Here is a 115343-nt window from a genome sequence, read left to right on the forward strand (position 1 = left end):
CATCTTTTGCACATACATTAATAGACATAGGTTCACCAGGAATAGCGTCAGCAGCTTGGGGAGTCTCTGGAGATGGCTCTGTGATTATAGGAGAGGAGGGATCCGCACCATTTATGTATGCTTATGGGCAACGAACGTTATTGCCTACTTTAGGACAAAATAATCGTGTGTGTGCTATTTCTGAAGATGGCTCTGTAATCGTAGGGTTTAGCAGTATGCTTCGAAACGTACAGTTCAATATAACATCAATATGTGGTGTGAAGTGGGAAAAGATTCCCTCAGCGGGGTATAAGGTCATAGAACTTCCACTTACCTCATGGGGACACTGGGCTGAGGCTTACGCAGTCTCTGCAGATGGTAACGTAATTGTGGGAAGAGGTAATGATGGATTCGATACTGTTACCGCTGTGAAATGGTGTGATGATCGTATCACATGGGTACATGATTTCGAATCACTTTTTGGAGTTTATCAGGATTGTTATGCTTGTGCTAATGCTGTGTCTGGAGATGGCTCTGTAATTGTAGGAGTCAGAGGAGACAACGCTATGAAATGGGAAGGAGGCATAGAAACATGTTTGGGTTCTTTAGGTGACGGGCAAACGTTACCTCAGGGGATTTCTAAAGATGGTAAAGTAATCGTGGGTTCCTCTTGGACTTGTTCTGGACAGTGTCATGCCTTTGTTTATAAAGACGGTGTGATAAACGATCTAGGGACTCTTGGAGGAGACTTCTCTGAGGCAAAGGCAGTATCGGGGGATGGGTCAATCATTATAGGTGCCTCTACAACAACTACCAATGCATTGCATGCTTTTCAGTACGTAGATGGTAAGATGATAGACCTAGGGACTCTCGGAGGTAATGATTCGTGTGCTCATGCTATATCTAATGATGGTAAAGTTATTGTTGGGCGAGCACAAACTGCAACGGGATTATGGCATGCTTTCCTATGTTACACGACTACCGAAACACCGTGACAACTACATCATTGTGCAATGGACTGGAAATAACCCCCTAAAGAAGAGGACTTTGTAAAAAGTTTTCACCTACTTAGCTACTAACAAATATGTTAGAATCTGTAAACACGCCCTCTGATCCTAGTTCTTCTTCGATTGCCAGGAGTCTGTTGTATTTAGTCATACGGTCGGAGCGTGATAACGAACCTGTTTTGATTTGACCTGTGCTGAAGGCTACAGCTAAATCGGCAATGGTGTTATCTGCCGTCTCTCCAGAACGATGGGAAAGAATGGTACTATAACCATTCATATGTGCTAACTGGATTGCTTCAGCAGTTTCTGTAAGTGTCCCTATTTGATTAGGTTTAATTAAAACAGCATTAGCGAGGCCCTTGCTAATCCCTTCAGCAATGAATATGGGATTAGTGACGAAGAGATCATCACCGACGAGCTGTATTCTCTCACCAAGTTCTGTTGTTAATACTGCCCAGCCGTCATAATCTTCTTCTGCAAGGCCATCTTCTATTGAGTCTATAGGATAGGTATTACAAAGCTCAACAAGGACTTGGATTTGTTCTTCGTAGTGCCTACCATTGTAAGTTTGCGTATCTTTATTATAAAACGAAGAAGCTGCACAATCTAAGGCTAAGGAGATGTCTTGTCCTGGGACAAACCCTACTTTTTCTATCGCCATCATGAGAAGATCTAGAGCTTCTGAATTAGATCGAAGCTGAGGAGCAAAGCCTCCTTCATCGCCCACTCCCGTAGGGAGATGTCTTTCATTCAAGAGTTTTTTTAGTGTATGAAAAACATCAGCTCCCATACGTATTGCTTCTGCTATAGAATTTGCGCCTATAGGGCGAATCATGAACTCTTGGAACTCTAAGTTATTGTCGGCATGCATCCCTCCATTGATGAGGTTCATCATAGGACAGGGGAGTGTAGAAGCGAAGCATCCCCCAAGATAACGATATAAAGATTGTCCAAGCGTGGCTGCTGCTGCCTTTGCTAATGCTAGAGACACACTTAAAATTGCATTAGCGCCGAGTTTTCCTTTATTCGGAGTCCCATCAGCATCTATCATGATAGCATCGATTACTACCTGATCAAAGATATTGTAGTTTTTCACAAGAGGAAAAAGGATTTCTTTAACATTTTGTACAGCTTGTAATACTCCTTTTCCTTGATAACGTGTGGGGTCAAGATCACGCAATTCCAAAGCTTCCTTTATCCCTGTCGATGCTCCTGAAGGCACAGAAACTTCCCCAGAGGAACCTAGATTTGTGATGACTTTAACATAGAGGGTCGGATAACCTCGAGAATCTAAGATTTCTCGAGCTTGAATATCAGAAATGACAGCTTCAAGCATAATTGTCTCTCTTTTATTATAATTGCTGTCAAAATCACAGACAGTACTTAAAATATAAGTTCTTATATGATTGAGACACCGATGGTATTGCGTTAGGCATCAAACCTTTGTTTGATCATATTAAATTTTATAATGACAAAAAGCAAATACATTTTATGCTATCTTCTTAAGATAAATGTAAAAGTTGGTTTTTGTATGCCTGCATGATATCGCGGTATTTTGCCGCCTCATCAAATCGAAATTCTTTAGCAGCACACTGCATAAGTGTTTCGTATTTTTTTATTTGCTTTTCAAGATCTTTTTGTAACAAAGGTTGTTTTCCTATAGGTAATAGAGGACCTTTAGATTTTTGTGGAATAGGATTAGCAAAAATTTTCTTTATAATAGGTGTAGCAACGATATTGTGTTGTTTATTATAGCTTAACTGAATCTCTCTACGCCGTGCTGTTTCTTTTAGAGTTTCTTGTATAGAACGTGTTCTGTGATCGGCATAGAAAATCACTTTACCATGGACATTTCTTGCTGCCCTCCCACAAAATTGGATGAGAGAAGAGGTGCTTCTTAAAAAACCTTCCTTATCAGCATCTAAAATTGCAACTAGAGAGACTTCTGGAAGATCAAGACCTTCTCGTAGAAGATTCACCCCAATCAGTACGTTGATTTTTCCTGTACGCAAGTCTGTCAGGATATGTGTGCGTTCTGCTGTTTCTATTTCTGAATGTAAGTAAGCCGCAGGAATATCAAGCTCAGAAAGAAAACTTGTTATATCTTCAGCAAGCTTTTTTGTCAGAGAAATCACTAAAACTTTCTCGTTCTCTTTGAATAGACGTTGTCGAATTTCTTCAAGTAAATCATCTATTTGTCCTACAGCAGGACGGATTTCAGGAAGAGGATCAGGAATTCCTGTAGGCCGAAGAATCTGCTCGATGATATGGCCATGGCTTTCTTTGATTTCAGTTTCTCCTGGAGTTGCTGAAACATAGATCACCTTGCGGAAATACTTCATTGCTTCTATATGGGTTAAGGGGCGGTTATCGAAAGCTGAAGGCAGGCGAAAACCGTATTCCACTAAAGATTCTTTCCGGGAGCGATCGCCGTGATACATAGCGCGTAATTGTGGTAACGTTTGATGTGATTCATCAACAACAAGCAAAAAATCTTCAGGAAAATAATCCAGGAGACATGTAGGGGGAGCTCCTGGGAGAGCTCCTGTAAAATGTCGAGAATAATTTTCTATACCTTTGCAAAAACCTATTTCTTTAATTGTTTCGATGTCATGCATTGTACGATGGAATATACGGTCTCTTTCTATAGGGCGATCTGCGAAGAACAGCATGCGCTCCTCTAATTCTTCTTGAATCGTGCGGATAGCCTGTTTTCGAATAGCCTCAGGAGTCACATAGTGAGATCCAGGATATAAAATCGCTGATTTCTTAGACTCTTGAGGAATCATCGTCAGAGGATCACTAGACTCTATAGACATCAAAGTGTCATTGACAAATTCTAAGCGTAAAGCTTGACGACTGTCATAAGCAGGGAAAATATCAATCACGCTCCCCCTCTCACGAAACGTACTTCTTTGAGGAACAGGAGAAGCGTAATAATGCATTTTCACAAGTTGGGATGTGAGAACAGGACGAGGATATTCCTTTCCGATTTCTAGCGTCAATGCCATCGAAGTATAGTTTTCTGGAGATCCAATACCATAAATGCAAGATACAGAAGAGACAATAAGAGTGTCACGACGTTCTAAAATCGATCGTGTTGCAGATAAACGAAGTTTATCAATTTCATCATTAATTAAGAGGCTTTTCTCTATGTAAGTGTCACTGCGGGCAATATAGGCTTCTGGTTGGTAATAATCGTAATAAGAAATGAAGTATTCAACAGCGTTATCTGGAAAAAATTCACGAAATTCTTGATACAACTGTGCTGCTAATGTTTTATTATGAGCCAATACTAAGGTAGGGAGGTTCACATTTGCAATTACATTAGCTATAGTAAAGGTTTTCCCAGATCCTGTGGCTCCAAGAAGGACCTGGGCTTTTGTCTCAGCACGTACATTTGCAGAAAGTCGGGCAATGGCTTCGGGTTGATCACCACAAGGGGTGAAAGGAGCTTGTAAATGGAATGTCATACAGGGTAGAAACTATTTAGTAAAGCACGCCACTTATGGCTAAGACCAAGTTTTGCGTGAACCTCTGCTATCGTAGCCTTTGCTATTACACGCATTCTATCTGTCCCTTGTTGTAGAGCCTCTTGCAGTACTTGGGGTTTGGCTAAAAATTCCTCGCGATTTTCCTTAAACGGTTTTAAAAAAAGGAGTAACTCTTCAGCAAGGCGAGCCTTAACTTCTACGTCTTTAATGCATCCTTGACGATAACGCGCTTTAAATTCTGCAACTTCGTCTTTATGGGGGTTAAACATGTCATGGTAAATAAACAGTGGATTGCCTTCAACACGCCCTGGAGTCGTAGCATGAATGCGATTAGGATCAGTATAAATCCGGTATACTTTTTCTTTAACAACGCTGTCGTCATCAGAAAGAAAGATGGCATTATTTGCAGACTTGCTCATTTTGCCTTGGCCATCAATACCTATGAGAGAAGTAAGCTCTCCTTGTAGGACTTCAGGTTCTGGGAAAATAGTGCCGTAGAATCGATTGAAATTTCTCACGATATCGCGGGTAAGTTCAACATGTGCTTCGTTGTCTTTACCTACAGGGATAAGCTGGGCTTTGGCTAATAAAATATCCGCGCTTTGTAAAACTGGATAACCCATAAGACCGTAAGAAAGTCCCCCCTCTTCTATTGAAGCATTGCGCGCCATTTCTTTAAGACTGGGGATACCCAGAACTCTATTCATTGGGATGAGCATGGAGAGAAGCAAATGCAACTCGTAAATTTCAGGAATTGCGGATTGTAAGTAAATCGTGCATTTTTTGGGATCGATCCCTACACTCAACCAGTCAAGAAGGACTTCATAGATATGATTATCTACGTCCAAGATGTCTTCTTTACGAATTTTTGTGGTCAGAGTATGGAGATCAGCAATAATAAAAAAACAATCATAATCAGGATGATCTTGAAGTTCAAGGCGGTTCTTTATAGAACCTACCCAATGCCCTAAATGAAGCTTTCCTGTGGGACGATCGCCTGTAAGTACACGTTTTTTTTTACTCATGGTTTTTGCTTTTGCTATTGAAGCGCTTTAGCAAGTTCGTCAAAATGGTTGTGCAATGAAGTAATTTCTTCTTGAATTTCTTGCAGATTTTTCTCTCCAACAGGATTTTTCTGAGCTTCTAAGAGACGTGCAAGTAAATGACGAATCAAATGACAGGTATTTTGTACATCAGTCATTAATAAAAATTCTTGACCATCGACACGAGATAAACGATTTAAAAAAATACAGCGTTCTTGCTGGGTGAGCATATCTGAAGTAATAAAATTAATGAATTCGCCACGTTCATGGATATCTTTTGCCACACGTATGGGCATCATAAATTGAGCAATTAGGCTATGAGCAGCTTGTTTTTGCTGGGCTTCCACCTCATGGGTTAACTTCCCATTGATAAGCATTTCAAAGAAAAAATTAGCGATGTCCTGTTGGCTATTCGCACAATTGAAAACAACATTCTGAAATTCACGAAATGTCGTGTACCCAATTGGAGTGGCAAAAATCCTTTTCAGATTTCCCTCAAGTAGGAGAAAGATATTATCTTCAAGTTCTAATGTTTTTGTTTTTGCTGCCATGAAATCAACCCTTATATCGGAAAATCAGAAAAGAGGTTACTTTTAACTCTTTCTAGCTTTTTTATCAATTTTTCCAAGGCAGTCTTTTCATCTAAAGAAAGTCGCGAACATTTACTTAGCAATTGAGATCCTTTGGATAGCATAGTTAGCGCTTGCTTTGTGGGAGAAGTTTGTCTAGAGTCTGTAGCAAGTAAAGGAAATTCTTTGCGAATTTTGTCTAAGAGCTCACCCTTTCCTTCTCCTCGGTAATTACGAATAATCTCTTCTTTTTTTTCTTGAGGGCCTTGTCGAGATGCTAAAGTATACACCGCCTGCTTAGGCATTTTTTCTATCTCTTTTTTTAGAGAGTCAGGTAGAAGAGTAAAAAGCTCGTAATACACTAAAAAATTATAAGGTGTTTGTCTGTTGCCGTAGGCAAGAATCATCCAAGCGGAGAAAGCCCCTTCCCGGTAACGTTTCAAAAGATAGCGAGCTTGCTTTATGTGTTCGCCATGTAAAAGTACAGCTTGGTGATGGATTTGCTTTACTTTTGCGGATAAACTGCAGAGATGGGTAAGGTCATGTTCTTCCACATATTCTTGACAATTATAGTGGTTTAGAAGAACGCGAATTTTTTCTTTTTCTTCAGGCGAAAGAGTATTGTGGGATAATCTAGCAAGAAACGGGGAGAGCTCACCTTCCATACGCTTACGTGTGAGTGCTTCCATCTTTGTTTGTGTATTTTTCTTGAAGCGTCCCTCTAATAACGTTTTTAAATTGCCCATAGAGCTAAATCTCTCTTAATAAAATTAGCAGTTCCTTCGTGAGGTTGAAGTAGTCTTCAGAGGCGCGTGCACTAGGCGCGATAGTGAATACAGGTTTGCCGTGAATCGCAGCTTCGGAGATGGTAATATCTCTCCGTATTTTCGTATTCAATAATTTGCCTGGAAATGTTTTTTGAATGAGATCCGCAAATGTTGTATTATTTTTCCCTCGATAATTCCAGAAGGACAGAGCAACTCCTAAGATCGTTAGGGGATGGCGAGTTGCAATTCCTTGAATAAAACCTGCTAAACGTTCAAGTCCTTTAACACTATAAAATTCTGGTGTAGCACAGATCAGGGCGTAATGCGCAGCAATTAGAGCAGACTCCGTAAGCCAACAAAGAGAAGGGGGTGTATCAATAATGACATAGTCATAATCCTGCTCTACCATAGTAAGAATATGCTTCAGTCGTTCGTGAGAATAGCGATCGGCAGCAAGAGTCCCAGATACTTCAATGCGCTCCAACCAAGTATCTGCAGGAATTAAATCTAATCCTGTATCTTGAATGGAGCGAATGACCTCTTGAATTGTTTTATCGCCTTGTAATACAACAGCAAGGCTATCATAACAATCAGGATCAAGCCCTAGTCCTGAAGTTAGATTTGCTTGAGCATCAAAATCAATAAGCAATACTTTTGCATTATGATATTGTGCAAGAGCAGCACCTAGATGCAAAGTCGTGGATGTTTTAGCGGTTCCACCTTTGAAGCTATTTACAGCGATTGTTTTCATTGCCAACGCAAATTCTCTAATCTTATTACAATCTACAATAATGGAGTTAAACTTAAAGAGTTCTTTTCTTCAAGTATAGCATTTAAGAATTGTTCTAAGGTAATGTCAGAGAGCACACGATTATCTCGGGTGCGTACAGCAAGGGTGTTCTGAGCAATTTCGTGATCTCCAAGAGTGATCATATAATTTACTTGCATATTTTGAGCGTTGCGAATTTTTTTACTCACGGATTCATTTGTGTCGTCCAAAGTAACTACAAAACCCAGGCGTTGCCATTTGTCAGCTAATTCTTTAGCTCGAGAAATATGCCGGTCAGCAACAGTAATCAAGCGGACTTGTTCAGGGCTAAGCCATAAGGGGAATTTCCCTGCAAAATGTTCAGTAAGAATGCCTAGAAAGCGTTCTATAGAACCAAACAGAGCGCGATGTAGTATGATGGGAGTATCTTTTGTCCCCTCTGCTGTAGTGTATTCTAATTGAAAACGTTCTGGTAAAAACATGTCGAGTTGAATAGTTCCACATTGCCACGTACGATGGATAGCATCCTTAACATGAATGTCAATTTTCGGACCATAAAAAGCCCCCTCACCTTTTCTGACTATAAAGGGTTTCTCAGATGTGATGAGAGCGCGCTGCAGAGCTTCTGTGGCAAGTTCCCACAAAGCATCACTGCCTATAGTCCCTGTCTCTGGTCGAGTAGAAAGTTCGAGATGGTAATCTAAACCAAAAGTACCGTAAAGCGTAGCAACTAACGAAAAAATATTCAATGTTTCTTCTTCTACTTGTTCTGGTAGAAGAAATATATGAGCATCATCTTGATGAAATGTTCGTACGCGCATTAATCCTGAGAGGGCTCCGGACACTTCATAGCGATGAACATGACCAATTTCCGCTATGCGCAAAGGAAATTCTTTGTAGCTATGAAGACGTGTTTTATAATACAACATGCACCCTGGACAGTTCATAGGCTTAATTGCATAATCTTCCTCATCAATTTTTAATGTATACATGTTCTCTTTATAATTGGCCCAATGTCCAGAGATCTCCCACAAGTGCCGATTCATCAACTGTGGGGTTTGGATTTGTTGATATCCAGCAGATTGGTGAAGTCGTGACCAATAGCCCATTAATGCATTCCAGACAATCATGCCTCGGGGATGGAAAAAGGGCATTCCTGGAGAGCATTCTTGCTGAGAAAAAAGATCTAATTTCACTCCTAATAGGCGGTGATCACGCTTTTTCGCCTCTTCCATTTGATGTAAGTGTTCTTTTAACTCTTTTGTTGTTGGAAAGGCAATTCCATAAATACGAACCAGGGATTCTCGAGAAGGATCTCCACGCCAATAAGCTGCTGAAGTGCGTAGCACTTTAAAAGCTTTTATAGACGATGTTGAAGGAAGGTGTGGACCACGACAAAGGTCAAAAAAATCCCCTTGGCGATAAGCAGAAATTTCTTCATTTTCAGGTAGCTCATGAATTATCTCTGTTTTGAAGGGATTTTCAGAGAAATGTTCGAGAGCTACATGCTTATCTTTTAAAACAATGCGAGATATAGGAAATTTTTCTTGTACAATTTGCTCTACCATGTTTTCGATGGCTGGAAAATCATTCTCATTGATAGAAAGGTTAGCAAAATCATAATAAAAACCATGTTCTATCACAGGACCAATTGTGGGGAGAGCCTTTGGCCATAGACGTAGTACAGCTTGAGCGAGCAAATGCGCGGAGGTGTGGAAAAAGATTTCTCGGCCTTTAGGATCAGCAAAAGTAACAAAAGTGAGGCTATCACCCTCCTGTAGAGGAGTGGTAAGATCTCTGGGATAGTTATTAATAACTGCGCCAACAAAGTGATGAGAATTATTTAATTTGTGAGCGAAGTCGGCAGCTGTGATTCCTTCAGGAAGCTCAAATGTCTCCTGGTTATAAGTTATATACATGATCTTCCTCCGAGATAGATCTTCTACGCTAATAGTTTAGCGTTTTTTTTGATCAAAGCAAGATGCTTTTTTTACTTTTTCTTATTTCAAGAAAAACGGAGAAAAAATTTATTTAAGTTGGAGGCAATTTTCACTTGTTTTACAATGACTGCTTGTTATTTGTTTATTTCAAGAATGACACTCTTCTTAGTATTTTTTACAGCGTTTATTTGGTCCTCTTCGTTTGCTATTAGCAAGCTGGCGACTGTCGCAGCTGCTCCTCTCTTTGTTACAGGGAGTCGTATGCTGCTCGCTGGAGGTATACTTCTAGTCATTGCTTCCCTACGATCAAAGATGTCTTTACGTATGTCTAAAAGAGTTGGGGGTTGTGTTGTTCTTTTAGCTGTTACGGGTTTTTACCTTGCGAATGTTTGTGAATTTTTAGGGTTGCGAGAAATAAACTCTTCCAAAGCGTGCTTTATTTATGGTCTTTCCCCATTCATTTCTGCGTTGTTTTCTTACATCCAGCTTAGGGAGATAGTCACTTGGAAGAAAATTGGAGGATTGAGTTTAGGTTTAATAGGCTATCTTTCGTATCTCATTTTTGGTGGGAAGGAAAATTCTTCAGGATGGACTTGGCAGATAGGTGTTCCGGAGTTTTTGGTACTTTGTGCCACGTGTTTAGCTGCTTTTGGATGGACTGTATTAAGAAAAATTGAAAAAATATCTTTGATATCAGTCACTGTAATTAATGCCTATGCTATGCTCATTGCTGGAGTGCTTTCTCTCGTTCATTCAGCAGCAGTTGAATCCTGGTCTCCACTCCCTATAGAGAACATGTCTTTGTTCCTTAAGGCGACGTTCTCTCTGGTCCTCGTCTCCAATTTAATCTGCTATAATCTTTATGCCAAACTGTTACGTAAATATTCTTCGACCTTCCTTTCTTTTTGTAACCTTGTTATGCCATTGTTTTCAGCATTTTATGGTTGGATTTTGCTTGGAGAAGGATTCTCTTTAGGATTGGTTTTTGCCGTAACATTTATGGTTATAGGCTGCCGCCTCATCTATCACGAAGAATTTCATCAGGGATATATTATTTCCTAATGTAAAGCGGTTTTACATTACAAGCTGACTCCATTCATCGTCAGCTTACTGTGATGTCCAGAAACTTTAGCTTAGTTAAAGATCGCTGAGCTTGTTTGTGTATGGGAGTCTGCGATGTTCTGTAGGGTTTGGAGAGCTGAGTTAAAGGATTGCTGTGCTTGTTCTTGTAGCTGTCCTGCCTGTCCTGCTTGCTGACCATAAACCGAAGACATTTGTTTCATCATTTCAGATTGAGCTTCAAAGGCCCCCGCCTGTCTTTGTTGATGGGCAATTTCTGATCCCATAACTCCACCAACTATACCTTCGATACCTGCCGTAATTCCGTGCATTAACTGAGACATCTGCATACTCGAAGAGAGAGTTTTACTTGCAAACTTTGTGACACGTCCTCCCTGAACTTTTGCTACGTTCAGACCTCGTGAAATTTTTTCAGACCAATTGGGGGTATTTAATACTTTCCCAAAGATTCCTCCGCCCTTGGTAGCTGTGGATGTCGCTTTTGATGTAGCGGTCGCCATATCGTCAGTAAGGTTTACTGCTGCCTTTGAAGCCGCAGATCCTGCAGAACTCGCTGCTGTGGTAGAAGCTGTTGCAGCTGTTTGTTGTGCTGAGCTAGTTGCAGAAGTAAGAGCTTTTGACGTTGCTGATGTACTTGCTGTTCCTGTTTGTTTTGTAAAGGCAGCAGCTTTGATACTTGAAGACGCACCTTTTAGCGCAGATAACGCTCCGGCACCCACGGATACAGCGAAGCCCACGAGATTCACGATACCCGAGATCATACTTTGTTTCGCCTGTGCTTCTGTTGCTGCAGCTTGGCTGTTTGCTTGATTTTTAATAGCTTCACCAATAGCAGGGGCATTTTCCACTTGAGCTTGGATTGCTTGGTTTTGTTGAGAAAACGCAGCTTCCCAAGATTTCCCTGCGGCTTGAGCCATTAATGTCATGACAAGGCCTAGAAGAGCTAATGTTCCCATACCTTTTTTAAGAACAGTGCCATTAATCTGAGTTGTTTCAGGCTCAGGAAGTTGAGGTAGTTCGTAATTATTTTGACTCAGGCCTTTTGGCCCTTTTACAGCTTGTGCAGTTACAGTGGAACTCGCACTAGACACCGAGGTTTTAGAGCTCGTCTTACTACTCTTATCACTTTTTGAACTTTTTTTTGTTGCTGAGGTACTTTCTTTTTTCGATGATCCCTGTGTTGAGGTCTCTTGAATAAGTTCTTCAAATCCTGCTGCGGCATTTTCGACTTGAGTGCCTTGTTTTGACGCTTTAGTCGTTTCATGTCCTGTAGTAGCTTCTGTCGTTTTATGAGTATTTTGCGCTAGCTGAGCAGCTAATGTAGGATCTTGATTTGAATTTCCACTCACTCCTGATGTCATGGCAAAAACACTCCTTTAAAAATTTTTTGGTTTATACTGCACTTGCGAGCCCAGCACTAATAGCTGTGAAAGCTTTGGTAATTTGACCTGCAAGTTTAACAGCTTGTTGTGACATTTCATCCGATTGTCCGGTTTGTTTTGCAGCAATTCTGCTTGCTTGTACCCAGAATTGGGTGAACATTTTCATCATTTCAGATTGCGCTGTAAGCTTGCCGACCTCTTTCTGTATTTGTGCAAGTTCTTGTTGTACATTTGCAAGGTTTAAGTCTCCAATACCTTTTACTGCAGCGGGTACAGCAGTTGCGATGCCCATACCGATACCAACCCATTTGCTTGTAAGATTTCCCAAAACTTTAGAGAGTCTAGGAAAGGCTTTACTAATAATGTTTGTACCTTTAGAAAAGATCTTCGTGACAGCCTTCGAGATTGCTTTCGCAATACTTTTAATTAATGTCTTGATAAAGGCTTTTATACCTTGTTTAACAAGGGCTTTAATAGCAGTCTGAATTGCAAGTTTAACTGCTTGTACAACAGCAGTTTTTACAGCTTGCACCACAGCTTGTATCGTAACCTGTGTGGCTACGGACGCTGCGGTTGTTGTTGCTGCTGCAGCTCCTGCTCCTGCGGCAACTCCTGCTGCAGCAACAGTTCCGACAAGACCAATACCACAAGTAACCAAAGCAACAACAACAGAAATAACAGCGAGAGTGATGGAAACTGCCATCATGACTGTGTTCACGGTGTCTAAAGTTTTATCGTTTCCTGCTTGCTCTTGGAGTTCCTTTGTTTTTTGGTATTCTTCACGTTCTTTATCAATTTTCAGCCCTTGTTTTTCTAAGGACATTTTGTTAGAGGCATCGGTTTGGGCTTGGGTACTTGCGTAGTTTGAAAGTGCTGATCGTGTAGCTTCTCCTAAACTTGCAATGGCTTTAGCAAGTGCTAAACCGATTTCCATAACTTCTTTTCGAGGTGCGATCCCTGGTTTAGGCAAGTTAGGAGTTTCTAGGCTTGCATTTTTAATCTCTGTTTTCCCAGAGATTGCTGCGAAAACAATATCCTGAACTTCTTGTAGCTGCTTAGCGTCTAAACTTTCTAACGATGCCATAGAATTTTCTAACGTTTTGTTAGCTTCTTCTAAAGCACTTTGCATTAGAGCTTTATTGGAGGAGATTGATGTAGATATTGTAGTTGCCGCACTTTCTTTCCCTTGAGTTTCTTTCCCAGCAGCTAAGCCTTGTTGTTCTAAAGATTCGACTTCTGTAGTAGTTTTGACATTATCCTTGCCTGCAGTTCCTGAAATTGTCGTGTCACTCTGCATCTCTGTATTTTTCCCCGAGCGGGTTTGCTGAACTTGCTTGGTTTCATTCCCTGCAAGTTTATCTTGCTGTGGCACAGTTTGAGGGGTGGATGCTAAAACTTGAGCAAGAATATTTTTTGTGCTGTCAGGACCTGAAGAAGATGAAAGAGACATGTTTTTTACTACCTTAAATTAATTCAAAGTCTGGGGGCGGGCAATTTATTCCACGCCTTGAGTTATTTGTTTGTTAACAGCTGAAGAGAGGTGTTTTAGCCCATCGACAACTGAAGATAAATGTTTGGAAAAACGTGCATCTTCTTTGGGATCAGGAAAGAGTCCTTGAGTGAGTTCTTGTACAGGTAAAGAGTCTAGGACCCCAGAAAGAGCAGCAATTATTTTTGACAATTGTTTATTCTCGGTAAGACTAGAAAATACTTGAGCTAAAGGTAATTCTTGATAAAGATTTGAGACTACATTTTCTAATTGTTGCACAGCGTTGTTTTGAACGTTCCGTTCGTCAGAATGGACGACAGAAGGTGGCGTAGGAGGACGCGATGTTTTTTTTGTTTTCTTTTGCTTTTTATGATGCATGATAGATTCTCCCCGTATGTTAACGTTTTTTCCCACTGTTAACGTTTTTTCCCACCCTTTTTCTTGGGGGAAGTTTTACCTTTATTCGCTGTTTTTTTCGCTGCAGGTTTTTTAGATGTCTCTGAGAATTGCTTGGCTATAGATTGTTTCATGATATTGCATCGTTCTTTTAAGATTTTAAACTCAGGTTTATCACTACAAATATCGATAGTAATGTCTAAGAAATTTTGAGATTCGTCAAGCTGATCAAGTTTGAGTAAACTATCAGCGATGTAATACGGAGGAATGGGATTTTCTGGTTGAGCATCAAATGCGAGGAAAAATCCAAAAGCGGCCTCGTTATAGAGTTTAAGTTGATGATAGCATGAGCTTAACCCTAAAATGTATTTGTAAACTTGAGGTTTTGATGCTGTGAGAATCTGAAATAGTCCTACAGCTTCATTGTACTTTCCTTGAGAGTAAAAGCTATAGGCAATGGTATAGATCTCTTCTAAAAGATAATCGGAGAGTCCTAAAATTTGTTGCAGTGGTATCCCATTGCTCAAACCTTCTAGGATATTCAACAGGGCTTTTTTAGTCTCCTCTTCCGTAGGAATAGGATAGATCTGTTGTAGATCATCTTTTTTAGCCTTCTTCTGAGCAGCGAGTTCTGCGAGACGACTACGAGTCTTTTTATTGAACGATGCTGAAGGTTTGTACGGCTGATTCGCAGGACTAGGGGTAGGTTTGCTCATCAATATAATTCCTAAAATAAAAATTATTTATGTTTATGAATTAATTTTAAGATTAATTTTGTTCTAAAAACAAGCTGTTAATGAAATTCTTTTTTTTAAATTAAGATAAAAAAAATCTAAGTATTTAGTAATTAAGGAGGAGAAGAAGAAGAAGTGAGCGTTCTTGACATTAGCCTTGTGGTATTTTAATTTGCTTGCCTAGGAATTTAACTAGGGCTAAAACTCCTATGTCTTTAAGACGATCTATTCAATTACTGGATACGACGACTATTAATCAAATTGCTGCTGGTGAGGTCATAGCAAATGCAGCTTCTGTTGTTAAGGAATTGGTAGAGAATTCTTTAGATGCAGAAGCTGATGAAGTAGAAGTTGAAACTTTAGGAGGCGGTCAAGGCACTATTGTTGTTAAGGATAATGGCTGCGGTATGGCAGTTGCAGATGTCCTTCTAGCATTACAGCGCCATGCGACTTCAAAAATTGGGGCGTTTTCAGATCTTTTCTCTTTAAAGAGCTTTGGGTTTCGAGGGGAAGGCCTCCCCTCGATTGCTTCTATTTGTAAAATGGAAATTCAATCTTCCCTACGAGGAGGAGAGGGATCCCGTACTGTAATTCATGGCGGCAACGTTGTTTTTTCGGAACCTTTTGCACGTCAGACAGGGACAACAATTTTAGTTCATTCTTTGTTTTATAATGTCCCAGTACGCAAGGACTTTCAAAAAAGCCCACAGGCAGATCGGGTTGCGATACGTAAGCTCCTAGAAAACTGTGTTTTAACAACAGGGCATGTAGGTTGGTCTTGGATAAGCGAGGGAAATCGCGAACTCCATATTTCTAAATATCAGCAATTTGAAGATCGTGTTGCTTTTGTTATGGGAGAGGGCTTTATGCAGGAAGCCCTTAAGATAGATGTAGAAAACGATATGATGCGAATTGTAGGTTTTTTAGGGTCTCCTAATTTTCATCGACCTACACGCCAGGGACAAAAGATTTTTGTTAATGATCGTCCTATAGACTCTCTTTTTATTTCTCGTATTGTTGGCGAAGTTTATACTTTAGTTCTTCCCTTACAACGGTATCCTGTTTTTGTCCTCAAACTGTATCTCCCTCCTGCTTGGTGTGACTTTAATGTTCACCCCCAAAAAGCTGAAGTGCGGCTCCTCAAAGAAGACATCATTGGAGAAAAATTAAAGGAAGCCCTTATAGAGGTGCTCACTTTGCCACAAGGGATTCGTGAATGTCGGGAGTTCTTGATTGTCGATGATGTCGACAAAGAACTGCAATGTATTCCTACGGTTTCTTTATGGGAGGAGCACAAAGGTAACAGTTCTTCTGGCTTTTCTTATTCCCCATCTTTGCCTATGGATTCTGTCCCACTTGTTGTAGAAGTCCATAAAGAAAAGAGTCAGGGACTTCCTATGCAAATGGATTGGCTTGGATCTAGAAACGTACGCTTTTTAACGTCTTTAGGTCGCGTTGTTCTTGCTGAAGATCTGGAAGGGGTTCATGTCATTTTTACAGCAGCGGCTCGGAAGCATTTATTTTATTTGTCATTAGTAGGAGAGGAGCGCCCTATATATAAAACACAAATGTTGCTTCTTCCCGTACAATTACAAGTAACGACTCAGGAAGCGCTTTTTTTTTCTTTATATACACAAGAACTTAGCCGATTGGGAATTGGAATTTCTCAAATTGGCCCAAACAATTTTACTATAGAAAGTGCTCCCTCATTTATTAATGAAGAGGAGCTAAAAGCTTGGATTTTAATGTTAGCCGCTGGGAGTACCACAAACATAGAATCCAAGGGTTTGTCACATGTGATTAAGGAAACATTGGCGCGAGCAGTATTTTCTAAAAACTCGCAGATTTTTGATGTATCTTGGCTAGCTCTTCTTTGGGCGGTAGGAAAACCAGAAAAAGGATTTGACGGTACACAAATTTGTCGGATACTTTTAGATTCAGATTTTATTTAAGGGTGACGTATGTTGCAAGATCGTATTTTGTGTGCTCAGAAAGCTCTATCAGACTATGACTTTGATGCCTTTCTTGTAGAAAAAACAGAAGATATTGCTTATTTTCTTCATGACGAAGCCATCTCTGGTATTTTATTAATAGGAAAGAATGAGATTGTTTTCTTTATCCATAAAATGGACAAAGATCTCTATGCTCATATCACCCGAGTTCCTATAATCTTTCTTTCAAAAGATCCTTATCAAGAATTATCTACATATATTGAAAATTTTGGGTATGCCACGGTAGGATTTGATAGTCTTTCGACTTCTTACCAAAAATTTGAAGAGCGTCGGAGTCTCCCATGTTCTTGGAAGCCCATAATACAATTTACAGAAAAACTCCGCTGCATAAAGTCTCCACAGGAAATTGAGAAGATGCAGGAAGCTGCAACTCTTGGTTCGGAAGGGTATGATTATGTCCTCACGCTACTTAGAGAGGGAGTTACAGAGAAAGAGATTGTTCGAAAGTTACGTACTTTTTGGGCTCAAGCGGGTGCTGAAGGACCTTCTTTTCCTCCAATTATAGCTTTTGGGGAGCATGCTGCTTTCCCTCATGCCATTCCTACAAATCGTCCTCTTCGTCAAGGAGATATTGTCCTTATCGATATCGGAGTTCTTTTAAATGGATATTGCTCAGATATGACTCGTGTAGTGAGTTGGGGAAGACCTCACAAAAAGCTCTTAGAGAGTTATTCTATTCTTGTAGAAGTTCAAAAACAGACGATCGCCTTGTGTAAAGAGGGTATTCTTTGGACAGAAGTGCATGAGTATGCTGTGGGTTTATTGCAAGCATATAAATTAGATCATTATTTTTTTCATGGCATAGGCCACGGAATTGGACGTAATGTTCATGAATATCCTGGCTTGCGTCCAGGGAGTGTAGCAGAACTCAAATCAGGAATGACGGTGACTGTTGAGCCTGGCGTTTATTTTCCAGGAATTGGAGGAATTCGTATTGAGGATACTCTATGCATAAATGGGAATAAGAATATTAATTTAACAAAACGTCCTGTATCACCCGAGTTAATTTGTTTATAAAAGAATTTTTATTGTTTTTATTATTTTAACTTTAGAATGACTTCTTTTAATTTTTTTATAAATTGATTTTTTATCTTTTACCCTTTATCTTTTATTTTGTTTTTACATTGTTTCTATCATGTATCAATTGCTTTCGATAGGTTATAGTATTGTGAGTCTCACCGCGTTCTTTTGGATGCTATGGTGTGCACCGAATCAAGTTGCGAATTTCTATAAGATTTCTTTGACTGCAGAGGAGTGTGTGGGAAGTATTCAGGATTTCCCTCAAGCTGAGGAACTTTCTGAAGGAGCTTGTGCTCTAAAATTTCCTGAGTTTGAAGAGAAGCTCCCTGATTTACGACAGGAAGTGATTTTTTTGGGCAGCAATGATCGACCTGATGCTCTTGGGGGGAAATTTACCTTAGAATTGGTTTCTTCAGGAGATCGATATATCGCTGCTCCAGAAGAAAAGGTCTATTTACAGATGGAAACTTCAGCTTGTGGACCAAGATATTTTTTTAGCCCTGCAGGGATCTCTACGGAGCTGTGGCTTGAATGTCGTTCTTTAGGACTCGAAGGTAAGATTGAGGTGAAGGTGCGTTTAATGGGGATGCATCATGCTATGATCTCTTCTCCTCGGGAGCGAGAAATCTTATTTTTAAATACTCGTACTAAAATCATGGATTTTTGGGAAATCGGTGGGGTGAAAGTAGATGCGAGCTTTCCTATAAAACAGAAAATTCGTCGTTTGGGTTTTGATAAATTTCTACTTATGCATGGGGGAACAGAGTATGCTGATAAAGCAACTAAAGAACGCGTGGATTTCGTTTCAATAACTGGGGAGAATTATAGTCGTTATCTCGCTATCGGCGACATTCTTTTATGGGATGGGAGCTTTTGGCAAACTTGTGGAGAATTTCAAGGAGAGAGTTCTCAGGTTCCCCTCCTCGAAGTAAAAAAGATTGATGACAAAATTATGCTTATTGATTTGTGGAATGTTGAGGGAACAATGCATCAGTCAGTCAGTCTTGTTAAGACGTTGCCATCTCCTATGGAAGTTACTGAGGTTATGCGTGAAATAGAGTTTATTGGGATGCGCTCATGGTCTCGTCCCATTGTTCTTATGGGAGAGCAGAGGATGATTCTCTCTCCTGATGATTGGATATTGAGAACAGAAACGGGATGGGAAAAGATCATGACCGTACAGCAAATACAAGATTATCTATCAGGGATGGTGTCAGGACCCCTCTTTGTTTTTGATAAATTAGAGAAAGATCTGTCAGGTTTTGTATTGCGAGGGCATATGTTTAACGTCCAAAGAACTTTGGTAGAAACGATACTTTTACCCTTGAAACAGGGATTTGAGGCTGACATTGCTACCATGCATCAAGAAGCTTCTTCGCCATCCCCACGTGCTGGTGGTACAGGAGCTCTTGGCATGGGGAACCATGGGGGATCATAGATGTATTATTGGCGTAGTTTTTTGGGATGTTTGATAAGTGTATCTAGCATAGCTTTTTGTTCACATGCGTTAGCATTGACGATTGCAGAAAAAGTAGCCTCGTTTGACAAGATTCGTAGCTCTTCCGGTGATTGTGTGGGAATGGCATCATTTAACTCTAGTATGCGGGAGTATAATGTACAGTTGAAAAAGCTACATGAAGAAGCCGCGGCTTTACGTAGTGCAGGTGTAGAAGATGATGCAATTTGGCAGGAATTGTTAGCGCAGCTAGCAAAAGTAAAGAAAAATCTTAAAGATATTCAAGAGCTTTGGGTAGCTGAGATTCGGGAAAAAGAAAATAGCCTTGAGGATCACGCTCTTTGGCATCATCCAGAAACTACGATTTATAATCTTGTTGCAGATTATGGTGCTGACAATGCTGTCTACCTGATTCCTCAAGAGATTGGTGGCATGAAAGTCGCTGCATTATCAAACTTTATTGTTCCGAAAGAGGGTTTTGAAACTTGTCTTACACAAATATTGGCACGGCTAGGGATTGGAATACGTCAGGTGAATCCCTGGATTAAAGAACTCTATACTGTACGCAATGAAAATTGTGGTGTTGCAGGTATTTTTGCCTCTAGAAAAGATTTAGAATCACTCCCTTCAACAACCTATATAGGATTTGTCCTTACATCAAAGAATATCGATGCGCGTACAAATCAGCAATTGTTAAAAAAATTCGTCAATGCAGAGACTGTTCATGTCGATGTAATCGCAGGATGCGTATGGATTTTTGGTACAGCAGAAGAAATTGGCGAGTTATTAAAAATACACGATTTCATTCAAGCAGATAGTGTGCGACAGGAATACCATATCGTACCTTTAGTCAAGACAGATACGAATGAAATGCTTACGATTCTTAATGCTGTATTTCGAGACGACCTTACTAATAAAGATATCGGTGATGAAGTTTTGGGGTTGCGCGTGGTCCCTTTACAATATCAAGGGCGTTCTTTGTTTTTGAGTGGCACTGCCGCTCTTGTCCAACAAGCCATGACACTGATTCGAGAACTCGAAGAAGGAATCGAAAATCCTATGGACAAAATGGTATTTTGGTACAATGTCAAACATTCAGATCCTCAAGAGCTTGCTGCCTTACTTTCACAGGTACATAACGTTTTCTCTGGAGAGAATAATCAGGCTTCACAAAGTGGTTCTGAGCCTTTGTCTCCACAGGTAAACACACCTATTCATATCGACACAGTTATGGGAACCTCAATAAAAGAGGGTTCTATGAAATATGGCAATTTTATTGCTGATTCTAAAACAGGCACCTTGATTATGGTAGTGGAAAAGGAGACTCTTCCTCGAATTCAGATGTTACTTAAAAAACTTGATGTTCCTAAAAAAATGGTGCGTATAGAAGTACTTCTTTTTGAGAGGAAACTTGCTCACGAACGTAAATCTGGATTGAATCTTTTACGGCTTGGGGAAGAAGTTTGTAAGAAGAGTTTTAGTCCTTCTTTATCTTGGTCTGGAGGTGCAGGAATTTTAGAATTTTTGTTTAAAGGGTCAACAGGCACCTCGCTCATTCCTGGATATGATCTTGCCTATCAATTTTTGTTGGCACAAGAAGATGTGCGTATTAATGCCAGTCCTTCTGTCGTGACTATGAACCAAACACCAGCTAGGATTGCTGTTGTCGAAGAGATGTCGATTGCTGTTTCTGCAGATAAAGATAATAAAGCACAGTACAATCGTGCACAGTATGGGATTATGATTAAGATTCTTCCTGTAATCAATGTGGGTGAAGATGGAGAAACGAGTTATATTACATTAGAAACGGACATTACTTTTGATACCACAGGAAAAAAGATTAACGATCGCCCAGACGTAACTAGGAGGAACATTACCAATAAAGTGCGTATTGCTGATGGGGAGACGGTAATTATTGGAGGGTTGCGCTGTAAGCATATGTCAGACTCTAATGATGAAATTCCTTTTCTTGGGGAGATTCCTGGTATTGGGAAATTATTTGGGATGCATGCTACGGCAGATAGCCTCACAGAGATGTTTGTATTTATTACCCCAAAAATTTTAGATAACCCGGTAGAACAAAAAGAACGTGAAGAGGAAATTCTCCTAGCTTCTCGCCCAGGGGAGAGTGAAGAATATAGACAAGCTTTAGTAGCTAGTGAAGTCGCAGCAAGAGCTAAGCAGAGGAAACTTGCACAGTACTCTGCTAAAGATTTGCTTTTATCTCAGGTGGAGGGTTTAGAGTACGATGGATACTAGTTGTTTATCTCAAGAGCTTTTAGATGTTTTGCCCTATACTTTTTTAAAGAAGCATTGTCTTCTGCCTATTGAAGAAAGTAGCGAAGGAATTACTATAGCGTATGCTGGAGTCACATCGGTGATTGCTCAGGATGAGGTGAAACTTCTTGTTAAGAAGCCTGTACAGTTTATCCTTAGGGAAGAGGCAGAGATCCTACAAAATCTTCAGAAATTATACAGTAATCTTGAGGGAAATGCTTCCGACATGTTGCTTACCATGAAGGATGAAGAATTTTCACAAATAAATAAGGAGGAAGATCTTCTCGAAAATACCGATACTGTTCCTGTCGTACGGCTGCTGAACCTCATCTTAAAAGAAGCTATTGAGGAAAGAGCTTCGGATATTCATTTTGAGCCTTCTGAAAATATTTTACGCATCCGTTACCGAGTGGATGGAGTCCTTCATGACCGTCATTCTCCTCCTCCTCATCTCCATTCTGCATTGATTGCACGACTTAAAGTTCTTGCAAGGATGGACATTGCTGAACATCGCCTTCCTCAAGATGGACGGATTAAAATCCAAATTGGCGGGCAAGAAGTGGATATGCGTGTCAGCACAGTTCCTGTCATTTACGGTGAACGTGTTGTTTTGCGGATTTTAGATAAGCGTAATGTTATCTTAGACATTGCAGGACTCTGTATGCCTGAGAATATTGAGAATAGTTTTAGAGAGACGATTACGGTTCCTGAGGGTATTTTACTTGTTACAGGACCTACGGGAAGTGGGAAAACCACAACTCTCTATAGTGTATTACAAGAGCTTACAGGTCCTTTTCGAAATATTATGACTATTGAAGATCCTCCGGAGTACAAGTTGCCTGGGATTGCTCAAATTGCTGTGAAACCAAAAATAGGTCTTTCTTTTGCTCGAGGTTTGCGCCATTTGTTGCGTCAAGATCCTGATGTTCTTATGGTCGGAGAAATTCGGGATCAGGAAACAGCAGAAATTGCTATCCAGGCTGCTCTTACAGGCCATTTAGTGGTAAGTACTTTACATACCAACGATGCTATTTCTGCAATTCCCCGTCTTTTAGATATGGGGGTGGAGTCTTATCTTCTTTCTGCGACTTTAGTGGGCATTATTGCTCAAAGGCTTGTAAGGAAAATTTGTCAGCACTGTAAAGTTATTTGTCAGCCTAGCAGTCAAGAAATGGCCTTCCTACTTTCTTTAGGGAAGGACACAAACACGCCTCTATATCGTGGTCAAGGGTGTGAATATTGTTTTCGTTCGGGGTATAAAGGGCGCCAAGGCATCTATGAGTTTTTGCGTCCTAATGTACTTTTCCGTTCTGAGATTGCTTTAAACTGTCCGTATCATATTCTTCGAGAGAGCGCCCAAAAGCACGGATTCCACTCCCTGCTCGATCACGGTATAGTTCTTGCTTTGGCTGGGGAAACTACCTTAGCTGAAGTGTTTAGAGTTACTAAACGATATGATTAGGAGGAGAACATGCCTCGATATCGTTACACATATCTAGATGCTAAAGAAAGAAAAAAACAAGGGTGGCTAGAAGGCCTTCACATACAAGATGCTAAAGAAAAGCTGATACGACAAAACGTACAATTGTTGAATATTCGTGAGATTTCCTATCGTCGTGTTCGGGTAAAGAGTAGTGAACTCATCATTTTTACAAAACAGTTACTCTTATTGTTACGTTCAGGGCTACCGCTTTACGAGAGTCTTGTTTCTCTACGAGATCAGTATCAGGATCAACATATGGGCTCTTTATTAACCTCCTTGATGGAGGTTTTGCGTTCAGGAGGGTTATTGTCACAGGCTATGGCAGCTTATCCTAACGTCTTTGACAATTTTTATTGTAGTGGAGTGATGGCAGGGGAAAGTGTTGGCAACTTAGAGGGGTGTCTACACAATATTGTTGTTGTATTAGAAGAACGAGAACAGATGACAAAAAAGATGGTAACAGCTCTAAGTTATCCCATAGTACTGTTAGCTTTTTCTTTGGCAGTTATTCTTTTTTTTCTATTAGGGGTGATCCCTTCTCTTAAAGAGACTTTTGATAGCATAGAACCTAATAGATTAACAAGCATAGTTTTTGGTCTTAGTGACATCTTATGTACCTACAAATATTTTATTTTAGGAGGTATGAGTGCTGTTGTTGGGGCAGGAGTGTTTTTTCGTCGTTGGATTCCATGGAAGGAGATAACAGAGAAGGGACTCTTTGCGGTGCCTGGGATAAAAAAAATTATTGTCAAGGTGGCCCTAAGTAGGTTCTGTGCTGTGACTTCTGCAATCTTAAAAGGGGGAGGAACTTTAGTTGAAGGTTTGAGGTTAGGGTGTGGTGCCGTACCCTACGATAGACTTCGAGTGGATATGAAGCATATGGTGCAAGCTGTAATTCGCGGGAGTTCATTGAGCCAAGAACTTAGGCGCTATGTTTGGGTGCCTAAACTTGCTTTAGGTATGGTAGCCTTGGGTGAAGAGTCTGGGGAACTTGCCGACGTTTTAGGGTATTTAGCTCATATTTATAATGAAGATACACAAAAAACACTAAGCTGGCTAACCTCGTGGTGCCAACCTGTGATTCTCGTGTTTCTTGGCGGATTGATAGGAACTATTATGTTGGCAATATTGATTCCATTAACAAGCAATATCCAAACACTATGAAAAACTACTCAGAGGAGACGGTATGAAAAGACAAAAAAGAAAACAGTCGATCACGTTAATCGAGATGATGGTTGTGATTACACTGATAGGTATTGTAGGTGGAGCCTTGGCATTCAATATGCGAGGGAGCATTTATAAAGGCAAAGTTTTTCAATCTGAACAACATTGTGCTAAAGCTTACGATATTTTAATGATGGAATATGCTACAGGAGGTACATCACTGAAAGACATCATCTTGCGTAAAGAAGCTATTCTTGAAGAGGCTTCCTGGTGTAAAGAGGGGAAGAAATTGCTTAAGGATGCCTGGGGTGAAGACCTCATCGTCGAACTTAATGACAAGGGGGATGATTTGGTAATTTTTTCCAAGCGAGTCCAAAGTAGTAACAGTAAAAAGTAAGATGCACTGTAATTGTATAAAATTCCAAAAAGTGAAGCGTAGTTTTTTACTTATAGAAGTGCTTATGGCATTGTCTTTGGTCTGCATAGTATTAATGCCGTGCATTCGATTTTACTACAACATGCATCGATCTTTTGAGGATGATATTTTTAATCTTCAGTTGCCCTCAATTATAGACAACTGTTTTTTCGCGGTTGAAGAAAAAATGCATAAGCAAATGGAAGAGGGGGAATTTCCTTCATCTGGGGTGGGGGGAACCCTCTTCGTGGCTTATACAAGTCGCGGGAACCCCTATCCCATACCTTATAGTTATAGTATAGATATTCGTAAGGGGATGCGTGTTGAAAATAATACTGTAAAGGCTTGCCTTGCTGATGTTGTTATTGAACTCTTCCCTAACCAAAAGCAGGCTGTATCGGTGCAAAGATGTATGTGTGTCATTTTATAACAACCTGTAAAAAACACAAACGTAGTTTTCTCCTCATTGAATTACTCATAACGCTTACTCTTATGGCTTTTCTTTTGGGAGTTTTAGGATTTTGGTATCGACGAATTTATTGTTTTCAAAAACAGAAGGAGCGTTCGTATGCTTTGTATGTGGAAGAAAACCGAGCGTATAAAACATTACGTACCATGTTTAATGCTGCCCTTGCCCCTAGAGAGAATCTTCCTGGGATGCTGTACACTTTGACATTTGATCGTGGAGTGTATCGTGATCCGGAATTGGCTGGGGAAGTTCGCGCTTGCCTTTACCATGATGTTGAGGGACAGGAACTTAAATTGCGTATTTCTAATATGAAACGTGAAGATAAAACAGAAACGTTACTCCTATTGTCCCATGTAAAACATGTTACTATTACGTATCAGGATGCTCCTGATCCCAATGAGTTTTCTAAGAAGATAGGCTGTACCATCATTCAGGAATTGCCAGGATTTCAGATACGCACGTTAAACTATCAATTTGCTTTGGGGAGATAAAGGTATGCAACCCTATATATTTACATTACTTTGTCTCTCTTCCCTTCTGACGCTAGTTGCTTTTGATGCAGCAAACGCCCGGAAGCGTTGTGTATGTGCTCAGGCACTAGAGCGTAGTGAAAATTTATTTCATGCCACACGCTCTGCATGTGCGGAAATCGCATATCAAGAAAAGGCCACAAGGATTGCCGCTATTGAAAGAATCTCTAAAGATAATGAGGAGGCTCCTAATAAGGTATGTAAGGCTGCTAAGGTGGCTACGAAAAAAAAACAGCGGTACCGTTTATTACAGGTACCCTTTTCTCGTCCTCCAAATAACTCGCGCTATAATCTTTATGCACTGCTTACAGAATCTCCTGCTGATTATCAAAATCCTACATCTTGGTATGCAATTTTTGTACGTCTATTAAAGCATGTTTATGTGGACACGGGGTATGTATCTCCGGGGTCAGAATATGTGATCACTGAAGCCTTAATTCACAAAAAGGAAGAAATTTTATTAAACGCTTTGAAATTTGGTCCTGATATTATTGAAACTTTAACCCTCCCTACAGAAGAAGCAGAAATTCTTTATAAGATGCTTCGAGGATCAGCAAAAACGCAATCTCTTTTGAACTTTCTTCATTATGAAGAAACGACTCTGGGAAATTGTAAGTTGAACTTAATTTTTATGGATTCTTTGCTTTTAGAAGCGGTAATCAATCATCCTATTGCTTATCAGGAAATTGCAGCTCTTCGTAATGGTATTTGGGACACTGTGAAACGTCAGGAACTAGCAATTCAAGAACATGGGCAAGCAGCAGCTTTGGAACTTTTCAAAACACGAACAGACTTTCGCTTGGAGTTGCGAGATAAAACTCAGGTGCTTCTCAGTAGGTACGATCTTCTCCCTCTTCTAAACAAGAAACTTTTTGATTATACTCTGGGTTCCGCGGGGGATTATCTATTTCTCGTGGATCCTGAGTCGGGGACTATTTCTCGATGTCTTTGTTCTTCAAGGAATAAGTTATAATTGTAATTTGTGATTTATTTTTTAAATAATTTTTTCAATAATTGTGTATATTAAGAATTAAGGAAAAAATCGTTTTTTAGAGGTAAAGCTATGGTAGATGAGACCCCACAAGAGAACTCTTCCAAGACATCATCCTCACAATTTGAATCTTTAAAATACAAAGTCAAAGATTTACATACGAAACCACACGTAGGGCGATTTAAAAAGTTTTTCTCTCATCGAGCTTATGAGGTTATCGGTGGCTGCCTAGTTCTTATAGGTATTATTGCAGACTTTGTCTCTTGGACTGGAGGGCTTTTTGTTGCTTGTGGTTGCGTCTTAGGGTTTCATGTTGAAATACGCCACATGTTAGCACACTTACAAAGTTATTACATGAAAAATGGCCCTTTGAAAAATGCGATTCTTTGTGGCTTACTTCTCTTTTTTCTCTTGAATGTATTTGCCTTTACTTTATCCTTTATAATACTTTGCGTGATTCTCATATTTCTTATCACTCCTACCGTGTGTTCTAAAGGTGAGTGCGATAAACATCACGATACCATGAAGTAAGTTTCCTTAGTTCTTCCTAAAATAGGTAGGTTGTTCTCCTATCCGCTCTGTCTGTTGTTTAGTTTTTATTGTTTGATAAACATACATACCTTCAAATTGATCGAAATCGCAATGTGTATGGCTGCTGAACTAAGAATTATAAGACTTTAGGATTGGAGCCTAAGAGCATGAAGGGGGTTTCTTTAAACCAAGCTAATGTGAAGTAGTCTATTTGCTTGATAATGAACCACCAGGCTAATGTTAAGAACAGTAACCCCATGAATGCTTTGAGTGCAGAGAGTAAATAGATGACCTGAACTTGTGGAGCCATCCGATTAATAATCCCTAAAAAGAGATCCGACATTAACATAGCAATGGCGGCAGGAGCACTCAGCTGTATTGTCATGATGAGACAAAGCTGGCACATTTTGATAAGTGTAATCCAGATAGGAGCTTGTAAGCTCATCATCTCTGGAGGGAAGAAACTATGGATGGGGATCACCTCAAGAGATTGTAAAAGAAGCGTAAGTACGATTCTATGGCCACCCGCTAACCAAAAGACAATAGTGACGAAGTAATGGTAGAAAATTCCGTGAGGAGAGGTCTGCTCAATAGAAATGAGTGAGGTAGCGCCTTCCAATCCCTGGATACCTTGCTGGTTAGTAATAAAAGATCCTGCTGATTGAGCAGCGTAAAAAGGGAAGGCAAGGATGAAACCTATAACAATCCCAATAAACATCTCTTTAACTAGCAAGATATAAAAAATATCATTATCGAGGTAATTTGTGACTTGCGTGTCCATGAGCACTTTAGGGAAAATTACCGCCATCCATGATAATCCTATGCCAATTTTAATAGGAGCAGGAAAAAGTTTTGCTCCCAAAAAAGGTGCAACAGCAAAAATAGGGAGTAGTCTTGCTAATAATAGGAGGAAGATAGACCAAACATAAGCAGGAGGACGTTGGAAGAGGTAATCTAGGTAAGAAGAGCCTAGACAAGAAACAAGCTCGGGTAAAGAGAGTCCCATAAATTGCTTATTTCCATTTGTAAAAATTTTGGAATATCTGAGAGGCAAAACGTAATATCATAGTACTCAACCAACCTCCAGAAATCATTAACGTTCCAAAGATCACTACAAGCTTAATAGCAAAAGCAAAGGTTTGCTCTTGGATTTGTGTTGCTGCTTGGAAAATAGCAACCATAATTCCTACGATAGAGGCTAAAATAATAGGAGGTGCTGAAACAACTAAAATGAGCAAAAGAGACTGGTAAGAATATTCAAAGAGTACAGATTTGAAACTTGTAGCAAATGCTAACACGGCAAAATATCCTTATTTAAAACTAATCATAAGCCCTTGAAGAAGGAGTGTCCACCCGTCTACCATAACAACGAGTAATAACTTTAACGGTAATGAGATGGATAATGGGGAAAGCATCATCATTTGCATCGCCACAAGAACGTTCGCAGTGACTAAATCGATTACAAAGAAGGGCAGATAAATCAGAACACCAATTTCAAAGGCATTTTTTATTTGTCCCATAATGAAAGCAGGAATAATGATGACAAAATCTGATGTGGTAAGGTGTTCCCGGATTTCAGAAGGAAAGGTCTTTTGTGAGATTTTGTAAAAGCTCTGAATTTGTGCTTTTGGTGTATTACGGATAAGGAAGGAACGCAAAGGTTCTTTAGATTTGTTTAAAGCAACAAAGACGGTTTCAGCACCTTCTGCAGTGAAGAGACTCTGAGGAATAGTATTTGCTTCTATTTCCTGACGTGCGTCCTTATACATAGCCACTCCCGTAGGAAACATCACATAGATAGAGAGTATTAATGCAATACCATTGAGGACTTGACTAGGAGGAGTTTGTTGTACTCCAAGAGCGTTTCGTAATAGCACTAAGGTAATAATAATTTTTAGATATGAGGTCAGTAACATTACCAAGAATGGGGATAATGCTAAGAAAATTAGAATAATAGCTTGTGTAGTCAGATCGGGATAAGTATCAGAAAAACTTCCCCCCGACACATTTTCTCTGGGAAGGACATCATCTGCGGTCACAGGTCCTTGATATGAAGGTGACTGCCGCGGTTGTTTTACTTCTGCAATTTTAGGAGGTAATTCTTCCGAAGAAGGCGAGGGGGATTGACAACGAGAGGAACAAGGGTTTTCATAAAGATAGGCATCAGCTAAACACAAAGAGACACTTAAAGTAAAACAACAAAGGAAGAAGACTCGAAAAATAATGCGCATGATCGTGAATACCTTATTCTTTCGTTGCCTGGTTCTTAGGAGGAGGAGAATCAGGTAGGGTAGGTGTAGGTTCGTTCATAAGATTTTTCTGCTTGAGTATAGTAGAAAAAGCTTTTTCTAAAGCAGCTAATTGTACGTCAAGCTGCGCATTGATAATACCTGCTTCTGTTTCAATAATACAACCTCCAGGAACAACATCTGGTCGTGCTGAAAGAATCAAAGCGTTAGCATATTCGACAATTTTTTTAAGCTCAGGACGGCTTTTCTCTACAATAGGCAAATCTTTGGGGTTGAGATAGATAATGATGGTCTTATTTTGAGTCAGTTCTTTTAGTGCTTCGGAAATGATCGAAACTATAGTTTCCGGATGCATTTCTAGTTCCTTGCCGATAATTTTCTTGACACTAGCAATTGCTAGGGGGACGAGAGCATCACGAATTTTCTCACGCAGGTGGTGCAATTCTTGTTCCAAGAGGGCAAGCTGCTTATTCCATTTTTCGTTGCCTTCTTTGAACCCCTGTTCTTTAGCTTCTTGACGTAATTTCACACACTCTTCTTCTGTGGCGTGTACATAGGCTTCGCTATCTGACTTTGTTTTATCTAGCAGCTCCTTAACATCGAGAAGAGAAGAAAAAGCTTCGGGGGCGAGTACCTTTTTGTTCGGGGAAATATCTTCGTGTTTAAAAATTAAGCTAAAAAACTTCATTCTTACAACGGCAAGGGATCTCTTAGTGATTACTAAGAAAAAAACGCCGCTCCTTTTTTGATTGTTTTTATTTTTTTATATACAATGTTGCTTGATGCTTAAAAAAGCTGTCATCTTTTGATCTCCATACTTTTATGTGATTTCGCTGCTTTAACTCTACTTTACTAGGATTTGCATGCACTGTTCTAAGCGACTTTTGAAATAATCCACATGAGGATGGTCATAAAACTCTTTCAGAGCTTGTTCAAAAATATAGCCTCGATTAACATCTAATCTGCGTAGAAAATACCACAAAAAAGAACCATCTTCTTTTGTTAATGCTTTGGCAAGAAACAATAAGCCTTGTTTATGAATAAATTGTCTTAGAGTTGTATTTTGATTCCAAGAATCTAAAAAATTTGTGGTTTCTAAATACTTCATGGGGTGGGCTTGGCAATAAGCAAGGAAAAGTTTTTCTTGGGTAGTAAGGAAACTTTTTACACGCTCAATCACCACTTTATCTACAATATTTTTTAACTCTTTAGCGATAACATAAAGCCCTAAACAATTAATGACTGCCATTTTCACAGGTCCAGAATAATAGAGCAAAGCATTTAAAACTGAGGCAGGGAGAAAAATCTCTTCTATAATTCCAAAGGGACGAATTTTCTTACTCAACATGTTTAAGAGGTAAAAAGCAGCAAAGTTGGAACAACGCTTAGTAGCTATAGAAATGCCCGGAAGTAGAGGGAGAAGTTCGTGTGTCACATTATCTGGCAACAAAATAAGTAGCTGACTTTGTATTTTACTAGGAAGTTCTTTTACAACTAGTGCAATCCAAGAAGGGTGAATCGTTGATAGCCACGACATAGTAAACGAAAGGGATTTTAGAGAGATGGTTTCAGGATGAGGGGATTTAACAAGAAGATATTCTGGTAAAAAACGACCTAGATCATCTTCTTTAGAGTGTTTCATTAAAATATCTAAAGTTCCAAACGTATTGGCAGTCACTAGGTTTCCTCATTCTTGTCATTTCCTTCTGGAGTATCTGGAGTATCTGGAGTTGTATTCTCTTGAGTAGTGGAAGCTTTATCTTGATCGTTTGAAGATTTGGATTGTTCCTTTTTCTCTCCAGAAGTATCTTCTACTGCTTTCTTAGTTTCTAAAGATACTTTTGAATACGGAGTGGGATCAAAAAAACTTTTAGCTCCTCCCAATGTGATAATTAGAGAATGTGTTTTCCAAATTATCCAGAGGAGTCCACAAACGATAATAAAAAGAATCAACAGCAAACAATAGAAAACCAAACGAAACTTCATAAGGGAAGATTTTGCTAAAATGATACCCCAAACAGAAACATAATCAATTTCATCTGTCAATCCCCAGGGACCATTAATCGTGATATCACTATAAGCAGCACGATCACTAACTACAGAGACATTTTCAGGTGCTAATCCTGGAACAGCACTTGAAATCAGACGCTTAATTTTAGAAACAAGAATGCTATTGGGGTTATCAAGAATACCGCGATGTTTAATGTAAACAGAAGCGGTGAGGGGGGAATGATCTTCTTCTGTAGTGAAAGAAATTTGCACGGAAGCATCTACAATCCCATCCATTTTTCTAATGGTAGAGGCCATCTGTTCTGAAAGCCCCTCTTGGTAACGGATTTTCTCTTGCATTTCCGAAGGAACAAGTCCTTGTTTAGCAAATAAATCTAACAGACTGGTTGCCTTCATGCGGGGAAGACCTGCTTGATTTAAAATTGCGAGAGCTTCGGTAATTTGTGACGCGGGTACGGCAATATCCCAGAGTTGCTCTGTAGTAGCTCCTGCTGTTGATGCAGCAATCTGGGGTTGCTTTTGAGCAGCAACACCTTTACTTACTAGGAGAACGACAATTTCGTTAGCATCTCTTCCAGGAAGACCATGTACAATTAAAGATTTGCTGTTACAACTCGTACAGCAAAGCAATGTCATTAAAAAGAAACAGCTCCAAGAAATAAAGCTACGAACCATGATCCACGCACGCTTTTTTACTCACCATAACAAAAGGGGGGATTAGTGCCAATCGGGAACATTAAGTAGTAATTATCTTTTTCTTTTTCTTCAAGTTATGAATGTAAAGGATGATTTTTAAAGAGTATTCTTAATCTTTGTGTTTAAAATAATCAAGAAATATGCCCCTGGTGGATATTCAAGAATGGAAACAAGATAGTGTTAGAATGGAACAGTGAAATTTGTGAACTCAGTAAGATTTCTTTTCTTGTAATGAAGAGAGAATGATATCTGCGTTAAAACTGGAACGTACAAAAGGTCCTGCGTAGACAAAGAGCCCGAGAGCTTCTCCAACTTGACGATAATAATCGAAAGTTTCTGGGGGGACATAGCTTTTTACAGGAATATGTAACCGCGAAGGCCTTAGATATTGGCCTATGGTTACAATACGTACGCCTGCAGATGCAAGGTCTTTTAGAGTTTGCTTTACCTCATTTTCTTGTTCTCCGAGTCCAACCATAATTCCTGATTTTGTCTTTAAACTAGGTAAATATTGGCTAGCGTGTTCAAGCATAAAAAGCGACCTTGTATACGTCGCTTGGTGGCGAACAATTGGGGAGAGTCTTTCTACTGTTTCTATATTATGATTGTAAATGGCTAAGTCTGCATCAAGTAGGGTATGTAATGCAGCAATATTTCCTTGAAAATCGGAAGCTAAGACTTCAATAGTCGCGGAAGGAAGCTCTTGTTTGAGCTTATTGACAATGCGTACTAAACCTTCAGCTCCAGCATCTGGGAGATCATCGCGAGCTACCATAGTAATGACAATGTGCTTAAGACCAAGATTTTTTGCTGAGGAGGCTATTTTTTCAGGTTCCTCGGAATCTAAAGGAGGGGGATTTTTGGCAAAACCAATATTACAAAACCCACAACGTCGCGTACAAACATGACCAAGAGCTAGATAAGTCGCTGTTTTGCGAGACCAACAGGCAGCTCGATTTGGGCATAACGCTTCCTCACACACAGTCGGTATTCCTGTTTGTTTTATAGTCACGTCTGTGGAAGAAAATACTGTTCCTCGAGGTAAAGGTTGCTTTAACCAACTGGGAAAGCGCACAGGAAGCCGAGGCTTGTTCGTATAGGATGTGTCGGGATTAGAAATTGTTTTCATGATTTGGGCGGTATGTGGAGAGGATGATTAGTGGCGAGTAAAGCTCCCTCAACCCAAATTTCTGAAAGTGTAGGATGAGCGTGTATAGTCTCATAGATACAGGGCAACGTGAGTTCATTCCTAACGGCTAATGACATTTCTCCAATTAAAGAAGCGGCATGAGGCCCTATGACGTAGGCTCCTAAAATTTGTTGGGTGTTTTTTTCACTAATAATAACAGCAAAACCATGAGTTTCTCCCATAGCTACAGCTTTTCCTATTGCCTTGAAAGGAAATTTTGTGATTTTGGTGGAGATATTTTGTTGCTCTGCTTCTAATGGGGAAAGACCCACCATGGCTACCTCTGGAAATGTGAAAATCACTGAAGGGACCGCAGAATAATCCATAAGGATCTCGTGATTCGCAACGTTTTTCCCCGCGATAATCCCTTGATGGGAAGCAACGTGAGCAAGTAACTGTTTCCCAGTGATATCGCCAATTGCATAAATATTAGGAACATTCGTTCTCATCCTCTCATCGACAGGAATAATACCATGCTCGTTATAAATAACCCCAGCATTATCAAGACCTATATTTTTTGTATTAAATTGCCTTCCAATAGCAACCAAAACAGTCTCAAATTGTTCAGTCTGTCCGTTAATTTCGATTTCTACGGAATGTTCAAGTTCCTCTAATCGAGAAATCATTGTTTTTGTTAAAATCCGTATGCCTTGCTTGGTAAATGTCTCTGCTATAGTTTTGGAAATGTCAGGATTATTAAGAGCTAGAATATGGTCTAAAGCTTCGATGATCGTAATTTCTACGCCTAAAGTATGAAATAGAGAGGCGAATTCACAGCCAATTACACCGCCTCCAATAATCGCAAGCTTGTTGGGTAAGGTTGTGAGATTTAAGATTCCCGTGGAACAAAGGACTCGAGATGAAAAAGGAACACCGGGAAAAGGACGTGGTTCAGATCCTGTAGCTAAGATGATTTTTTCTGTTTTCACTATGGTGTCATCTTTTCCAATGACTTTGACTTCTGTTGATGATATTAAAGAACCTCGTCCTTGTAAGGTCGTGATTTTGTTACTGCGAATTAATCCTTCTAATCCTTGTCGAATGCCTTGGACAATTGTGTTTTTCCGTTGAACCATAGCGGGAAAATCTATGGAATAACTTTCAATATTCACGCCAAATTGTTTTGCGTGTTTGATTTGAGAGACAATGCCAGCACTAATAAGCAGTGCTTTGGAAGGCACGCACCCACGATTAAGACAAGTTCCTCCTGCCTGCAGTTCTTCGATAAGTGCGGTTTTTAGTCCAGATTGTGCTGCCGTGATTGCTGCAACATAACCCCCAGGGCCTGCGCCAATAATCACACAGTCAAAATTGTTGGTCATCTTATTGTTCCTATTTGTACGCACTTGGAAATATAGACTTTAATTAATACGCGAGGAAAAACATGATAGCATAATGTCCAGCCAGAGCCTTTGCTTATTCTAGACTTAAAGATTAATTTTCAGCATTGCTTTTTTCATAATAGAAATTATACTTTAAGGTAAGCCCTACGATTCGCCTAGTTTGTAGGAGCTGATGTAAAAGAAACGATGTTTTCTTTATAAACTAAGAAGACAAAAGTGCTTATGCCATTTGCAAGAGAAACAGAAATGCAGCGGACTTGTTGGAAATGTGAAGGTAATGTCTCTATGCACGTACCCCAATGTCCCTATTGTAGTGCATTTCTTCAGGATCCTCCGGTGTCTTCAGGAGAATTTTCTTCTTGTCATATCTCATTTCCCGAGAATCCTAATAAAAAAGAAACTGAAGATCTCTTTGCTGTTTCCTCAGAAGATTGGGAAGCTGTTCTAAATGACCAGAGCAAGAGTAAAAATCCTAAAGAAGAAGAATCTCTTCAGTGGGCCTGGCTTGAGTCTTGGCCTCTTGTTGCTCTATTCTTAGGTGCGGGTTTATTAGCTTTTGCTTTGCTGATTTTACTTTTTGCTACAGATCAAGGACTTATTATGATTTGGCCTAAAAATCGTGCCTATATCTATGGTATATTCGGCATGATTATTGCTTATCGGGGATACCGTAAGCTCTCTAACTCATAAAATTCTTCTAGAGTATTCTATTCCTTTTTAGAGGAGTCTTTCCTTACCTTTAGTAGTCTCTTCTGTTTCGCTAAGCTCATCTTTGTATGAAAGTATAGTTAACAAATCTTCGCGATTGAGCATATGTAAAATGTTGGAATCTTGAGAGGCAATAATTTTGTCTAATAAGCGAATTTTTTTCTCAATAAGACAGTGAATACGTTCTTCTAAAGTATTTTCTGTAATTAATTTATAAATGAAGACAGTATTTTTTTGTCCGATTCTGTGCACCCTATCTAAGGCTTGATTTTCTTTGGCAGGATTCCACCAACGGTCATACATAATCACAACGTTGCCAGCAGTAAGGTTAATTCCTGTTCCTGCAGCCAGTAAAGAACCTACAAAGACTTGGCATGTAGGATCGGTAGAAAACAACTCTATTTCTTCTTTGCGGTTCAAAGATTTCCCTTGAATCGAGGCATATTTAACTTTAATTTGCTCAAGGTACAAAGTAATAATACGAATCATATGAATATATTGTGAAAAGACAACAACCTTATAACCTGAACTTAGAGAATCTTGGAGTAATTTGATAAAGGCATTCCATTTTCCAGATTGGTATTTAGGATATTGGTCAGGTTTTTTGAAAAACACTGCAGGGTGATCGCAAATTTGCTTAAGGTGATTGAGAAGCGCGAAGATGTGTAGAAAATTTGTAGGGGTCTCCTTATGATTTTCTAATTGCTGGAGGTGGCTTCGCTCTCGTTGTAAAGTTGCTAAATACAATTTTTCTTGTTCAGGAGATAGTGTACAAGAGATGATTGATTCGACTTTATCTGGTAGCTCTGGAAGCACGAGTTTTTTAGTCCTTCGCAAAATAAAGGGACGTGTCAGTTTTAACAGTAAATCCTGTGAAGGGATGATCTCTAGTTCTTCGGAGACATTCCTTTGCGTAAATAGCTTTTTAAATAAAGCATCAGAAGGAAGATAATTCGGAAGAATAATATCTAGCAGTCCTTTGAATTCTAAAAGATTATTTTCTATGGGAGTTCCTGTAAGACCAAGTTTCATTTGCGCATCTATGCGACAAAGAATCTTATGAATTTGACTGTTTTTATTTTTTGCCATATGAATTTCATCAAAGACAGCGATGATAAAAGTTAATTTATAAAACTTAGAATAATTTTGGCGTAGAGTTCCATATGAGGTAAGAAGAACATCGCAAGACGGTAGGATTTCGGGTTTATGAGGACCATGGAAAATAAAGATGTTTAAACCTGGAAGATGGACGTTTAAAATCTCCTCCCAATGAGGGAGTACGCTAGTAGGACATATAATTAAAAATTTAGGTTGTACAGCTTCTGGGGTTGATTGAAATACAATATCAAGCAGTGCTGTTGCCTGGTGTGTTTTGCCCAGCCCCATTTCGTCGCAGAGTAATCCCGATAAGCGATGATTATACAAGAACCAGAGCCAGAGTAATCCACTATTTTGATAAGGACGTAGCTGATGATCTATAGAGAAGAGGTGGTGAGGAATCGGAGGCAAACATGCTGCTTTTAGCTGAGAGAAAAATTGTAAATCGTCCGTGTTTGCTACGATATTGTTAGCCAAGGACAATGGAGCTAATGCATCGAGTTTAAAAATGTCTGTAACCGTTGTGATGATGGTATTTTGAGAAATCGTGCATTTTTGCGAAGCAAGAAATTGTCGTAGGAATTGAAAGAGATTTTGCTGCAGATCTAAAAAACCCGCTTGTGTAAAGAGATATTTTTTTTTGTTTTTTATCCCTTGCAAAACAAGATCTAGAGGAATGGATCCGAGATTTGTTTTTAAGGTAAGTTGTAAATGCAAAGGAGAAACAGGATGTGGACGTTGAATCTCTTGAATAATAAGTTCGTAGCTTTCGGGGAGACACGTTTCTGTATCGGAGAATATTACCCGGTCATGATGAAAATATTTAAAGATAAAATCAGAAACATGCTCTGCGGGGATGGATTGTGGCAGTGCACATACAGTTTGTAGGGATGTAGGAACTAAAGCAAAGCCATAGTTTTCGCGATATAAAAAATTTTCAAATAACCGACAACGGTCTTGTTCTAACCCTGGGAAAAGAGGTTGAAGATACAATCCTCCTCCTTGCGGTTGTTTATGTACTTCCATAAGAAGATCTTTTAAAGGGGGGAAAGGAGAAAAAAAACCGGAGATTTTACGTAGAGCAGCTTCATTATCTTTAATAAATGTGGGGATGTTTTCTGCTTCAATGATGAGGCCATCTTGGATAGGAAGGTCATTTTTCTTTTGTAGAAAGAAACCTTGGTTTGTGTAGTAAGTCCATTGACCGAATCGAATTTCTGTTGCTGGAGAGTTCCCTATATCATAATGAAAAAGGAGGACGCCTTCTTCTGTGACATTATACGTGAGATGTCCTGGAGGACTTTCCTGTGCGAATACTTGAAATCCTGGTTCTTGAATTAAGGAGCCTGTTTCATTAAGAAACTTCTCAGCTTGATCAGGTTTAATTATAAATGTTGTTTTTGAAGAAAGTATTCCAGAAACGTGAATCAGGCCTAATGTTGGACTATAGCAATAATTAGGATAGATAAGGCTACCGTTATTTAAATCTCCGGGAATGTCTAAATACGCAGAGAAAGATAAGGAGGCATCTCGCAAAAGGTTTATGGTATACCGTAGGGGACGTTCCCGATTGTCATAGCATATTTGAGGAAGTAATTTGTCCTTAATTTTTTTCGGAAGTAGAGGAATTACGTAAATAGACAAGGAGATTGCTTGGGAAAGAGGAAGGAGTTCTTGGCGTCCGGTAAGGTAGGATACCTTACCGATTTTAGTGATTCGAGCAGTTGGAGAGGTGTTTTTAATTTCAATTGGATGAATAGTAAAGTCTATTTTTGCTTGCTTTGGAGAAACATGGACGGAACTAATCGTGAAATCTTCAGAGTTCGTTCTTAAAGATGTGTGGATAATATCAAGCTTAGGAAATACATGTTCGAGGGTAGAAAAATCTAAAATTTCAATCTTTAGAGAGAAACCTTCCCAATGCAAGGTAAAATATGAAGGAAAACCTTGGGGACTCTCTGTAATGTCTAAGCGGGCACCTGCTTCCTGAAAGAAAAAAAATGTTTTTGCTATCCGATAAAGAGAAGATTGTAGAAAGGTAGTTTCTGTATAGGTACTAGGTTCTTCAAAGGCATGAATTATAGAAAGCCATTTTTTGAAAGCTTTATTTGATAAACAGGTGAGTCCTAGCGTGGCGTAAGATGAGTTTAATGTATAGTGCATCTCTCCTCGAGCTTCTAAAAATATAGGCTCTAAGAAAAATTTTAGAAAAAGGTGATACCAAAAAGAATGAAGAAACTTCTCATGAAGCGGGAGGAATCCTTGAGAATCATAAACTGCCAGATACGCCGTCATTAAATGTACACAACAATCTCCATCAGGACAACTACAAGAAGCAAAAACTAATTTGTCTGCATGATGGAATTTTAACGTACTTACCCAATAGCCTTCTGGAGAGTCTTCGTCAGGAATATGAATGGTGTAATTATCTTTAGCAAAATCTATGCGAATCGTTTCGCGATGTGTAGCAAGATACTGCATGGCAGCTTGTTGAAAAACTACTAATGCTTCTAAGCTCATAATGTCATTATTGGCAAGTTCATTGTTGCTTCAACCTATTAATCTTAGAATGATTGTAAGAGAGAGAGTTAAATAAAACAAGGCTTGGACATAACGGAAATTCCACAATTTGTGAGCGATATTTCCACATGCCAATACAATTAATGCAGGATAGCTTAGTTGCAATAAGGGTAAGAGCAATAAACTGATAGTTTCGAAGTTTAGGATAGAAATAAAATATGTGGGGATCAAAGTGAGAATAACCGCGATGGGGTAATTTAATTTTTTAAAAGAAATTACTCGGGCTAGAAAATCAGCGACAATACCGACGAGGGCAATCTCCGTGGTTAGGCAGGCAATAAATATACTGGTCCCTGTAAGGATACTATTAGGCCCTAAAGCGATTGCTGAAATTTTTCCTAAAATGCACCCTTTGCTAACATTCACTAGTAGGTCGGCGTGGCGTGCTGCAGACAAAACAAATCCTAAATAGACTGCCCCCAATAAAACTGCAGCGAGCAAAAAACCTAAAACAAGAGTACGTCTATTTTTTTTGTTAATTTGTTGAAAACTCAAAGGAATTTCTTCATCTCCGGTATGATTTTCATGAGCAATTAATTGTCGTAAGGAGATAAGAACTATGGAGCAGAAAAAAAAGGTTGCGAGTAAATCCATGGTATTAAAGCCTTCAATAACTCCTGCTACCCACGCTTGTTGGGCGTTAGGAGAGAAGGTATCTATTGCGGGGTGGGGAGGAAGCATGAAACTTCGGATAAGCACCCACAAAAGTGTGATAAGCATAATGGGGGAAAATACAGATCCCAACCATTGTATCAGTCGGCTAAGTTTACAAGAGAAGATATAGATTAACACACAACAAATCAAACTAAACCAAGGAAGGCTAGGAATAAGTTTGGATGGAGGTTCCGCTAGTGAAGATAGCGTAGCGTGGGATACAGCAATAGCGCGTGGAATGCCCCCAAAGGGTCCTATAACGCAAAGAATTGCTACAATGAAAATTATCCCGGGAAGTTTTCCTATAGACCCAAAGAAACGTTGGTAATCTCCAGAATAAAGCAACATACTGATCAGGCCAATGAGAGGGACACAAACGGCAGTGAGTATCATACCAAAGTACGCAAACCAGGGATGTGCGTTATAATGAAATCCTAGGGCAAGAGGAAATACAATATTGCCTGCTCCAAAGAACATAGCAAAAATCGATCCTCCAATGGACCAGGTGGATAATTTTTTGTTAGATTTTTTCTTATGAGCAGATTTTTTTTTCATTTTCTAAACAAAGTACTAAAATGCATGAATTAAATAGTTTAAAGAATTTATCTGTTAGAAGGCAAACAACTTTTTTATTTTAACAATGTTTTAGGATATGCTCAGGATTTTGAGGCGTATTACAGCCATGTTGTTTGATAAATGTACATAGGGGACAATCGTTTATCTTATGATGTCGGGCTGGACAAAATTTACGTGCGTAGTGAATCAATTGTAAATGAAGTTTTGGAGTATTTGTGTCCCCAAAGAAACGAACCAAATCTTTTTCTACTGCTGAGGGGCTTTTTTTTTCAGAGATTTTCCAGCGCCTAGCAAGACGGAGAATATGGGTATCTACAGGGAATGTGGGAGCTCCATACGCTATGCCAAGAAAAACCGAAGCAGTTTTTCTTCCTACGCCGGGGAGCTGCATAAGGAGCTGCATATTTTTAGGAGGCTCTCCGTGATAATCTCTCATAAGAATTTCTGATAATTCATGAATATACGAGGTTTTTCTTTTTCCAAGACCACAAGGAGCTATGAACATATAAAGTTTCTTTAAAGATAAGTTGGCCATGGCTTGGGCGTCAGGAGCTGCTGAAAATAGCTGAGGAATCACCCTGTTTACAGATTTATCTGTAGAGTTTCCTGATAAAAGAATAGCAATCAATAGTTGAAAAGACGTTGACCACCCAACTAACGATGGCTGAGGATCAGGAAATAAGGCATTCAAGGTAGTAAGGATAAAATTACGCATAACGTTTTATTTTCCAATGCAAAAATTACTAAAAATTGCGCCTAAAATTTTTTCAGTAACTTCCTGCCCAGAAAGATTTTGTGTTGCTTGGATAGCTTGTCTTAAATCTAAGGCAATAATTTCTGAAGGCGCTGTTGAAATTAGCCCTTCTTCAGCTGCAAGTAGGTGCTCTGCAATTTCTGCTAATATAGTGTGATGGCGCGAAGATATTAAAAAAATTTTAGAACTTTTCCCTGATTCTTCTTGTTGCATCCAAAGTCCTAAGGCTGTTTTGAGCTCTTGGAGACCCGCGCCTGTTTTTGCTGAAACCATAAATTGGGGTAAAGATATTTCTGTAGAGGGGAACGATACTACGGTATCTATTTTATTCCATAAAAGAAAGGAAGGTTTAGAAAAAAGGATGTTGGGAAGAGGTTCTAGAGGTTGTGTGGCGTCTAGAACCCAGAGAATTACCTGAGCCTCTTCCATCGCGGAGAGTGCTTTTTGTATCCCTTCTTTTTCTATAGGATTGTTTGTAGTTCTTTGCCCTGCGGTATCGATCAGTCGTATTCTCCTACCTTGCAATACCCAAGCTTCTTCTAATATATCGCGTGTGGTGCCAGGGATATCAGTCACAATAGCGCGATCTTTTTGGACTAAGGCATTGAGCAAGGAAGATTTTCCTACATTAGGTTTGCCAGCAAGGATGAATTTTGTCCCTTGAGCAAGGCGTTGACCTTCATCAAAACTATCGATGCATTCTATGACTATGTTTAGAGCTTGTCGAATCTTTTCCTTAGGGACTGTCATTTCTGGTTGCTCTTCTTCAGGAAAATCGGCTACGATTTCGATAAACGCTAGAGCTTCGATAATCAAGTTAGTAATTTCTTGAATTTTCTTAGACAAGTGCCCTTGAAAATGGCTTTGAGCGATGCGAAATGCATCTAAATTTTCTGCAGCAATAAGATTTTGTATAGCTTCTGCTTGGATTAAGTCAATTTTTCCGTTTAGGAACGCACGTTGAGAAAATTCTCCCGGGAGTGCAGGGCGCGCTCCTTCAGCAATAAGAGCATCCAGAATTTGAGAGCAAGCAAAGAAACCTCCATGACATTGAAATTCGATAACATCCTCCCCCGTAAAAGATCGAGGAGAACGCATAACTAAGAGTAGCACTTGATCGATCGGTCTACTTTTAAATACGACTTCTCCTAGATGTACGGTATGGGAAGCATAATCTGATATAGACCCTGAAAATACGCGATCAGCAATAACAATTGCTTGTGGGCCTGACAAACGAACAATAGCAATGCTTCCTTCACCTGGAGGAGTTGCAATTGCAGCAATGGTATCATTTTTAAGCATAAGGAGTGAAAAAATTGGAACAACTTTTATCTAAAATAGCAGGTTTTTGATTAAAGGGATAAGTGTCTTTTTTAAAGGGATTAGGGTTTTGATTTGGCATATTTTCATTAATCTTTTTATAGTTTTCTATTTGTTATGTAGAGGAAATTTGTGCAGAAGCCGAAATATATTGACCGTATTACTGGGGAGCGGGTTACTGAGCCTATATTTTATGAAAAAACCATGATGTTTTTATATAATTCCAAATTAGGTAGATGGCTAGCCGGCTTCTTTTCTACGCATCCTATTTTCTCTAGGATTTATGGCTGGGTTCAAAAGCAGTCGTGGACGCGAGGGAAAATTCGTCCTTTTGTGCAGCAGTACAACATTTCAGAAGAAGAATCAGTAAAACCTGTTTCTGCTTACACGTCATTCAATGATTTTTTTACACGCAAACTTAAACGAAAGGCGCGTCCCATCTTTCCTGGAGATAATGTGTGTATTACTCCTGCTGATGGCAGATATCTCATCTATTCGAATGCTTCAGAGTTTGATGAGTTTGTTATTAAGTCTAAACGTTTTTCTCTTTCTAAATTATTAGGAGATAATCAGTTGGTTAAGCTTTATGCTCAGGGGAGCATGGTATTTATACGTCTAGCACCTTTTGATTATCATCGTTTTCATTTTCCTTGTGATTGCTTACCACAACAAACGCGCTGTATCAATGGGAGTCTTTTCTCCGTACATCCGCTAGCTATTAAGGATAATTTTATTCTTTTTTGTGAAAATAAACGTACGGCTACACTATTGGAAACTAAAGGATTTGGCAACATTCTATATTTAGAAGTTGGGGCCATGAATATAGGGTCGATTACGCAAACCTTTTCTCCTAACCAATCCTATTGTAAAGGTGCTGAGAAAGGGTTTTTTTCTTTTGGAGGTTCTACGATTATTTTACTTTTTTTGCCCAATGTCATACGGTTTGATGAGGATCTTTTGAAGAATTCTCGGATGGGATTGGAGACACGCTGCCTTATGGGGCAATCTTTAGGACGATCCCAAAGAGAATAAAATTAGAGACTTTAAAGTTTTTTTTTGTTATTGCAAAGAAAGATAAAAGTCAAAAATCGCGAATTATGTGGTTAGTCATTTTATGGATTTTAGGATTAGGCTTAGGAATAGCATTAGCTGTTAAAAGTTATTATCGCTTCCTGCATTTTCGTTGTTACGCTATTCAGGTGATTCGAGAAGTTCGTTTAAGTATGGAACTCAAAGAATGGGCTGTAGCCGAACAGCAACTTCTTCCCATTTTAAAAAAACGTTTTTATAAACGCCAATACTTGTTTGATTACATACGCATTCTCAGGGGTATGGAACGCTTTGAAGAAGCGGAAAAATTCCTTAAGGAGGCGCAAAAAATGGGCCTGCGAGGACCTTCCTTTTTTTTGGAAATTGCTTATAGGGCTTACCGTCATGGTGTGTTTAAGGAGTGTGTTAAGGCATTTTCTTTGGTCCCCAAAGAAATGTTTGAAGAGGAGGATGCAGCAAAGTATGCTTCCGCACTTGTACATTTGGGACAGCTGAATGCTGCTTGCAGTTTGATAGAACCATGGATTTCCCCTCTTTCGCATCAAGGAACTTATGTCACCATGGGGCACATTTATTTTACTTCGAAGCGTTATCAAGATGCTATAGAATTTTATAATCGTGCACAAGCTTTAGGTCCTTGTCCTGTTGAAGTAATTTATAACTTGGCTCACGCGTATCGTTTGACTGCGAATTATACCCAAGCAGGTAGATGCTTCCGCAAATTATTAACCGAGGCTCTCTATAGAGAGGAAGCTTTGTTTAATGTAGGGCTATGTGAGCAAAAACTGGGCAGGGCGAATAAAGCTCTTTTAATTTATCAAAGCAGCGATTTATGGTCTCGAGGGGATGCTCTGCTGATGAAATATGCTGCTTTAGCTGCGATGGATGTACAAGATTATTTATTGGCAGAACGTTGTTGGGGTTTAGCTCTGCGCTGTTCAACATTTGCTGAGGATTATAAATGTAGTCTGAGTTATGGCTTGAGTCTCTGCCAATTACGCAAGTATGCAGATGCAGAGCACGTATATCGGAAGGTAATTCAGAGTTTCCCTAATTGTCCCACAGCTTGTAAAGCTTTAGCATGGCTTTGTGGTGTAGGATACGCAACCACGGTTCCTCTTGAAGAAGGGTTGGTGTATGCAAGGAAAGCAGTGCGACTGGATCATAGTTGTGAAACTTTGGAATTGTTGAGCGCGTGTGAAGCACGTTGTGGTAATTTTGACGCTGCTTATGAAATCCAGTCATTTCTCTCAGCTCAAGATATTTTTTTAGATCAGAAAAAACGTCGTTCAAGGATTATGCGTAACTTGCGACAAAAATTACCTCTGAATGATCATCACATTATGGAAGTGGATGCCCTACTTGCGGCATAACTTCGCTTTTTTATAGAATAGTTTTTTTTTCATTTTTTCGAGGTGACAGAAGATAAGTTGGGTGCCTCAGAACTTTTATTCGTTTTATTAAATCTAATGAAGTATGGTATTAGAGAACATTCTCGTAAAAGATAATGAATTCGTATTCTAATCATTGTAGTAAATTGAACGACGTATGTTAGATTTTCTTAAGCGCTTTTTTGGTTCTTCGCAGGAGCGTATTCTAAAAAAAATTCAAAAACTTGTAGATAAGGTGAACATTTATGATGAAGTACTCGCACCTTTATCAGATAGTGAGCTGCGTAATAAAACAGCAGAATTAAAAAAAAGATATCGTGAGGGCGAGTCTCTTGATGAACTGCTTCCTGAAGCTTACGCTGTTGTAAAAAATGTCTGTAGGCGTTTGATAGGAACCCCTGTGGAAGTTTCTGGATACCATCAACAATGGGATATGGTGCCCTATGATGTTCAAATTTTGGGCGCTATAGCCATGCATAGAGGCTTTATTACAGAAATGCAGACAGGGGAGGGGAAAACTCTTACTGCTGTCATGCCCCTGTATTTAAATGCTTTGTCGGGAAATCCTGTACATCTGGTGACTGTGAATGATTACTTAGCCCAGCGGGATTGCGAGTGGGTAGGATCAATATTGCGCTGGTTAGGACTCACCACAGGAGTATTAGTAGGAGGGACTCCTCTAGAAAGACGAAGAGAAATTTATAATTGCGATGTGGTTTATGGTACAGCATCTGAATTTGGTTTTGACTATTTACGAGACAATTCTATAGCAACGCGAGCTGAAGAACAGGTAGGTCGAGGTTTTTACTTCGCTATTATCGATGAGGTGGATTCGATCCTTATAGATGAAGCTCGCACTCCTTTAATTATTTCTGGTCCTGGAGAAAAGCATAATCCTGTCTATTTTGAACTTAAAGATAAGGTTGCTGAACTTGTTTCTTTCCAAAGAGAACTTTGTAGTCAAATTGCTCTTGAAGCACGACGGGGTCTAGATGCTTTTTTAGATTCCGATATTCTTCCCAAAAATAAAAAAGTTATCGAAGGAATCTCTGAGTTTTGCCGGGCTCTATGGCTTGTGAGTAAAGGGGTACCATTAAATCGTGTGTTACGTCGTGTCCGTGAGCATCCTGATTTACGCGCTATGGTTGATAAATGGGATATTTACTACCATGCGGAGCAAAATAAAGAAGAAAGTTTAGAGCGCCTTTCACAACTCTATATTATTGTTGATGAGCATAACAATGATTTTGAATTGACAGATAAGGGTATGCTGCAATGGGTGGAGTCTGCTGGAGGCTCTACAGAAGACTTTGTTATGATGGATATGGGTCATGAATATGCTCTGATAGACAATGATGAGTCTTTATCTCCTGCAGATAAAATTAATAAGAAAATCGCAGTTTCTCAAGAAGATACCTTAAGAAAAGCTCGAGCACATGGTTTACGACAATTATTAAGAGCTCATCTTTTAATGGAGCGTGACGTAGATTATATTGTCCGTGATGATCAAATTGTCATTATTGATGAACATACAGGTCGTCCTCAACCTGGACGACGTTTTTCCGAAGGTTTGCATCAGGCTATAGAGGCTAAAGAACATGTGACTATTCGTAAGGAGTCTCAAACTTTTGCTACCGTGACATTGCAGAATTTCTTCCGTTTATATGAAAAACTTGCAGGGATGACGGGGACCGCAATTACAGAGTCTCGAGAGTTCAAAGAGATTTATAATCTTTATGTGTTACAAGTTCCAACATTTAAACCTTGTTTACGTATAGATCATAATGATGAGTTTTACATGACAGAGCGTGAGAAGTATCACGCGATTGTTCATGAGATTGCTCGCATTCATCGAGAAGGAAATCCTATTCTTGTGGGAACAGAATCAGTGGAAGTGTCTGAGAAACTATCGAGGATCTTACGACAAAATCGCATACCTCATACGGTATTAAATGCTAAGAACCATGCCAAAGAGGCAGAGATTATTGCTGGAGCTGGGAAATTAGGAGCTGTTACTGTTGCTACGAATATGGCAGGCCGGGGTACAGATATTAAACTGGATCCTGAAGCTGTTGTTGTTGGTGGTTTGCATGTGATTGGGACTACACGTCACCAATCTCGTCGTATTGATAGACAGCTTCGTGGACGATGTGCGCGTTTAGGAGATCCGGGTGCTGCGAAGTTCTTCTTATCGTTTGAAGATCGTCTTATGAGGCTGTTTGCTTCTCCGAAGTTAAATGCTTTGATTCGTCATTTTCGTCCTCCCGAAGGGGAAGCAATGTCAGATCCTATGTTTAATAGGTTGATAGAAACGGCTCAAAAACGCGTAGAAGGTAGGAACTATACTATTCGTAAGCATACCTTAGAATACGATGACGTGATGAACAAACAAAGGCAAGCGATTTACGCTTTTCGTAATGATGTTTTGCATACTCAAGATGTTTTTAGCTTGGTGAAAGAAGTACTTTGTCATGTTGCTTTGATGGTAGCATCGCTGCTTGTTCATGGACGTTGTCTACAAGGATGGACTCTTCCAAAACTTGAAGAATGGATAAACGATTCGTTTCCGATTCCATTAGATAATACAGCATTAAAGAAACTAAAAGATGTCGATACTCTAGCTGAGAAAATCGCTGAAGCTCTCATGGAAACGCTGCTTTCTAGATTTGCAGATATGATGAAGGAAATCTCCGTGGCTGGAGGCAAAGAGGTGAATGCTGAAGCAATTTGTCGTGATGTGATTCGTTCTGTGATGATCATGCATATTGATGAGCAGTGGAAAATTCACCTTGTAGATATGGATTTGTTGCGTAGTGAGGTTGGATTAAGAACTGTTGGGCAAAAGGATCCTTTATTAGAATTTAAATACGAATCCTTCTTATTATTTGAGAGTCTCGTTCGGGATATTCGGATTGCGCTTTCTAAGCACTTGTTTCGTTTAGAATTAACGATAGGGCCGGAGCAACGTATGAAGAATGTCGTTCCTACTATAGCGACCTCTTTCCATAACAATGGGAACTATGGTCCTTTAGAATTAACTATAGTTACAGATAAAGAGGAATAACAAGAATGAAGAATTTCTGGTTATTCCCAGTGTTGTGCTCATATCCTTATGTTTAAATGAAGGCAGTCCAATCTGACCATATGTGATTATTGCAATGACGAATCCAGAAAGTCCTACGATTGTCTGCAATGAGGAATTGTACATAGTGATTCACTTGGTGGCTCCCTATACAGATAATGATATTATTTAAGCTTTCTGAACCTTTAGAAAAGTTTTCAGGAGCATGGATTAAAGTTGTTACATCTGTAGTAGTGAGAAATCCTGTTTCTTGGAGATCATTAAAATCATAAATTTCTTGAGAAATTGTTTTTATTGAAATATGAGACCAAAAACTCCAGCGCCCTTCTACATGGTGGCGGGTATAGGCGTAATTGTCATCACTGATGTAAAATTGACGTGTTATCCCTTTCAGTATAGATTCGCTGAGAACGATGAGAAGGTCCCCATGTTCTTTGTTTTCTTCGACATAGATTCCTGTTTCTTGGTATTCGTCTAATGAGTGGGCCTCTTTAGAGTTAGAAAGTAGGTCTTCGAGACTATAGTACTTATCTGCATCTGAATCCAATGGATCGTGGTTCATGGTTGTAAATCTCCGAGAAATAATTAATTTGTTCGTTATTATTTTGTAATAATAATCATTTCTTTTTTTAACAAATTAATTTGATCTTTTTAATTTTTCTTTGAATTCCAAATTAAAAGGTATGCCATGCAAATTAAAAGAAGATTTTAAAGTATTTTTTAAATAATATTCATATTGCTTTGTTAATAAAGATTTCGAATTGATAAATAGTAAAAATTGCGTGGGCGCTATAGTTTTTTGAAGTCCATAGTAAATCTTTAACCGTCTCCCATGGATAACTTGAGGATGATGTCTTTGTAATGCTGTTGCTAGGGTTTTATTTACCAGGGGAGTAGAAATTTTACGCGAACTGATAGAATGAAGATCCTCAATAGCGGAGAAAATTTTGGATAAGTTACGTTTAGTAACAGCAGAAACACAAAGAAGCCGAGCTTCTCCTAAATAAGGATCTGTAGCAAGGAGATTTCTGCAATAATGCTCCATACGGATGTCTTGCATTAAGTCCCACTTATTTATTAGGAGGATATGAGGTTTTTTTTGTTTCGAGATGAGTGAGAGGATGCGTTTATCATAGGAAGAGAGACTTTGTGTAGCGTCAATCACAAGTAGGCAAAGATCTGCTCGTATAATTGCTTTTTCTGTTCTTGAAGAAGAAATCCATTCTACAGAATTTTTCACGCTTTTCATTTTCCGTAGTCCTGCAGTATCAATGAAAAGATAGGGTGTGTTGTTGTGAGTATATAAGATATCGATATTATCTCGTGTAGTCCCTGGAATCTGATCGGTAATGCAGCGCTCTTCATTTAATAAGCCATTAATAATTGAAGATTTCCCAACATTTGGCCGTCCAATTAAAGCGATTTTTAAGACTCGGTTTGTTGTTTCAACGACAGGAAAACTTGGAACGTCTTCAATGAAGCAGTTGCTTTCTGTATTTGAATAGAAGAGTTCTTCAGGAGTTTCAGCTGTACAGACATCTTCATGGATATCTTCTCTAAGGTTTTCTTCTGTATTTTGTGTTAGAGGCTCTAGAGGAAGGTTTCCTAAGGTTTTGATTTTCTCAAGAAGGGTATCGATGTGTTTATCATGGGCTGCTGATGTTGCTATGATAGAGGAAATCCCTAATTTATACAGCTCATAGATACGGTGTTCTTCTCGGTAAGTGTCTGCTTTATTAGCAACAAGGATGATAGGTTTTTTTAAGGGCAGGAGCTTTTTTGCAAGTTGCGCATCTTGTTCTGTAATGCCACAACGGATGTCAATAACTAAGAGCAAGAGGTCTGCTTCTTGAGTTGCTGTAAGAGCTTGTTTATAAATATGTTTTTGAAAATGATCTGAAGAATCATAATCAATCCCTCCAGTATCAATTACTTGGATTGCAGCTCCTGAGGTTGGGATATCACCGTACAATCGGTCCCGCGTGGTTCCTTGTTGAGAGTTGACAATAGCTAAAGAACGTTTGCATAACCGATTGAAAAGGGATGATTTCCCTACGTTGGGTCTTCCTACAATGGTAATCCGTAACATACAAAACTCAATTTATCTTTTCTTCGATAATTAATAGGAAAATAATAGAAGCTAAAAAAATAAATCTAAAGAAATAAAATGGAATTTGCTGCTTTAAGAAAAATCTGGATTTGAAATAAATTATTTCCAAAATCCTTTTTCTTGCAGTAGCAATAAGATTTTTTCCTTGTCAAGGCACTCGTTTTCTATAGATAAAGTCTCTGCTTCTTTCAATAAATCTCCGAGGAGTTTCCCAGGGACAATACCTTTTGCCATGAGATCAGGAGCCGAAACCAAGGGGGATGCTGTTTTGATGTTTAGAATAAATTGTTCTAAACGGGTTTCGAGTTCTTGAACGCGAGCGACAAAATGTTGTTGTTTACTCGGATCTTTCTGTAAGGCAGAAAATAACTCGAGGAATAGATGTGCTGTGGGTAAGGCAAGGAAATGAGCCCAAAATACACGGTCGTTCGATACATTTTGAAAGTGTGGAAGTACATAGTTCCAAGTCTCAATAAATTTGAATTCTTTATTAGAAATACGAAGTCTTGAAAAAGCAACTAAAGTTACCTCTTTGCTAATGCCTTGAAATAGCGGAAGTAAAAAAAGAATTTCAGGAAAGTGTAAAGGATTGCATTTACGAGCAAATTCTATAGTTGTGCGTAGTAGACTATAGGGAATATCACGAAGTTCGGGGAAAATTACAAAGAGAATTTTTAATTTTAATAAAAGCGACAAGGCCGCATGAGGCTGTCTTTTCAACATTTTTTTAAGTTCCTGCCAGATTCTCTCTGGTGAAACGGCATTCACCAATGTAGGGGCTTCTTTGATAATAGCACGTTCTGTTGCTGGATCTAAGGAGAACTCTAGTGTAGAGGCAAAACGTACGGCTCGAAGAATACGAAGTTTATCTTCTGAGAATCTAAGCCGAGGGTGACCTATAGCTCGAATCACTTTCTTTTCGATATCGCGAGTACCTTCGACAAAATCAAAAATTTTATCTTCAAAAGGATCATAATACATGCCATTCACAGTAAAGTCCCTGCGCAAGGCATCCTCTTTCATAGAGGCAAAGACAATGTGACTAGGGTGACGACCATCATTATACTCTCCATCATTACGGAATGTCGCAACTTCGAAAAGACGTTCCTCTTGTTTGACTACAAGGATGCCAAAGGCAATTCCCAAAGGAAGGGCGTTAGGGAAGATAGTGGATACGATTACCGGAGAAGCATTTGTTGCAATGTCAATATCTTCGATAGGTCTTCCCATGAGCATATCTCTAACACAACCGCCAACAAAATAAGCTTGGTAACCTGCGTTACGCAGTTTTACAAGGACTTTTTTTGCTGTCTCTTCTATGGTAATTGTTGTCATTACGTCCCTAGGGGAAAAGGGAATTACGCTATGGCTTCTGGGGTTCTTCTTATAATTATGGGAGGAATATTCTCTACAATGGTATCTTCTTTGATGAGAATAGACTCTACTGTGGGATCTGAAGGAATTTCAAACATGAGATCCCTAAGAAGATTTTCCAAGATCATGCCTAAAGCACGCGCCCCAGTTTTTGCTTGTTTAGCTTTTTTTGCTATAGCGTATAGAGCTTCTTTTTTAAAAACTAACTTCACATTTTCTTCTGCAAAGAGTTCTACATATTGCTTTACAATAGCATTGGTAGGTTCTGTGAGTATGGCAACAAGTTCATCTAAAGAGAGTTCTTCACAATTGACTATACAATTAAATCGTCCTACAAACTCAGGAATCATGCCGAAAGCAATAAGATCCTCGGTTTCTACTTTAGCAAGTAAATGATCGCGGTCTTTCTGAGAAAGATCTGCTTGATCATCGGAAAATCCTATAGTAGTTTTCCCCAGCCTTTTAGCAATAATTTTATCTAAGTTTACAAAAGCTCCACCAACAATGAATAGAATATTTTCTGTATTCACACGAATATATTCTTGATTCGGATGTTTGCGACCACCTTTCGGGGGAACATTCGCTGTCGTTCCTTCAACAATTTTTAGTAAAGCTTGTTGTACACCTTCTCCTGAGACATCTCGTGTGATCGATACATTTGCTGTTGTTCTGCCAATTTTATCGATTTCATCGATATAAATAATTCCACGTTCTGCACGGCTGACATCATAATCTGCAGCTTGTAATAAACGTAGGACAATATTTTCTACGTCTTCACCGACATAACCCGCTTCTGTTAAAGTTGTAGCATCGGCAATAGTAAAGGGAACATCTAAAACTTTGGCTAGGGTCTTAGCAATCAATGTTTTTCCTGATCCTGTAGGTCCAAGAAGAAGAACATTAGATTTTCCGTAACTTACATGTTTATTGTGCAGCAAAGCACGTATACGTTTGTAATGATTATAAACGGCAACTGCTATTGTTTTTTTTGCTCTCTCTTGCCCTATGACATATTCGTCAATATGCTTTTTAATCTCTTTAGGAGTGAGAACTCGTAAATCTAAATGTTGTCTAGGAATGTCTCCTGTAGGCATGGAAGCTGCTATAGTCGTCGGCTTCTTATCTAAAATTCCTGAACACAATTTAATGCAATAATCACAGATGTAGACCGAAGGTCCTGCGATAAGCTTTTCTACATCTTTTTCGGAACGCCCACAAAACGAACAGATAGTTAGATTTTTTTTATTCATAATCAATATCTCTAAGAGCTAGTCGTATCTTTGTCTTTGGTTTCTTTTGCTGAAGTTACCACTTTATCAATTAGACCGTAAGATATTGCTTCTTCAGCTCCCATAAAGAAATCTCGTTCAGAATCTTCTATAATTTTTTCTACAGATTGTCCTGTGCACTCAGACAAAATGTTGGCGAGATGTTTTTTTAATGTTAGGATTTCTGCAGCCTGCAATTGAATATCTGCAGAAGTCCCTATAATGCCTCCTGAGGGCTGATGGATCATCATACGGCTATGAGGAAGAGCATAGCGTTTTCCTTTAGTGCCTGCGGATAACAGAAGTGCTCCCATAGAGGCAGCTTGACCAATGCAATAGGTGTTAACATCGCAACCTAAAAAGCGAATCGTGTCATAAATTGCTAGTCCTGCTGTGATATACCCTCCCGGAGAATTAATAAAAATTTGAATATCCTTTTTGGGATCTTCAGACATAAGGAAAAGTAATTGAGCAATGACAGTATTTGCGAGGGGCTCTGTGATTTCCTGGCCAATCATGACAATACGATCTTTCAGGAGACGTGAGTAAATATCCATAGCACGTTCGCCACGACCTGTATCCTCAACAACATAGGGCACCAATGTCATATACACTTTCCTCATCAAATAATTTCTAGTTTTGTCTTACACGTTGCTTATTTATTAAACAGCTTTAAAACCAAAGTTTGCAGGTTATTTTATGCTGCCCACATAGCAAGAAGCTTAAGACGTGAGAATCTCGAATTCTATGTTTAAGACATTCTTGGGTCAAGTGTTTTTCCTTTAACTAAACTATAACAGAAGTTGTTTCTGTTGACCCCGCTGCTTTAGCAATTGCGTTCTCTATAGCCTTATGATAAGTAAGTCGATCTCGAGCTGCTGTAATGAGTTCTTGTAAAATTTCATTGGAAATATCTTTGGGTGGCTGAGCCCCGAAGCGCTCTTTAGAACATACATCCATCATGTATTGAAGTTCTTCGCGACTAATTGTGAGCTGTTCATCTATAAAAATTTTCTGAGTTAAAAAAAGCAACTTTAAGGCTTTTTTAGCCTCCTCTTCAGCTTCTTTTAGGAGTTCCGATTTGCGAGCCTCAAGCTCTTCATCGGAATAATATTGAATTAAACGAGCGTTGAGTAATTTTTCTCGTGTTAGCATGGTAATACGCTCTTTGATAAGAGTAGTAGGAAGTTCAAAATCCACCATCATAGCTAGAGCATTTTCAGCTGCGGCAAAATGTTGTTGGAACTGTGTGTTTTTTGCTTGTTTTTCTAATTGAATGCGAAGTTTGGCTTGTAAATCTTCTAGAGAGTTTGCTTGCAATTGGCGAGCTTTTTCATCATCAAGCTCGGGAACAATAACTTCGATAACAGCATTTACAGTAAATATAAGAGTATCGCCATTTAAAAAAGCTTGAATTTCAGGTGAGCTTACATATTCAATTACTTGGTGTCCTGAAGCAACACCTACAAATTTTGCTTTAAATGCATCTGTCATTTCTTCTTCAGAAAGTTTGAAATATTTATTGTCAAAAATTGCAATAGAAGAAGAGGGAGACTTTGCTTTGGTAATATGCAAGGAAAGAGAAATGTAATCCCCTTCTTGAGAAAGACGTGCTACTGATGTTTTTGTCGCGAAAAAGAAAGCAATACTTGTGAGTCCTTTCTTGAAGTCTTCCTCAGAAACTTCAGTAATAGAAGGAGCCGCAGGGAGGGAAAAACTTTCCCAATGGATTTTTGGAATTCTAGGAAAAGCTTCATAGGTAAATTCTACTTGACCGCCCTCTTTGAGATTTGCCTTAGTCACAGATGTGGATTGAATTGCTTTAGGGGAAAGTGGCCGGCGGTCTCCTACTATAGACAAAGCGTGATAAGAGTCTTGGATGAGGAGTTCATTTAAAGTTTTGCGCACAGGTTCTGGATAACGGGAAATGATTAGGTTATCAGGAGCTTTTCCTTTACGAAAGCCTGGAAGAGTAATGTCTTTTTTAACTTTTTTTAGTGCCTGCTTGTGAAGCTTATTTACTCGTTCTGAGGAAGTTTTTACTTTAGCAGAAACTACACATCCCGGGGACTCTTCTAAATCAACAGAAAACTGTTCGTTGGAGAGATTTCGTAACACAAGACTACCCTTTTTGCTTAGGATGGGTTAAAAAAGCGGGTGATGAGGTTTGAACTCACGACTTTCACGTTGGCAACGTGACGCTCTACCACTGAGCTACACCCGCAAGAAAAGTAACATTTTAGATGTTTAAGGAGTTTTTAGCAATGGGTAGAGTCCATGGATATTGTAGAAACATTTATTGGCTGTGTAGAAGACAATTTTGATAAAATTTTTCATTGATTTAGCATGGGTAAACAGGTACAAGTAAGCAGATTCTACTATCCACTCTGAAATTAGAGGAGAAATGCTTAATTTTCGCAAATTACGCCGAGATTTTTCAGCCAATATTTTGCAAGATGGTAAAGAGCTGTTTGACCAGGGAGCCGTAATTGATGCAAAAATTCTCTCCATGAATGGAGAGACGGTGTGTATTAGTGCACAAATTCGGGGTCTCTATGAAAATATATATGAGTGTGAAATAGAAGTTGATCGTTCAGAATCTGATACTGTGGATTCCAACTGCGATTGTTCTTACAATTATGATTGTCAGCATATTGTTGCACTATTGTTTTATTTAGAGCAGTACTTTAATGAGATGGTTGTTGCTTATGCGCGTGAGGCTGATTTAGAGACCAATCAAGAGATTAATGAGGAAGTTAAAAAAGAGCTTCAAGAAACTTTTGTTGCTGCAGCAACAAAAGAAGAGAAACGCAAGGATCTCGCACATCAAAAAGAAATACTTCGAGAGTATATTCACGCTGCAAATGCTTTGAGTTGCAATCCGTTTTTCTTGCCTTTGGAATATTTAGAGAAAGATTCTGCTGAACTTGCTGTTCTATTTATTGCCGCTACTGCGGAATCGTTTGCTTCTAGTGGCCAGCCTATAGAATTTCAGTTGGTACTCCGTCTGCCTTGTCGTTCTAAGCCATTTTATATCCCTAATATTCGGACTTTTTTGGAAGGTGTCTTATACCAGGAGCCCATAGTATTGAGTGGGCGTCGTTTTTTCTTTACGATGCAGTCTTTTAATGCTTCAGATCGTAAATTAATCGATTTGTTGATTCGTTATGTACGGTATCCTAATCACACGAATGAAGAGAAATTATTAAAATCTGCCTATTTGATGCCAGCATCTTTAGGTGTCATTCTTGCAAAGATGTTTGAACATCATTTAGCAGATCGTGGGGGAGGAAAGTCAGGAGAAAAGGAGAGTTTTCCCGGGCTGTTTTGTGGAAATCTTGAAGAATCGCTTTGCTGGTCGCTAACTCCAGCAAAAATGAAGTTTAATTTAGATTTTTTTGATACGCCTTATAAGGCGTTATTAATGACTCCTTTAATCCTTATTGATGATGATGAAATACAGCCAGAACATGCAATGCTTCTTGAATCAGATGCTCCAGGGATTATTCATCATTTCGTATACCATCGTTTTGCCCCTCAAATTAAACGTGCACATTTACGTTCCTTCGCTCGTTTGCGTGATATTACCATTCCTGAAGCATTGTTTGGTTCATTTCGGGAAAATGCTTTACCTGTATTTCAGGAGTATGCGGAAATTGCTAATGTGCATCTCTTGAATTCTTTTGTGACCCTACCTTATGTAGATGAGGTTCGTGCGATTTGTGATATGAGTTATTTAGATGGGGAGTTAGAAGCAAAGCTCTATTTTCTTTATGGTTCCTTACGTATTCCTGCAGCGTCGTTAGCTTTGCAATATCCTGACATTCGTGCGTTTATTAATGATGAAGGTATTTTAGCAAGAAACCTTGTTGAAGAGCGTAAAATGATTGAAGAGGTATTTTCGGGCTTTGTTTATGATGAGCGTGATGGTGCTTTTCATGTCAAAAGTGAAAAGAAAATCGTTGAATTTATGACAGAAACGATACCACTAAATCAGCAGCACATTCATTTTAATTGTCCTGAAAATCTTTTGGATCAATTTGTTTATGATGAAACGGTCTTTGACCTTTCGTTTAAAGAAGGTGCGAATATTAATTATTATGAAGCTGAACTTAAGGTCCATGGTTTGCTTAAGGGTGTGAGTTTAGATCTTCTTTGGGATTGCATTAGTGCAAAACGGCGTTTTTTGGAGATTGCTAAAGGAGGGCAACAAGGGAAAAATAGTCGTCGTGGGAAGTCTAGTACATCGAAATTACCCTGCATTTTAGTATTGGATTTGGAAAAGATAGCTCCTGTCGTTCAAATCTTTAATGAGATTGGATTTAAGGTTTTAGATGATTTTGTAGAAAAGTACCCTTTATGGAGTTTGACGGGTGTTTCTTTCGAGCAATTTGAAGGATTGCCTGTAAATTTTTCAATGACGGATAAGCTTATTGAAATTCAAAAGCAAATTCGTGGGGAAATACAGTTTGATTTTCAAGAGGTTCCACAGCAAATTCAAGCTACATTGCGTAGTTATCAAACGGAAGGAGTGCATTGGTTAGAGCGTTTAAGGAAAATGCATCTTAATGGGATTTTGGCTGATGATATGGGACTGGGAAAGACTCTCCAGGCTATTATTGCTGTAACTCAGAGTAAGTTAGAAAAAGGTCAGGGATGTTCTCTTATCGTTTGCCCTACCTCATTAGTTTATAACTGGAAGGAAGAATTTCGTAAATTCAATCCAGAATTTAAAACGTTGGTTATTGATGGTGTGCCGTCACAAAGGCGAAAACAGTTGATGTCTTTAGCCGATCAAGATGTAGCGATTACTTCGTATAACTTGTTACAAAAGGACATTGATATCTATAAAAGCTTTCATTTTGATTATGTAGTTTTGGACGAAGCTCATCATATTAAGAATAGAACTACACGCAATGCAAAGTCAGTGAAGATGATACAAGCAGATCATCGTTTGATTTTGACAGGTACGCCGATAGAAAATTCTTTAGAAGAGTTATGGAGCCTCTTTGACTTTTTGATGCCAGGCTTGCTTAGTAGTTATGATCGTTTTGTGGGTAAGTATATTCGTACGAGTAATTATATGGGGAATAAAGCTGATAACATGATTGCCCTTAAGAGAAAAGTAGCTCCTTTTATTCTTCGTCGTATGAAGGAGGATGTTTTAAAAGATCTTCCTCCGGTTTCAGAAATTTTATACCACTGTCATCTTACAGACTCACAAAGAGAGCTGTACCAATCCTATGCGGCTTCTGCAAAGCAGGAGCTATCGCGTTTAGTTAAGCAAGAAGGTTTTGAACGTATCCATATTCATGTTTTAGCTACGTTGACACGTTTGAAACAGATTTGCTGTCATCCTGCGATTTTTGCTAAAGATTTTCCAGAGCCTGGAGATTCTGCAAAGTATGATATGTTGATGGATCTTTTATCTGCTCTTGTGGATTCTGGCCATAAGACTGTGCTCTTTAGTCAATATACGAAGATGCTTGGGATTATTAAAAAGGATCTAGAAGCACATGGAGTGCCTTTTGTTTATTTGGATGGTTCCACTAAGAACAGATTAGAACTTGTCAATCAATTTAATGAAGACCCGAACTTGCTTGTCTTTTTAATTTCCTTGAAAGCAGGAGGTACGGGCTTAAATTTGGTGGGGGCAGACACAGTAATTCACTATGACATGTGGTGGAATCCTGCTGTGGAAAATCAAGCAACAGATCGTGTGCATCGTATTGGGCAAAGTCGTTCAGTTTCTTCGTATAAATTAGTAACTTTAAATACTATTGAAGAAAAAATCCTTACCCTCCAGAACAGGAAAAAGAGCCTTGTCAAGAAAGTTATCAATTCTGATGATGAGGTTGTTTCCAAATTGACTTGGGAAGAAGTATTGGAACTGCTACAGATATGATTTTATGACCCCACATCGAAGCCTATTTAAAATTAAGAGTTTTTCTAATCGATTATATAATAAGGCTTTAGGACGTTTCGATAAAGTTTTCAATTTTTTTTCTGGCAATATCGGTATAGATTTAGGAACGGCAAATACCTTAGTGTATGTTCGTGGTCGTGGCATTGTTCTTAGTGAGCCTTCAGTAGTAGCTGTTGATGCTCAAACCCATGTTGTTTTAGCTGTAGGTCATAAGGCTAAGGCTATGTTAGGGAAAACTCCGCGGAAAATTATTGCTGTCCGCCCTATGAAAGATGGAGTGATTGCTGATTTTGAGATTGCTGAAGGCATGTTAAAGGCCTTGATTAAACGAGTGACACCTTCACGTAGTGTTTTTCGTCCTAGAATTTTAATTGCAGTGCCTTCAGGCATTACAGGTGTAGAAAAACGTGCTGTTGAAGATTCAGCATTGCATGCAGGTGCGCAGGAAGTGATTTTAATAGAAGAACCCATGGCTGCTGCTATTGGTGTCGATTTGCCTGTTCATGAACCAGCAGCAAGCATGATTATTGATATTGGAGGCGGAACAACAGAGATTGCCATTATTTCTTTGGGAGGCATCGTGGAGTCACGCTCTTTACGCATTGCTGGAGATGAGTTTGATGAGTGTATTATTAATTATATGCGACGGACATACAATTTGATGATTGGCCCTCGTACAGCTGAAGAGATTAAAATTACAATTGGTTCTGCCTATCCTTTAGGGGATCAAGAATTGGAGATGGAAGTGCGGGGTCGGGATCAGGTGGCGGGTTTACCAATTACCAAACGCATTAATTCCGTAGAAATTCGTGAGTGTTTAGCAGAGCCTATTCAACAGATTATAGAATGCGTACGTTTAACTTTAGAAAAGTGTCCCCCGGAACTCTCCGCAGATTTGGTAGAGCGTGGTATGGTATTAGCTGGTGGGGGTGCATTGATTAAGGGGTTGGATAAAGCTTTGAGTAAAAATACAGGACTTTCTGTGATTACAGCTCCGCATCCTTTACTTGCCGTATGTTTAGGAACAGGTAAGGCTTTGGAGCATTTGGATCAATTTAAAAAACGAAAAGGAAATCTGGTGTAGTCATGGCATGGCAGGTAGACATTGAGCATGAGGAATTAAAGACTTGGGTGAGTGAGGTTGTCAAATTGACAACTCCTGAGAATGTAAGGTTATGTGACGGGTCGGCAGAAGAATATACAGATTTGTGTAAGCTGATGCAGAATTCTGGAACAATGATTCCTTTGAATCCTGAGCTTCATCCAAATTGTTTTTTAGTGCGCTCTTCTCCTGAGGATGTCGCTCGTGTTGAACAGTTTACTTTTATTTGTACGCCGACACAGCAAGAAGCTGGTCCTACCAATAATTGGAAGGATCCTAAGGAGATGCGCCAAGAGCTGCAACGATTGTTCCATGGATGTATGCAGGGTAGGACACTCTACATAGTCCCTTTTTGTATGGGGCCTTTAAATTCTCCGTTTTCTATTGTAGGTATTGAGTTAACAGATTCTCCGTATGTTGTTTGTTCGATGAAGATCATGACACGGATGGGCAAGGACGTATTAAAGTTCCTGGGGAATAGGGGAAAATTCTTGAAATGTCTGCACAGTGTAGGTAAGCCTTTAGCTCCTGGCGAAAAAGACGTAGCTTGGCCTTGCAACCCTAAGTCGATACGGGTTGTTCATTTTCAAGACGATCACAGTGTGATGTCTTTTGGCAGTGGCTACGGAGGAAACGCCTTACTTGGAAAGAAGTGTGTTGCGTTACGTATAGCGTCTTATATGGCTCAATCTGAGGGTTGGCTTGCTGAGCATATGTTAATCATTGGTGTGACTAATCCTGAAGGAAAAAAGAAGTACTTTTCTGCTTCGTTCCCTAGTGGATGTGGTAAGACAAATTTGGCTATGTTAATGCCTACGCTTCCCGGTTGGAAGGTAGAGTGTGTTGGGGATGACATTGCTTGGATTCGTCCAGGTAAAAATGGGAAGTTGTATGCTGTCAATCCTGAGTATGGATTTTTTGGTATTGCTCCAGGGACTTCTATGCGCACAAATCCAAATGCGATAGTAACTTGTAAATCCAACTCATTGTTTACTAATGTAGCTTTGACGAAAGACCGTGATGTATGGTGGAAAGGACTCTCCGATCAGCCTCCTCAACCTTTGATTGATTGGCATGGGAATGTGTGGTCTCCTGGAGGAGAGCCTGCTGCTCATCCAAATGCACGTTTTACAGCACCTTTAGTCCAGTGTCCTTCTTTGGACCCCCAATGGAATAATCCTGAAGGTGTGCCTTTAGAGGCTATTATCTTTGGAGGTCGTCGTGCTGAGACAATTCCTTTAGTTTACGAGGCTTTGAGTTGGCAGCATGGGGTGACGATAGGTGCAGGGATGTCATCAGCAACGACAGCTGCGATTGTAGGGAAGCAAGGTCAACTTCGTCATGATCCTTTTGCTATGCTTCCATTTTGTGGTTACAACATGGCTCATTATTTCCAGCATTGGCTTTCTTTTTCACAGAATGCGGCCCTCAAGTTACCTAAGATTTTTGGTGTAAATTGGTTTCTTAAGGATGATAAGGGCAATTTTCTTTGGCCAGGATTCAGTGACAATCTTCGCATTTTAGAATGGATATTTCGAAGAACTGATGGTGAAGAGCAAATTGCTAAACGTACACCCATTGGTTATCTTCCTAACAATGAAGGGTTGAACTTGCATGGATTGGATCTCGTACCACAAGCACTTCAAACATTATTGTCTGTAAATCATGAAGGTTGGCTTCGTGAAGTAGAGCATATTCGTGAATACTGTAAAATTTTTGGTGCGGACTGTCCTCAAGAGATTTTAGATGAACTTTCCCGTATAAAATCAGAATTACAATAAATCAAAGTCATTAGCTATTTATGTGTTAATTTAAGGTTAATTATTTTTTGTTTTTTTGAAATTATTTTTATTTTAAAATAACAATAATTAATGTTTTTATATTAATACAGTGACAATCCAATCATATTATATTAATTTTACACGTAATGTTACCGCATCTTTAATTGGCACCCAAATAGATCCAGTTATTCAGTTATCAGATGCTGCATTGTTTTTCCAGGAGCTATATACTAAAGCTCAAAGCTTGAAACATGCTTTAAAATTAGTACAAGAGTTAGACGCAAAAAGTGTTGCTAACCCTTTAGTTTCTATAGTCCCTTTACCTACTGGCCATGAGGATGTAAGTTCGCAAGCTTTACCTTTAGGGACAATAACGATTCCCTTTCCAGATTATACAGATGCACAACTTAAAGATATTATCTCGCATCCTGACCTTTCTTCTGCACAGATATTTATCGACGGCATGGAGAAAGTACTTGCAAATTGGCTTCTTTCTATTACCTCCAATATAAACATTGTTCCCCTTTCCGAGGCTGAAGAGGAAATTGTTACTAAATATCAGAAGCACTTAAGGGATTTAAAACCTTTATTTAGTACTGGAACTACTCCATCAGGGGCTAATTACAAGGATCTTTATGGTATTCCTACAGCTTTATTAGAAGAAATTGCAACTTTACCAGTTAAGGATAGCCCTCCAAAAAGTCGGACGGTTGCTTTTTGGCAAGATATGATGGTCGTATACAGTGCAATAACATCTATTAACTTCCCTGCTAATGAATACCTAAACACGCAATTGGCGGAACGCTCCTTAAATATTTCTACAGCACAAACTATGCAGCAACTTTTAAGAAACTTTTATAGTAACTTAAAAGATTTTCTCACGCCTTTATGGGAAGAGACCAAGGCAAAAACTTCTATCCAGGTTGAATATAATGCTCGTAATTCAGGGATAATCCAAAGCTGGCTAAATTTAGGTGGGATATTCCGACTACTTACCGAAAACCTTCCCCAAGGCACACCTACAAGTCTTCCTTTGAATCTTTCAAATACTATCTATACTTTTCTTAACGCTATGGGCGATATTGTTATAGGGAGTGGTTCACAAGGCTCTATACGCTTAGATGCATTTCTTGGCATTCAGTATGTTTACCAGCGTTGTGCTTTTTTATACGGAACCTCTGCTTCGGCACCTTCTACTTCTGATTATACTAATTTTCTTAATGCGGACAGAGCCTATTGGAAAGCACGTGCTAGAACGTTCGATGTTACTGGCAATGGCGTATTTGATCATTTTGCGTCTAACTGGTTAGCCCCGGGTTATAAAGGCTTAACTATTTTTAACAAAAATCAACTCAATCAATACAATCCTCGTTTTTTCCAGGAGGCTCTCAACTTAGTAAAAAATAAGCCCATGGATCAAAGTAATTATCAAAAAGTTGCTGATGCCGCGAATACCGCAATCAATAGTATCAATAATCTGATCAAGATATGGAATACAGAGATTGTTAGTATACAAAGTCAAAAAGAGTCTATAGATCCCCCTCAGCTCAAGTATTATGAGACTATGCTAGAAAATAAAAAGACTTTTGTGAATTCCACTCCTCTACAGAGTACGTATACTTCATTGATGTTGGATAAATTTTTGCCAATGCAACAGCACGTTTTAAGCGCCTTAGGAGATCAGATGACGTTTTCAAATAAGGCTGCAAAATATTTGAATACACTTATTAGTAAGATTACAAGTTTTCAAACTTCTGATGTTTACTACTCTCTTTCTATTTACTTACGTCAGATGAACTTGCAAGCTCTTATCGACCCTATCCGTAAGGCCATTACCGTTTTAAATAATGAAAAGACGCGGTGTATGACAGATATCAAAAGGGCTCAACAAGTACAAAGTGAAATCAATAAGATAATTCCTGAGGTACAAGCAAATTTGGAAATGACTTCGTCCCAAAAACGAGAGCTTGTGACAACGTTGACGTCTTATAAGTCACAGTTTGATGATTTGATACGTAACCTATCACAGTTGTTGGTGTTTCTTGTGGGGATGTCTATAGATCCGGTAGCAAACCCTAAAGCCGTAGATAAAGCTTTTGATGTGACAATCTATAAGGAAGCATCTGACAGTTGGATACGGCAGTTAGCAAGTTTTGAGAGTTTTGTAATTGAAGGGGGGCATCATGGTGTTGTCCCTGGGGGAGAACAGCAGATCTTACAGGCTATGGAGTCTTCAGCAGAAGATTTTACTACCTTCAACCAAAACCAGCAGCTTGCTTTGCAATTAGAATCTTCAGCAATGCAGCAAGAATGGACGATAGTGAGTACGGCTCTTGCTTTACTTAACCAGATGTTTTCGAAGCTAGCACGTAGAATTAACTCTTAAAAATAGGAAGTGTGAGATGATGAATCCTAGAATCGAGAGATTAGAACTTTACCAACCAACGGCTATGCATACAGCTGCATCAGGAGAGTTGTATGAGAGGTCTTCTCTACTGGCTTTAGAATACATAGATGTGAAAGAACTTTCTCATCATTTGCAAGTCCTCAAGGAGGTGATTAAGGAAGCTCGTAGTTTAGGTTTAGGACGTGATTTTGTTGCTTCTATGAATCGTAGTTTTTTAGATACTGGCGTAGAATTAGCAATTATGCAAACGATGCTTACAGAGGAAAATAATCGCGATTTGCGCAAACGAGAAACAAAAATGTTTCATCAATCTATGCGTAAGGACTCTCCAAAGATATTGATAACAGCACCTGAGCTCAGCCCTACTACAGATTCTGTGATTAATAAAATGCCATTTCAGTCTGCCTTTGCTTACATTCTTCTTGATAAGTACATTCCACAGCAAGAACAATCTCTTTATGCTCTTGGTCGTGAGCTCAATCTAGCAGGGTATGCTCAGAATCTTTTCAGTCCTTTGCTTGAGGCTATAAAAACATTCAACTCTGCTCCTATAAATTATAACTTAGGGTCATACATTTCCCAAACTTCAGATACCGCAAACTTTAAATACGGTTATCAGATGATACTGTCTCGTTATGATAGCGAAAGAGCACAATTACGTAATGACGTGAGGAATGTAGAAAATACGAACGAAATCTTGAATAAAATTCGTGTGAATATCAATGACAATGCGAGCTTGACGACAGATCAGAAAACCCAGCTTCTAGGTATCGCTACCACGTATCAGACAGAATTAAAATTGATAAATGAGCAGTTGAAAGATTTGATGAGAAATTTAGACACTTTAATTTTTATTCCCGGAAGTAGTCAAAATAGTCCTGCTTACACGGTTATGGGAGCAGACTTTTCAATTACTAAGCTTCAAGACTTAGAACATATTGTTGTTGACGGTGTCATTGATATTGCAACAGCAACAGCAAAAGGGGGATTGTTAAACTTCTTTACGATGGTCCTTATGGATGTACAAAATTATGGGGATTTGGCACAGACTCAGCAATTAATGCTAGACTTGGAGCTCAAAGCTATGCAACAACAGTGGAGTCTAGTATCTGCGTCACTGAAATTGATGCATGGCATTTATAAAACACTAATTGCAGGATTTAAACGTTAGAATTGGAATCCTGATGTAATATTGATAGCGCGTTGGTATCCCCAGCGACCTTCGACATTGTAGTAGAAGTTATCGGCAATGCAACAAGTAACACCACAGCAGAAATTCACTTTGTTAAAGTTAGTGATTTCACGAACTTTGAATTTAAAGTTGGTAAATTGCTTTTCAAGATCTTGAAAGCTATTTTTGGGAAAGTGCCTGGAGGTATTCCCTACAGAAACAGCAGCATAAGGAAGTATGTAGTCATTGAGATATGTGGTAATTCCAATATTTGCAGACCACTCTTTATAGCTTAGATTGCCATTTGCGGTATCAAAATAGATTTCAGGATTGCTTTTGTTGTGAACAATAATATAGTTTATGGGACTTCCACCATGGCGATAATCTGCACCGATACCTACAAAAGAGATGCCATCTTTCCAAAGGACCTTCTGAAGGCCTAAATCCCAAACAATGCCATAGTTGGATTGAATTTCAATAATACCGTCAGTAGCTTCAGACTCTGCATTTAATGGATTAGATGTAAAATCTCTGTAGGCATTAAGAGGAAGGCGGTAGTATTGTTTTAAGCCGCCGACTCTTACAGTAAAATTAATATCAAAGAAGGGAATGGCTGCTGGAGAGTTGTCTTGTAGCGCTATAGAAACAAAAATGCAACTCGAGTTGCATGAAGAGTTATTTAATTCAAAGTCGAAATTGTTTGTTGTTGAAGTGACTTGTGGCTGTGGCCCTGTTCCTGATGTTGTTACTGAACTGATGATAGGGACATCGGTAATGTGGGCACTTTCTGAGAGGATGTAATCTCCATAGAAACCGATTTTTAAACTTCCTGCAAGGGCAGCAAAAAGATCATAGCTATTACAAAGCTCAAAGGCACACCATCCTTTTTGCTCGGGATTAATGCCAGGAAGCACAGGAGATGCGGGATTACCAGCAGCTAAACCATAAAGAAAAGAAGGGGAAGCGGTGCCCCATAACATAAGGGAAAAAAGGGTTGCTAAACGTAAATGTTTTAGCAGCTTGCTATTCATGTAGTCAGTGGCCTTATTTGCTTTTAGTGATTAAGTCTTCTTTACCAGATGGTAAAAAAATGTACAAATGAAAACTCTCAGAGTAACTAGTGCCGAATAACTCTTGGAAATACAACGTCTAAAGTTATCATAGCAAGGTATTTATAGGAATTCTTCTTTAGTATTGCGTTGTAGAAGCATCGCAATACCTTTTTTAAGGTCGAGGTTTTCATAAAGAACACGATAGATTCCCATAGTAATTGGCATTTCAATTTTATGGTGTTTGGCAATTTGGTATGCGGAGAGTGCAGTGTACGCCCCTTCAACAGCCATACCGATTTTGGCTTTGGCTTGTTCGACTGTCAATCCTTCTGCAAGAAGTTTTCCAAATTTTGAATTTCTACTTAACTCTGAGAAGCAAGTCACACAAAGATCTCCGAGTCCAGCAAGGCCATTCAAGGTTTCAGGACGGCAGTTCATAATGACAGCTAACTTACGAATTTCATGTAATCCCCGAGTGACAAGTCCTGCTTTGGCGTTATTTCCGAAATGAAATCCTTCGGAAATCCCACAAGCAATAGCAATCACATTTTTTAAAGCTCCGCCAAGGGCGATACCTTTGATATCTGTATTAGGATAGACACGAAATGTCGGTGTAGAAAATGCATTATGAATTTGCTTTAAGGTTTGAGAATCATAAGCACTCACTACTACAGAACAAGGACAGCCTTTAATGACTTCTTTAGCAATGGAAGGGCCACTGAGATACCCTAAATAAGAAATTGCAGAATTCCCAAGAACCTCAAGCATAATCTCACTAAGTAAAAGACCTGTATGTTGTTCAATGCCTTTTGAAGTAATTACGAATGGTACCGATAATGTTGTCACTGTCTTAAGTTGTTCCGCAACAGGACGAATTCCTGCTGAGGTGACAGCTTCAACAATCATAGTAGCATTATTTATAGCTTCTGCCATATCTGTGGTAAAAGAGAGATTCGGAGATATAGGGATATCAGGAGCTAAAGGATGTCGTTGTATGCTCTGTAGCTCTTTGATAAGTTGGGCATTACGTGACCACCCTGTAACTTGATATCCTTTATTTGCAAGTAGGGATGCTAAGCAGAATCCCCAAATTCCCATGCCTAAATATGCAATTTTTTCCTTCATGAAGCCTCAAAAAACGATTCTTCGAAAAATGCTTTGTTTTCCCAATGTAAGGAAGTTGAGGTTGAAGGATAATAAAAATCAGCTTCTAATTCAAATGTTGTGTCTGGAGAAAGTTGTTTTCCTGTGACTTTATGGAAGAGCTGGCGTTCTCTATCAGAAAGAGCTTGTCTCACCGTGTCGGGACTGTGATTACCCTCGAGATTTTTTAGAGGAGCAAAGCACTCCTGTCTTGGATAGACAAGAGTTTGACAACGTTTGCTATAGCAAAATAGATCAAAAATGAATTCCTCAAATTTCCAAGCATTCTTTTCTGAGGAAACGAGTTGTCCCCATTGCTTCGCACGCTTATAAGCTTTGTATAACGGCAGTTGTTGATACGCTGCATGTTCAATAAAATCCATGGATAAGCAGTACAGACCAATATTGGCAAGACAATACTTCAACTTACCATCAAAATCAACGGCGAATCTTTCATTTTGAGGAATTTCAGAATATTCAATAACAGAAATTTTCTTGGAATCATAAGATTGTACGAGAATTCCTACATCTTCAACTGCTGTTTGGCGTAGGGCAGCCTTTATGGTAACTTCATTGTTTACCATAGCGTGGAAGCCACAGAGTTCGACATCAAAGGGTAATGCAAGGGGATTATCGATGGGAATCACACTCACCATTTCAATGCCTGCTTGTTTCCACTTCTGCCAAACTCCAGAGGTATAGAGTAGCGTTGCCAAACAGCCATTGCCGTTGGGCCCCAGAGCCAATATGTCAATATCTTCTAGGAAAAGGTCTCCAGAAAGACTTAGCAGTGGCCAAAGCGGCTGGCAAAAAAAGTCTACTTGCTGAGGGTCTAGGTGAAAATAGTCGTTAGACTCAAAGTAGGAGTGTGTTTGCCAATTGTTGAGAGGGGAAGTCATAAAAGCTAGAGGCAAAGGCTTGCCAGCAAGTTTACTTGCTGCACATACCTTTTCAGCAACAAGTTGAAATAACGGCTTTTTTTTAATAGGAGAGACTGGAAATAATCCTTTAGGGCCATCACATTTTAATCGAGATCCTTGACCACCGGCAAGAACAACACATGCAATTTTTTTTTCTTGCAAAAGTGATGACCCTATGTGAGTTCTTTCTGGATCTTCTCCCGAAGAAGCAAAAGAAATGATAGGTTGGAAATCTTTGAGAATGGCGGTAGGAGACGAAAGAAGTAAGCGTTGCTTATGAAAAAAATCTATATTTATAGAAGAAAGTTGATAGTATAGTCTCTGTTGTTGTTTAAGAGAAAGAGAAGGCCATGCATCTAATAAATGCTCTTGACATATTGTTTTGAGCTTGTCTGTTAGTGAAGCTAGGTTCATAGCAGAGGGAAAATATGTGGTATGAGTCATTACAATTAGCCTTGCGTTTCCTGTCTCTTGATTCTAGAATACTTATTATACTTGATCTTTTCGATGATTTTTCTGCGGTTTACTAATCTCTGAAGTTGATTGTGATAAATGGAGAGGTCTTGGAGTGCTTTTCTCTGTTGGTTATAAAGAGATATTTGTAATCTTTTCAAGTGTTCCAACAGAGAATCATAATGTTCTACGTTATTTCGGGAGATAAAATATTCGTTACGTTTCCTTGTAAATTCTGTAATATTCGCTGCTGTTTTTTTTAGCTTCTGGGATAAAGCCGTTAGTTCATATTCACAGTCACGAAGAGAGCATAAAGATTTATAAATGTGTGTTTTTAAGATAAGAGATAAAACAGGGAGCTTGCCAGTCATGACTGTGCTAAGGCCTCCAGTTGTTTTAAAGTGTTCTCTAGATAACAATAGCTCGACAAGGGTTGCGTAAGAAAAGCTTTAATACTGGGAAGGATGTGTATAGCCGCATCTAAGTCTTGATCTTGCCCTGGAGTATAAGCCCCGAGTTGAATAATATCTAACGCTTCATTGTAAACTTTTAACAAGGTACGAAGTTTTTCTGCAGCAGCATAATGATGAGGAAGAGCCAGTATTTGAGCAGATCGTGAAAGACTTGTTAAGATATCTATGGGGGGAGAGGCTAAGGCTTTTCCCTGATTCGTAAGGAAAAAGTGCCCGTCTAAAAGTGATTTTAAGTAATCAGTAAAAATATCAGGATGCTGGGGATAATGGAGAATAGCGTAAAGAGCTGTTATAGAACCCTGACTACTATTACCCGCACGTTCGGTAAACTCAGAAACATGATGGAAAACAGAGGCTGCATAGTGATGCGCTGAGAGAATTTCTCCTCGTGCAAGAGCAACTTCTTGTAGTGCGGCTATCCACCGTGATAGAGAATCCATAAGGAATAAGACTTCATGGCCTTGCTCTCGAAAGTATTCTGCTATAGTCATTGCAGCGCGCCCTGCAATTACCTTTGTAGGTGCGCTTTCATGGGCAGGAGCAACAATAATGATCGTACGGTGTTGCTTAAGGGCAGAACTATGTTGTTCGATATATTCACGGACTTCACGTCCTCGCTCACCAATCAAAGCAATGACATTGATTGTTGATTGGGATCCTAAAGCAATTGCAGAAAGAAGAGAAGATTTCCCACTTCCTGGTTCAGAAAATATTCCGATACGTTGTCCTTTTCCTAAGGTAAGGAAAGCATCAATAACTTTAATTCCTGTGGGGAAGATTTCTTGGATGGGTTGTCGCATCATGGGAGAAGGAGGCAATGAAATCAAGGGCTTTCTCTGAGTTTTTGGAAGCGCATCTTTATTGTCTATAGGATTACCAAAAGCATCGAGAACTCGACCTAGCAGGTGGCAAGAGAGATGTAAGGAGGGGGGACGGCGTAGAGGCACCACTTCTGTCCCTAAACTAACAGAGTGTAAGGGAGACAGCGACATGAGAAGTGTCATGTCATTGTGAAATCCAATCACCTCAGCAAGAAGATTGGGATTATTGAGAGAAGAAATCTTACAAAGTTCTCCGAGACAGGCGGAAAGTCCTTGAACTTCAAGAAGATTCCCCGAAACTTTTGATAACAGTCCACAAGCGCGATAAGGCTGCCATTGATAGATCCATGTTTTTTCTTTATCTAGATGTGTCATACGGTTAACAAAGACAGCAAATGATCGAGTTCTTCTCCAATTTCTTGTCGAAAGATACCTTGAGGAATTTCCATTTTGTATTCTGCTTGTTTACATGAGATATCGGGGAAAAATTCCGCATGCTTAATTATGAAAAGTTCATGTGTAGCCATCCAATCCTTAAGTTTTTGTAGGTCTTCGGGATGTAAAAATATTTTTAGAGGAGATAACGATCGTTGAGAGGAATACCGTTCTACGGCTGCAGCAAGGAGTAAAGCAAGTTCCTCAGGATTTTCTAGTTTTTTATAAAGAAATTTTTCGCAAATCAGTAGGGTGAGTTCAAGAAGATCAGGCTTGAGCTGTTGAACAGTTTTTTCAACTTCAGCAAGCATATGAACAGAAAGTTTCCTAAAAATCTGTATTAAGGAATGAAGTTCCTGGAATGCTTTGTTATAGCCTTCAACCTCTCCTTGGCAAAAGCCCTTGTTAAACGCTGTATCCCAATTCATATTAGTCTCAGGGACATCGTCAATGGCTGAAGGAGAACCAGGGGATTGTGGCGTCGTCACAAGATATACCTAATTCTTAAAGTTTATACTTAAGTACGCGGTTTCGTAGATTTTCCGGGAGTCTGCTTAAAAGTATTTCAGCTTTTTTCGGATCCAAATACGAAAGGATAAGGGCGATTTTTTCTGGGGGTTCTTTTTGTATAATCTCTACCAGCTTTGTTATATTTATGCCTCGTTTTATTTTTTTAGGTTCAGGAGAAACTCTCTCGTAGGCGTGCCAACCAAGATAGAGGCTCGCAAGAGCAACAATACTTAAACTGCTGAGTAAGATTACACAACCAATAAGGAATTTAGACACACCAGAATGCTGTCTGTGTTGATAAGCAAAAGGAAGTCTTTCTGTAATAATAGTACAGAAATCACTGCAGTTTTGATGGAGGTAGTGTATGGCATGATTGATGACTTTATCAGACTCTTCTTTCGGTAGACTGTTGACATAATTTTCATTTATAGTGAATTGTACAATAGGTTTTTCTTCACTAGGAAGATAGGAAAACGCAAAATGTTCCTTGGGGAAAATCTTCTTAAGATAGTTTTCTAATGTTGTAAAGAAAAGAGAGTTCATACTTCTAGGCTCTGGGGAATAAAAATTTCCCAAATTATCAGATAGGGTAATATTTTCTTTATGTAATCCAGGGACGCTACTGCAAAGGTAATCAGTAATTGAGAAGAGAAGAGATGGTGTGAGAAATGCATCTTTTTGAGGCGTCAGAATGACAGAAAGTTTTAAAAGATTCTCTGTCTCTTCTTCTAACGGCAGTGCAAGAGCCACTTTAGCAGCCATAATAGAGTCGAATGTTGTAAGATCCCTTTCTAGCTGTTCTTTTTTTGCTAAAGCTTCCATGAATCTAAGATTTCCTGTTTGTGAAAACTTTAACCAGTGATTTGAAGTTTTTTCTACTTTAGTAGGCGTTAAAGATTTAGATGTGGATGAAGATTTGCTAAACAACATAGCGCAGCTTATAGCTCCAACAACAAGGAAAAACCCTAAAGGAGAGACGCCTAATGCAGCGAGTTTTTTTTTTAAGTTTTGAAAAAACACAAATACACTCAATAAAAAATAATGAAATAATTATGACGTATCGTCATTTCATTATTCTCTATCAAAAAATGTGAATTATTGACAATTTAGTTACAACGAAAGTCAATTAGATTCATAGAGATGTTGAAAAGTTTAGAGAGTCTTCATTTACTTTGATTTGTAGCTCTGGATAAACATAGGCTTTTAGGAGTTGTCCTATGGAATTTAATGTAGTTCCTACGGAGGATAGGCATCCCGAACAATTTCCAGAATATGCAATAGTTACAAGATTATCCTCTAAAGTTTCTATGGCAACTTCACCACCATCCATAGCAACATAAGGATTAATTTTCTGTTCTATTATTGAGTGTAAGATTTGGAGTTTCTTTTCTGCAGGTAGCTCTTCCCAATCTTCTTGAGTATAAGGATTGGCGTCTTCAAAATCGAGATTGATTGGGGACTCTTGCAATGGTAAAGAGCCATCTTCAAGAGGAATATTCAAACATTGTTCGATTGCGATATCAAGGGCATCAATAATGAGATGGTATAGAGGAAGACTATCGGGGGGGAGAGCAGCCTGATGCTGATGGGTGCGTAAAGATTGGTCAATATCATCGAGGGTAATCTTATAAGCGTCAGCATAGCTTTTATTCACAACAAGGTTGCAAATAGTTTCTGCTAAAGGAATGAGATAAGGGTGTCCAAAATATTGAAATTTTGCATCGAGGATTTTTCCATTGGTTTTGTCAACAAGCCAGTAAAGAAAAACACAGTTTCCTATCAACCGGTGGCCTTGTCTTCCTATGATGAGATGAGCATCTTTTGCTGCTGCCTCTTCTTCAGAAAACATTCCAGCACAATAAGGTGTAAGGAATTTTTTCATTACTTTTTTAGAAAGAGTTGCCCAAAAAGCAATGGGTTGAAAGGGAATGGTCATGGAGAATGAATCAGTAAAGGAGTTAAATGTTTTATACTAGCGTTAAGAGCTCGCGTTAATATAGCAAAGTTTAAATCTTTACTACGTTCCGTAAGGGCAAAGTGAAGAGCATTATGGCAAAGAACGGGAGGGACTCCACAATTTTGCAGCACTTGTGCAAGGGATTGGAATCGTTCATAGCCTAGGCCAGGGTAAATCCCCTGTTGATGGAGGAGGAAGGCTAGACTCTCAGCAGGAAAATTAGGGATGGCAGCAACAAAAATATTTGGTAAGGAGTTTTCCATCTCTGGAAATAAAATTTGAATAGAGGGACAGGCTTGTTTTAACTCTTGAATCAATTGCTTACGCAAGTTTAAAGTGTTAAATGTAAACAGAGGAAGTGCTGAGAATCGCTCTTGACAAGCCGTTTGCATCGCTGCTATAGAACCAAAACAAAGATGTCCTGCGCGATGTTCAGGAAACCAAGGAGTAAAAATAGGCTCCAAGGATTTATGGATGAACATTCCCCCTAGACTTCCGATTCCCCCAAGAGCAGTTGCGGAAAAAGTAATAATGTCTGCTTCAAGCATGGGAGGTGTTAGAGGAGCACGTCCTAAGATATCCGAAATGTCAAGATGAAGGAGTACACCACGGTCGTTACATTGGTTAAGAATTTGTTCTATGGGTTGAATGACTCCAAGCATACCATGCGCAGCAGATAGAGAAAATAGAAGCGTACGCGAATTTAGCGTTTCTATAATATGTTCTTTAACAATTCTTCCTTCGTGATTTGCTGTTACCCAATCATAAGTAGCCGCTAATCCTTGACGACGACAGATGCCATCAATAAACAGTTGTTGATCATGAGTAGGAAGAATAAGATGATTTCTCCCTTGAGACACTGAAGAGTTTTCTAATAGTGCTGAAACAATAATCCTGACAATATGGGGAAAATGAGGAACAAAATGAAACATGTGAGAACTTGTCACTCCAACAAGCTTACGCACATCTTCCTCAGCTTCTCGTAGGAGTCGTAACGCTGATGAGGGCATTAAAGAAAAAAGATCTGCATAGCTGGCATAGCTGTCTTTAACTTTCTCAGAGGGTGGAATAGCCTGCTGATTGTTTAGCCAAAGAGTCCTGGATATTTTTCGAATTTGTGGTTTTTCCATAAATATACAATGGGCTTGCCTGTAGGCAACTCTAAAGAGAGTACCTCTTCTTCACTTAATTTTTCTATATCCATAATTAAAGAGCGCAGAGAATTCCCATGGGCGGAGATAAATATATTTTTTGAATTCTGCACCTTAGGAAGTATAGTAGTTTTGAAATAAGGCAGTGTACGTTGTTTTGTGTCAAATAGACTTTCTCCTTGAGGAGGAGCGACTTTGTAACTACGCCTCCAGAGATGGACTTGCTGATCGCCAAATTCCTCAGCAACTTCTTGCTTATTTTTCCCTTGAAGTTCCCCGTACATTCTTTCATTAAGAGCACTAGAACGGTAGAGAGGGATCATCGTCTCCTCTGTAGTTTTGCTATGAATTGCTGTCATGTGACAATATTCAGGATCCTCATGAACGATGTAAGGAATTTTCCCAGAACGGTGAACCATCATGGCAAGAAGGGCAGTCATTAAACTCCGCACTAATGTAGAGGTAAATATGCAATCTATAGGCAAATCTTGAAGAAGCTTTCCCGCAGCAATAGCTTCTTCAATTCCTTTTTGGCTCAGAGGAATATCTACCCATCCAGTAAATAGATTTTTTGCGTTCCATACGGACTGACCATGGCGTAATAAAATAAGAAGAGTCATAGATCTAACACTCGAGTTCAAAATTAAGCATAAAAAGAAAAACACTTTTGTCTAGAAGAAAGATATAACGGCTAAAAGAATTTTTTATATGAAAGAAAAGTAGACCTCTATTTCTTTCCTTAGGCACAATAGATCCCTTGTTTGGAGGGTGCTATGACGAAAGTTCGTCTTAATAAATTTTTAGCTTCTGCAGGAATTGCTTCGCGTAGAAAATGCGATGAAATTATCTTTTCAGGAAGAGTTACTGTAAATGGTTGTGTAGCTGAAGGACCTTTTATTCTCATAGATGAAAGACAGGATAAAGTTAAGGTTGGTAATGAATATATTCATAGTATGAAAAAAGTTTATTTCATGGTGCATAAGCCTTTGGGATATCTATGTTCATCTGAAAAAAAGTTCCCAGGAACAAAATTGGTTATAGATCTCTTTGCGCATTTGCCGTACCGTGTATTTACCATAGGGCGTTTAGATAAGGAAACATCAGGACTAATTTTAGTTACGAATGACGGGGAATTTGCTAACAAAGTGATTCATCCTTCTTATGGTCTTACCAAGGAATACTTGTTAAAGGTCAACCGTGAGATTACAGCAAAAGATCTTGAAAATATCATGAAAGGGACAAGGATTGACGGGAAGCATATTCGTCCTATATTAGTGACTAAAATTCGTCGGGGGACTTTAAAGATTATTGTGAATGAAGGGAAGAAACATGAAATCCGCTTACTTGCTGACACTGCAGGTCTTCCTATTCTAGAGTTAAAACGAATTCGCATAGGCAGCTTGGTTTTAGGAGGTTTGCGTTATGGCGAATATCGCGAACTGACAGATGCTGAAGTGCTTACTTATACTTCTACATAAGTGTTTTTTTCATGAATCTATAAAAGCATTTTTATGAAGTACATCTTTTTTTCTGTTATTATGGTAAGTATTGCCTGTGGAGCCTTACTAGGAGCTTATTGTCAACTCTATTGTTCGATAAAGAATGTCTTGCTGTGTTGGGAAGCCTTAGTAACTCATGCTATAGCAAAACGGCAAGCTTTGATTACTTTGGGAAGTTTTTCTTCGGAGGAGAATTCTCAGCTTATCCAAGAGGTAGATTTTCTTTTAAAATACCACCATGTGTCTTGGCGCATGTTCTTGCGTAAGAGTTATGATATTCTTTTTGCTTTTAAAGACATGGAAGATGTTCTCCCCCAGCGCTTGCATGATCTCTTGGAGATATCGCAGCAGGTAAATGATCAGAATGATGTACTCTTATGTTTAGAAAATTTTTGGGCAAGTGATAACCTTTTTGCTTTTGAGACCGCAGCTTATGAACAGGCTGTAGGAAGATATTTACAACAACGATCGCGAGTTTCTTTGTGCCTAGTTCGCTGGCTATTTCGGTTTTTAAATTTCCCCGTGATTGAATTTAATCGGTAAAATCGTTGCTAAATTTTTCTTCAAAATGCAAAGCATATGATGAATCAAACGCTTTTGGCTTGCTTCCACATCTATGGAATGGCCAAGGAGTTCTTGGAGTGAGGTTGCAGGTTGTCCTACATTAGCAAGTGTTTCTGCAGATGTATTGCCATTAATGGCGATCCCAAGAGCGATCCCAAGAAAACCTTGTGCGGGAATAGTCTCACTCAATATACCGGAAAGCTTTTTGCCTTGAACAACAACATCATTTGGCCATTTTATAGTCGCTCCAGAAATTCCCAAATCCTGAGTGAGAGCAATTACCGCCTTTGTCCCAAGACGAAATAAACGAACCGCATCAATATCAGGATCAGTAATAAAAAAACATAATGTATTAAGAATATCTCCCCTGGAGGAACTCCAGGTCTTACCAAATGTGCCTCTGCCATGAGTTTGATAATGAGTAGAAATTACTGTCAATGCATAAGGATTCCAAAGATGCATATATTCTTTTGCTATATCATTAGTAGAGGGAGTTTTTTCTATTTCGTAATGAATAACTTTCATATTCTAAATTCTATAAGGGATTCCTACGTAAGAAAGTGCCTATGGGGAACAGCAAATATTTTCGCTATGTGAATTTTTGGGTTTTTATTGTTATCGTCCTATTGATGATATTCAGTATTATTGTCATTTCCTCTATGGATCCTTCAACAATGTTAGTCACTTCTTCTAAAGGACTGTTGACAAGTAAAAGTATTATGCAACTCAGACATTTTTTCTTGGGGTGGCTTGTGTTTTTTGCTTGCATGTGTCTAGATTATCATAAACTAAGAACATGGATATGGCTACTCTATATTTTCACAATTCTCGCTCTTATAGGCCTTTTTTTCGTCCCCACGGTACAAAACGTACACAGATGGTATCGTATTCCCTTCATTCACCTGAGCGTACAGCCTTCAGAATATAGCAAACTTATTGTTGTAATCATGCTCAGTTATATCTTAGATGCTCGTAAAGTCGACATTGCTTCTAAAACTACCGCCTTTATTGCTTGTGTTATCGTTGCTCTTCCTTTTTTTTTAATTTTAAAAGAACCAGATTTAGGGACAGCTTTAGTTTTATGTCCTGTAACATTGACGATCTTTTATCTCGCTAATGTTCATCCTTTCCTAGTAAAATGTTGTGCAATTCTTACAGGTATAGGAATTGTAGGTTCTTTATTGATTTTCTCAGGAGTGGTCTCTCATGAGAAAATTAAGCCCTATGCACTTAAGGTTGTCAAAGAATATCAATATGAACGGCTCAATCCCTCGAACCATCACCAACGTGCTTCTTTAATTGCTATAGGACTTGGAGGAGTAAAAGGACGTGGATGGAAATCAGGAGAATTTGCAGGCCGTGGTTGGCTACCTTACGGATATACAGATTCTGTATTTTCTGCTTTAGGAGAGGAATTTGGTTTGGTAGGTCTCTTTATTACTCTTTTACTTTTTTACTTTCTTATCTGTTTTGGTTGTCAGACCGTTGCTGTTGCTGTTGATGGCTTTGGCAAATTACTCGCTGGAGGTATCACTGTATACTTATCCATGCATGTGATGATCAATATTAGTATGATGTGTGGCTTGCTCCCCATTACAGGAGTGCCATTAGTCCTCATCTCATACGGAGGATCTTCGGTTATCTCAACCATGGCTTCGCTAGGAATTCTGCAAAGTATCTACAGTCGTCGCTTTGCTAAATACTGACCAATCTATCTATTTCAGAAGACGGAGAGCATTTAACCCAACAATAATCGTACTACCTTCATGAAGAATAACGGCTAGCCATAAAGGAATAATTCCTAAAGATGCCGGCCAGGAAACTAAAAGAATCACAGATAAAGCTAAAACAAGGTTCTGAGAAACAATCTTTCTTGTTTGCTTTGCTTTTTGAATAATCCAAGGTAATGCAGTCAAAGCATCGTGTAGAAGGACAACATCAGCAGCTTCTATAGCAGTAGCACTTCCTGCCTCCCCCATAGCAATTCCTACAGTAGCTTGTGCTAAAGCAGGTGCATCATTGATTCCATCACCAACCATCAGGATATGGCGTTCTTTAGCAAGCTCGCGTATTTTCTTTAATTTGTCATCGGGAGAAAGGTCAGAAAAAACTTCCGAAATTCCTAAAGAACGTGCTGTATTTTCTGCGCTAATTTTGTGATCCCCAGTGAGCATACAGACAGGATATCCTAGATTTTTAAGATCCTGAATGATTTCAGTGGCATGAGGACGCGGCGTATCCTTAAAATAAAATAAAACACAGGAAGAGCCGAGATATGCTAAAGAACAAATTTCCCCAACCTGTTTAGCTTTATGAATTCGTTTTTTAAGTTCTTCAACATACTCAGGAGAAAGCGCCTTTAAAGCAACCTCTGTTTTCCCTACAAAAGCTTCTTTATTTTGAAAAAATCCCTGCACCCCCTTACCTGGAACCATAAGATAACGATCCGCAGGACGCGAAGGTATACTTTGCTTTGTTAAATAGTCCACAATAGCTTTGGCAATAGGATGGGATGAAGACTGTTCTAAAGCTAATATTGAGGGGAGAAGATCCGGATTTTCGGGACCAAAGAAATCATAACGTATACAAGTAAGATTTCCTGTAGTGAGTGTCCCTGTTTTATCCATAACTACAGCATTACAGGAAACTAAACGATCTAAAACTACCCCACCTTTAAGGAGAATCCCGTGTTTAGCACACGCATTGACTGCACTTAAATACGCAATAGGAATAGCAATAATTAGAGCACATGGAGAAGCAGCAATCAGAAAAGCTAATGCACGATAAAAAGCACTGTCAGGCCCTAAGAAAGGAATAGAAGAAAATAGAGGAACTAAAATCGCAATGGCAGCTGCAATCCCAAAAATAGTAAGTACGTAAATGGAAGCATACTTATCGAACCGTTGTTGCAAATGGGGTTTGGAATTTTGCGCTTGAATCACCAAATTTATAATATGCGTAATCGTAGAATCCGCTCCTGTTCGTAATATCCGAAGGTCAAAACTTCCCTCCAAATTGTAAGCACCTGCAGGGATTATAGAGCCTAACTGACAGGACTTGGGGACTTTTTCCCCCGTGAGATGCATGAGATTTACAGAAGAAGAACCATGGACAATTTCCCCATCTAAGGGGACGACTTCACCACTTTTTATGCGAATGATATCCCCAACCTGAATCTTACTCACAGGAATTTTTTGGAGATTTCCATTGTCCAAGACAATCCAACCAATTGTAGGTGCAAGTCGTTTTAAAGAGGCTAAGGTGCTTTTTGCTTTCCCAGAGACCATTTGGCCTAAAGCTTCAGAAATTGCAAATAGAACAAGAAGCAAAGATCCTTCTAAAGCTCCACCAATAAAAATCGATCCTAAAGCTGCTGAAGTCATTAAAATGTCAATATTCACCATTTTATGGCGAATGTCGTCTAAAGATTTAATCAATGCAGGTGTCCCAGCAAGAAAGAATGTAAAAATCACAAAAAGATTAGAGAGATTAGGAGCTCCACACCAATAGCTCAATAACGCTATTACATAAGTCCCTAAAGATACATAAGAAGCCTTTAAAGTAAGATTATGGCTGAGTTTGCGATTTTGTTGTGACAACATAGGACTCGTATCTTCTGTCATCCCTGATTCAAAAAAAGTATTTAAAACTTCAGGAGAAAAAGGGGTTGAGAATAAGCGAGAAAACACTGGGCTACCTATAAAAATTTTATTAAAGAACAGACAATACTTATTGCGGTGAGGAAAATGCCTAGCATCCAAACGAATTCAGTAATTGAATCATTTTCTAAAATTTTTGCTTTAATAATGGAAAGTATAATAATAACAATGGCAGTGAGTATACCCGACAAAGTATAGCTAACACAAATTACCAAAGGTAAAAAAAGGATAAAACCAAGAAAACCTCCCAGCATACAGGTGCCTCCCTGAACAAGAGGATGAGGGAAATCTTCCTTGTGAATACCAAGTTCGTTACGAATCATGGTATCTAATAACAACGTCGTGTCAGAACTAACATAGTCTATCATTTCTTCAAGTAGAGAATCTTTAAATCCCTGATGGGTAAAGATCACACGGAGTTCTGCTTTTTCTTGGTCTAAATGATTTTCAATTTCTTCCTTTTCTTGAAGCATAGAACGATGGGAGAGTTCCATATAGGCCCAAGCCTTCCTAGCTGTAAGACAGCCATGATAAAATATCCAGCCTAGACCTAAAGATACCAGCATTTTGACTTGAGTCATGTAATTCGTGGGAATGAGGAAAAATAGAGTGCGAATGAAAAAAAGAAAAACACCTGTTGCTACAGCATTGCTGGCTAAATGGTAAAAAAAACCTTTCGCTGTAGTATGAGGCTCCCCCTTACAGATACTATGTTTATCTTTAATTACTTTTACATGATCACCTGGAGTAAGAGATTTAAAATGGTTAGAATTTGTATTCATAAATTAACTTAGCATTAACCCAACATTGTTTTCATATTTTTAGAGGATTTTTATATAACTGTAAGCCTTAAGAAGTTTCAGGGAAAAGGACCTCAAGTCCTCCCATATAAGGACGTAACACTTCAGGAATGACCACAGAACTATCTTGTTGTTGATTGTTTTCTAAAATAGCCACAAGGAGACGAGGAGTCGCTAGTCCTGAGCCATTCAGGGTATGAAGAAAATGATGTTTCCCTTGACTATCTTTATATCGTGTTCTAGATCGTCGGGATTGAAAATCTGTACATTGGGAAATCGAAGAAACTTCATAAAATGCCTGTTGCCCCGGGAGCCAAACTTCAGCATCCATAGTTTTGGACGCAGAAAAAGACATGTCTCCTGTAGAGAGTAAAGAAAGGCGATAGGGGAGCCTTAATTCCGTAAGCATTTCCTCAACAACGTTTAACATTTTTGCATAAGCAATATCATCTTGTTCTGGCGTTGTAAAGGCAAACATTTCTACCTTATGGAATTGATGAACACGTACAAGGCCTCGTTCATGAGCACCTGCAGCTCCAGCTTCTCTACGGAAACAAGGAGTACATGCTGCATAGTAAAGGGGAAGCTCTTGCTCATTCAAAATTTCTTGACTGTGAAAACCGTTGAGAACTACCTCTGCAGTAGGAATCAGATATAAATATTGTTCCCCATCTTCAACACGGTAATATTGCCCATCAAATTTCGGAATTTGTCCAGAAGCAAATAATATTTCTTTTTTCACTAATAAAGGAGGAAGCCACAGATGAAAACCATGAGCCATTTGCTTTTGAAGCATGTAGGTAAGCAATGCCCATTCTAATAACACCCCAGAATTCTTATAGGCAGGCCATCCTGATCCTGTAGTTTTTGCTGCCACCTTAAAGTCTAGAATATTTAACCTTTTATTGAGGTCTACATGATGCTTGGGAGTGAAGGAAAAAGTCGGAAGAGTCCCCACGCTTTTTATAACTACATTACCAGATTTATCCGGAGACACAGGGGCATCATCATTAGGATAATTAGGAAGATGGGCAAGCATATCCTGAAGCTGAGAGTCTTTCTCGGTAAGTTGTTTCTCAAGAAGAGTAAGATCCTTTGTAATCGCCTCAACTTGAGCAACAAGTTGCTGTACTTCTAGATCCAAACCTGCGGTTTTTGCTTTATAGATAGACTGAGATAGTGCATGTCTCTGAGCTTGTAAAGTCTCAGAATGTGTTTTTAATTGACGTACTTTCTTATCCATTATAAGGATGGGCTGTAAAGAAATGTTTGGATCTTTTTTACGAAGACGCATTTCGCATTCTTTAGGGGTCTTGCGTATTATTTTTATATCTAACATCCTTATCTCACTATGATCAAGGTTTTACAAAAGTAGTAAGTATATGGAAGATGTCTCTGAGCAACAACTATTTTTTATGCGGCGTGCTATAACTCTAGGTGCGCAAGGGAAAATTACAGCTCCTCCTAACCCTTGGGTAGGCTGTGTTATCGTAAAATATGGAAAAATTATCGGCGAGGGTTTTCATGCCTATGCTGGAGGCCCCCACGCTGAAGAAGTTGCTATACGGAATGCTTTGGAAAGCGTCGAAGGATCTGAAGTATACGTATCTCTAGAACCCTGCTCTCATTACGGCACTCGCCCTCCCTGTGTGCATTTACTCATACAACATAAAATTGCTAAAGTGTTCATTGCTTTGGTAGATCCTGATGCTAGAGTTGCAGGCAAAGGTATAGAAATTTTGAAAAAAGCAGGAATTCTTGTACATGTGGGCTTGGTAAAAGAAGAGGCTTTTATATCTCTCAAATCTTATTTGCATCAACGTACTTATTCGACTCCTTGGATATTGCTTAAAAGTGCTGCTAGCATAGATGGACAGGTCGCAGATCGTTATAACAGATCTCAATGGATTACCTGTCCAGAGGCTCGTCAGGATGTAGGAAAACTACGCGCAGAGTCCCAAGCCATTATTATAGGTTCCGGCACAGCCCTTAGCGATAATCCTAAACTCACAGCACGATTATCTTCTGGAGAGCTTTATTCTCGTCAACCTTTGCGCGTAGTTTTAGACACCCTAGGGAAAGTCTCCCCCCAAGCAAGTATCTTTAATAACGAGGCACCTACTTTATACGTAACCACAACGCGCTGCCCTGATGAACATATAAAAATTATAGAATCTTTAGGAATTGAAATTTTAATTACTCAGCCAACACATTTAGGTGTGGATTTGCACCAGGTGAATGACTACCTTGCTGCGAAAAAAATTTTACAAGTTCTTGTCGAAGGGGGAGCAACATTACATACTGCTTTTTTAAAAGAAGGACTTGCACATGCTCTCGTGCTCTATTTAGGCCCTAAGATTCTTGGAAATCAAAATAAACCTCTTTTTGCAGACCTAAACTGGGCATTAGACTCGGCAAGAACGTTACTACCTCAGAGTGCTCAATTTTTAGGAAATTCTTTAAAAATATTGTGGGAACTCTCTCCTGTTTCAGAGAACGCATAAGAAATTGAAGGGAAAGGATTTTTAGAGTAGCATGCCTAAGATATACGTCTATTTATAAAGAGGGAGCCGAGTGATAGAGACTCAGAAACATGCTCTAATGTCAAGTTTTGTTTCAATAGAACAAGCTGTAGAAGACATTAAAGAAGGAAAGTTTGTTATTATTGTAGACGAAGCTTCTAGAGAAGATGAGGGAGATCTCATTTTAGCTGGAGAGACAATTACTGTTGAAAAAATGACATTTCTTCTTCAACACACTACAGGAATTGTTTGCGCTGCTTTGGAACAAGAGAGGTTACTTCGTCTAAATATCCCCCCTATGGTCAAGGACAATCGTTGTCGTTTTAACACCCCATTTACTGTATCTGTAGATGCTGCTCATGGAGTAACAACGGGAGTTTCTGCTGCAGATAGAACTAAAGTTGTCCAACTCCTTACAGATCCTACGAGTCAACCTGGAGATTTCATTCGTCCGGGCCATTTCTTCCCACTGGCAAGCTCCCCAGGAGGTGTGCTAAAACGCGCAGGCCATACAGAATCTACCATCGATCTCTTGCGGTTAGCAGGACTTGAGCTTTGCGGTGTACTCGCAGAACTAGTGAATGAAGATTACTCTATGATGCGCTTACCGCAAATTTTAAAATTTGCTGAAAGACATGGAATTTCTGTAATTTCAGTTACAGATTTGATTGCCTACCGGATGCTCTCAGAGCGCTTAGTAACTAAAATTTCTTCAGCACGACTCCCTACAATGTACGGAGACTTTGTGGTATATGTATACGAGTCAATGTTGGATGATATCCAACATTTGGCCTTGGTAAAAGGTAAGGTTAATGGAAAAGAAAATATACTTGTGCGTGTACATTCGGAATGTATTACGGGAGATGTTCTGCGCTCAAAACGATGTGATTGTGGTGAACAGCTAAACTCAGCAATGCAATATATTGCCGAAGAAGAACAAGGAGTCATTATCTATTTACGAGGACAAGAAGGTCGTGGCATAGGTTTAGGGCACAAAGTACGAGCTTATGACCTTCAAGATAACGGCTACGATACTGTAGATGCTAATTTAGAAATGGGCTTTCCCATAGACTCAAGGGAATACGGCATAGGCGCTCAAATTCTCGTAGATCTTGGCTTGACAACCATAAGATTAATTACTCATAATCCCCGGAAATATTTTGGCCTTCAAGGCTTTGGATTGCAAATTACAGAAAGAGTAGCTCTCCCTGTAAAAGTCTCCAAAGACAATGAGCAATATTTACGGACAAAACAAGATCGCATGGGACACTGGTTAGATCTTCCTCATGCCTATGCTGTTAAATTAAAAAGTCCTTAGGAGAAATTCATGGATACGTTTACAGGACATTTGTCAGCAAAAGATCTGTGTGTAGCTGTTGTCGGATCTTGTTTTAATTTAGCTATTGCAGATGCTTTGGTTTCTGGAGCTCAGGAGACTTTTTTAAAATTTGGAGGAAATCTAGATTCATTAACCATAATTCGCGTCCCAGGAGCTTTCGAAATTCCCTGTACAATAAAAAAACTTCTCCTCTCAGGAAGGAAATTTAACGCAATTGTTGCCTGTGGCGTACTTATTGAAGGGATCACAACACATTACGACTATATCGCCAGTCAGGTTTCTGCAGGAATCACTACACTGACTTTAGAATTTTGCTTGCCCATAACATTTTCTATAATTACTGCACCTTCTTCAGAAATCGCTTGGGAACGCGCAGGAATTAAAGGGACACATTTAGGCATCTCAGGAATGACAACAGCCATAGAAATGGCTACGCTATTCGCTCAACTTTAGTCGTAATCAACTTCTCTCTACATTTTACAATGTAACGCTAACAGCACCATTTAAATGCACACGTATAGCTACATTCTCAGAGGACATGTCTAAACCTCCAGAAGAGTTTAAAGTCTCTGAAAAATCAAGAACAACACCTTGAGGAAGAAGTTGTTTCTGGGTCATTTCTTTATGCATGACTAAACTTTTTACTAATAATGATAACATAGTTGCATAAACTTGACGTAAACGACTTTCTGGAGTTGCAGCAGCATTGTGATTCGCAAGAGAAAGTCCTGTAATTAAATTAGGAAGACCATGAATTACTAAAGGAATATGTTCTCCCTGCATTGTATAAAAACTGTTCACCAATTTTTCTGCATCTTCCGTAGATAAATTCTGAAAACTCCAAGCTAGTGCTTCTACTTCTATAGGAGCCAAATGCATCAAAGTAGCTAAACGAACTAATGTCATTTCCTCCCGAGATTTCCCGTCAAGCCCTAAGCGATTGGCTCGATAGGTAAAATAACGAGAAAAAACTTCTTCTATTGTAGTGTGCTGTTGAAGCATAGAAAGTAAAGGAACAAAATTAAAATAGAAATCTTGTGAGCAATACTTTTCTCCAAATCTATCCATACAATAGAGATACATATCCAGGATCATAAGATTACGTCTTGTTCTGCCCACACTTAAGAATTGTGGACTGGGAATCTCTGTTAAGCTAAGCAAAGCGTCATAATTTCCTAGAAGACGTAGAGATAAAAACACTTCTTTTTGTTCCGGAGATAACCTCGTATACGAAGGGCATAACTCAGGGAAAGTGCGCAATACTTGAAGGGCCTTGGTATAAAAAGTCTGAGGACAATGATCAGTGAAATAAGGCTTGAATATAGTGGAAGCTTTAGCTGAACGACCGATAGACTTTAAAACAATAGCAGTCTCTAAAATCTTTAACGTATTGTCAAAACCCTTGGGAAAATTTAAAAAGAAAACAAGTTGTTTATGCGCAGTCTGAAATTGTTTAAAAGTGAGCCCTCCTTCTTCAGAAGGCAGCATTTGTAGAAGTTGCATGTAAGATTGACGAGAACCACATATTAAAAGATGAAGATGAATCAGGCTACGAATAGCAATGTCTAGGACTGGAATTTTTTTGTTAAAAAAACTTTCAGCGTAACTCATCCTCATAGGAAGAGAACTTGAAATGTCAGAATGTAGAGGTTCCGCAAGCCAAAGAAGCTCAGGATATTGGCGTAATTTCTGCTCTATCCAAAGTTCGGATCCGATTTTAGTCTTTCCCTGGATATTTTTCTGGTCAGATGTTCTAGGCGCAGCAGGATAAACTGTAGAAGATACCCCCCAAAAAAGAACTATAAAGAAAGCTAAGCTTTTGGTTTTAAGAAATTTTAACATAAGGGCCTCTTGATTATCGAGTAATTGTGTTAATATCTTTATTTTTAAAGAGCTTAACTAAAAACCTAACTTGATAACAAAATAGGCAATATCAAATCAACTTGAGAAACACAAGGGTGTTCTCCTCTTAATCCTAAAAGTTCCTCTCAGAGAATCACCCCGAGTTAAGATTTGAAATATTAGGAATAATTCAAGAGTTTTTAATTGAAAATATGGTATAATGTTATAAATTTATTTTTAATTTTAACAAAAAGAGATGAAAAAGTTTATTTACAAATCTATTTTCGTGGGATCTTTATTATTAATGGGCCTAAGCAGTTGCTGCCCCAAAATTCATAGATTTCATGACCAGACCCTAAAAAACTCAGAGAACATAAATCAAGAGTCTGCTATGCTTTCGGAAAAGCGTAAAAACCCCTATCTTTTGAAAAGATCTTCTCGTCATTCACGTAGGCTCTTTGCTCGACGTGGTTACAGTAAGAAGGATATGAAAGAAATGCCAGCAAACTTTAAGGCGTACTCAGATCAAGTTTCGGATCAAGATAAAAAGGATATTTCCTTTGTCGTTTCTTCTGCTGCAGAAAAATCTTCCCTATCTTTAGCCTTATCTCAAAGCGAAATTAAAAACGCTTTATACCGTATTCGAGAAGTTCATCCCCTAGCTTTAATGCAAATTCTTGCTGAGAATCCTGATTTGATCGAAGGCATCAAAAAAATGCAAGGTCGAGATTGGGTTTGGAATATGTTCCTTACGCAGTTAAGTGAAGTTTTTTCGCAAGCAGTATCACAGGATGTGATTACGGAAGAAGATATCTCCGCATTTGCGTCCACCTTGGGACTAAACTCTGGAACCGTTTCCTCTATTGTACAGGGGGAAAGGTGGCCTGAGCTAGTAGATATTGTGACTTCACAACCTTCATAGTCGTCTGCGGCCGAGCTTCCTTTCCCCTAAAATAGGTGGGAAGGAAGCTCGTTTAGTTATTCTACTTCGATCTTCCATTTGATGTTTTCAATTCACAGCAATAGGAGAGACAATGCTATATTTTCTAGAATATTTTAATAAATTTTGCTCATCATTTTGTGTTTTCCCAATAATTTTAGTTTTGGGTGGACTCTTAACATGGAAATTACGAGGACTGCAATTTCACGGGTTAAAGCTCGGCTTCAATTTAATGATTAAAAATAAACAGGAGGCTTCTTCCACAGAAGAAGGGAAAGTATCTTGTTACGAAGCTGTAGCAGGAATTCTAGCAGGGAACTTCGGTACAGGAAATATCGCCGGTATGGCTATTGCCATCGCCTGTGGAGGTCCTGGGGCACTTGTCTGGGTGTGGCTTGCAGCTTTACTCGGTGCAATTGTACAGTATGCCGGTTCCTATCTAGGTGTCAAATATCGTCAACCCCAGGGCAATACAGGGGAATTTGTCGGAGGCCCTATTGCTTGCCTTGCCTACGGCGTGCGTAGTAAAATCCTCGCTGTTTTGTTCGGGCTATTCACAATCTTAACAGCCTTCTCCGGAGGGAACTGTGTCCAAGTGAGCTGCATTGTTCCTCTCTGCGCAGACACTAATATAACAAGATTGTGTGTTGGGGCTTTATTTGCTTTGACTATCATTCCTGTATTAGCTGGTGGAAACAACCGAATTCTCAAATTCTCAGCCCGAGTCATTCCATTCATTGCAGGATTTTATTGTGCCTCCTGTTTTATTATCCTCTTCAAATATGGAGCACTCATCCTACCTGCCATAAAATTAATCTGTGCTTCAGCACTTGGTGTTAAAGCTACAATAGCAGGACTCAGCGGTTATACGCTTACGCAAGTAGTCGCCTCTGGCGTAAATCGTGCAGTTATGGCAACAGATTGCGGTAGCGGTATGGTATCCATATTGCAAGCCAATACTAAAAGTAAAAACCCTGTTGTGGATGGACTTGTTACTCTTGTTCCACCCATCATTGTTATGATTGTTTGCTCGATGACAATGCTTGTACTCATTGTGTCAGGGGCTTATAGCTCAGGAGCTTCAGGCACTCTCATGGTTATGAATGCCTTTAAAAATAGCCTGGGCTCTATAGGAGGGATTGTCGTTATTCTAGCTATGGCTCTCTTCGGTTATACAACAGTATTGACATGGTTTGCTTGTGCAGAAAAAAGTCTAGAATATATGATCCCAGGAAAACGTGCCAATCTATGGTTGAAGGTTTTCTATGTTATGATTATTCCTCTAGGAGGCATCATGGATATGCGTCTTATTTGGGCTTTGTCTGATACGGGCTTTGCTGGTATGGTCATCCTCAACTGTATAGCCTTAATCGCTTTGTTTAAAGATGTGGTATCAACAAACCCAGAGATTGTTTTACTCAAGCAGCAGAAAGATCGCATGCCTGATCCTTTACGTAATCTCGACATTTAATGGAGATAAATTATGCAACTACTGTCACCAGCTTTTACTTTTGGTCACCCGATTCCTAAAAAATACACATGTCAAGGAATAGAAATTTCTCCCCCGCTTACCTTTTTAGACATCCCTCCTCAAGCACAAAGCCTAGCTTTGATCGTTGAAGATCCCGATGTACCGAAAGAAATACGTAGCGATGGCTTATGGATTCATTGGGTTGTCTATAACCTCTCCACCAGCATCTCAAACTTAGCGGAGGGAGCAGACATTTTCGCTGTGCAAGGTTTAAATACCTCCGGTAAAATTGGTTACCAAGGTCCTTGCCCACCAGATAAACAACATCGTTATTTTTTTATCCTCTACGCTTTGGATACCATTCTTCCTGAAGAACAAAATGTCACACGTAATCAGTTACATGAAGTCATGGAGGGGCATGTGATAGCAGAAGCCGAGTTGATGGGAACATATCAACAAAGTTAAAATTTAATTCTCTTCTGGAATAAACTCCATACGTTTTTTCCTGTGCTTCCAATACAGCGGGCCGTAGTGATAACAAATCTCTTGACCCGCATGAATCCGCTCTATTGTTCGAATAATAACATGAAATAATCCATCATAAAAAATTCCCAAAGCTTCGGCATTGGGTTTATCACTGTGATTGATAAACCGAGTAAAATTTCCTTGAGTCCCACTATCAATCGTAAAATATCGTAATGTCAATAACGGCAGAGGATAGCGAAAACAATAATCATTTTCATCCATCCAAATGGCTTGGCGTCGACGTAAAGTTCCTGTATACTCCCCAATATAGGTCCATGAAGGAATATCTCTACGAGCAAAAACTCCATACCCTATATACGAGTTAATCCAACACACAGTAATTGGAGGAGAGGGAGGTAGAAGTAAATGTTGCTTATGTAGCTGCCCTAACCACTTCGCTAACGGAGAAATTAATTGTCGTTTTTCTGCTTTGTGACAAATCCGACGTATACTTTTCTCTACCTGCCAGTCAGCAAAAACTAAAGAAGGAAAGAATTGAAAATGAAGAAGATCGCTAGCTCTAGATATAGAATAAGACTTACTGTCGTTCCATGCACCACTTAAAGAAAGGTATAAGAACTTAAAAGAATTTGTAGTTGCTCTTGTCGTCATACTTCCACTAACATAGAAAAATATACAGGATCCGTTATAGTATTAGGATTCACAATGGTAGGTCGAATTGAAGTGATAGATTCTATAGCTTGGGAAACAGTAGTTAACGCTAATTCGGGAGTATTACATTCACTAGAAAGATGGGCAAGATATAATTTTTTAAGATTAGGAGTCAGCACTTTTTGTAGCAATTTCCCACACTCATAATTAGAAATGTGACCCAACTTACTCAAAACTCGTTTTTTATAAACCTCAGGACGTTGGGATTGGCGAATAAGTTCTGGATCATGATTAGATTCTATTAATAAATAATTACAATTATACAACTCATGAACAGTTAATGCAGTTACCCAACCAAGATCTGTGCAAAAACCCAATTTCTCGTCACGATAAATAAAAATAAAACCCACGGGATCTATAGCATCATGGGGAACATTAAATGTCTGTACTTTTAAGTCATGAAAGAAAAACATAGAACCTGTAGAAAAAATTTTAAAATCAGGATGCATTTCTAATAACTGACATAAAACACGCGCAGTTTCTAAATTACAAATTACTGGCGTATTATAAGCTTTAATAAAACTCTTAATCCCAGAAATATGATCGGCATGTTCATGAGAAACGAAAATCGCTTGGATTTCCTCAGGATGAACATTCATGGAAAGTAATTCCCGAGTCACTAATTGTTTACTTACACCTAAGTCTATAAGAATTTTACAGGACTCTGTTCCTAAATAGGCACAGTTTCCCTTAGAGCCAGAGGCCAAAGGGAAAAAACCTTGCATAAATCATCCTTCTTGTGGAGGCTGCTGTATTAATATTTGACGAGGTTTCGCACCTTCTGATGGTCCGATAATTCTTGCTTCTTCAAGTTGGTCTATCAAACTCGCAGCTCGAGCATAACCAATTTTCAATTTTCTTTGTAAGAATGTTGTCGAAGCATTCCCAGTTTGTAAAATCAGTGTTTTTGCTTGAGAAAAAAGAGGATCTTTTTCTCCTATATCCGCATGGCTAAGATCGTCAAAAGTATCAAAGGTAGGAATGGTATATTTCGTGGGAAAACGTGAACACAAGTCTTTAATAACTTTATTAATATCTTCATCGCAAATATAGGCACCTTGAGCACGTATGGCTCCAAAAACAGAAGGGAAGACAACAAGCATATCCCCATTTCCCATGAGATTTTCAGCCCCAGGCTCATCAATAATAATCTGACTATTGATTTTATTCGCTACTTTAAATGCAACGCGTGAAGGAAAATTCGCTTTGATTAACCCGGTAATTACCTCACGTGACGGCCTTTGAGTCGCAAGAATAAGATGGATCCCTACAGCGCGAGCCATTTGAGCTAAACGAATAATGGGAGTTTCAATATCTTGAGACGAAGAAAGAAGTAAATCCGATAACTCGTCAACAATACCTACCATAAAGGGCATCTTTTCAGGAATTTCCTTATCATAGGAAGACTCTGTCGCCACATTACGAATTCGAGAATTAAAAGATTGAATATTACGTAACCCAAGATATCTCAAAATCTCATACCGAGACTCCATCTCTTTAACCAACCATACTAAAGCATTATATGCTCCGCGTGATTCTGTAATTACGGGAGAAAGCATGTGAGATAGCTGTGAATACCCTGTCAACTCGACTTTTTTCGGATCTACAATAACAAGTTTAATTTCCGAAGGCAAAGTTGTCATAATAATTGACATGACAATTGTATTAATACAAACAGATTTCCCTGATCCCGTAGTTCCAGCAATAATCAAATGGGGCATCTTTGCTAAGTCTACCCACAGATTATCTCCATTAGCTTTTTTCCCAAGAAGCAAAGGAATTTGTAGTTTTCTACTTTGCTTCTGATAATCCTCTAATAAATCTCGAAAATTTACTGTCTCAGGAAACGGTGTTGGAATCTCAATACCCACCGCCGCTTTACCTGGGATAGGAGCAATAATACGAATACTTGAAGCTTGTAATTTTAAAGCAATGTCATTTTCTAGTGATTTGATTTTTTGTACCTTCACTCCAGTATGAGGAAGAACCTCAAAGGCAGCTAACGTAGGTCCAGAACACACATTTCCTATATCCGCTTCTATTCCAAAACTCATAAGAGTTTGCTTTAAGACTGCTGCTTTTTTCCGAAGCTCTACTTGAAGTGTCTCAGGCTGCCTCTCCCGATTCTTACTTAATAAATGGTACTGTGGCAACTCTGCTTCATTAGTCGGCCACTTTTTGAATGTCGGTAATGTACTTTTCATTTCCGACTTTTCCCTAAAAGTTACAGTCTGAAGTAAAGAAATATTTCTTGCTTCTTTAGACTTTGAATTTTGCTGTTTTATACATTTTGACAACAAGCGTTGATAAGGATGTGGCGTCAGGAAAGCTCTTCCATCTCTAGAAGGGGAACTATCTTGTTTAGGAGACTCAAAAAAAGATTCCTCCAAGTTTAAAGGTTCCAGCAGTGGAGAAATAGATAACGATTTTTTTTCTAAAGGAGACGTGTTGTGATCACCAACCTTCATAGAGGGTTTAGGGAAATATATCTGCTTGTTCATGAGTTTTTTTAATTTTTTACACAAGACCTGTGACCAGGTATAGAATTGCTTTTTGAAAAAATTTAAAAGAGTTTTTTTTTTTAAAATAGTTATTCCACCAAATAAATAGAACAATGAGAGCAAAATAAGCGAAGAAAAAATCAAAGCAGTTCCCACGGCCCCAATCAAATGCTTTAAACAAAAAGATTGCCCAGTATACAGAACATAAAAAGGTATGCCCCCTAAATAGGCTACAGATGAGTTTGCTCCTAAAATAAACTTGGGCAAACGGGTATCGAGTAATGCAGGAAGCATTTGGACGGGCGAAAACATCGATAAAAGAATCGCAGAACAAAAAGGAAGAGCAAGAAAGGCTAAAGCTTTACAACGAAACCTATTCCGAGGAGTCTTTTTAATATGGAGAAAAAATAACCAAAGAAAATACGGAGGGACAAAAAGCGCTGTGGCTCCGAAACAGTAAAGAAGAAAAGAGCTAAATAACCAGCCCAATAAACCAATCCAATTCTGTGTACAGGGTTGGTCTCGATGAAAACTCCATAGACTTAGTCCTGAAAAACAAGCTAAAAATAAATATAAACTCGCTTTTACTCCTACAGGGAGAGACGGAAGACGGAAACGTTTGCTCTTTTTTCTTTCTCTTGCCATGGAATGATCATAAGATTCGAAATAAGATGGGGTGTGTTATAAATTTTCGTTATACCAAGAAAAACAAAAGAAAAAAAGAAGATAAAAAAGGGCGAACGACGGGGCTTGAACCCGCGGCCTTCGGAACCACAATCCGATGCTCTAACCAGCTGAGCTACGTTCGCCAAATCCGAACAAAAATAAAGGAAAATATTATCTATGAGCAAGAATTTATCCAAGAAAAAAGGCTACTCTTGTTGGAATACAAAAAATACTACATAACTCCAAATTTCTGACATCAAACAAAATAAACACAGGCAATTTCGATATTTGCCAAGAAAACACTCAACTTCTTAAGCGTCCAAAACAAATTTCTCCTCTAAGCCCTCTATTTCAAAACAAAAATCTAAAGGTAAAAATAAAGCTAGCAAAATACATTGCATAAAAAACAACGCTTTTTGTAGGATACTGGCATTCTTCTTAAGTGTGAAGCATGACAGAAGAAAATAATTCATACTTTGATGTGAATAAGTAACGAGGGCTTAGTATCTATTAAGCTTTTCTTCTTAACAATGCAAATGAGATAGAATGCAGGCCAGTATAAAATGCTTGTGAGGATCTTATAAAAGATCCGTTAATTTTTTATTTATTTTTTTTCTGAGAATTTGATCTTGGTTCAGATTGAACGCTGGCGGCGTGGATGAGGCATGCAAGTCGAACGGAATAATAACTTCGGTTGTTATTTAGTGGCGGAAGGGTTAGTAATACATAGATAATCTGCTCTCAACTTGGGAATAACGACTGGAAACGGTCGCTAATACCGAATGTGGTATATTTAGGCATCTAAATTATATTAAAGAAGGGGATCTTCGGACCTTTCGGTTGAGAAAGAGTTTATGGGATATCAGCTTGTTGGTGGGATAAAAGCCCACCAAGGCTATGACGTCTAGGCGGATTGAGAGATTGACCGCCAACACTGGGACTGAGACACTGCCCAGACTCCTACGGGAGGCTGCAGTCGAGAATCTTTCGCAATGGACGAAAGTCTGACGAAGCGACGCCGCGTGTGTGATGAAGGCTCTAGGGTTGTAAAGCACTTTCGCCTGGGAATAAGAGAAGTTGGCTAATATCCAACTGATTTGAGCGTACCAGGTAAAGAAGCACCGGCTAACTCCGTGCCAGCAGCTGCGGTAATACGGAGGGTGCTAGCGTTAATCGGATTTATTGGGCGTAAAGGGCGTGTAGGCGGAAAGGAAAGTTAGGTGTTAAATTTTGGGGCTCAACCCCAAGTCAGCACTTAATACTGCTTTTCTAGAGGTTAGATGGAGAAAAGGGAATTCCACATGTAGCGGTGAAATGCGTAGATATGTGGAAGAACACCAGTGGCGAAGGCGCTTTTCTAATTTATTCCTGACGCTAAGGCGCGAAAGCAAGGGGAGCAAACAGGATTAGATACCCTGGTAGTCCTTGCCGTAAACGATGCATACTTGATGTGGATGGTCTCAACCCCATCCGTGTCGGAGCTAACGTGTTAAGTATGCCGCCTGAGGAGTACACTCGCAAGGGTGAAACTCAAAAGAATTGACGGGGGCCCGCACAAGCAGTGGAGCATGTGGTTTAATTCGATGCAACGCGAAGGACCTTACCTGGACTTGACATGTATTTGACAACGGCAGAAATGTCGTCTTCCGCAAGGACAAATACACAGGTGCTGCATGGCTGTCGTCAGCTCGTGCCGTGAGGTGTTGGGTTAAGTCCCGCAACGAGCGCAACCCTTATCGTTAGTTGCCAGCACTTAGGGTGGGAACTCTAACGAGACTGCCTGGGTTAACCAGGAGGAAGGCGAGGATGACGTCAAGTCAGCATGGCCCTTATGTCCAGGGCGACACACGTGCTACAATGGTTAGTACAGAAGGTAGCAAGATCGTGAGATGGAGCAAATCCTTAAAGCTAGCCTCAGTTCGGATTGTAGTCTGCAACTCGACTACATGAAGTCGGAATTGCTAGTAATGGCGTGTCAGCCATAACGCCGTGAATACGTTCCCGGGCCTTGTACACACCGCCCGTCACATCATGGGAGTTGGTTTTACCTTAAGTCGTTGACTCAACCTTTTTTAGGAGAGAGGCGCCCAAGGTAAGGCTGATGACTGGGATGAAGTCGTAACAAGGTAGCCCTACCGGAAGGTGGGGCTGGATCACCTCCTTTTAAGGATAGGGATGGTTGTTTTAGAACAACCTGACTAGGTTGGGCAAGTATTTTATGCTCTGTATTCTATTTCTTTTGCATTGTTAAGGCGAGTTTTCAAAACATTCAGTATATGATCAAGTATGTTATGTAAATAATCATGGTAACAAGTATTTTTCACATATAATAATAGACGTTTAAGAATATCTGTCTTCGGTGAAGTTATATTTGCATGGATCAAAAATTTACAGACCAAGTTGTTAAGAGCTATTGGTGGATGCCTTGGCATTGACAGGCGATGAAGGATGCGTTTACCTGCAGTAATCTTCGGTGAGCTGGTATAAAGCTATGACCCGGAGGTATCCGAATGGGGCAACCCGGTAGATTAATATTCTACCATTATATGCTGAATTCATAGGCATATAAGGCAATACCCGCTGAACTGAAACATCTTAGTAAGCGGAGGAAAAGAAATCAAAGAGATTCCCTATGTAGCGGCGAGCGAAAGGGGAAGAGCCTAAACCATATTTTTAATATGGGGTTGTAGGGTCGATAACACGAGATCACGAGTTTTAGTTGAATACTTCTGGAAAGTTGAACGATACAGGGTGATAGTCCCGTAAACGAAAAAACAAAAGACTCTAATCGATACCTGAGTAGGGCTAGACACGTGAAACCTAGTCTGAATCTGGGGAGACCACTCTCCAAGGCTAAATACTAGTCAATGACCTATAGTGAACCAGTACTGTGAAGGAAAGGTGAAAAGAACCCTCGTTAAGGGAGTGAAATAGAACCTGAAACCAGTAGCTTATAAGCGGTCGAAGACCTATAACTCTTCGGAGTAATGGTTGACGGCGTGCCTTTTGCATGATGAGCCAGGGAGTTAAGTTAAACGGCGAGATTAAGGGATTTACATTCCGGAGTCGAAGCGAAAGCGAGTTTTAAAAGAGCGTTTAGTCGTTTGATTTAGACACGAAACCAAGTGAGCTATTTATGACCAGGTTGAAGCATTGGTAAGACTTTGTGGAGGACCGAACCAGTACCTGTTGAAAAAGGTTTGGATGAGTTGTGAATAGGGGTGAAAGGCCAATCAAACTTGGAGATATCTTGTTCTCTCCGAAATAACTTTAGGGTTAGCCTCGGATATTAAGCTTTTGGGGGTAGAGCACTGAATTCTAGCGGGGGCCTACCGGCTTACCAAAGGAAATTAAACTCCGAATACCAAAAGTGAGTCCGGGAGATAGACAGCGGGGGCTAAGCTTCGTTGTCGAGAGGGGAACAGCCCAGACCGCCGATTAAGGTCCCTAATTTTATACTAAGTGAGTAAGGAAGTGACGATTCTAAGACAGTTGGAATGTTGGCTTAGAGGCAGCAATCATTTAAAGAGTGCGTAACAGCTCACCAATCGAGAATCATCGCGCCAATAATAAACGGGGCTCAAGTATAAAACCGACATCGCGGGTGTATATGTATAGTATACGCGGTAGGAGAGCGTAGTATTCAGCAGTAAAGGTATACCGAAAGGAGTACTGGAGCGGATACTAGTGAAGATCCATGGCATAAGTAACGATAAAGGAAGTGAAAATCTTCCTCGCCGTAAGCCCAAGGTTTCCAGGGTCAAGCTCGTCTTCCCTGGGTTAGTCGGCCCCTAAGTCGAGGCACAAATGCGTAGACGATGGAGCAACAGGTTAAATATTCCTGTACCACCTAAAACTTTAGCAATGGAATGACGGAGTACGTTAAGCACGCGGACGATTGGAAATGTCCGTATCATAATGAGACTGGTTAGTAGGCAAATCCGCTAACATAAGGTTGGGTTATGGTTAAGGGAAATCTTCGGAGGAACTGATAGTGTGGCGCAAGGCTTTCAAGAAATAATTTCTAGCTGTTGATGGTGACCGTACCAAAACCGACACAGGTGGGCGAGATGAGTATTCTAAGGCGCGCGAGATAACTTTCGTTAAGGAACTCGGCAAATTATCCCCGTAACTTCGGAATAAGGGGAGCCTTTTAAGGTGATTACCCTCGCGGTATGAGCTTCGAGAGGCCGCAGAGAAATGGCCCAGGCGACTGTTTAACAAAAACACAGCACTATGCAAACCTCTAAGGGGAAGTATATGGTGTGACGCCTGCCCAATGCCAAAAGGTTAAAGGAATATGTCAGCCGCAAGGCGAAGCATTGAACCCAAGCCCTGGTGAATGGCCGCCGTAACTATAACGGTGCTAAGGTAGCGAAATTCCTTGTCGGGTAAGTTCCGACCTGCACGAATGGTGTAACGATCTGGGCACTGTCTCAACGAAAGACTCGGTGAAATTGTAGTAGCAGTGAAGATGCTGTTTACCCGCAAAAGGACGAAAAGACCCCGTGAACCTTTACTGTACTTTGGTATTGATTTTTGATTTGTTATGTGTAGCATAGCCAGGAGACTATGAGTGCTCTTCGTTAGGAGAGTAGGAGTCGTCGTTGAAATACTGGTCTTAACAAGTTGGGAATCTAACACTACTCCATGAATCTGGAGAGTGGACATTGCCAGACGGGCAGTTTTACTGGGGCGGTATCCTCCTAAAAAGTAACGGAGGAGCCCAAAGCTTATTTCATCGTGGTTGGCAATCACGAGTAGAGCGTAAAGGTATAAAATAGGTTGACTGCAAGACCTACAAGTCGAGCAGAGACGAAAGTCGGGCTTAGTGATCCGGCGGTGGAAAGTGGAATCGCCGTCGCTTAACGGATAAAAGGTACTCCGGGGATAACAGGCTGATCGCCACCAAGAGTTCATATCGACGTGGCGGTTTGGCACCTCGATGTCGGCTCATCGCATCCTGGGGCTGGAGAAGGTCCCAAGGGTTTGGCTGTTCGCCAATTAAAGCGGTACGCGAGCTGGGTTCAAAACGTCGTGAGACAGTTTGGTCTCTATCCTTTGTGGGCGCAGGATACTTGAAAGGAGCTGTTCTTAGTACGAGAGGACCGGAATGGACGAACCAATGGTGTGTCGGTTGTTTTGCCAAAAGCATAGCCGAGTAGCTACGTTCGGAAAGGATAAGCATTGAAAGCATCTAAATGCCAAGCCCCCCTTAAGATAAAGTATCCCTATGAGACTCCATGTAGACTACGTGGTTGATAGGTTGGATGTGTAAGCATAGTAATATGTTTAGCTTACCAATACTAATAAGTCCATTGACTTGGTTTTTATCATATAAAAAGCTCAAAAAGCTTTTTTGTTGAATTAAGTCGATCTATGCAAGTATATTGAAGACCCATTCTTAAGCGTCTATTAGTATACGTGAAGATACGTTACCAGATCTAGCTTGGTGATAGTGGAAAAAGGGATACACCTGATCCCATTCCGAACTCAGAAGTTAAGCCTTTTATCGCTGATGGTACTATACACAAGAGTATGGGAGAGTAAGTCGTTGCCAAGCTTTTTTTTAAAAAATATTCCGAGTATTAAAAATATTCGTATTAAAGAGTCTTTAAGACTCTTTTTTTTGTCTATAGTTGCTTGTTCATTTAATAATGCAAGTATTATCGATACACACATAAATATAATATCCCCAGTAAAATAATTGCCCTAGAAAGCTGATAAAGTTAATTTTTTTGATTTGGATGATTTTTTATTATGTAATTCAAAGCATTTTGTCTTGTAGCAATAAGGCAAACTTATAAAAGATGTTTCGAATATGTCGACTCCTATTCAGAACTCTTCTTTATCTGACAAGTATTGTTCCAACCTCTCCCGCGAATATTCCATAGACGAATCACCAGAATCAAGGCAACAGACAAATGAAATACCCACGGAATTAAATCAATCCAATGATTTACTTTCACTAACTCGGATAGACACTACTAGAGCCTCTACTTCTGATTCTGAAGATACTATTTCGGTTTCTAGTCCCGTACCACAAGCACCTATTTTTCATGCTATTTATAATTCTAACGTATCTACACCTGTCTCAACTCCCTTGGTAGGTATTGGATATATTAATGGTAGTCAGTCAGGATATTTTGATACCCAAAATGAGGCATTGTACCTTAGCCAATTGTTGGGAGGAAGAGAGGTTATTGTTGTTCAAAATAGAGGAGGAGGAGTGGCGTGTCCCCTCTTTTGCCAGACTCAAATAGAAAATTCACCCATGTGTAGAGCCCTATTAGATATTTGGGAAGAGTTTTTTACCACCCATCCCGAAGGAAGCATTTTTATGCAATATTTCTTTGGTAACGGAGCAATTTACATTCGGGCATCTCTTTGTCAAACGCCTTATGTTAATAGTATTGTTTTAGTGGGCATCTGTCCTTCAGTATATCCAGAGCATCATCGTGCACTATATTATCGAGTTTTGGGTGATTTACCTTCTCGGATGGATTGTCAGGGATTCTTACGGTCCGGAGTAGTCACCTTACCATATTCTTCAGGGAGTTTTGGAATTTTTTGGATCTCTTTTAGAGATCCAGCTTTTAGCTTTGCTATTCTTAACGCATTTATGCAAACGGCAGGAGTGAGCGTAGTTTCCCAACGAATGGCTGGGAGTCCAGTATCGGAATCTATGGAAATGGTACCTTTGCGTACTTCTTTTCAGGAAATGCCTCAGGAAGAAGAATCCGTTGTTGGAATCGTTGGATATGAGATGGGAGGTGTTTCCTTAGTACGAACATCAAGCCCAAATATTTTTACTCGGATACACACCTGGTTACATACTGAAGTAACAGTTGCAGATCTTGAAGAGAATCCTTTGCCTCCCGACAATATCCTAGATCGTTTAACAGAATTGGCGGTGATTATCGTTCGCATTTCCGATGCAGTCTCAATCATTTGGTTTTTTTCTCTTGTTGATACTATATGGAATGCTTCCTCAATAGCTGTTTGCATGGTATTTTTCGGTTTTGATGGAGTGTGCAGTTGTTTTCTGATGTTGACAAATCCGCATTCTCGACGAGAAAGGTTTCGTAATTTACGAATAATCGCTTTGTTCTATCGATCTTTAGGAGCTGGTATGAATGCATTGGATCTGATAAATAACCTCCGTTTGGCTGCGCGTCCTACGGTTACACCATGTACAGCAGCTCTTTATGGTGTAACGTCCATTTTTGGATGGACATTGCTTGCGCAAGATATCCTGACATATGTTTTTCCTGGAATACGCGACGCGTTTTATAGGTGCTGTTTTCGTTGGAGGAGTTCTACATTCGAACAAGCAAGAGTGCAAAATATCAGGGAACGTGTGGTAGTCTTGCGGCAGAATCAAGAAGCTTTCTATGATGTTTCCAGCATTATAAATATAGTCATTTATGGCATTTTCTTCGCCTTGGTAGGGATAGCCACAACATTTGGTGGTTTGGAAATATCCCCGTCCTGTCGATTTGATTCAACAACGAATGAAACAGATAATATCTTTCTCGAATCGAATGTAACTTTTACTGAAGCATTGTTGAGTGGTCGTGTATACGCAGTTAGTCAAGTTACACATATGATATTTTGCTTTGTTTCTATGGTCTTTTATATAGGATCTTTGTTTCGAATTTTAAGATCTAATTATTAATCACTAATTTTGTTCATTTTGAAATATCTCTGGACTTTAACTTAGTTCAATTCTATTTTTAAAATAGTAGGTGCGATAAAAAATTAAACAACGCACCCATGATTAGTTGCCAAAATTATCTAAAACTATAGAGGTACGCTCGACACCATAGTTATCAAGCAATGTAAGCACGCTGCTATTGTGTAAGGGCGGACCACAAACATAATAAAGATAATCTTCAGGATTATCTAATTTATTAAGTTGCCCTAGTTCAAAAGCACGAAATAAAAAGTTCGTCTTTACAGGATCATGTTTATCCCATCCTTTAGCAATATCTTCAGGAAGAGGGTCTGAAAGCACTAAATGGTAATGAAAATTCGGATGGGTTTTTTCTAAATTTTCATATTCATATTGATAAATATTTTCTTTTAAAGAACGGGCTCCATACCATAAAGTGAGATCTCTTTTTGTATGTTTATTTAAAAGTAAATCAAGAATGTGACTTCTACTAAAAGAAGACCCTGCCCCCCCAATTAAAAAAATCACAGGACGATTGTCTTCTTTCATGAAAGACTCTCCGTAAGGACCGGAAACAGTAATTTTGTCCCCAGGTTTTAAAGAGAAAATATAAGAAGAACATACCCCCCAAGGAATATTGGGATTAGGTTTGTTTTGAATAAGCGGAGGAGTAGCAATGCGAACGTTGAATTTTATTGTAGGAGACTCTGGAGGATAGGAAGCTAATGAATAGGCTTTGTTTGCAGAATCTGGGACAAGTTGACTATTGTCGATGATCTGGTCAAACAAATGAAAATGCTCCCAGTCGCTATAATATTCTTGAGCCATAGAGTGTTTCCAGTCTGAAGAATTAGTTTTGTAAGGAGGTACTGTAATCTGTAAGTAACCTCCAGGCTTATAGGGGATCGGTTTGTTTGGATCTATGGTGATTACAAGTTCTTTGATAAAAGTAGCCACATTCTCATTAGAAAGTACACTGCCTTCCCAAGAAGAAGCGTTTAGGTACCGCTCTTCTATTTCTAAACTCATGTCATGCTGAACTTTATTCTGACAAGCAAGTCGCCAACCTTGTGCTAATTGCTGTTTGGAAAAAGTTGAACGGTCAGTTTCTAGAGGTTCTTCGGCATTTTCCACAATACGAACCTTACATTGTTTACAAGTTGCCTTACCTCCACAAGGAGAGGGAATAGGAATATTGGAACTTAACAAGGAGACAAGTAAAGTCTGACCACTTTCAACGATTTTCGTAAGCTCATCATTATCGTTAATCCTGAGTTTGCAAGGATGAACTTTAACCAAAAGCTTGCGAGACAAGAGAATAATAACAGAAAGAATTAAATCTATAGCACAAAAGACTAGGCAGGCAATGCTAATGAAATAAAAGCCTGAAAGCCAAGTCATAGTGATATAGGCCCTAAACTTTGTGAAGAACTCATACTCTCAAATTATAACTTGGCTTATAAAAAATCAATACAGATTTCTTTGTAACTTAACGAGTAAGACCTAAGCTTTACTTCCATCAGGCTTAAGGATTTCAGAAATAGCAGCTTTTAAAACTTCTACTTTCCCAGAAGCAATGTTTAACACTACAGTATGTTCTCGGATATCATCGACGACACCAATAATGCCCATAGCAGTCACTTTATCACCTTTAGTAATTTCATTCTTACGTTTTTCCATGGCTTTTCTACGCTTTTGTTCAGGACGCCATAAAATGAAATAAAAGAAAAGAATAGCGATGGCTAGCATGATAGCGGGCTGTACAAAGGTATTCTTCGATTGGGGAGCTTCTTCTTCAGCCCAAAGTAAGGAAGAACTCAATAAAAACGAAAAACACATAAACATACGAAAAAGCATGAAATCACCTTTAATTGGATTAATGAGAAAAAGATTAACATAATAGGAAACGAGCATTCAATGCTTTTCCTAGAGACATTTCTTTCTTTCTAATAAAACAATATTTTCTAAATGAACGGAATGGGGAAATTGGTCTACGGGTTGCATTTTTTTTATTTCATATCCGTTATCTACTAGCTTACAACATTCCTCAAACTGTGTTTTGGGGTTACAAGAGATATAAATAAGTTTTGGAGCCCCTATACGTAAAATATATTTTAAAATTTTATTTTGTACACCACAACGAGGAGGATCCATAATGATTATGTCAGGAGGTACACTCTGCTCGCACTTTTTACAAAAAGTTTTTACATCTTCTAAATAGACCTCCACACAACCATTTTTTTGATTGATTAAGATGTTCTTTCTTGCTGATTCTACTGCGTCAGGAATAATTTCTACACCGATGACTTTTTTTACATAGCGAGCAAGCATGATTCCTATAGTTGCAACCCCACAATACAAATCTAAAAGGATTTCTGAACCTTGTGCATCTATAAAATTTTTGACTACTTCTATAATTTGTACAGCTTGTAGGTATTGAGGTTGAAAAAAACTCTTCGGACCAATATGAAAAGTTCCAGAGTTTGCATCAGAGGTTAACGATAATCTCTGTTCAATAAAACGTTGCCCATGGAGTAAGGTTTCCTGATAGTATGTGGGAACTCGCGGCGCAGACTGTTTTTCCTCCCAGAAAATCGAAGTAATATTCAAAGGTGCCTGTAATAAGATCTCTTTCCATTCCTGAATAATTTTTGGTTCAACGGCATATTCTTGTCTTCCGGAAGTTCTTAAAATTACCATAAGCTCATGGTTTGCATTGCCAATACGTACGGTGAGTGTGCATAGAGAACCTGTATTTTTTGGCGGGAAGTACGCCATAAGTTGAGGATAATTCCTCCACCATTGTCGTGTGAGCTTGACGATTTCTATAGCATCTTCATGTATGAGTAGACACTCCTTAATAGAAACGCCTTGCCTTGGCTTTGTAGGGCTTATAAAGCCAAGACTTTTTTTGTTATCTTGTGTTTGAAAAAAGGAAAACTCCATTTTATTTCTTCCCCGTAAAGGGGGGTTACAAGGAATTACAGGAAGAATAGAATGAGGGGGAATTAAGAAAGCAAATAGTTTGTGGAGTAGGAGTTCTTTGGCTTTTAAGGAGTCTGCATAGGCAGACTGCAGAGAGGAACATCCCCCACATAAATCGAAGTGGATACAATTTTTTGTTGCAACCATGATATTTCTAGGCAATACGTATAGCTTATTTAAGAAATTTTTTGTTTGGAATGTTTGAGTATAACAAGACTTTCGTTACTGAATTTGCCAGCATTCGTGATGTTCCATTACTATCAATGAAACTGTAGCATAAGCTAAATTTGTAGATCCACGGCTTTTCAGGGATAGAAAAAAATAAATGACATTGTAAAACTCAGAAAAAGAAAAGAGGATAATTTACAAGTGTAATTATCCTCTAAATCATCAAAGTTGAGAAAAATTATTTTCTTAAAGAACGACCTTTATGATTTCTTTTTACTTTTTTTGCTGCAGTTTTTTTGGGCGCTGCCTTTTTTACTACAGCCCTCTTTGCTATAACTTTTTTTACTGGATTTTTTTTTGGCGCAGCTTTTTTTATTACACTTTTTTTTGTTTTTGCCGCAGGTTTCCGTTTCATTAATCCAGCCTTTTCAGCTTTTATGGATTCTTTCCTATAAAGCTTAGCCATCTTTTCTAGTTTTATGGATTCTGTACGCACTCTTTGAGCTGCAGCCTTGTTGCCTTTTTCAGCCTTAGCTAAATTGTTTTGAATGCTATCCAACAAATCTTTCAATTTTTTCGCCGTATCTTTTAGCGCCATGAAAAGCGTCCTCTAGTTGCTGTTTTAAACTATTTTTACTTGTTTTAATTTTTAATTAGTTTTTTTGTTCAAATTCATGCAACCATTTTTTTAGAATAAATTAAGAGAATGGGACTTTTTTTTCTTTTGTTATAACAACCCACTTCTTTGTTTATCAACATGTTAATTTGTATGAAAACGAAGAAAACAAAAAAAAAGAAAATAACTTTCTTTATTTCCCTAGTGCTTTTTTCTTCACCATTTTTCATGTAAAATTTCCGTAACGTGTTGACGTGATTTACTAATTTATAAGAAACAAGAACAGGGGCCCAGCCTATGGGCGATGCCCCATAAGCCTGTGAGTTTGTTCCTACAAGCTAGAGAAATGCAACTAGAAAAAACTACACATCCCTATCAGGCAATTGCTACTCTATAACTCAGAGTGGAGGATCTACATGAAGGAAATATATAAACAAAAGATTCGATTTCTTATCCCATTATGTATCGCAATTGGTTTAGGTTGCACGCTGGTTTCAACAACAATGCCTCAACGACAGTCTCTAAGTCATGATTGTGCGAATGCTCACGCTGCACTGGTTTCAGGAGAAAATTGTGATCAGCTTTTTGCCGAGTTAATGAATCGTGTGCTTTCTGATCAATCAGCAGTGACAGCGTATGATTGGGAAACAGTGAGCTCTCTAGTACGTCAGTACTTGCAGACATGCATTCGACAAGGAAATCACGAAAAAGGAATACATCTTCTTAATCAATTATTGCCTTTACCTTTGCCTTCTATAATTAAGAATGAATTGCGAGTTTTCTGGTACAGATTCAATCCTAATAAGGCACCTCTTCGAAAGATTGTAGAACACCTCCATTGTCTGGGTTGTAACGAATCTTTGCATGATCAGCTGCTTTTTGAACTTTACAAAATGACATTATATAGTAGTTACGAAGAGCGTAAACAAGAGATCTTATTAGCGAAGGAACGTGGGCATTATGTCGAAGCCTTGAACTGCGCTAGCCAACTTTTGCAAGCTCTAGATGAGGGAATGTGTAGCCCTCACACAGATGTAGTAAATATAGAACAGTGCTTTTTAAAGAAAACAATTTGTGCTTTGCAAATTGCTAAGGCTCGAGATCTTTCTCAACCTTATGAGTCTTTGTTGGTGCCCTATTGCCTTGCAGAAGCTGCTTACGCCGAAGCTATTGAAACCTTAGTAAAGAAGATTGCCATAGGACAAGTTTCCCGAGCGCAAGAAGTCGATGCTGTATTGTTGGAGCACGCTTTGCACAAACTATCCTCTGCGCGACACGAGGCGATTCAAGAACTGGAAGTCCTTATCGATTATGGTGAGTATGTACAATCCCCACTTCTATACTACGGATATTTTTCTTTATTAGAGCTTTATCATCAGGATAAACATTTCCCTGCTACGGCACGCCTGTTAGCAAAAGGAGAACAAATTTTTACCTCACAACATCTTTATTTTCCGGAGTACGGGTTTTTTCTAGGTGCCTACTATTATGCTCAAGGGGAGTATGTAAGGGCAAAGGAAATTTTTCTAGGAATTTTAGAGCCAGCAACACGGCTAGGTAAAACCTTTGCCAAGATTTACGAATATTTAGGATGTATTGCTTGTTTAGAAGAAAATTATCATGAAGCTGAAAATTTTTTCTTACGCGCGTATAAAAGTTGGGGGCGTGAAGAAGCCAATATGGGTCTTTTCTTAGCTTATACTGTTCAAAAGAAACAAGCGTCCTGCGAAGCAATGTTATATCAAATGCATTTTTCTTTTAAAAATCGTCAGCTTTTAAACACTCTTTATTTGTTGTCTTTTCATATTGAAGAAAGGGCAGGAACCTATGCTGTTGGCTTAGGGAATGTTTTAAAAAAACACTCCCCACCCTTGGTCTCTGAACTGTACAGCTACTGCATTTATGACATGATAAAAGATAGAAAAATCATGTACAGTAATATGATCACAGAACTCATTTATAGTCACATTCACAAGTTAGAAGAAAACGCTTTGATAAAAGCTAAAGAAGAAATTCAAGATCCTAAATATCAACAGGTATTGGCATTTTGGAAAGCTTGCAAGGGGGATCTTCCTCCTATACATGGATCTTATGAATATGATGAAGAGAAGATGGCCACATGTTGTTATGAAGCTTTGTATGCTAAAAAAGCAGAAGCTATCTCCGCTCTCCCTCTAGCATTTTCTGAAGAGTGTTCATCTTTGCAATCTGCATTACGGCTTGTTTGGGCTTTGACAAGACCTAAAAATCCTAGGGTGCACAATTTTTTGTATTGTGATCGTCTTCCCTTACGCCCTTGCGGAGACCGGTTGTATTTATTAACTTATGATCTCGAAGATTACCTAGAGGGAAATGAAGATGCTTTGATGTATCTTTCTGTATTCCCAGATCTCTTTCCCCAATCCTCGCTGTTATCTTTGGTATATTATTTACAAGGATACAGTGAATTCTCACCTTTAAGAAAAGCAGGTTGGTTTATCAAAGCTTTGGCAGAATTTTCTGATATTTCTATGGTAGGGGAGAATGCGAAAGCATGGGCGTATATCTATTATACATTGAAATTAGATCTTGCAGACACATATTTTATCTTAGGAAATATCTCTCGAGCTGTGGAAATTCTCGAAGAAGTTAAAGAAGATTGGTATGTTGATAACCACCCCTACGTGTTGTTGCTCAAAGATGAACCTTGCTATCTTACAATGGAGCTCCGATGGGTAGAAGGCTTAGCCCAAGGGTATACATTGTTGAACGAAACTGATTACCTGATCCAACATCTTCTTGAACATGTAGAAAAAAATTTGTTATACGCTCGTTCGCGTAGGGAGTATTATGGAAGAGGGTTAGCAGCGACAGTAGCTTTGTGTCAGCGTTTTCTTCCAAATTAAAGGACAGCAACAGTATGGTAGGCAGAGGCTATACATCGATTGATACCTGGACCTACGATGTTCTGGCCTACAAGTTTTATATTTTTTGGTACGCGTGGAAGTACCTGGGTTTTGGCTGCTATAAAACCTACGTTATGCTGTGGCATGCCTTCTTGTGGAGAAAATAAAGAAAAAGCATCCGGCTTTTGAGTAATGTTTAGATATTTTGCTATAACTGCTATAGCTAAGGCATGAGCTTCTGCAGTATGCCATCGTCCTTCGATAAGTAGGGAAAGAGAAGCTTTTCCTTTGGTAGTCTGTGGAAAAATTTGAGAATTCCAAACGATACCTAAAAGTGGAGGTTCATCAGTGAATAATACTCCATAGCCATGAGGAAGAGAGAATTTTGGAAATCGCCATCCTAAGCTTATGCTAGACAAATTCCAAGGCAGGGTCTTTTCTCCTAATATTTCTATCCCTGGGATGTTTATTAAATTGGGCAACTGATGAGTCGATCCTGTATAAATAACTAAGTCTGCAGAAAATTGTCCTTCGGAAGAACTTACAGAAGCTCCTATTGAGGAGGAGGAGATGCGCGTGACTGAACTGGAAAACTTCCATACGGCAGGAATTTTCTTTGTAAGAACATCAACTAAAAGACCCAAAGAAGGTTGCAAGGAAGCCAAGTATCCCGGGGATTTAGTTTTTTTTACGCAAGAGAAATTTTTAATATAGCTGCGCAATAGTGAACCTGTTTCAGCTTCATATTGAGCAAGAGAGGGGAATGCCATATGAGTAGATAGTGCGTGGCTGTGGCCCGCACGTATCGCAGTAACCATAGGATTCAAGATACAGTTTGTAAAACTTGGAGAGGCATGACGCTTAAGAAAAGCTTCTACAGAACTATCTTCGCTATAACGAGAAGCACAAAGGTCTTTAACCAGAGTAGAAAGCAAGCCTTCCCGGAGTAATGTCCATAGAGATACTCTACGTGTTTTCCCCCGATAATGGATGAAGCGTTTTTTTGCTGCGCTATTACTGAAGATTAACGCATCGTTAAGATCTAGTTCTTGAATCAATTTTAATGTATATTCTCCTTCTCCTCGGGTTAGAAAACCTTTAGGCCCTAGATCGAAGAAAAACCCTTCATTATATTCTGTATAAATAGAACCACCTGGAGAGTGTCTTTTGTCAAAAATGAGAATCTCTGACTGTGGAAATTTTTTATGTAACCACCAAGCTGTGGCAAGACCAGAAATCCCTGCACCTATAATGATAACTCTATTCATATTGAAGCGGAGAAATGGGGTTTTTCAGATGCTTTCTTGAGAAAATAGTCGTCAAAGGCTGTAGCAATGACTCTGACAAATAGTTCTCCAAGAGGTGTAATGATTAAAGAGGAAGAACTGTTATGGATTAATCCTGTACTTTCCATACTGCGAAGTCGCTCATCACTTTCTGCAAAGTAAGTATCAAAATTATAACCAAACAGTAGGGAAAACTCTTCTTTAATTATTGTAAAGGTACACATCAATTTATGAATAACCCATTTCCGTGCTCGGTCATCTTCAGAAAGAATTTTACTTTTTACTGTTGCTGGCAGTCCCGCTCGTACGAGATTGTAATACTCTTCAAGAGTCTTGGCATTTTGTAAATAAATACCACGGATGAAACTCGTGGATGTCATTCCAAACCCTATGAGGTCTTCTTCAGGAGGAAGGGAATATCCTTGAAAATTTCGAATAAGATTTTTGTTTTTAAAAGCTAGAGTTAAAGGATCATCAGGAAGAGAAAAGTGATCTATACCAATAGCCTGGTACCCAGCTTTCATCAACATCTGGCGTGCTTGCGAATAAATGGAAAATTTCTCTTCCATTGAAGGCATGTCTGTAGCTTTCATTGCTTTCTGATGCGGTTTGATCCAGGGTACCGAAGCAAAAGAAAATAATGCAAGACGATCTGGTCGCATGACTAGGATATCTTTAATAGTTTGAACAAAGCTGAGAGATGTTTGTCTAGGAAGACCATAAATTAAATCTATATTGATGCTTTGGAAACCCAGTGCTTTAAATTTTTCATAAGTTTTCTTAGATTCCTCATGAGTTTGACGGCGCTTTATAGCTTCTTGAACGTTGTCTTGTGTGTCTTGAATTCCTAAGCTTACTCTGTTAAATCCCAAATTCTGGAAGAATTTAGCCTTATCATCATCATTCCTCAGAGATCTAGGATCAACTTCAATAGCAATTTCCTCAGAGTGGGTGAGATCAAAGAAATCGTGTATTTTGTAAAAAAGTTTTTCAAAAAGAAAACGGGAAAGACGGCTGGGAGTCCCCCCTCCAAAGTGAATACGTGAAATCTGTACTTTTCTTCCTAACTTTTGAACAACGAATTCCATCTCTTGAATTAACATATCGATGTAGGTTTCTACAATATCTTCCCGGCGGTTCAAAACCACAGAACACGCGCAATAAAGACACATAGATTGGCAAAAGGGAATATGAAAATATAAAGATAGGGGACGAGGAGCTCGCTGAAGTCGATCCAAAGCAAGTAAAGCTGGAGCTTCAGTAGAAGATTCCCATTCTAAAATTGTAGGATAGCTAGTATACCGTGGTGCTGGTTGATGAAGACCTTCAAGGAATTTAAAGTCGATATTGAACATAAGCAACCGCGGCTTGTACATTTTCTAAAGGAGTTTGAGGAAGAATTCCATGTCCGGAGTTAAAAATAAACTTGGGAATTTTTTGTAAAGGAGCCAAAAACTGTTTTACATAATCTAGCATCTTCTCTTGAGGTAAAAGGAAGATGGCAGGGTCTAAGTTCCCTTGTAGAGAAGGAAGTTTAGATTGTGTTTTCCATAAATGAGCAAGATTTACATGGTAATCAGGATGAAGAGTATCTGCCTGAGTAGCATAAAGATCCATAAAATTTGCTTCACAACATCGGCAAAATAAACTCACCGGAATTTGAGAGTTTTTAAGTTTGGTAATGAGCTGTTTATTCGGATTCGTAATATAGCGCGAAAATAATGAAGATGGAAGACGGAAACTCGAAGAATCGAACAATTGTACTGCAGAAGCTCCTGCTTGAATTTGCGCTTTGAGGTAGATTGCAGTACCTTCAATAATTTGATTCAGAAGAATTTGAAATTGTTCCGGATAGTGATAAAGAAAAGCCATCGTATTCGTAAAATCTTTAGAAGCACCACCATCGAATAGGTAACTTGCAAGAGTGAAAGGAGAAGCTGCAAAGACAATCAGAGGAATAGTAAGTTGAAGTGCGATTTTACCAATAGCTTCTAAGAGATAGCGGAAAGTTTCCTGAGGATCTGGTGTGAAGTTTAAAGATTGTCCGTAAACAAAGTGTACTTGTGGACCTGGAGCGAAGTCGTAATTTATACTAAACCCATCCAGAATCGATAAGATGTCTGCAAAAAGGATAGCAGCATCTACATGCAATAAAGAAGGACCTAAAAGAGTTGCTTCTATGATAGCTTCAGTATTATGAAAAAAGGCCTTCAAAGATTGAGAACCTTTGAGTTCTTGATATTGTGGCATATACCTACCCACTTGGCGTAAAAACCATACTGGAGGACGAGAAAGCGTAGGACGTAAAGTATTGAAAAAGGCAGACATAGACTTCCTTACTTAGAGGATTTTAATGGGAAGGCTTTCTGTATACATGCTAAAACTTCAACTACCAAAAGTTCGGGTGTAGGTGATAGAGCATATGGCACGGTTTTCTTGATCTGTTCGATTTTGCTATGGTATTGTTGGAGATACAACGCATTTGCCGTCCCCTTGATACTACAGATATTATGTTGTAGTGCGAATAATCGGATTTGAGCTAGTGCGAGAAGCCAAGAAACTGCTTGTGGTAAGGATCCAAAACGATCTTGCATTTCTTCTTGTATTGCTTCGAGTTCTTCTTTGCTCTTTGCATTGCCAATTTTCTGATAAAATTCGATACGCATAAATGCTGTGTCTATATAAGTGTCAGGAATTCGTGAATTGTAGGGGAACTCTATCTTCAGATCATCGTTCAGAAGTAAAGGTTTCGAGTGGTTTTTTAATGTCGCAACAGCTTTTTTCAAAAGCTTGCAATAAAGATTAAAACCAACAGTGCCTATGTGCCCCGATTGATCTGTTCCTAAAATGTTGCCAGCACCTCGAATTTCTAAATCATGTAGGGCGATTTTCATCCCCCCACCATACTCCTGTTTATTTAATGCTGCCAAACGCTTTGCAGCAGGTCCTGATAACCTATTTAGATCAGTAACAAGAAAGTAACAGTAGGCTTTTCTATTCCATCTTCCGACCCTTCCTTTCATTTGATAGAGATCCGCCATACCGAATTTATCAGCATGGTCTATTAAAATGGTATTAGCATTGGGAATATCAATACCATTTTCTATCAATGCTGTGGCGACAAGAATATTAGTTTGATGGTCTTTAAATTTTTTGAAAATCCTACTTAAATCTTCTGATAACATCTGTCCATGAGCAACGCCAATATGAGCTTCAGGAAGAAGATTTCGAATAGTTTCCGCAAGACCATAAAGGGTTTCAATGCGATTATGAATAACATACGCTTGTCCTCCTCGAAGCAACTCATGACGCAAGGCTGCGCACAGTGTTTCATGGTTGTTTTCTACAATAAAGGAGCTCACAGGAAGCCTGTCTAACGGAGGCATAGTAATCACAGAAAGGTCTCTAGCTCCTGCTAGAGACATATACAATGTTCTGGGAATGGGAGTTGCAGACACTGTAAGGCAGTCAATATTAGGGTAGCGCTCTTTTAGGTAATCTTTTATTTTTACTCCAAAGCGCTGCTCTTCATCGATAATTAATAAGCCCGGATTATGAAATTTTAGATTTTTATTGATAAGCTTATGCGTCCCTATCAAAATATCAATTTCCCCCTTAGCAACGCGTTCAAAAATTTCTCTTTGAACTTTAGCTTGAGAAAATCGCGAGAGGACAGCAATTTGTATAGGCAAACCTGCCATTCTTTGCTTGAAAGTCTCATAATGCTGGTTGGCTAAAATGGTCGTAGGCACCATAACAATAACCTGACGATGTCCATCGCAGACAGCCTTGACAGCTGCCCGCATAATGATTTCCGTTTTCCCAAATCCTGCATCCCCACAGATTAATCTGTCCATGAGCTTCGTAGACATCATATCCGCATAAATTTGATCAATAGCTTTTAATTGATCTGGGGTCTCTTCATATGGAAAACTTTCATCGAACTTAAAAATTGCTTCCCCGTGAGGGGGGTATACAAAGGCTTGAATTGTAGAACGCTGCGCTTCTAGTTGGAGTAGCTTCTCAGCATAAATAATTAAAGATTTTTCTGTAAGCTCTCGAGAGCGTCTCCACTTTGAACTGTTAAGATTATGGAGAGTAGTTGTTTTGTCCGTAGGCCCAATGTAACGAGAAATCAGATGTGCCTGGTCCGAAGGAACATAGAGCTTAGCTTTATCCGCATATTCTATAACCAAGTAATCCGTTTCGATATTAAGATGATTAGGTTTTTTTTCTATCCCTAAAAATTTGCCAATCCCATTATGAAGGTGGACAATCGTCTCTCCAGGAACAGGAACAAACACTTCTTCTGTATCTACGCTAAAATACGTCCGTTGTTTCTGTCGGCGTAGTATTTTTGTTGAAGCGAATTCTGATAGTGAGATAGCAGCAAATCCTGTATCAGCTAAGGCAAAACTAGAGGAAAGATTGCCGGTTTTCTCATAAATACAGGTGCGATTATTGGCAAATGTCTCTGCCAAAGCTCGAGCTTCTTTCAGGGATTTAGTTTTTGTACTATAGATGGCTAGTTTTAACACTGCCTCTTCTTGTTGAGGTAGGTATTCTTGGAGATAGTTAAGGAAAGTCAACAGAGGATTACTTTCATTTTCAATAATAGGGGTAGGGTAAATGAAGGGAATGAAAAATCGTCGTGCTTCTATAGAACGGTTAAAAATTTCAATGGTAATGTGTTCGTTACTCAGAGCTTGAATATTAGGAAATTTTTTTTCAACACAGTAAATTTGTTTAGATGACATAGCCCGCTCATAAAGATAACTGATAGGGAAGAATCTTTTGGGAAGAGAAGCAAGTGTTCCTGAAATTGCTGCAAAATCATCTTCTAAAATTTCTAAGTCATCAAAAAGGTATAGCGGAGGTTCGCAAAAATAATCTAAAAGAGTGTGAGAGAGTTCTTCTGTAAAGCGTTCTTTGTTTGCTGGTGAAATGGAAATTTCCAATACTTTCCCAGTGGATAATTGATTCGAGGGGTTATAAGAACGCAAAGAAATGATTTTCTCTCCCCAAAATTCTATGCGAAAAGGTTCAGGAGAAGATAGAGGGAAAATATCCACAATACCCCCTCGATAGGCAAACTCTCCTTTTTCACTTGCTAAAGTGACATGCACATACCCTAAATTTTTACATAACTCTATTACTGTTTCTGGATCTAAAATATCCCCCACATGAAGTTCAAGGTGTTGTTGCACTGTACTCTTGGGAGAAGAAGTTTTCTCCAAAAGTGCTTTTAATGTGGTGATATAGAATAGCGGTGCCTTCCCTTGACTGAGATCATAAAGAATTTGGTCGCGCTTCCCAACAGCATCAATATTCACTAACTCGGGTGACAAATCAATTTCTGAAGAAGGAAATTCTATCGGGGGTTGATGCAAAAATGTTGTAAGATTTTCAAAAAGATTGTCAAGACGTATAGGTGTTGTAATCATGACCATAGGCCGAGAATGGTCGTGGAAAAGTTTTGCTGCAAGAAAAGCTAAAGCTCCCGAATGTACATTTTCAATGAGAACAGGAAGAGTCTCTTGAGATAATTCATGAGACCAGGGGTAGATTACATTAATTGGGTCGAAATCCATTGCCATACAGTGTGATTTAATGCTTCTATTTTTGGAAGAGTAGGAGCGCTTCCTTGGGCAGATTGATTTTTACCTCCCCAGCGACCTCCACAAGAGGAAAGAACTATTTTCAATAGCTCCTGAGCATGTAGACCCTGAGAAACAAGGTCATCAGAAATTCTTGATAAAACAATACATTTGCCGTTCTTCTGTGTTATCCATAGAGAAACGCATTTTTCAGGAATTCTTTGATGTAAACATTGAGCGTACTGCTGTAAACGCTGATTTTCACTTTCCGGTAACGAGCAAACTATATAACGAATATCTTCTACCTGGTGACAATCTTTGATAACCTTATCCAGGTGGGTATGAATCAATTTATTTTCTAATTCATGCAATAGCTTGGCTTGCTCCTTCCGCTCCTGTAACGTAATATTTAGTTTCACTGTAATCTGATCTTTGGGTACTTGTAAAAGTACAGCGATCTCATCTAAAGTCTGTTTATCTTGATGGACTGTTTTCTCAGCTTCTTCTCCTGTAGTGGCCTCAATACGACGTATACCCGCAGCTATCGCATGCTCTTTAACAATGCAAAAGTATCCTAAATCTCCTGTAGCTTCAGCATGAATTCCACCACAAAGTTCATGCGAATGACCCATAGAAACAACGCGCACAGTATCACTGTATTTGTCTTCAAAAAATTGTTTGATCTCTGAGGAATCCTTCACATCAGAATATAAGGCTTCACGAATGTTTACAGGAGAATTTTCTCTAATGTTTTTATTCACAAGAGCTTCAATAAAATAAAGATCTTCTTTGGAAAGCGCTTGGGGATAGGTAAAGTCTAAACGAATTTTAATATCATCCACATAGGAACCTGCCTGACGAGTATGATCTCCAAGTGTTATCCCTAAAGCATGGTGGAGTAAATGGCACCCCGTATGGTTATTGGCAATTTTTTTTCTACGAGAGCAGTTTACTTGAGCAGTGACTGTAGATCCCTTACTTAAGGTTCCTTGGGATACTTTCCCATGATGAACTATCAAGTCTGCTCTTGGCATTGTCGTATGAGTAACAATAAAAGTTCCTTCACTAGAAAAAATTTCTCCTGAGTCTCCTATCTGACCTCCTTTTTCCGCGTAGAAAGGTGTAACCTTAAGAATTAAAGCTCCGGCTTCTTTTTCTTTAAGAGAAGAGACCTGTTTACCTTCAGAAATAACAACTTCAACAAAAGTGTCACAAGAAAGATCATTATACCCTATAAATTCTGAGAACACTTTTACCGGCAATTCGTTGTAAACTAATTCTAAAGCATCTTGAGATTTCATAGCATTTTTCTTGGAAAGTTGTTTTGCTTGCTCTTCAAGTTGGTGAAAAGTATCCAGGTCTACATGATAATCATAGTCT

At 39.1% G+C, this 115343-nt stretch carries 88 protein-coding genes, 2 tRNA genes, 3 rRNA genes and 1 pseudogene (2 of these 94 running past the window's edge); 36 read left to right on the forward strand and 58 right to left on the reverse strand.

Features of this window, described 5'->3' with window-relative positions; genetic code table 11:
* Positions 1–974, forward strand: partial view of an HAF repeat-containing protein gene (locus Cs308_RS02035; protein ID WP_066481995.1) — the 3' portion only. Its footprint begins 70 nt before the window's first position; only the last 974 of its 1044 coding nucleotides appear in the window; its start codon lies beyond the left edge, outside the window; the stop codon is at positions 972–974.
* Positions 975–1047: 73 nt separating this feature from the next.
* Here Cs308_RS02035 and eno read toward each other — a convergent pair whose 3' ends face one another.
* The 7 genes from eno to thrS all read right to left on the reverse strand — a co-directional run bounded on the left by eno (position 1048) and on the right by thrS (position 9547).
* Complete coding sequence (eno, locus tag Cs308_RS02040) at positions 1048–2322, reverse strand: phosphopyruvate hydratase (protein WP_066482000.1); 1275 nt, start codon at positions 2320–2322, stop codon at positions 1048–1050.
* A 166-nt stretch (positions 2323–2488) separates the two neighbouring features.
* The gene (uvrB, locus tag Cs308_RS02045) at positions 2489–4459 is read right to left on the reverse strand and encodes an excinuclease ABC subunit UvrB (protein WP_066482002.1); all 1971 of its coding nucleotides are present in this window, start codon (positions 4457–4459) and stop codon (positions 2489–2491) included.
* Positions 4456–5505: a tryptophan--tRNA ligase gene (trpS, locus tag Cs308_RS02050; RefSeq protein ID WP_066482004.1), complete on the reverse strand. Its 1050-nt coding sequence runs from the start codon at positions 5503–5505 to the stop codon at positions 4456–4458. Before trpS ends, uvrB begins: the two co-directional genes overlap by 4 nt.
* 14 nt (positions 5506–5519) lie before the next feature.
* Entirely contained in the window at positions 5520–6074 is a 555-nt protein-coding gene (locus tag Cs308_RS02055) for a CT584 family type III secretion system tip protein (protein ID WP_066482006.1), read from the reverse strand.
* Positions 6075–6085: 11 nt separating this feature from the next.
* Complete coding sequence (locus Cs308_RS02060) at positions 6086–6838, reverse strand: pGP6-D family virulence protein (protein ID WP_066482008.1); 753 nt, start codon at positions 6836–6838, stop codon at positions 6086–6088.
* Between the two features lie 4 nt (positions 6839–6842).
* Positions 6843–7610, reverse strand: a complete 768-nt coding sequence (locus Cs308_RS02065; protein WP_066482011.1) for a ParA family protein — start codon at positions 7608–7610, stop codon at positions 6843–6845.
* 32 nt (positions 7611–7642) lie between these two features.
* Complete coding sequence (gene thrS, locus Cs308_RS02070; RefSeq protein WP_420834795.1) at positions 7643–9547, reverse strand: threonine--tRNA ligase; 1905 nt, start codon at positions 9545–9547, stop codon at positions 7643–7645.
* Between the two features lie 174 nt (positions 9548–9721).
* Between thrS and Cs308_RS02075 the strand changes: the two genes are divergently transcribed.
* On the forward strand, positions 9722–10630 hold the full coding sequence (locus Cs308_RS02075; RefSeq protein WP_066483360.1) for a DMT family transporter: 909 nt from the start codon (positions 9722–9724) through the stop codon (positions 10628–10630).
* 71 nt (positions 10631–10701) lie between these two features.
* Here Cs308_RS02075 and sctE read toward each other — a convergent pair whose 3' ends face one another.
* The 4 genes from sctE to Cs308_RS02095 are packed head-to-tail and all read right to left on the reverse strand — an operon-like array spanning position 10702 to position 14631.
* Complete coding sequence (sctE, locus tag Cs308_RS02080; RefSeq protein ID WP_066482015.1) at positions 10702–12009, reverse strand: type III secretion system translocon subunit SseC family protein; 1308 nt, start codon at positions 12007–12009, stop codon at positions 10702–10704.
* 31 nt (positions 12010–12040) lie between these two features.
* Entirely contained in the window at positions 12041–13480 is a 1440-nt protein-coding gene (locus tag Cs308_RS02085) for a secretion system protein (protein ID WP_066482018.1), read from the reverse strand.
* Positions 13481–13525: 45 nt separating this feature from the next.
* Positions 13526–13897 carry a hypothetical protein gene (locus Cs308_RS02090; RefSeq protein WP_066483362.1) on the reverse strand — a complete coding sequence of 124 codons (372 nt, stop codon included), beginning with the start codon at positions 13895–13897 and terminating at the stop codon, positions 13526–13528.
* 38 nt (positions 13898–13935) lie between these two features.
* Positions 13936–14631: a SycD/LcrH family type III secretion system chaperone gene (locus Cs308_RS02095; protein ID WP_066482021.1), complete on the reverse strand. Its 696-nt coding sequence runs from the start codon at positions 14629–14631 to the stop codon at positions 13936–13938.
* Positions 14632–14858: 227 nt separating this feature from the next.
* Here Cs308_RS02095 and mutL point away from each other — a divergent pair, with 227 nt between their 5' ends.
* The 11 genes from mutL (at position 14859) to Cs308_RS02150 (ending at position 26997) form a co-directional block, all read left to right on the forward strand.
* On the forward strand, positions 14859–16601 hold the full coding sequence (gene mutL / locus Cs308_RS02100) for a DNA mismatch repair endonuclease MutL (protein WP_066482023.1): 1743 nt from the start codon (positions 14859–14861) through the stop codon (positions 16599–16601).
* Between the two features lie 9 nt (positions 16602–16610).
* On the forward strand, positions 16611–17678 hold the full coding sequence (locus Cs308_RS02105; protein ID WP_066482025.1) for a M24 family metallopeptidase: 1068 nt from the start codon (positions 16611–16613) through the stop codon (positions 17676–17678).
* Positions 17679–17853: 175 nt separating this feature from the next.
* Complete coding sequence (locus Cs308_RS02110) at positions 17854–19119, forward strand: hypothetical protein (protein ID WP_082904998.1); 1266 nt, start codon at positions 17854–17856, stop codon at positions 19117–19119.
* Entirely contained in the window at positions 19120–21396 is a 2277-nt protein-coding gene (locus tag Cs308_RS02115; RefSeq protein ID WP_066482030.1) for a secretin N-terminal domain-containing protein, read from the forward strand.
* Positions 21386–22876: a GspE/PulE family protein gene (locus Cs308_RS02120; protein WP_066482032.1), complete on the forward strand. Its 1491-nt coding sequence runs from the start codon at positions 21386–21388 to the stop codon at positions 22874–22876. Before Cs308_RS02115 ends, Cs308_RS02120 begins: the two co-directional genes overlap by 11 nt.
* A gap of 9 nt (positions 22877–22885) precedes the next feature.
* Complete coding sequence (locus Cs308_RS02125) at positions 22886–24061, forward strand: type II secretion system F family protein (RefSeq protein ID WP_066482034.1); 1176 nt, start codon at positions 22886–22888, stop codon at positions 24059–24061.
* Between the two features lie 22 nt (positions 24062–24083).
* On the forward strand, positions 24084–24458 hold the full coding sequence (locus Cs308_RS02130) for a type II secretion system protein (RefSeq protein WP_066482037.1): 375 nt from the start codon (positions 24084–24086) through the stop codon (positions 24456–24458).
* A 64-nt stretch (positions 24459–24522) separates the two neighbouring features.
* The gene (locus Cs308_RS02135) at positions 24523–24906 is read left to right on the forward strand and encodes a type II secretion system protein (RefSeq protein ID WP_231881969.1); all 384 of its coding nucleotides are present in this window, start codon (positions 24523–24525) and stop codon (positions 24904–24906) included.
* The gene (locus tag Cs308_RS02140; RefSeq protein ID WP_066482039.1) at positions 24885–25436 is read left to right on the forward strand and encodes a DUF1494 domain-containing protein; all 552 of its coding nucleotides are present in this window, start codon (positions 24885–24887) and stop codon (positions 25434–25436) included. The genes Cs308_RS02135 and Cs308_RS02140 overlap by 22 nt, the downstream gene beginning before the upstream one ends.
* Before the next feature lie 4 nt (positions 25437–25440).
* A complete protein-coding gene (locus tag Cs308_RS02145; RefSeq protein WP_066482042.1) occupies positions 25441–26448 on the forward strand; it encodes a hypothetical protein in 1008 nt (335 codons plus the stop codon).
* A 90-nt stretch (positions 26449–26538) separates the two neighbouring features.
* On the forward strand, positions 26539–26997 hold the full coding sequence (locus Cs308_RS02150) for a hypothetical protein (RefSeq protein ID WP_066482045.1): 459 nt from the start codon (positions 26539–26541) through the stop codon (positions 26995–26997).
* 136 nt (positions 26998–27133) lie between these two features.
* Here Cs308_RS02150 and Cs308_RS02155 read toward each other — a convergent pair whose 3' ends face one another.
* The 8 genes and pseudogenes from Cs308_RS02155 to lpdA all read right to left on the reverse strand — a co-directional run bounded on the left by Cs308_RS02155 (position 27134) and on the right by lpdA (position 34463).
* A complete protein-coding gene (locus Cs308_RS02155) occupies positions 27134–28003 on the reverse strand; it encodes an EscT/YscT/HrcT family type III secretion system export apparatus protein (protein WP_066482047.1) in 870 nt (289 codons plus the stop codon).
* Between the two features lie 7 nt (positions 28004–28010).
* On the reverse strand, positions 28011–28295 hold the full coding sequence (sctS, locus tag Cs308_RS02160) for a type III secretion system export apparatus subunit SctS (protein WP_066482054.1): 285 nt from the start codon (positions 28293–28295) through the stop codon (positions 28011–28013).
* A gap of 12 nt (positions 28296–28307) precedes the next feature.
* Positions 28308–29228 (reverse strand): type III secretion system export apparatus subunit SctR, encoded by a 921-nt coding sequence (gene sctR / locus Cs308_RS02165; protein WP_082905001.1) that lies wholly within the window; start codon positions 29226–29228, stop codon positions 28308–28310.
* A gap of 13 nt (positions 29229–29241) precedes the next feature.
* On the reverse strand, positions 29242–29934 hold the full coding sequence (locus tag Cs308_RS02170; protein ID WP_066482056.1) for an HrpE/YscL family type III secretion apparatus protein: 693 nt from the start codon (positions 29932–29934) through the stop codon (positions 29242–29244).
* Positions 29935–30090: 156 nt separating this feature from the next.
* Positions 30091–30924: a hypothetical protein gene (locus Cs308_RS02175; RefSeq protein WP_066482058.1), complete on the reverse strand. Its 834-nt coding sequence runs from the start codon at positions 30922–30924 to the stop codon at positions 30091–30093.
* Between the two features lie 154 nt (positions 30925–31078).
* A pseudogene (sctJ, locus tag Cs308_RS02180) lies at positions 31079–31931 on the reverse strand (type III secretion system inner membrane ring lipoprotein SctJ); the annotation flags it as partial.
* Positions 31932–32160: 229 nt separating this feature from the next.
* Positions 32161–33081, reverse strand: a complete 921-nt coding sequence (gene lipA, locus Cs308_RS02185) for a lipoyl synthase (protein ID WP_066482070.1) — start codon at positions 33079–33081, stop codon at positions 32161–32163.
* Positions 33078–34463, reverse strand: a complete 1386-nt coding sequence (gene lpdA / locus Cs308_RS02190) for a dihydrolipoyl dehydrogenase (RefSeq protein WP_066482072.1) — start codon at positions 34461–34463, stop codon at positions 33078–33080. Before lpdA ends, lipA begins: the two co-directional genes overlap by 4 nt.
* A 243-nt stretch (positions 34464–34706) precedes the next feature.
* Here lpdA and Cs308_RS02195 point away from each other — a divergent pair, with 243 nt between their 5' ends.
* Positions 34707–35174, forward strand: a complete 468-nt coding sequence (locus tag Cs308_RS02195) for a hypothetical protein (protein ID WP_066483369.1) — start codon at positions 34707–34709, stop codon at positions 35172–35174.
* Positions 35175–35201: 27 nt separating this feature from the next.
* Here Cs308_RS02195 and Cs308_RS02200 read toward each other — a convergent pair whose 3' ends face one another.
* From Cs308_RS02200 to mnmE, 4 genes are all read right to left on the reverse strand, one after another.
* Positions 35202–38810 carry a DEAD/DEAH box helicase gene (locus Cs308_RS02200; RefSeq protein WP_066482074.1) on the reverse strand — a complete coding sequence of 1203 codons (3609 nt, stop codon included), beginning with the start codon at positions 38808–38810 and terminating at the stop codon, positions 35202–35204.
* A gap of 30 nt (positions 38811–38840) precedes the next feature.
* Positions 38841–40079: a branched-chain amino acid transport system II carrier protein gene (gene brnQ, locus Cs308_RS02205; RefSeq protein WP_066482076.1), complete on the reverse strand. Its 1239-nt coding sequence runs from the start codon at positions 40077–40079 to the stop codon at positions 38841–38843.
* A gap of 79 nt (positions 40080–40158) precedes the next feature.
* Positions 40159–40815 carry an endonuclease III domain-containing protein gene (locus Cs308_RS02210; RefSeq protein ID WP_066482078.1) on the reverse strand — a complete coding sequence of 219 codons (657 nt, stop codon included), beginning with the start codon at positions 40813–40815 and terminating at the stop codon, positions 40159–40161.
* Positions 40816–40821: 6 nt separating this feature from the next.
* Positions 40822–42156, reverse strand: a complete 1335-nt coding sequence (gene mnmE / locus Cs308_RS02215; protein ID WP_066482079.1) for a tRNA uridine-5-carboxymethylaminomethyl(34) synthesis GTPase MnmE — start codon at positions 42154–42156, stop codon at positions 40822–40824.
* Positions 42157–42306: 150 nt separating this feature from the next.
* Between mnmE and Cs308_RS02220 the strand changes: the two genes are divergently transcribed.
* The 3 genes from Cs308_RS02220 (at position 42307) to secA (ending at position 47679) form a co-directional block, all read left to right on the forward strand.
* Positions 42307–43206 (forward strand): phosphatidylserine decarboxylase, encoded by a 900-nt coding sequence (locus Cs308_RS02220; protein ID WP_066482081.1) that lies wholly within the window; start codon positions 42307–42309, stop codon positions 43204–43206.
* A 65-nt stretch (positions 43207–43271) separates the two neighbouring features.
* On the forward strand, positions 43272–44597 hold the full coding sequence (locus Cs308_RS02225; RefSeq protein WP_066482083.1) for a tetratricopeptide repeat protein: 1326 nt from the start codon (positions 43272–43274) through the stop codon (positions 44595–44597).
* A 175-nt stretch (positions 44598–44772) separates the two neighbouring features.
* Positions 44773–47679, forward strand: a complete 2907-nt coding sequence (gene secA, locus Cs308_RS02230; RefSeq protein WP_066482090.1) for a preprotein translocase subunit SecA — start codon at positions 44773–44775, stop codon at positions 47677–47679.
* A 52-nt stretch (positions 47680–47731) separates the two neighbouring features.
* Here secA and Cs308_RS02235 read toward each other — a convergent pair whose 3' ends face one another.
* The 7 genes from Cs308_RS02235 to Cs308_RS02265 form a co-directional block, all read right to left on the reverse strand.
* On the reverse strand, positions 47732–48259 hold the full coding sequence (locus tag Cs308_RS02235; RefSeq protein ID WP_066482091.1) for a pyocin knob domain-containing protein: 528 nt from the start codon (positions 48257–48259) through the stop codon (positions 47732–47734).
* A gap of 75 nt (positions 48260–48334) precedes the next feature.
* A complete protein-coding gene (gene der / locus Cs308_RS02240) occupies positions 48335–49786 on the reverse strand; it encodes a ribosome biogenesis GTPase Der (RefSeq protein ID WP_066482092.1) in 1452 nt (483 codons plus the stop codon).
* Positions 49787–49906: 120 nt separating this feature from the next.
* Complete coding sequence (locus Cs308_RS02245; RefSeq protein ID WP_066482093.1) at positions 49907–51142, reverse strand: CCA tRNA nucleotidyltransferase; 1236 nt, start codon at positions 51140–51142, stop codon at positions 49907–49909.
* Positions 51143–51165: 23 nt separating this feature from the next.
* The gene (gene clpX / locus Cs308_RS02250) at positions 51166–52431 is read right to left on the reverse strand and encodes an ATP-dependent Clp protease ATP-binding subunit ClpX (protein ID WP_066482095.1); all 1266 of its coding nucleotides are present in this window, start codon (positions 52429–52431) and stop codon (positions 51166–51168) included.
* A gap of 11 nt (positions 52432–52442) precedes the next feature.
* Positions 52443–53057: an ATP-dependent Clp protease proteolytic subunit gene (locus Cs308_RS02255; RefSeq protein WP_066482098.1), complete on the reverse strand. Its 615-nt coding sequence runs from the start codon at positions 53055–53057 to the stop codon at positions 52443–52445.
* A gap of 178 nt (positions 53058–53235) precedes the next feature.
* Complete coding sequence (gene tig / locus Cs308_RS02260) at positions 53236–54567, reverse strand: trigger factor (RefSeq protein WP_066482103.1); 1332 nt, start codon at positions 54565–54567, stop codon at positions 53236–53238.
* Positions 54568–54601: 34 nt separating this feature from the next.
* Positions 54602–54673: transfer RNA gene (locus Cs308_RS02265), tRNA-Gly, on the reverse strand.
* A 180-nt stretch (positions 54674–54853) separates the two neighbouring features.
* Between Cs308_RS02265 and Cs308_RS02270 the strand changes: the two genes are divergently transcribed.
* The 5 genes from Cs308_RS02270 (at position 54854) to Cs308_RS02290 (ending at position 64836) form a co-directional block, all read left to right on the forward strand.
* Positions 54854–58354 (forward strand): DEAD/DEAH box helicase, encoded by a 3501-nt coding sequence (locus Cs308_RS02270; protein ID WP_066482105.1) that lies wholly within the window; start codon positions 54854–54856, stop codon positions 58352–58354.
* Positions 58355–58358: 4 nt separating this feature from the next.
* Positions 58359–59459: a rod shape-determining protein gene (locus Cs308_RS02275; RefSeq protein WP_066482107.1), complete on the forward strand. Its 1101-nt coding sequence runs from the start codon at positions 58359–58361 to the stop codon at positions 59457–59459.
* Between the two features lie 2 nt (positions 59460–59461).
* Positions 59462–61258, forward strand: coding sequence for a phosphoenolpyruvate carboxykinase (GTP) (locus Cs308_RS02280; RefSeq protein WP_066482109.1), 1797 nt, complete (start codon positions 59462–59464; stop codon positions 61256–61258).
* A gap of 109 nt (positions 61259–61367) precedes the next feature.
* Entirely contained in the window at positions 61368–63644 is a 2277-nt protein-coding gene (locus tag Cs308_RS02285; RefSeq protein ID WP_066482111.1) for a CT620/CT621 family type III secretion system effector, read from the forward strand.
* 16 nt (positions 63645–63660) lie between these two features.
* On the forward strand, positions 63661–64836 hold the full coding sequence (locus Cs308_RS02290) for a CT620/CT621 family type III secretion system effector (protein ID WP_066482112.1): 1176 nt from the start codon (positions 63661–63663) through the stop codon (positions 64834–64836).
* On the opposite strand, the gene Cs308_RS02295 is transcribed toward Cs308_RS02290, so the two are convergent.
* The 10 genes from Cs308_RS02295 to Cs308_RS02340 form a co-directional block, all read right to left on the reverse strand.
* Positions 64833–65867 carry a hypothetical protein gene (locus tag Cs308_RS02295; protein WP_066482117.1) on the reverse strand — a complete coding sequence of 345 codons (1035 nt, stop codon included), beginning with the start codon at positions 65865–65867 and terminating at the stop codon, positions 64833–64835. The genes Cs308_RS02290 and Cs308_RS02295 overlap by 4 nt on opposite strands.
* 141 nt (positions 65868–66008) lie before the next feature.
* Positions 66009–67013 (reverse strand): NAD(P)H-dependent glycerol-3-phosphate dehydrogenase, encoded by a 1005-nt coding sequence (locus Cs308_RS02300; protein WP_066482119.1) that lies wholly within the window; start codon positions 67011–67013, stop codon positions 66009–66011.
* Positions 67010–68395, reverse strand: a complete 1386-nt coding sequence (locus tag Cs308_RS02305) for a UTP--glucose-1-phosphate uridylyltransferase (RefSeq protein WP_066482121.1) — start codon at positions 68393–68395, stop codon at positions 67010–67012. Before Cs308_RS02305 ends, Cs308_RS02300 begins: the two co-directional genes overlap by 4 nt.
* Positions 68396–68400: 5 nt before the next feature.
* Positions 68401–68775, reverse strand: coding sequence for a hypothetical protein (locus Cs308_RS02310; protein WP_066482123.1), 375 nt, complete (start codon positions 68773–68775; stop codon positions 68401–68403).
* The gene (locus Cs308_RS02315; RefSeq protein ID WP_066482125.1) at positions 68772–70073 is read right to left on the reverse strand and encodes a FliI/YscN family ATPase; all 1302 of its coding nucleotides are present in this window, start codon (positions 70071–70073) and stop codon (positions 68772–68774) included. The genes Cs308_RS02310 and Cs308_RS02315 overlap by 4 nt, the downstream gene beginning before the upstream one ends.
* Complete coding sequence (locus Cs308_RS02320; RefSeq protein ID WP_066482127.1) at positions 70070–70621, reverse strand: FliH/SctL family protein; 552 nt, start codon at positions 70619–70621, stop codon at positions 70070–70072. The genes Cs308_RS02315 and Cs308_RS02320 overlap by 4 nt, the downstream gene beginning before the upstream one ends.
* A 16-nt stretch (positions 70622–70637) precedes the next feature.
* Positions 70638–71663 carry a type III secretion system protein gene (locus tag Cs308_RS02325; protein ID WP_066482129.1) on the reverse strand — a complete coding sequence of 342 codons (1026 nt, stop codon included), beginning with the start codon at positions 71661–71663 and terminating at the stop codon, positions 70638–70640.
* A 112-nt stretch (positions 71664–71775) separates the two neighbouring features.
* Positions 71776–72579, reverse strand: coding sequence for a NifU family protein (locus tag Cs308_RS02330; RefSeq protein WP_066482131.1), 804 nt, complete (start codon positions 72577–72579; stop codon positions 71776–71778).
* Entirely contained in the window at positions 72576–73730 is a 1155-nt protein-coding gene (locus Cs308_RS02335) for an aminotransferase class V-fold PLP-dependent enzyme (protein ID WP_066482133.1), read from the reverse strand. The genes Cs308_RS02330 and Cs308_RS02335 overlap by 4 nt, the downstream gene beginning before the upstream one ends.
* Positions 73685–74371 (reverse strand): 2,3-bisphosphoglycerate-dependent phosphoglycerate mutase, encoded by a 687-nt coding sequence (locus Cs308_RS02340; RefSeq protein WP_066482135.1) that lies wholly within the window; start codon positions 74369–74371, stop codon positions 73685–73687. The genes Cs308_RS02335 and Cs308_RS02340 overlap by 46 nt, the downstream gene beginning before the upstream one ends.
* A 153-nt stretch (positions 74372–74524) precedes the next feature.
* On the opposite strand from Cs308_RS02340, the gene Cs308_RS02345 reads away from it, so the two are divergent.
* Both Cs308_RS02345 and Cs308_RS02350 read left to right on the forward strand, forming a co-directional pair.
* On the forward strand, positions 74525–75229 hold the full coding sequence (locus tag Cs308_RS02345; protein ID WP_066482137.1) for a pseudouridine synthase: 705 nt from the start codon (positions 74525–74527) through the stop codon (positions 75227–75229).
* Between the two features lie 33 nt (positions 75230–75262).
* Entirely contained in the window at positions 75263–75793 is a 531-nt protein-coding gene (locus Cs308_RS02350; RefSeq protein ID WP_066482139.1) for a hypothetical protein, read from the forward strand.
* Here Cs308_RS02350 and Cs308_RS02355 read toward each other — a convergent pair.
* Positions 75761–76339, reverse strand: a complete 579-nt coding sequence (locus Cs308_RS02355) for a biotin--[acetyl-CoA-carboxylase] ligase (RefSeq protein WP_066482144.1) — start codon at positions 76337–76339, stop codon at positions 75761–75763. The two genes, Cs308_RS02350 and Cs308_RS02355, sit on opposite strands and share 33 nt — an antisense overlap.
* A gap of 41 nt (positions 76340–76380) precedes the next feature.
* On the opposite strand from Cs308_RS02355, the gene Cs308_RS02360 reads away from it, so the two are divergent.
* Positions 76381–77520 carry an FtsW/RodA/SpoVE family cell cycle protein gene (locus tag Cs308_RS02360; RefSeq protein WP_066482153.1) on the forward strand — a complete coding sequence of 380 codons (1140 nt, stop codon included), beginning with the start codon at positions 76381–76383 and terminating at the stop codon, positions 77518–77520.
* A 9-nt stretch (positions 77521–77529) separates the two neighbouring features.
* On the opposite strand, the gene Cs308_RS02365 is transcribed toward Cs308_RS02360, so the two are convergent.
* From Cs308_RS02365 to serS, 3 genes are all read right to left on the reverse strand, one after another.
* Positions 77530–79503, reverse strand: a complete 1974-nt coding sequence (locus tag Cs308_RS02365; RefSeq protein ID WP_066482157.1) for a cation-translocating P-type ATPase — start codon at positions 79501–79503, stop codon at positions 77530–77532.
* Positions 79504–79511: 8 nt separating this feature from the next.
* Entirely contained in the window at positions 79512–80255 is a 744-nt protein-coding gene (locus Cs308_RS02370; protein ID WP_066482158.1) for a VIT1/CCC1 transporter family protein, read from the reverse strand.
* A 67-nt stretch (positions 80256–80322) separates the two neighbouring features.
* Positions 80323–81612, reverse strand: a complete 1290-nt coding sequence (gene serS, locus Cs308_RS02375) for a serine--tRNA ligase (RefSeq protein ID WP_066482160.1) — start codon at positions 81610–81612, stop codon at positions 80323–80325.
* Between the two features lie 43 nt (positions 81613–81655).
* Here serS and ribD point away from each other — a divergent pair, with 43 nt between their 5' ends.
* From ribD to ribH, 3 genes are all read left to right on the forward strand, one after another.
* Complete coding sequence (gene ribD, locus Cs308_RS02380; RefSeq protein WP_066482161.1) at positions 81656–82777, forward strand: bifunctional diaminohydroxyphosphoribosylaminopyrimidine deaminase/5-amino-6-(5-phosphoribosylamino)uracil reductase RibD; 1122 nt, start codon at positions 81656–81658, stop codon at positions 82775–82777.
* A gap of 97 nt (positions 82778–82874) precedes the next feature.
* Positions 82875–84113, forward strand: coding sequence for a bifunctional 3,4-dihydroxy-2-butanone-4-phosphate synthase/GTP cyclohydrolase II (locus Cs308_RS02385; protein ID WP_197481298.1), 1239 nt, complete (start codon positions 82875–82877; stop codon positions 84111–84113).
* 9 nt (positions 84114–84122) lie between these two features.
* On the forward strand, positions 84123–84587 hold the full coding sequence (ribH, locus tag Cs308_RS02390; protein ID WP_066482165.1) for a 6,7-dimethyl-8-ribityllumazine synthase: 465 nt from the start codon (positions 84123–84125) through the stop codon (positions 84585–84587).
* 24 nt (positions 84588–84611) lie between these two features.
* Here ribH and Cs308_RS02395 read toward each other — a convergent pair whose 3' ends face one another.
* Entirely contained in the window at positions 84612–85976 is a 1365-nt protein-coding gene (locus Cs308_RS02395) for a hypothetical protein (RefSeq protein WP_066482169.1), read from the reverse strand.
* A 256-nt stretch (positions 85977–86232) separates the two neighbouring features.
* Here Cs308_RS02395 and Cs308_RS02400 point away from each other — a divergent pair, with 256 nt between their 5' ends.
* From Cs308_RS02400 to Cs308_RS02410, 3 genes are all read left to right on the forward strand, one after another.
* Entirely contained in the window at positions 86233–86898 is a 666-nt protein-coding gene (locus Cs308_RS02400; protein ID WP_066482174.1) for a DUF8085 domain-containing protein, read from the forward strand.
* Between the two features lie 112 nt (positions 86899–87010).
* The gene (locus Cs308_RS02405; protein ID WP_066482176.1) at positions 87011–88387 is read left to right on the forward strand and encodes an alanine/glycine:cation symporter family protein; all 1377 of its coding nucleotides are present in this window, start codon (positions 87011–87013) and stop codon (positions 88385–88387) included.
* Positions 88388–88399: 12 nt separating this feature from the next.
* A complete protein-coding gene (locus tag Cs308_RS02410) occupies positions 88400–88852 on the forward strand; it encodes a YbhB/YbcL family Raf kinase inhibitor-like protein (protein ID WP_066482178.1) in 453 nt (150 codons plus the stop codon).
* A gap of 3 nt (positions 88853–88855) precedes the next feature.
* Here Cs308_RS02410 and Cs308_RS02415 read toward each other — a convergent pair whose 3' ends face one another.
* The 4 genes from Cs308_RS02415 to Cs308_RS02430 form a co-directional block, all read right to left on the reverse strand.
* Positions 88856–89524 (reverse strand): SET domain-containing protein, encoded by a 669-nt coding sequence (locus Cs308_RS02415; protein ID WP_066482184.1) that lies wholly within the window; start codon positions 89522–89524, stop codon positions 88856–88858.
* The gene (locus Cs308_RS02420; RefSeq protein WP_066482185.1) at positions 89521–90309 is read right to left on the reverse strand and encodes an MBL fold metallo-hydrolase; all 789 of its coding nucleotides are present in this window, start codon (positions 90307–90309) and stop codon (positions 89521–89523) included. The genes Cs308_RS02415 and Cs308_RS02420 overlap by 4 nt, the downstream gene beginning before the upstream one ends.
* A 3-nt stretch (positions 90310–90312) precedes the next feature.
* Entirely contained in the window at positions 90313–92730 is a 2418-nt protein-coding gene (locus Cs308_RS02425) for an FtsK/SpoIIIE family DNA translocase (protein ID WP_066482186.1), read from the reverse strand.
* A 90-nt stretch (positions 92731–92820) separates the two neighbouring features.
* Positions 92821–92894 (reverse strand) — tRNA-His (locus Cs308_RS02430).
* 468 nt (positions 92895–93362) lie between these two features.
* On the opposite strand from Cs308_RS02430, the gene Cs308_RS02435 reads away from it, so the two are divergent.
* The 4 genes from Cs308_RS02435 (at position 93363) to Cs308_RS02450 (ending at position 100429) form a co-directional block, all read left to right on the forward strand.
* A 16S ribosomal RNA gene (locus Cs308_RS02435) occupies positions 93363–94915 on the forward strand.
* Positions 94916–95144: 229 nt separating this feature from the next.
* Positions 95145–98082 (forward strand): 23S ribosomal RNA (locus Cs308_RS02440).
* A gap of 117 nt (positions 98083–98199) precedes the next feature.
* A 5S ribosomal RNA gene (rrf, locus tag Cs308_RS02445) occupies positions 98200–98314 on the forward strand.
* The 16S, 23S and 5S rRNA genes sit together here, the layout of an rRNA operon.
* A 258-nt stretch (positions 98315–98572) precedes the next feature.
* Positions 98573–100429, forward strand: a complete 1857-nt coding sequence (locus Cs308_RS02450; protein WP_082905003.1) for a DUF687 family protein — start codon at positions 98573–98575, stop codon at positions 100427–100429.
* 102 nt (positions 100430–100531) lie between these two features.
* On the opposite strand, the gene nqrF is transcribed toward Cs308_RS02450, so the two are convergent.
* The 4 genes from nqrF to hctA all read right to left on the reverse strand — a co-directional run bounded on the left by nqrF (position 100532) and on the right by hctA (position 104177).
* The gene (gene nqrF / locus Cs308_RS02455; protein WP_066482187.1) at positions 100532–101827 is read right to left on the reverse strand and encodes an NADH:ubiquinone reductase (Na(+)-transporting) subunit F; all 1296 of its coding nucleotides are present in this window, start codon (positions 101825–101827) and stop codon (positions 100532–100534) included.
* A 102-nt stretch (positions 101828–101929) separates the two neighbouring features.
* On the reverse strand, positions 101930–102283 hold the full coding sequence (yajC, locus tag Cs308_RS02460) for a preprotein translocase subunit YajC (protein ID WP_066483375.1): 354 nt from the start codon (positions 102281–102283) through the stop codon (positions 101930–101932).
* Positions 102284–102352: 69 nt separating this feature from the next.
* Positions 102353–103558, reverse strand: coding sequence for a 23S rRNA (uracil(1939)-C(5))-methyltransferase RlmD (gene rlmD, locus Cs308_RS02465; RefSeq protein WP_066482189.1), 1206 nt, complete (start codon positions 103556–103558; stop codon positions 102353–102355).
* A gap of 259 nt (positions 103559–103817) precedes the next feature.
* On the reverse strand, positions 103818–104177 hold the full coding sequence (hctA, locus tag Cs308_RS02470) for a histone H1-like protein HctA (protein WP_066482191.1): 360 nt from the start codon (positions 104175–104177) through the stop codon (positions 103818–103820).
* A 434-nt stretch (positions 104178–104611) separates the two neighbouring features.
* Here hctA and Cs308_RS02475 point away from each other — a divergent pair, with 434 nt between their 5' ends.
* A complete protein-coding gene (locus Cs308_RS02475; RefSeq protein WP_066482192.1) occupies positions 104612–107080 on the forward strand; it encodes a hypothetical protein in 2469 nt (822 codons plus the stop codon).
* On the opposite strand, the gene Cs308_RS02480 is transcribed toward Cs308_RS02475, so the two are convergent.
* The 5 genes in view from Cs308_RS02480 to alaS are tightly spaced (at most 8 nt apart) and all read right to left on the reverse strand, a layout consistent with a single transcriptional unit that may run on beyond the window.
* Complete coding sequence (locus Cs308_RS02480; RefSeq protein WP_066482194.1) at positions 107077–108348, reverse strand: protoporphyrinogen oxidase; 1272 nt, start codon at positions 108346–108348, stop codon at positions 107077–107079. The genes Cs308_RS02475 and Cs308_RS02480 overlap by 4 nt on opposite strands.
* Positions 108345–109721 (reverse strand): oxygen-independent coproporphyrinogen III oxidase, encoded by a 1377-nt coding sequence (hemN, locus tag Cs308_RS02485; RefSeq protein WP_066482196.1) that lies wholly within the window; start codon positions 109719–109721, stop codon positions 108345–108347. The genes Cs308_RS02480 and hemN overlap by 4 nt, the downstream gene beginning before the upstream one ends.
* On the reverse strand, positions 109702–110694 hold the full coding sequence (gene hemE, locus Cs308_RS02490) for a uroporphyrinogen decarboxylase (RefSeq protein WP_066482199.1): 993 nt from the start codon (positions 110692–110694) through the stop codon (positions 109702–109704). The genes hemN and hemE overlap by 20 nt, the downstream gene beginning before the upstream one ends.
* A gap of 8 nt (positions 110695–110702) precedes the next feature.
* On the reverse strand, positions 110703–113957 hold the full coding sequence (mfd, locus tag Cs308_RS02495; protein ID WP_197481306.1) for a transcription-repair coupling factor: 3255 nt from the start codon (positions 113955–113957) through the stop codon (positions 110703–110705).
* A protein-coding gene (gene alaS / locus Cs308_RS02500; protein WP_066482203.1) for an alanine--tRNA ligase crosses the window boundary here: on the reverse strand, positions 113933–115343 show its 3' portion. It continues 1217 nt past the right edge of the window; 1411 of the gene's 2628 nt are visible here — the last part of the coding sequence; its start codon lies off the right edge, out of view — the gene reads right to left on this strand; it ends in the stop codon at positions 113933–113935. Before alaS ends, mfd begins: the two co-directional genes overlap by 25 nt.

Source organism: Candidatus Chlamydia sanziniae, from assembly GCF_001653975.1.
Taxonomy (GTDB): Bacteria; Chlamydiota; Chlamydiia; order Chlamydiales; family Chlamydiaceae; genus Chlamydia; species Chlamydia sanziniae.

Bases quoted from the DNA above. Each gene is read 5' to 3' on its own strand.
- Cs308_RS02360 (WP_066482153.1), top strand. From the start codon at position 76,381: ATGGGGAACAGCAAATATTTTCGCTATGTGAATTTTTGGGTTTTTATT.
- Cs308_RS02395 (WP_066482169.1), bottom strand. From the start codon at position 85,976: ATGTTAAAATTTCTTAAAACCAAAAGCTTAGCTTTCTTTATAGTTCTT.
- mfd (WP_197481306.1), bottom strand. From the start codon at position 113,957: ATGGATTTCGACCCAATTAATGTAATCTACCCCTGGTCTCATGAATTA.
- hemN (WP_066482196.1), bottom strand. From the start codon at position 109,721: ATGTTCAATATCGACTTTAAATTCCTTGAAGGTCTTCATCAACCAGCA.
- hemE (WP_066482199.1), bottom strand. From the start codon at position 110,694: ATGTCTGCCTTTTTCAATACTTTACGTCCTACGCTTTCTCGTCCTCCA.
- Cs308_RS02370 (WP_066482158.1), bottom strand. From the start codon at position 80,255: ATGAATACAAATTCTAACCATTTTAAATCTCTTACTCCAGGTGATCAT.
- mutL (WP_066482023.1), top strand. From the start codon at position 14,859: ATGTCTTTAAGACGATCTATTCAATTACTGGATACGACGACTATTAAT.
- Cs308_RS02140 (WP_066482039.1), top strand. From the start codon at position 24,885: ATGTATGTGTGTCATTTTATAACAACCTGTAAAAAACACAAACGTAGT.
- Cs308_RS02415 (WP_066482184.1), bottom strand. From the start codon at position 89,524: ATGACGACAAGAGCAACTACAAATTCTTTTAAGTTCTTATACCTTTCT.
- Cs308_RS02225 (WP_066482083.1), top strand. From the start codon at position 43,272: ATGTGGTTAGTCATTTTATGGATTTTAGGATTAGGCTTAGGAATAGCA.
- Cs308_RS02335 (WP_066482133.1), bottom strand. From the start codon at position 73,730: ATGGAAAAACCACAAATTCGAAAAATATCCAGGACTCTTTGGCTAAAC.
- Cs308_RS02300 (WP_066482119.1), bottom strand. From the start codon at position 67,013: ATGAAGGAAAAAATTGCATATTTAGGCATGGGAATTTGGGGATTCTGC.
- Cs308_RS02085 (WP_066482018.1), bottom strand. From the start codon at position 13,480: ATGTCTCTTTCATCTTCTTCAGGTCCTGACAGCACAAAAAATATTCTT.
- Cs308_RS02195 (WP_066483369.1), top strand. From the start codon at position 34,707: ATGCCATTTGCAAGAGAAACAGAAATGCAGCGGACTTGTTGGAAATGT.
- brnQ (WP_066482076.1), bottom strand. From the start codon at position 40,079: ATGAAAAAAAAATCTGCTCATAAGAAAAAATCTAACAAAAAATTATCC.
- lpdA (WP_066482072.1), bottom strand. From the start codon at position 34,463: ATGACCAACAATTTTGACTGTGTGATTATTGGCGCAGGCCCTGGGGGT.
- Cs308_RS02450 (WP_082905003.1), top strand. From the start codon at position 98,573: ATGTCGACTCCTATTCAGAACTCTTCTTTATCTGACAAGTATTGTTCC.
- Cs308_RS02420 (WP_066482185.1), bottom strand. From the start codon at position 90,309: ATGCAAGGTTTTTTCCCTTTGGCCTCTGGCTCTAAGGGAAACTGTGCC.
- Cs308_RS02315 (WP_066482125.1), bottom strand. From the start codon at position 70,073: ATGACACATCTAGATAAAGAAAAAACATGGATCTATCAATGGCAGCCT.
- sctE (WP_066482015.1), bottom strand. From the start codon at position 12,009: ATGACATCAGGAGTGAGTGGAAATTCAAATCAAGATCCTACATTAGCT.
- eno (WP_066482000.1), bottom strand. From the start codon at position 2,322: ATGCTTGAAGCTGTCATTTCTGATATTCAAGCTCGAGAAATCTTAGAT.
- Cs308_RS02270 (WP_066482105.1), top strand. From the start codon at position 54,854: ATGCTTAATTTTCGCAAATTACGCCGAGATTTTTCAGCCAATATTTTG.
- Cs308_RS02200 (WP_066482074.1), bottom strand. From the start codon at position 38,810: ATGAGCTTAGAAGCATTAGTAGTTTTTCAACAAGCTGCCATGCAGTAT.
- Cs308_RS02115 (WP_066482030.1), top strand. From the start codon at position 19,120: ATGTATTATTGGCGTAGTTTTTTGGGATGTTTGATAAGTGTATCTAGC.
- lipA (WP_066482070.1), bottom strand. From the start codon at position 33,081: ATGAAAACAATTTCTAATCCCGACACATCCTATACGAACAAGCCTCGG.
- Cs308_RS02235 (WP_066482091.1), bottom strand. From the start codon at position 48,259: ATGAACCACGATCCATTGGATTCAGATGCAGATAAGTACTATAGTCTC.
- Cs308_RS02385 (WP_197481298.1), top strand. From the start codon at position 82,875: ATGTCAAGTTTTGTTTCAATAGAACAAGCTGTAGAAGACATTAAAGAA.
- Cs308_RS02295 (WP_066482117.1), bottom strand. From the start codon at position 65,867: ATGAATAGCAAGCTGCTAAAACATTTACGTTTAGCAACCCTTTTTTCC.
- sctR (WP_082905001.1), bottom strand. From the start codon at position 29,228: ATGCGCATTATTTTTCGAGTCTTCTTCCTTTGTTGTTTTACTTTAAGT.
- rlmD (WP_066482189.1), bottom strand. From the start codon at position 103,558: ATGGTTGCAACAAAAAATTGTATCCACTTCGATTTATGTGGGGGATGT.
- Cs308_RS02410 (WP_066482178.1), top strand. From the start codon at position 88,400: ATGCAACTACTGTCACCAGCTTTTACTTTTGGTCACCCGATTCCTAAA.
- Cs308_RS02340 (WP_066482135.1), bottom strand. From the start codon at position 74,371: ATGACTCTTCTTATTTTATTACGCCATGGTCAGTCCGTATGGAACGCA.
- ribH (WP_066482165.1), top strand. From the start codon at position 84,123: ATGGATACGTTTACAGGACATTTGTCAGCAAAAGATCTGTGTGTAGCT.
- yajC (WP_066483375.1), bottom strand. From the start codon at position 102,283: ATGCTTTTTCGTATGTTTATGTGTTTTTCGTTTTTATTGAGTTCTTCC.
- thrS (WP_420834795.1), bottom strand. From the start codon at position 9,547: ATGTATATAACTTATAACCAGGAGACATTTGAGCTTCCTGAAGGAATC.
- Cs308_RS02255 (WP_066482098.1), bottom strand. From the start codon at position 53,057: ATGACATTGGTGCCCTATGTTGTTGAGGATACAGGTCGTGGCGAACGT.
- Cs308_RS02095 (WP_066482021.1), bottom strand. From the start codon at position 14,631: ATGAGCAAACCTACCCCTAGTCCTGCGAATCAGCCGTACAAACCTTCA.
- nqrF (WP_066482187.1), bottom strand. From the start codon at position 101,827: ATGACTTGGCTTTCAGGCTTTTATTTCATTAGCATTGCCTGCCTAGTC.
- Cs308_RS02400 (WP_066482174.1), top strand. From the start codon at position 86,233: ATGAAAAAGTTTATTTACAAATCTATTTTCGTGGGATCTTTATTATTA.
- Cs308_RS02405 (WP_066482176.1), top strand. From the start codon at position 87,011: ATGCTATATTTTCTAGAATATTTTAATAAATTTTGCTCATCATTTTGT.
- Cs308_RS02330 (WP_066482131.1), bottom strand. From the start codon at position 72,579: ATGACCATTCCCTTTCAACCCATTGCTTTTTGGGCAACTCTTTCTAAA.
- Cs308_RS02350 (WP_066482139.1), top strand. From the start codon at position 75,263: ATGAAGTACATCTTTTTTTCTGTTATTATGGTAAGTATTGCCTGTGGA.
- Cs308_RS02280 (WP_066482109.1), top strand. From the start codon at position 59,462: ATGGCATGGCAGGTAGACATTGAGCATGAGGAATTAAAGACTTGGGTG.
- Cs308_RS02065 (WP_066482011.1), bottom strand. From the start codon at position 7,610: ATGAAAACAATCGCTGTAAATAGCTTCAAAGGTGGAACCGCTAAAACA.
- Cs308_RS02120 (WP_066482032.1), top strand. From the start codon at position 21,386: ATGGATACTAGTTGTTTATCTCAAGAGCTTTTAGATGTTTTGCCCTAT.
- Cs308_RS02480 (WP_066482194.1), bottom strand. From the start codon at position 108,348: ATGAATAGAGTTATCATTATAGGTGCAGGGATTTCTGGTCTTGCCACA.
- hctA (WP_066482191.1), bottom strand. From the start codon at position 104,177: ATGGCGCTAAAAGATACGGCGAAAAAATTGAAAGATTTGTTGGATAGC.
- Cs308_RS02425 (WP_066482186.1), bottom strand. From the start codon at position 92,730: ATGGCAAGAGAAAGAAAAAAGAGCAAACGTTTCCGTCTTCCGTCTCTC.
- Cs308_RS02345 (WP_066482137.1), top strand. From the start codon at position 74,525: ATGACGAAAGTTCGTCTTAATAAATTTTTAGCTTCTGCAGGAATTGCT.
- Cs308_RS02130 (WP_066482037.1), top strand. From the start codon at position 24,084: ATGAAAAGACAAAAAAGAAAACAGTCGATCACGTTAATCGAGATGATG.
- Cs308_RS02355 (WP_066482144.1), bottom strand. From the start codon at position 76,339: ATGAAAGTTATTCATTACGAAATAGAAAAAACTCCCTCTACTAATGAT.
- secA (WP_066482090.1), top strand. From the start codon at position 44,773: ATGTTAGATTTTCTTAAGCGCTTTTTTGGTTCTTCGCAGGAGCGTATT.
- Cs308_RS02110 (WP_082904998.1), top strand. From the start codon at position 17,854: ATGCTATGGTGTGCACCGAATCAAGTTGCGAATTTCTATAAGATTTCT.
- Cs308_RS02210 (WP_066482078.1), bottom strand. From the start codon at position 40,815: ATGCGTAATTTTATCCTTACTACCTTGAATGCCTTATTTCCTGATCCT.
- Cs308_RS02145 (WP_066482042.1), top strand. From the start codon at position 25,441: ATGCAACCCTATATATTTACATTACTTTGTCTCTCTTCCCTTCTGACG.
- ribD (WP_066482161.1), top strand. From the start codon at position 81,656: ATGGAAGATGTCTCTGAGCAACAACTATTTTTTATGCGGCGTGCTATA.
- Cs308_RS02055 (WP_066482006.1), bottom strand. From the start codon at position 6,074: ATGGCAGCAAAAACAAAAACATTAGAACTTGAAGATAATATCTTTCTC.
- Cs308_RS02305 (WP_066482121.1), bottom strand. From the start codon at position 68,395: ATGACTCATACCACATATTTTCCCTCTGCTATGAACCTAGCTTCACTA.
- Cs308_RS02245 (WP_066482093.1), bottom strand. From the start codon at position 51,142: ATGACAACAATTACCATAGAAGAGACAGCAAAAAAAGTCCTTGTAAAA.
- clpX (WP_066482095.1), bottom strand. From the start codon at position 52,431: ATGAATAAAAAAAATCTAACTATCTGTTCGTTTTGTGGGCGTTCCGAA.
- Cs308_RS02075 (WP_066483360.1), top strand. From the start codon at position 9,722: ATGACACTCTTCTTAGTATTTTTTACAGCGTTTATTTGGTCCTCTTCG.
- Cs308_RS02155 (WP_066482047.1), bottom strand. From the start codon at position 28,003: ATGGGACTCTCTTTACCCGAGCTTGTTTCTTGTCTAGGCTCTTCTTAC.
- trpS (WP_066482004.1), bottom strand. From the start codon at position 5,505: ATGAGTAAAAAAAAACGTGTACTTACAGGCGATCGTCCCACAGGAAAG.
- der (WP_066482092.1), bottom strand. From the start codon at position 49,786: ATGTTACGGATTACCATTGTAGGAAGACCCAACGTAGGGAAATCATCC.
- Cs308_RS02060 (WP_066482008.1), bottom strand. From the start codon at position 6,838: ATGGGCAATTTAAAAACGTTATTAGAGGGACGCTTCAAGAAAAATACA.
- Cs308_RS02150 (WP_066482045.1), top strand. From the start codon at position 26,539: ATGGTAGATGAGACCCCACAAGAGAACTCTTCCAAGACATCATCCTCA.
- Cs308_RS02170 (WP_066482056.1), bottom strand. From the start codon at position 29,934: ATGAAGTTTTTTAGCTTAATTTTTAAACACGAAGATATTTCCCCGAAC.
- uvrB (WP_066482002.1), bottom strand. From the start codon at position 4,459: ATGACATTCCATTTACAAGCTCCTTTCACCCCTTGTGGTGATCAACCC.
- Cs308_RS02105 (WP_066482025.1), top strand. From the start codon at position 16,611: ATGTTGCAAGATCGTATTTTGTGTGCTCAGAAAGCTCTATCAGACTAT.
- Cs308_RS02290 (WP_066482112.1), top strand. From the start codon at position 63,661: ATGATGAATCCTAGAATCGAGAGATTAGAACTTTACCAACCAACGGCT.
- Cs308_RS02475 (WP_066482192.1), top strand. From the start codon at position 104,612: ATGAAGGAAATATATAAACAAAAGATTCGATTTCTTATCCCATTATGT.
- mnmE (WP_066482079.1), bottom strand. From the start codon at position 42,156: ATGCTTAAAAATGATACCATTGCTGCAATTGCAACTCCTCCAGGTGAA.
- Cs308_RS02125 (WP_066482034.1), top strand. From the start codon at position 22,886: ATGCCTCGATATCGTTACACATATCTAGATGCTAAAGAAAGAAAAAAA.
- Cs308_RS02275 (WP_066482107.1), top strand. From the start codon at position 58,359: ATGACCCCACATCGAAGCCTATTTAAAATTAAGAGTTTTTCTAATCGA.
- serS (WP_066482160.1), bottom strand. From the start codon at position 81,612: ATGTTAGATATAAAAATAATACGCAAGACCCCTAAAGAATGCGAAATG.
- Cs308_RS02090 (WP_066483362.1), bottom strand. From the start codon at position 13,897: ATGCATCATAAAAAGCAAAAGAAAACAAAAAAAACATCGCGTCCTCCT.
- Cs308_RS02310 (WP_066482123.1), bottom strand. From the start codon at position 68,775: ATGACTGGCAAGCTCCCTGTTTTATCTCTTATCTTAAAAACACACATT.
- Cs308_RS02135 (WP_231881969.1), top strand. From the start codon at position 24,523: ATGGCATTGTCTTTGGTCTGCATAGTATTAATGCCGTGCATTCGATTT.